At 49.3% G+C, this 115343-nt stretch carries 115 protein-coding genes (2 of these 115 only partly in view); 57 read left to right on the top strand and 58 right to left on the bottom strand.

Going from position 1 to position 115343, the window contains the following annotated elements:
* A protein-coding gene (locus AC8GE9_RS03860) for an ABC transporter substrate-binding protein (RefSeq protein ID WP_506675794.1) crosses the window boundary here: on the bottom strand, positions 1-547 show its 5' portion. The gene continues 623 nt to the left of window position 1, outside the view; the window shows 547 of its 1170 coding nt (coding positions 1-547); it begins with the start codon at positions 545-547; the stop codon falls past the left edge of the window.
* A 234-nt stretch (positions 548-781) separates the two neighbouring features.
* Between AC8GE9_RS03860 and AC8GE9_RS03855 the strand changes: the two genes are divergently transcribed.
* The 3 genes from AC8GE9_RS03855 (at position 782) to AC8GE9_RS03845 (ending at position 3631) form a co-directional block, all read left to right on the top strand.
* Complete coding sequence (locus AC8GE9_RS03855; protein WP_506675793.1) at positions 782-1708, top strand: LysR family transcriptional regulator; 927 nt, start codon at positions 782-784, stop codon at positions 1706-1708.
* Positions 1709-1820: 112 nt separating this feature from the next.
* Positions 1821-2573, top strand: a complete 753-nt coding sequence (locus AC8GE9_RS03850) for a carboxymuconolactone decarboxylase family protein (protein ID WP_506675792.1) — start codon at positions 1821-1823, stop codon at positions 2571-2573.
* 38 nt (positions 2574-2611) lie between these two features.
* Positions 2612-3631 (top strand): Bug family tripartite tricarboxylate transporter substrate binding protein, encoded by a 1020-nt coding sequence (locus AC8GE9_RS03845; RefSeq protein ID WP_506675791.1) that lies wholly within the window; start codon positions 2612-2614, stop codon positions 3629-3631.
* 13 nt (positions 3632-3644) lie between these two features.
* On the opposite strand, the gene AC8GE9_RS03840 is transcribed toward AC8GE9_RS03845, so the two are convergent.
* Positions 3645-4835 (bottom strand): DUF2130 domain-containing protein, encoded by a 1191-nt coding sequence (locus AC8GE9_RS03840; RefSeq protein WP_506675790.1) that lies wholly within the window; start codon positions 4833-4835, stop codon positions 3645-3647.
* A gap of 6 nt (positions 4836-4841) precedes the next feature.
* Positions 4842-5714, bottom strand: a complete 873-nt coding sequence (locus AC8GE9_RS03835; protein WP_506675789.1) for an isocitrate lyase/PEP mutase family protein — start codon at positions 5712-5714, stop codon at positions 4842-4844.
* 88 nt (positions 5715-5802) lie between these two features.
* Here AC8GE9_RS03835 and AC8GE9_RS03830 point away from each other — a divergent pair, with 88 nt between their 5' ends.
* From AC8GE9_RS03830 to AC8GE9_RS03810, 5 genes are all read left to right on the top strand, one after another.
* Positions 5803-6465, top strand: a complete 663-nt coding sequence (locus tag AC8GE9_RS03830) for a GntR family transcriptional regulator (RefSeq protein WP_506675788.1) — start codon at positions 5803-5805, stop codon at positions 6463-6465.
* Entirely contained in the window at positions 6462-7763 is a 1302-nt protein-coding gene (locus AC8GE9_RS03825; RefSeq protein ID WP_506675787.1) for an aconitase/3-isopropylmalate dehydratase large subunit family protein, read from the top strand. Before AC8GE9_RS03830 ends, AC8GE9_RS03825 begins: the two co-directional genes overlap by 4 nt.
* On the top strand, positions 7760-8248 hold the full coding sequence (locus AC8GE9_RS03820) for a 3-isopropylmalate dehydratase small subunit (protein ID WP_506675786.1): 489 nt from the start codon (positions 7760-7762) through the stop codon (positions 8246-8248). The genes AC8GE9_RS03825 and AC8GE9_RS03820 overlap by 4 nt, the downstream gene beginning before the upstream one ends.
* A gap of 80 nt (positions 8249-8328) precedes the next feature.
* On the top strand, positions 8329-9324 hold the full coding sequence (locus AC8GE9_RS03815) for a Bug family tripartite tricarboxylate transporter substrate binding protein (RefSeq protein WP_506675785.1): 996 nt from the start codon (positions 8329-8331) through the stop codon (positions 9322-9324).
* Between the two features lie 20 nt (positions 9325-9344).
* Entirely contained in the window at positions 9345-10202 is an 858-nt protein-coding gene (locus AC8GE9_RS03810; RefSeq protein WP_506675784.1) for an isocitrate lyase/PEP mutase family protein, read from the top strand.
* Between the two features lie 15 nt (positions 10203-10217).
* Here AC8GE9_RS03810 and AC8GE9_RS03805 read toward each other — a convergent pair whose 3' ends face one another.
* From AC8GE9_RS03805 to AC8GE9_RS03795, 3 genes are read right to left on the bottom strand one after another with little or no spacing between them, the layout of a single operon-like run.
* Positions 10218-11183, bottom strand: coding sequence for a tripartite tricarboxylate transporter substrate binding protein (locus AC8GE9_RS03805; RefSeq protein WP_506675783.1), 966 nt, complete (start codon positions 11181-11183; stop codon positions 10218-10220).
* Positions 11184-11234: 51 nt separating this feature from the next.
* On the bottom strand, positions 11235-12749 hold the full coding sequence (locus AC8GE9_RS03800) for a tripartite tricarboxylate transporter permease (protein WP_506675782.1): 1515 nt from the start codon (positions 12747-12749) through the stop codon (positions 11235-11237).
* Positions 12750-12761: 12 nt separating this feature from the next.
* Positions 12762-13223, bottom strand: a complete 462-nt coding sequence (locus AC8GE9_RS03795) for a tripartite tricarboxylate transporter TctB family protein (RefSeq protein ID WP_506675781.1) — start codon at positions 13221-13223, stop codon at positions 12762-12764.
* A gap of 215 nt (positions 13224-13438) precedes the next feature.
* Here AC8GE9_RS03795 and AC8GE9_RS03790 point away from each other — a divergent pair, with 215 nt between their 5' ends.
* Entirely contained in the window at positions 13439-13834 is a 396-nt protein-coding gene (locus AC8GE9_RS03790) for a CobW C-terminal domain-containing protein (protein ID WP_506675780.1), read from the top strand.
* 26 nt (positions 13835-13860) lie between these two features.
* Entirely contained in the window at positions 13861-14091 is a 231-nt protein-coding gene (locus AC8GE9_RS03785) for a hypothetical protein (protein WP_506675779.1), read from the top strand.
* A gap of 82 nt (positions 14092-14173) precedes the next feature.
* Here AC8GE9_RS03785 and AC8GE9_RS03780 read toward each other — a convergent pair whose 3' ends face one another.
* A complete protein-coding gene (locus tag AC8GE9_RS03780) occupies positions 14174-15061 on the bottom strand; it encodes a dienelactone hydrolase family protein (RefSeq protein WP_506675778.1) in 888 nt (295 codons plus the stop codon).
* A 188-nt stretch (positions 15062-15249) separates the two neighbouring features.
* Here AC8GE9_RS03780 and AC8GE9_RS03775 point away from each other — a divergent pair, with 188 nt between their 5' ends.
* The 5 genes from AC8GE9_RS03775 (at position 15250) to AC8GE9_RS03755 (ending at position 20467) form a co-directional block, all read left to right on the top strand.
* Positions 15250-16827 carry an AMP-binding protein gene (locus tag AC8GE9_RS03775; RefSeq protein ID WP_506675777.1) on the top strand — a complete coding sequence of 526 codons (1578 nt, stop codon included), beginning with the start codon at positions 15250-15252 and terminating at the stop codon, positions 16825-16827.
* 30 nt (positions 16828-16857) lie between these two features.
* A complete protein-coding gene (locus AC8GE9_RS03770) occupies positions 16858-17850 on the top strand; it encodes a Bug family tripartite tricarboxylate transporter substrate binding protein (RefSeq protein ID WP_506675776.1) in 993 nt (330 codons plus the stop codon).
* A 27-nt stretch (positions 17851-17877) separates the two neighbouring features.
* Entirely contained in the window at positions 17878-19053 is a 1176-nt protein-coding gene (locus tag AC8GE9_RS03765; RefSeq protein ID WP_506675775.1) for a thiolase family protein, read from the top strand.
* On the top strand, positions 19054-19452 hold the full coding sequence (locus AC8GE9_RS03760) for a Zn-ribbon domain-containing OB-fold protein (protein ID WP_506675774.1): 399 nt from the start codon (positions 19054-19056) through the stop codon (positions 19450-19452).
* A gap of 100 nt (positions 19453-19552) precedes the next feature.
* Positions 19553-20467 carry a LysR family transcriptional regulator gene (locus tag AC8GE9_RS03755; protein WP_506675773.1) on the top strand — a complete coding sequence of 305 codons (915 nt, stop codon included), beginning with the start codon at positions 19553-19555 and terminating at the stop codon, positions 20465-20467.
* Between the two features lie 46 nt (positions 20468-20513).
* Here AC8GE9_RS03755 and AC8GE9_RS03750 read toward each other — a convergent pair whose 3' ends face one another.
* The 7 genes from AC8GE9_RS03750 to AC8GE9_RS03720 form a co-directional block, all read right to left on the bottom strand.
* Complete coding sequence (locus tag AC8GE9_RS03750) at positions 20514-20906, bottom strand: carboxymuconolactone decarboxylase family protein (RefSeq protein ID WP_506675772.1); 393 nt, start codon at positions 20904-20906, stop codon at positions 20514-20516.
* A 39-nt stretch (positions 20907-20945) separates the two neighbouring features.
* Positions 20946-21836, bottom strand: a complete 891-nt coding sequence (locus tag AC8GE9_RS03745) for an NAD(P)-dependent oxidoreductase (protein ID WP_506675771.1) — start codon at positions 21834-21836, stop codon at positions 20946-20948.
* Between the two features lie 35 nt (positions 21837-21871).
* A complete protein-coding gene (locus AC8GE9_RS03740) occupies positions 21872-22846 on the bottom strand; it encodes a Bug family tripartite tricarboxylate transporter substrate binding protein (RefSeq protein WP_506675770.1) in 975 nt (324 codons plus the stop codon).
* A 181-nt stretch (positions 22847-23027) separates the two neighbouring features.
* Positions 23028-23855, bottom strand: coding sequence for an IclR family transcriptional regulator (locus tag AC8GE9_RS03735; protein ID WP_506675769.1), 828 nt, complete (start codon positions 23853-23855; stop codon positions 23028-23030).
* 69 nt (positions 23856-23924) lie between these two features.
* Positions 23925-24905 (bottom strand): Bug family tripartite tricarboxylate transporter substrate binding protein, encoded by a 981-nt coding sequence (locus AC8GE9_RS03730; RefSeq protein WP_506675768.1) that lies wholly within the window; start codon positions 24903-24905, stop codon positions 23925-23927.
* A gap of 21 nt (positions 24906-24926) precedes the next feature.
* Positions 24927-26147, bottom strand: a complete 1221-nt coding sequence (locus tag AC8GE9_RS03725; RefSeq protein ID WP_506675767.1) for a CaiB/BaiF CoA transferase family protein — start codon at positions 26145-26147, stop codon at positions 24927-24929.
* 18 nt (positions 26148-26165) lie between these two features.
* A complete protein-coding gene (locus AC8GE9_RS03720) occupies positions 26166-27725 on the bottom strand; it encodes an acyl-CoA carboxylase subunit beta (protein ID WP_506675766.1) in 1560 nt (519 codons plus the stop codon).
* A gap of 148 nt (positions 27726-27873) precedes the next feature.
* Between AC8GE9_RS03720 and AC8GE9_RS03715 the strand changes: the two genes are divergently transcribed.
* Together AC8GE9_RS03715 and AC8GE9_RS03710 are read left to right on the top strand one after the other, a co-directional pair.
* Positions 27874-29232 carry an acetyl-CoA carboxylase biotin carboxylase subunit gene (locus AC8GE9_RS03715; protein ID WP_506675765.1) on the top strand — a complete coding sequence of 453 codons (1359 nt, stop codon included), beginning with the start codon at positions 27874-27876 and terminating at the stop codon, positions 29230-29232.
* A gap of 117 nt (positions 29233-29349) precedes the next feature.
* Positions 29350-29940, top strand: a complete 591-nt coding sequence (locus AC8GE9_RS03710; protein ID WP_506675764.1) for a plasmid pRiA4b ORF-3 family protein — start codon at positions 29350-29352, stop codon at positions 29938-29940.
* 60 nt (positions 29941-30000) lie between these two features.
* On the opposite strand, the gene AC8GE9_RS03705 is transcribed toward AC8GE9_RS03710, so the two are convergent.
* Positions 30001-30972, bottom strand: a complete 972-nt coding sequence (locus AC8GE9_RS03705) for a helix-turn-helix transcriptional regulator (protein WP_506675763.1) — start codon at positions 30970-30972, stop codon at positions 30001-30003.
* A 178-nt stretch (positions 30973-31150) separates the two neighbouring features.
* On the opposite strand from AC8GE9_RS03705, the gene AC8GE9_RS03700 reads away from it, so the two are divergent.
* Together AC8GE9_RS03700 and AC8GE9_RS03695 are read left to right on the top strand one after the other, a co-directional pair.
* Entirely contained in the window at positions 31151-31432 is a 282-nt protein-coding gene (locus tag AC8GE9_RS03700) for a BrnT family toxin (protein WP_506675762.1), read from the top strand.
* Positions 31410-31652, top strand: a complete 243-nt coding sequence (locus tag AC8GE9_RS03695; RefSeq protein WP_506675761.1) for a BrnA antitoxin family protein — start codon at positions 31410-31412, stop codon at positions 31650-31652. Before AC8GE9_RS03700 ends, AC8GE9_RS03695 begins: the two co-directional genes overlap by 23 nt.
* Positions 31653-31741: 89 nt before the next feature.
* Here the strand turns inward: AC8GE9_RS03695 and AC8GE9_RS03690 are convergent, their stop codons facing one another.
* Positions 31742-33610: a DUF3857 domain-containing transglutaminase family protein gene (locus tag AC8GE9_RS03690; protein WP_506675760.1), complete on the bottom strand. Its 1869-nt coding sequence runs from the start codon at positions 33608-33610 to the stop codon at positions 31742-31744.
* Between the two features lie 190 nt (positions 33611-33800).
* Here AC8GE9_RS03690 and AC8GE9_RS03685 point away from each other — a divergent pair, with 190 nt between their 5' ends.
* A complete protein-coding gene (locus AC8GE9_RS03685; RefSeq protein WP_506675759.1) occupies positions 33801-34568 on the top strand; it encodes a hypothetical protein in 768 nt (255 codons plus the stop codon).
* A gap of 40 nt (positions 34569-34608) precedes the next feature.
* Here AC8GE9_RS03685 and AC8GE9_RS03680 read toward each other — a convergent pair whose 3' ends face one another.
* The 6 genes from AC8GE9_RS03680 to AC8GE9_RS03655 all read right to left on the bottom strand — a co-directional run bounded on the left by AC8GE9_RS03680 (position 34609) and on the right by AC8GE9_RS03655 (position 41940).
* On the bottom strand, positions 34609-35799 hold the full coding sequence (locus AC8GE9_RS03680) for an ATP-binding protein (RefSeq protein ID WP_506675758.1): 1191 nt from the start codon (positions 35797-35799) through the stop codon (positions 34609-34611).
* Positions 35800-35867: 68 nt separating this feature from the next.
* A complete protein-coding gene (locus tag AC8GE9_RS03675) occupies positions 35868-37520 on the bottom strand; it encodes a hypothetical protein (RefSeq protein ID WP_506675757.1) in 1653 nt (550 codons plus the stop codon).
* Between the two features lie 130 nt (positions 37521-37650).
* Entirely contained in the window at positions 37651-38289 is a 639-nt protein-coding gene (locus AC8GE9_RS03670; protein WP_506675756.1) for a GntR family transcriptional regulator, read from the bottom strand.
* 37 nt (positions 38290-38326) lie between these two features.
* Positions 38327-39526: a CaiB/BaiF CoA transferase family protein gene (locus tag AC8GE9_RS03665; protein ID WP_506675755.1), complete on the bottom strand. Its 1200-nt coding sequence runs from the start codon at positions 39524-39526 to the stop codon at positions 38327-38329.
* Complete coding sequence (locus AC8GE9_RS03660; protein WP_506675754.1) at positions 39523-40689, bottom strand: CoA transferase; 1167 nt, start codon at positions 40687-40689, stop codon at positions 39523-39525. The genes AC8GE9_RS03665 and AC8GE9_RS03660 overlap by 4 nt, the downstream gene beginning before the upstream one ends.
* A 36-nt stretch (positions 40690-40725) precedes the next feature.
* Positions 40726-41940: an FAS1-like dehydratase domain-containing protein gene (locus tag AC8GE9_RS03655; RefSeq protein WP_506675753.1), complete on the bottom strand. Its 1215-nt coding sequence runs from the start codon at positions 41938-41940 to the stop codon at positions 40726-40728.
* 161 nt (positions 41941-42101) lie between these two features.
* Here AC8GE9_RS03655 and AC8GE9_RS03650 point away from each other — a divergent pair, with 161 nt between their 5' ends.
* Positions 42102-43328: a CaiB/BaiF CoA transferase family protein gene (locus AC8GE9_RS03650; RefSeq protein ID WP_506675752.1), complete on the top strand. Its 1227-nt coding sequence runs from the start codon at positions 42102-42104 to the stop codon at positions 43326-43328.
* 6 nt (positions 43329-43334) lie between these two features.
* Here AC8GE9_RS03650 and AC8GE9_RS03645 read toward each other — a convergent pair whose 3' ends face one another.
* From AC8GE9_RS03645 to AC8GE9_RS03635, 3 genes are read right to left on the bottom strand one after another with little or no spacing between them, the layout of a single operon-like run.
* Positions 43335-44219, bottom strand: coding sequence for an NAD(P)-dependent oxidoreductase (locus AC8GE9_RS03645; RefSeq protein ID WP_506675751.1), 885 nt, complete (start codon positions 44217-44219; stop codon positions 43335-43337).
* A 50-nt stretch (positions 44220-44269) separates the two neighbouring features.
* On the bottom strand, positions 44270-45043 hold the full coding sequence (locus AC8GE9_RS03640; protein ID WP_506675750.1) for a hypothetical protein: 774 nt from the start codon (positions 45041-45043) through the stop codon (positions 44270-44272).
* A gap of 20 nt (positions 45044-45063) precedes the next feature.
* Positions 45064-46041: a Bug family tripartite tricarboxylate transporter substrate binding protein gene (locus AC8GE9_RS03635; RefSeq protein WP_506675749.1), complete on the bottom strand. Its 978-nt coding sequence runs from the start codon at positions 46039-46041 to the stop codon at positions 45064-45066.
* Positions 46042-46252: 211 nt separating this feature from the next.
* Between AC8GE9_RS03635 and AC8GE9_RS03630 the strand changes: the two genes are divergently transcribed.
* Positions 46253-46846 carry a cysteine hydrolase family protein gene (locus AC8GE9_RS03630; protein WP_506675748.1) on the top strand — a complete coding sequence of 198 codons (594 nt, stop codon included), beginning with the start codon at positions 46253-46255 and terminating at the stop codon, positions 46844-46846.
* Between the two features lie 56 nt (positions 46847-46902).
* Here the strand turns inward: AC8GE9_RS03630 and AC8GE9_RS03625 are convergent, their stop codons facing one another.
* The 3 genes from AC8GE9_RS03625 to AC8GE9_RS03615 all read right to left on the bottom strand — a co-directional run bounded on the left by AC8GE9_RS03625 (position 46903) and on the right by AC8GE9_RS03615 (position 50036).
* Positions 46903-47901, bottom strand: a complete 999-nt coding sequence (locus AC8GE9_RS03625) for an asparaginase (protein WP_506675747.1) — start codon at positions 47899-47901, stop codon at positions 46903-46905.
* A gap of 25 nt (positions 47902-47926) precedes the next feature.
* Entirely contained in the window at positions 47927-48907 is a 981-nt protein-coding gene (locus AC8GE9_RS03620; protein WP_506675746.1) for a tripartite tricarboxylate transporter substrate binding protein, read from the bottom strand.
* A 109-nt stretch (positions 48908-49016) separates the two neighbouring features.
* Entirely contained in the window at positions 49017-50036 is a 1020-nt protein-coding gene (locus AC8GE9_RS03615) for a Bug family tripartite tricarboxylate transporter substrate binding protein (protein ID WP_506675744.1), read from the bottom strand.
* 102 nt (positions 50037-50138) lie between these two features.
* Between AC8GE9_RS03615 and AC8GE9_RS03610 the strand changes: the two genes are divergently transcribed.
* The 5 genes from AC8GE9_RS03610 (at position 50139) to AC8GE9_RS03590 (ending at position 54786) form a co-directional block, all read left to right on the top strand.
* A complete protein-coding gene (locus tag AC8GE9_RS03610; protein WP_506675743.1) occupies positions 50139-50723 on the top strand; it encodes a MarR family winged helix-turn-helix transcriptional regulator in 585 nt (194 codons plus the stop codon).
* A 26-nt stretch (positions 50724-50749) separates the two neighbouring features.
* The gene (locus AC8GE9_RS03605; protein ID WP_506675742.1) at positions 50750-51625 is read left to right on the top strand and encodes a TauD/TfdA dioxygenase family protein; all 876 of its coding nucleotides are present in this window, start codon (positions 50750-50752) and stop codon (positions 51623-51625) included.
* A 54-nt stretch (positions 51626-51679) separates the two neighbouring features.
* Entirely contained in the window at positions 51680-52867 is a 1188-nt protein-coding gene (locus tag AC8GE9_RS03600; protein ID WP_506675741.1) for an alpha-hydroxy acid oxidase, read from the top strand.
* The gene (locus AC8GE9_RS03595; protein WP_506675740.1) at positions 52864-53721 is read left to right on the top strand and encodes a TauD/TfdA dioxygenase family protein; all 858 of its coding nucleotides are present in this window, start codon (positions 52864-52866) and stop codon (positions 53719-53721) included. Before AC8GE9_RS03600 ends, AC8GE9_RS03595 begins: the two co-directional genes overlap by 4 nt.
* Before the next feature lie 66 nt (positions 53722-53787).
* Positions 53788-54786 carry a Bug family tripartite tricarboxylate transporter substrate binding protein gene (locus AC8GE9_RS03590; protein ID WP_506675739.1) on the top strand — a complete coding sequence of 333 codons (999 nt, stop codon included), beginning with the start codon at positions 53788-53790 and terminating at the stop codon, positions 54784-54786.
* A gap of 4 nt (positions 54787-54790) precedes the next feature.
* Here AC8GE9_RS03590 and AC8GE9_RS03585 read toward each other — a convergent pair whose 3' ends face one another.
* Positions 54791-55723 carry a fumarylacetoacetate hydrolase family protein gene (locus AC8GE9_RS03585; protein WP_506675738.1) on the bottom strand — a complete coding sequence of 311 codons (933 nt, stop codon included), beginning with the start codon at positions 55721-55723 and terminating at the stop codon, positions 54791-54793.
* Between the two features lie 153 nt (positions 55724-55876).
* On the opposite strand from AC8GE9_RS03585, the gene AC8GE9_RS03580 reads away from it, so the two are divergent.
* From AC8GE9_RS03580 to AC8GE9_RS03530, 11 genes are all read left to right on the top strand, one after another.
* Positions 55877-56857 carry a Bug family tripartite tricarboxylate transporter substrate binding protein gene (locus AC8GE9_RS03580; protein WP_506675737.1) on the top strand — a complete coding sequence of 327 codons (981 nt, stop codon included), beginning with the start codon at positions 55877-55879 and terminating at the stop codon, positions 56855-56857.
* A gap of 22 nt (positions 56858-56879) precedes the next feature.
* Positions 56880-57833, top strand: coding sequence for an isocitrate lyase/PEP mutase family protein (locus AC8GE9_RS03575; RefSeq protein WP_506675736.1), 954 nt, complete (start codon positions 56880-56882; stop codon positions 57831-57833).
* Complete coding sequence (locus AC8GE9_RS03570) at positions 57830-58675, top strand: amidohydrolase family protein (RefSeq protein ID WP_506675735.1); 846 nt, start codon at positions 57830-57832, stop codon at positions 58673-58675. Before AC8GE9_RS03575 ends, AC8GE9_RS03570 begins: the two co-directional genes overlap by 4 nt.
* A gap of 47 nt (positions 58676-58722) precedes the next feature.
* On the top strand, positions 58723-59673 hold the full coding sequence (locus tag AC8GE9_RS03565) for a Bug family tripartite tricarboxylate transporter substrate binding protein (protein ID WP_506675734.1): 951 nt from the start codon (positions 58723-58725) through the stop codon (positions 59671-59673).
* A gap of 41 nt (positions 59674-59714) precedes the next feature.
* A complete protein-coding gene (locus AC8GE9_RS03560) occupies positions 59715-60515 on the top strand; it encodes a class II aldolase/adducin family protein (RefSeq protein WP_506675733.1) in 801 nt (266 codons plus the stop codon).
* 130 nt (positions 60516-60645) lie between these two features.
* Positions 60646-61362: an IclR family transcriptional regulator gene (locus tag AC8GE9_RS03555; RefSeq protein ID WP_506675732.1), complete on the top strand. Its 717-nt coding sequence runs from the start codon at positions 60646-60648 to the stop codon at positions 61360-61362.
* Between the two features lie 164 nt (positions 61363-61526).
* On the top strand, positions 61527-62738 hold the full coding sequence (locus AC8GE9_RS03550; protein ID WP_506675731.1) for a CaiB/BaiF CoA transferase family protein: 1212 nt from the start codon (positions 61527-61529) through the stop codon (positions 62736-62738).
* Positions 62739-62782: 44 nt separating this feature from the next.
* Positions 62783-63946, top strand: coding sequence for an acyl-CoA dehydrogenase family protein (locus AC8GE9_RS03545; protein ID WP_506675730.1), 1164 nt, complete (start codon positions 62783-62785; stop codon positions 63944-63946).
* Between the two features lie 11 nt (positions 63947-63957).
* Positions 63958-64734, top strand: a complete 777-nt coding sequence (locus AC8GE9_RS03540) for an enoyl-CoA hydratase/isomerase family protein (protein ID WP_506675729.1) — start codon at positions 63958-63960, stop codon at positions 64732-64734.
* 14 nt (positions 64735-64748) lie between these two features.
* Positions 64749-65870 carry a thiolase family protein gene (locus AC8GE9_RS03535; protein WP_506675728.1) on the top strand — a complete coding sequence of 374 codons (1122 nt, stop codon included), beginning with the start codon at positions 64749-64751 and terminating at the stop codon, positions 65868-65870.
* Between the two features lie 2 nt (positions 65871-65872).
* A complete protein-coding gene (locus AC8GE9_RS03530; protein WP_506675727.1) occupies positions 65873-66268 on the top strand; it encodes a Zn-ribbon domain-containing OB-fold protein in 396 nt (131 codons plus the stop codon).
* A 45-nt stretch (positions 66269-66313) separates the two neighbouring features.
* Here the strand turns inward: AC8GE9_RS03530 and AC8GE9_RS03525 are convergent, their stop codons facing one another.
* The 11 genes from AC8GE9_RS03525 to AC8GE9_RS03475 all read right to left on the bottom strand — a co-directional run bounded on the left by AC8GE9_RS03525 (position 66314) and on the right by AC8GE9_RS03475 (position 78322).
* Complete coding sequence (locus AC8GE9_RS03525) at positions 66314-67294, bottom strand: Bug family tripartite tricarboxylate transporter substrate binding protein (RefSeq protein ID WP_506675726.1); 981 nt, start codon at positions 67292-67294, stop codon at positions 66314-66316.
* A 46-nt stretch (positions 67295-67340) separates the two neighbouring features.
* The gene (locus AC8GE9_RS03520) at positions 67341-68693 is read right to left on the bottom strand and encodes an MmgE/PrpD family protein (protein ID WP_506675725.1); all 1353 of its coding nucleotides are present in this window, start codon (positions 68691-68693) and stop codon (positions 67341-67343) included.
* A gap of 34 nt (positions 68694-68727) precedes the next feature.
* Complete coding sequence (locus AC8GE9_RS03515; protein WP_506675724.1) at positions 68728-69696, bottom strand: tripartite tricarboxylate transporter substrate binding protein; 969 nt, start codon at positions 69694-69696, stop codon at positions 68728-68730.
* Between the two features lie 44 nt (positions 69697-69740).
* Positions 69741-71681: an FAD-dependent oxidoreductase gene (locus tag AC8GE9_RS03510; protein ID WP_506675723.1), complete on the bottom strand. Its 1941-nt coding sequence runs from the start codon at positions 71679-71681 to the stop codon at positions 69741-69743.
* Between the two features lie 4 nt (positions 71682-71685).
* Positions 71686-72015, bottom strand: a complete 330-nt coding sequence (locus AC8GE9_RS03505) for an NIPSNAP family protein (protein ID WP_506675722.1) — start codon at positions 72013-72015, stop codon at positions 71686-71688.
* Positions 72016-72264: 249 nt separating this feature from the next.
* Entirely contained in the window at positions 72265-73407 is a 1143-nt protein-coding gene (locus tag AC8GE9_RS03500; protein ID WP_506675721.1) for a mandelate racemase/muconate lactonizing enzyme family protein, read from the bottom strand.
* A 6-nt stretch (positions 73408-73413) separates the two neighbouring features.
* Positions 73414-74382 carry an NAD(P)-dependent oxidoreductase gene (locus tag AC8GE9_RS03495; protein ID WP_506675720.1) on the bottom strand — a complete coding sequence of 323 codons (969 nt, stop codon included), beginning with the start codon at positions 74380-74382 and terminating at the stop codon, positions 73414-73416.
* Positions 74369-75298, bottom strand: a complete 930-nt coding sequence (locus tag AC8GE9_RS03490) for a fumarylacetoacetate hydrolase family protein (RefSeq protein ID WP_506675719.1) — start codon at positions 75296-75298, stop codon at positions 74369-74371. The genes AC8GE9_RS03495 and AC8GE9_RS03490 overlap by 14 nt, the downstream gene beginning before the upstream one ends.
* A gap of 48 nt (positions 75299-75346) precedes the next feature.
* Positions 75347-76489, bottom strand: a complete 1143-nt coding sequence (locus tag AC8GE9_RS03485) for a mandelate racemase/muconate lactonizing enzyme family protein (RefSeq protein WP_506675718.1) — start codon at positions 76487-76489, stop codon at positions 75347-75349.
* A 43-nt stretch (positions 76490-76532) separates the two neighbouring features.
* Positions 76533-77522, bottom strand: coding sequence for a Bug family tripartite tricarboxylate transporter substrate binding protein (locus AC8GE9_RS03480; RefSeq protein ID WP_506675717.1), 990 nt, complete (start codon positions 77520-77522; stop codon positions 76533-76535).
* A gap of 110 nt (positions 77523-77632) precedes the next feature.
* On the bottom strand, positions 77633-78322 hold the full coding sequence (locus AC8GE9_RS03475; protein WP_506675716.1) for a GntR family transcriptional regulator: 690 nt from the start codon (positions 78320-78322) through the stop codon (positions 77633-77635).
* A 202-nt stretch (positions 78323-78524) separates the two neighbouring features.
* Between AC8GE9_RS03475 and AC8GE9_RS03470 the strand changes: the two genes are divergently transcribed.
* Positions 78525-79415: a TauD/TfdA dioxygenase family protein gene (locus AC8GE9_RS03470; RefSeq protein ID WP_506675715.1), complete on the top strand. Its 891-nt coding sequence runs from the start codon at positions 78525-78527 to the stop codon at positions 79413-79415.
* A 32-nt stretch (positions 79416-79447) separates the two neighbouring features.
* The gene (locus tag AC8GE9_RS03465) at positions 79448-80443 is read left to right on the top strand and encodes a Bug family tripartite tricarboxylate transporter substrate binding protein (protein WP_506675714.1); all 996 of its coding nucleotides are present in this window, start codon (positions 79448-79450) and stop codon (positions 80441-80443) included.
* Positions 80444-80460: 17 nt separating this feature from the next.
* Here the strand turns inward: AC8GE9_RS03465 and AC8GE9_RS03460 are convergent, their stop codons facing one another.
* The 4 genes from AC8GE9_RS03460 to AC8GE9_RS03445 all read right to left on the bottom strand — a co-directional run bounded on the left by AC8GE9_RS03460 (position 80461) and on the right by AC8GE9_RS03445 (position 83117).
* Positions 80461-80691 carry a hypothetical protein gene (locus AC8GE9_RS03460; protein WP_506675713.1) on the bottom strand — a complete coding sequence of 77 codons (231 nt, stop codon included), beginning with the start codon at positions 80689-80691 and terminating at the stop codon, positions 80461-80463.
* Positions 80655-81134, bottom strand: a complete 480-nt coding sequence (locus AC8GE9_RS03455) for a HipA N-terminal domain-containing protein (protein WP_506675712.1) — start codon at positions 81132-81134, stop codon at positions 80655-80657. Before AC8GE9_RS03455 ends, AC8GE9_RS03460 begins: the two co-directional genes overlap by 37 nt.
* Positions 81135-81226: 92 nt before the next feature.
* Positions 81227-82102 (bottom strand): glutathione-dependent disulfide-bond oxidoreductase, encoded by an 876-nt coding sequence (yghU, locus tag AC8GE9_RS03450; RefSeq protein ID WP_506675711.1) that lies wholly within the window; start codon positions 82100-82102, stop codon positions 81227-81229.
* 22 nt (positions 82103-82124) lie between these two features.
* Positions 82125-83117 (bottom strand): Bug family tripartite tricarboxylate transporter substrate binding protein, encoded by a 993-nt coding sequence (locus AC8GE9_RS03445; protein WP_506675710.1) that lies wholly within the window; start codon positions 83115-83117, stop codon positions 82125-82127.
* A 165-nt stretch (positions 83118-83282) separates the two neighbouring features.
* Here AC8GE9_RS03445 and AC8GE9_RS03440 point away from each other — a divergent pair, with 165 nt between their 5' ends.
* A complete protein-coding gene (locus AC8GE9_RS03440) occupies positions 83283-86132 on the top strand; it encodes a S8 family serine peptidase (RefSeq protein WP_506675709.1) in 2850 nt (949 codons plus the stop codon).
* 108 nt (positions 86133-86240) lie between these two features.
* On the opposite strand, the gene AC8GE9_RS03435 is transcribed toward AC8GE9_RS03440, so the two are convergent.
* Positions 86241-87227 carry a Bug family tripartite tricarboxylate transporter substrate binding protein gene (locus tag AC8GE9_RS03435; RefSeq protein ID WP_506675708.1) on the bottom strand — a complete coding sequence of 329 codons (987 nt, stop codon included), beginning with the start codon at positions 87225-87227 and terminating at the stop codon, positions 86241-86243.
* A 109-nt stretch (positions 87228-87336) separates the two neighbouring features.
* Here AC8GE9_RS03435 and AC8GE9_RS03430 point away from each other — a divergent pair, with 109 nt between their 5' ends.
* From AC8GE9_RS03430 to AC8GE9_RS03395, 8 genes are all read left to right on the top strand, one after another.
* Positions 87337-88332, top strand: coding sequence for a HipA domain-containing protein (locus tag AC8GE9_RS03430; protein ID WP_506675707.1), 996 nt, complete (start codon positions 87337-87339; stop codon positions 88330-88332).
* Positions 88333-88524: 192 nt separating this feature from the next.
* Positions 88525-88830, top strand: a complete 306-nt coding sequence (locus tag AC8GE9_RS03425; protein WP_506675706.1) for a DUF4387 domain-containing protein — start codon at positions 88525-88527, stop codon at positions 88828-88830.
* The gene (locus AC8GE9_RS03420) at positions 88827-90203 is read left to right on the top strand and encodes an acyclic terpene utilization AtuA family protein (RefSeq protein ID WP_506675705.1); all 1377 of its coding nucleotides are present in this window, start codon (positions 88827-88829) and stop codon (positions 90201-90203) included. The genes AC8GE9_RS03425 and AC8GE9_RS03420 overlap by 4 nt, the downstream gene beginning before the upstream one ends.
* A 78-nt stretch (positions 90204-90281) precedes the next feature.
* The gene (locus AC8GE9_RS03415; RefSeq protein ID WP_506675704.1) at positions 90282-91193 is read left to right on the top strand and encodes an isocitrate lyase/PEP mutase family protein; all 912 of its coding nucleotides are present in this window, start codon (positions 90282-90284) and stop codon (positions 91191-91193) included.
* Positions 91190-92179: a TRAP transporter substrate-binding protein DctP gene (gene dctP, locus AC8GE9_RS03410; RefSeq protein WP_506675703.1), complete on the top strand. Its 990-nt coding sequence runs from the start codon at positions 91190-91192 to the stop codon at positions 92177-92179. Before AC8GE9_RS03415 ends, dctP begins: the two co-directional genes overlap by 4 nt.
* A 15-nt stretch (positions 92180-92194) precedes the next feature.
* The gene (locus tag AC8GE9_RS03405; protein ID WP_506675702.1) at positions 92195-92734 is read left to right on the top strand and encodes a TRAP transporter small permease; all 540 of its coding nucleotides are present in this window, start codon (positions 92195-92197) and stop codon (positions 92732-92734) included.
* Positions 92727-94013, top strand: a complete 1287-nt coding sequence (locus AC8GE9_RS03400; RefSeq protein WP_506675701.1) for a TRAP transporter large permease — start codon at positions 92727-92729, stop codon at positions 94011-94013. The genes AC8GE9_RS03405 and AC8GE9_RS03400 overlap by 8 nt, the downstream gene beginning before the upstream one ends.
* Positions 94014-94022: 9 nt before the next feature.
* A complete protein-coding gene (locus AC8GE9_RS03395) occupies positions 94023-94883 on the top strand; it encodes a GntR family transcriptional regulator (protein ID WP_506675700.1) in 861 nt (286 codons plus the stop codon).
* Between the two features lie 46 nt (positions 94884-94929).
* Here the strand turns inward: AC8GE9_RS03395 and AC8GE9_RS03390 are convergent, their stop codons facing one another.
* Positions 94930-95604, bottom strand: a complete 675-nt coding sequence (locus tag AC8GE9_RS03390; RefSeq protein ID WP_506675699.1) for an isochorismatase family protein — start codon at positions 95602-95604, stop codon at positions 94930-94932.
* A gap of 137 nt (positions 95605-95741) precedes the next feature.
* Between AC8GE9_RS03390 and AC8GE9_RS03385 the strand changes: the two genes are divergently transcribed.
* Both AC8GE9_RS03385 and AC8GE9_RS03380 read left to right on the top strand, forming a co-directional pair.
* On the top strand, positions 95742-96749 hold the full coding sequence (locus tag AC8GE9_RS03385; protein ID WP_506675698.1) for an asparaginase: 1008 nt from the start codon (positions 95742-95744) through the stop codon (positions 96747-96749).
* A gap of 96 nt (positions 96750-96845) precedes the next feature.
* Positions 96846-97826 (top strand): Bug family tripartite tricarboxylate transporter substrate binding protein, encoded by a 981-nt coding sequence (locus AC8GE9_RS03380; protein ID WP_506675697.1) that lies wholly within the window; start codon positions 96846-96848, stop codon positions 97824-97826.
* A gap of 89 nt (positions 97827-97915) precedes the next feature.
* On the opposite strand, the gene AC8GE9_RS03375 is transcribed toward AC8GE9_RS03380, so the two are convergent.
* The 12 genes from AC8GE9_RS03375 to AC8GE9_RS03320 all read right to left on the bottom strand — a co-directional run bounded on the left by AC8GE9_RS03375 (position 97916) and on the right by AC8GE9_RS03320 (position 109465).
* Positions 97916-98776 carry an HpcH/HpaI aldolase/citrate lyase family protein gene (locus AC8GE9_RS03375; protein ID WP_506675696.1) on the bottom strand — a complete coding sequence of 287 codons (861 nt, stop codon included), beginning with the start codon at positions 98774-98776 and terminating at the stop codon, positions 97916-97918.
* Positions 98776-99492, bottom strand: a complete 717-nt coding sequence (locus AC8GE9_RS03370; protein ID WP_506675695.1) for a cysteine hydrolase family protein — start codon at positions 99490-99492, stop codon at positions 98776-98778. Before AC8GE9_RS03370 ends, AC8GE9_RS03375 begins: the two co-directional genes overlap by 1 nt.
* Entirely contained in the window at positions 99492-100946 is a 1455-nt protein-coding gene (locus AC8GE9_RS03365; RefSeq protein WP_506675694.1) for an amidase, read from the bottom strand. Before AC8GE9_RS03365 ends, AC8GE9_RS03370 begins: the two co-directional genes overlap by 1 nt.
* 2 nt (positions 100947-100948) lie before the next feature.
* Entirely contained in the window at positions 100949-101188 is a 240-nt protein-coding gene (locus AC8GE9_RS03360) for a hypothetical protein (RefSeq protein WP_506675693.1), read from the bottom strand.
* Positions 101189-101240: 52 nt separating this feature from the next.
* Positions 101241-102206 carry a Bug family tripartite tricarboxylate transporter substrate binding protein gene (locus AC8GE9_RS03355; RefSeq protein WP_506675692.1) on the bottom strand — a complete coding sequence of 322 codons (966 nt, stop codon included), beginning with the start codon at positions 102204-102206 and terminating at the stop codon, positions 101241-101243.
* 33 nt (positions 102207-102239) lie between these two features.
* On the bottom strand, positions 102240-103277 hold the full coding sequence (locus AC8GE9_RS03350) for a Bug family tripartite tricarboxylate transporter substrate binding protein (protein WP_506675691.1): 1038 nt from the start codon (positions 103275-103277) through the stop codon (positions 102240-102242).
* Positions 103278-103287: 10 nt separating this feature from the next.
* On the bottom strand, positions 103288-104274 hold the full coding sequence (locus AC8GE9_RS03345) for a Bug family tripartite tricarboxylate transporter substrate binding protein (protein WP_506675690.1): 987 nt from the start codon (positions 104272-104274) through the stop codon (positions 103288-103290).
* A 66-nt stretch (positions 104275-104340) separates the two neighbouring features.
* Complete coding sequence (locus AC8GE9_RS03340; RefSeq protein ID WP_506675689.1) at positions 104341-105105, bottom strand: SDR family NAD(P)-dependent oxidoreductase; 765 nt, start codon at positions 105103-105105, stop codon at positions 104341-104343.
* A gap of 63 nt (positions 105106-105168) precedes the next feature.
* Positions 105169-106002, bottom strand: coding sequence for a phytanoyl-CoA dioxygenase family protein (locus AC8GE9_RS03335; RefSeq protein ID WP_506675688.1), 834 nt, complete (start codon positions 106000-106002; stop codon positions 105169-105171).
* 1 nt (position 106003) lies between these two features.
* A complete protein-coding gene (locus AC8GE9_RS03330; RefSeq protein ID WP_506675687.1) occupies positions 106004-106978 on the bottom strand; it encodes a Bug family tripartite tricarboxylate transporter substrate binding protein in 975 nt (324 codons plus the stop codon).
* Positions 106979-107046: 68 nt separating this feature from the next.
* Positions 107047-108387, bottom strand: a complete 1341-nt coding sequence (locus AC8GE9_RS03325; protein WP_506675686.1) for an aspartate aminotransferase family protein — start codon at positions 108385-108387, stop codon at positions 107047-107049.
* A 220-nt stretch (positions 108388-108607) separates the two neighbouring features.
* Positions 108608-109465, bottom strand: a complete 858-nt coding sequence (locus AC8GE9_RS03320) for a MurR/RpiR family transcriptional regulator (protein WP_506675685.1) — start codon at positions 109463-109465, stop codon at positions 108608-108610.
* A 220-nt stretch (positions 109466-109685) separates the two neighbouring features.
* Between AC8GE9_RS03320 and AC8GE9_RS03315 the strand changes: the two genes are divergently transcribed.
* The 6 genes in view from AC8GE9_RS03315 to AC8GE9_RS03290 are tightly spaced (at most 53 nt apart) and all read left to right on the top strand, a layout consistent with a single transcriptional unit that may run on beyond the window.
* Entirely contained in the window at positions 109686-111260 is a 1575-nt protein-coding gene (locus AC8GE9_RS03315) for an ABC transporter substrate-binding protein (protein ID WP_506675684.1), read from the top strand.
* A gap of 44 nt (positions 111261-111304) precedes the next feature.
* Positions 111305-112246 (top strand): ABC transporter permease, encoded by a 942-nt coding sequence (locus AC8GE9_RS03310; protein ID WP_506675683.1) that lies wholly within the window; start codon positions 111305-111307, stop codon positions 112244-112246.
* Positions 112239-113156 carry an ABC transporter permease gene (locus AC8GE9_RS03305; RefSeq protein WP_506675682.1) on the top strand — a complete coding sequence of 306 codons (918 nt, stop codon included), beginning with the start codon at positions 112239-112241 and terminating at the stop codon, positions 113154-113156. Before AC8GE9_RS03310 ends, AC8GE9_RS03305 begins: the two co-directional genes overlap by 8 nt.
* A 19-nt stretch (positions 113157-113175) precedes the next feature.
* Entirely contained in the window at positions 113176-114192 is a 1017-nt protein-coding gene (locus AC8GE9_RS03300; protein WP_506675681.1) for an ABC transporter ATP-binding protein, read from the top strand.
* Positions 114189-115184: an ABC transporter ATP-binding protein gene (locus tag AC8GE9_RS03295; protein WP_506675680.1), complete on the top strand. Its 996-nt coding sequence runs from the start codon at positions 114189-114191 to the stop codon at positions 115182-115184. The genes AC8GE9_RS03300 and AC8GE9_RS03295 overlap by 4 nt, the downstream gene beginning before the upstream one ends.
* A 53-nt stretch (positions 115185-115237) precedes the next feature.
* A protein-coding gene (locus AC8GE9_RS03290; RefSeq protein WP_506675679.1) for a M81 family metallopeptidase crosses the window boundary here: on the top strand, positions 115238-115343 show its start. 1400 nt of this gene lie beyond the right edge of the window; 106 of the gene's 1506 nt are visible here — the first part of the coding sequence; it begins with the start codon at positions 115238-115240; its stop codon lies off the right edge, out of view.

The raw sequence follows: 115343 nt of genomic DNA, 5'->3' as shown, positions 1-115343 counted from the left end.
CCTGACCGACAGCATCGTTAGGCGCAATCAAAGCCACCTTTTTTGTATTAGGAAAATTATCGCGATACCACTTGACCATCGCAGGCCCAAATTCAACCGTACTGTTCATGGCACGGAAGTTATAGGGAGACTTGGCCTCATTTTTAAGGATAGATGGCGCAAAACCATTTGATAACAACAGCACTTTTGCAGGCGTTGTCACAGCAACCGCGCCCAACACCGAAGGCGAACCAATCGGCCCAATAATGAAATTAATTTTTTCATTATTAATCAGTCGATCGGCTGCTAAGCGTCCACCTGCCGCAGTGTACTGATCGTCAAACATCACCAGCCTGGGTTTATAAGTCTTGTCTCCGATTTTGAGACCACCCGCAGCATTGACCTCGTCAACTGCCATTTGCACGCCGCGCTGCAGAGCGATACCCCAAGCTGTACCACCGCCTGAGAGAGAGCCAATACCGCCAATCTTTAATTCTTGTTGTGCGCTGACCCCCGAACTCAGCGCGAGAGCTGCCACACAGGCGAGGACTTTCAGTTTATTGAGCATTTCAAAGTACTCCTAAAGCAATGTAAAGGAACTTAGTTTCATTGACTCAAGCAGATTGGACTGATTTCAAGCAGACCATCCTACAACTTACGACCACTTCAACTTAGTCCAACAAAAATTATGCGTCAACGAATTTTTTGACTTGACCACTATTTGGAATCGCACGCCGACACAAGAAAGCATTGCAGAGCAGCGCCGATGACCTCTATAGTAGGGGTACAAAAGGAGTTCAACTTGGAACTAAGACAACTACGCTACTTTTTGCGAATTGTTGATTTAGGCAGCATGGGTAAAGCCGCAATCGAGCTTGATATCGCCACTGCCGCCCTAAGTCAGCAGATCACTAAATTAGAGCGTGAGCTGGGTGTCACCTTGTTGCACAGAAGCTCCTCTGGCACCAAACTCACCGAGGCTGGCTCGGTCTTTTATCGCAGTGCACAACTCGTCTTGCGCCACGCGGACGATGCCGTCAGCATCGCACAAAGAATGCAAATCACAGGTCGTGTCAGCATAGGGTTAACACCTGCAACGATCTCGGCACTTGCCATGCCCTTTTTTGAGGCAATGAAATCTAAATACCCAGAGGTAGAGGTACACATCGTAGAGTCCTTCTCTGGCTATCTCTCCAATATGCTCAACTTGAGGCAACTCGATCTCGCCGTCTTGTTCGAAATCGAGTCCGCTTACTCTTGGGAAATCACACCACTCCTCTCCGAAGGGCTCTTTGCACTCTACTCTCCTTACTTTGAAATCAGTGCACCACCAGACGGTTTGAGCTTTCAACAAGTCGTTGACCTTCCCTTGATCTTGCCTAGCAGACGTCATGGATTCCGACGCGTGTTAGAGACGCGCTTTGCGCAAATTGGCCTGTCGCCCTCGGTGATCACTGAAGTCGACTCACTGTCGTTCCTCCTCGAACTGGTCCGCTCCGGGCATGGTATTTCCATCCAACAAAGTGCGGTCACCACGCGCGCGCTTTCGATAGGATTGAACGTGACCCAGCTGATTGATCCACAAGCCCACCTACAAAACTTCCTTGTGACTCTACCCGAAAAGGAAATGTCGCCGACCGCGAGTGTGGCTAAAACGGTGCTCATTGATGTCGTTAGAAAAATAGTACGTGAAGGAAAATGGAACGCCACCGTATTAACTAAAAGTTAAGGCGCAGTTGGCTTTTTCTTCTGGCGAAGATGCACGGCGGGCTCTACGCTCGGCAAAGAAATACATTTTCTGCAGCATTAATTACGGTCTCACAACCAAAGCGAGCATCTCCATGAAGCAGGATGAGGATTATTTTTTAGTTGAGTCCAACAATCTTGAGCAAGTCTTTCATTCGAAGGTTAATGAAAAAAACCTTGAAATGGATCCTCCTACAAAAGCATTGTTAACGCTAGCGATGGTTTCAGCTAACTTGCAATTAGATTTTGTCGCCAAGCATGTCGTGAAATGTGTGGAGGCCGGCTTGGGTCGCACAGACGTTGCAGAGATGCTAGTGCAACTCTATTGCTATAGCGGTGTATATCCGTCTCTGGCTTCATTCAAAATTGCCGCACAAACGTTTAAAGAGCTCGAAGCCGAAGGCAAGCTTACCGATACACAAAAAAACGTTGACAACTTTCAGCCCGCCGCCGCAAGCTGTAGCGAACGGATTGATGATGGACTCGCAATACGCCGACGTCTGTTCGGCGCAGAGTCTATCGATATCGCTCTAGAAAAATGTGATGCCTTTGAAAACATCTTTAATGACCTGACGCACGAGTTTTGTTTTGGCAATGTTTGGGCTCGCCCCCATTTTTCAGCACCTTTGCGCAGCCAGATTTGCCTGGCAATCGCCTCGGCGACCGCTCAGCATGGCGCGATCGGTCGTCACACTAGAAGCGCACTACTGGGTGGCGTCACTAAAAAAAGAATTGCAGAGATTTTCTTTCTCTCAGGCATTTATGGCGGACTCTATAACGCCGAAGCCAGTTTTGTCGTTGCACACAAGATTTACTTAGAACTCAAAGCAGAAGGCTGGACTGAATAATCTCATTTTTTTGATCAATTGTTAAGGTAAAAATCAAAATGAACGCATCACAGAACCACCTCAGACGCGCTATCCTTAAGTTCAGCTATGCATGCGTACTCGGCGCCCTCAGTGCGGGTGTCTACGCCGCCCCTGCTGCAACTGTAACCAGCGCACAGGCCGCGTATCCCGACCGTCCAATCACGTTAGTTGTCGCTTTTAGTGCAGGAGGTGCCGCTGACGTCGTCATGAGAAAATTTGGTGTCGGTCTAAGCGAAATTCTTGGTGTAGCAGTCGTCGTTGAAAATCGTGCAGGCGCAAATGGAAATATCGGTGCCAATTATGTCGCCAAAGCCAAACCAGACGGCTATACATTGTTGGCTGGATTTCCAGGTCTCACGAGCAATCCAAGCATTTATCCAAACATGAGTTACGATCCCTTGAAGGATCTCACACCTATCAAGATGGTGGCGACTGCGCCAGTCTTGCTCGTCACCAACCCCAAATTCGAACCTAAAACCGTGACTGAACTGATCACGTATGCCAAAGCCAAACCCGGCGCCGTTCGATATGGCTCGGCAGGAACGGGTTCCTCAGGTCATTTAGCAGGTGAGCTTTTCAAACTCACCGCTGCAGTCAATCTAGAACATATCCCCTACAAAGGAGGCGCCAACGCGCTTAACGATCTCATGGGCGGACAAATCGAAGTCATCTTCGATAGCGTTCCTAGCTCAAGACCATTAGTGGAGGGCAGCAAAATCCGCGCGATCGCTATTGCGGGAGAACAACGCTCCAAGGCTTTGCCGAACGTACCGACCTTTTCCGAAGCCGGACTGCCCTCATACTATGCCGGGACTTGGTTCGCTGTTCTAGCGCCTGCTGGCACACCGAATCCAATCGTCACGAAATTAAGCAACGCGATCAGTAAACTTTCCTCTGATCAGAACTTTCAAAACCAGCTTGCACAAAGTGGACTCGAAGCTGACAAAACCAGCACGGCTGATTTTGTAAAGTTTATGACCGAAGAAACTCAAAAATGGAAGCGCGTTGTTGATGTGGCGGGTTTAAAAGCAAATTAATTTACCCCCCACTTCATTTTCCCTCCTCCTTTAACTCCGCAAACTTCGCCGCCATCGTCGGGTTGCCTCGCGTGAGCTTTTTTATCGTCACATCCTGCGCCTTGTCGTTCGCGAGGCGCAGATTACGATCTGTACTGAGCAAAGCCTCCTTGGTCTTTTGCAGGTGATCGATCGATTTATCAATTTCGTCGATCGCCTTTTGAAATCGCTGCGACGCCAGATCATAGTTTCTTGCAAACGCGCTCTTAAACGTCTCGAGTTCGTTTTCAAAGTTCGTAATATCGACGCTTTGAGCCTTGACCAGAGCCAGTTCGGTCTTGTATTTCATCGAATTCATCGCTGCGTTGCGCAGCAGCGTGATGATAGGAATAAAAAACTGAGGGCGCACGATATACATTTTGGGGTAGCGATGAAACATATCTACGATCCCCGTGTTGTAAAACTCATTGTCAGGCTCGAGTAAAGACACCATCACCGCATACTCACAACCCTTTTCACTGCGATCCTTATCGAGCTCCCTGAGGAAATCCTCATTTTTACTCTTGGTCGCTGTCAAGTCGCTTTCGTTTTTCATTTCAAACATGATGGACACAATCTCAGTGCCCGCTTCATCTGCATCACGAAAAATAAAGTCGCCCTTGCTACCGGAGCGAGCGTCGTTGTCTTTCTCAAAATACGCCCTGGGAAATGCCGTGGCACGAATCCGGTTGAATTCCGTCTCGCAATGCTGTTCCAGGGTCTCACCTACCATTTTTGTCGACAAGCGCGCCTTCATGTCGCGCAGGCGCTCGATCGCATCGTCGCGATCCTTGAGTTGTGTTTCGTATTTATCTTTGAGAGATTTTTCCGCAAGCGCTTTCTCAAGCTGCGAGCGCTCCAGACCATTCTTGAGTGCATCGCGCTCTTTTTCAACACTTGCGAGCGCCTGAGCGATCGCAAGCTGCTGCGCCATCCCACCGGCCTCAAGCTTTGATTTCAGGGCCTGAATCTCCGCATCCTTGGCCGCAGCTGCCAGCTGCGAGGAATTGGCAAGCTTGGCCTCAGCGAGTGCGACAGCATTACGTTTCTCCTGCTCCGCCAGCTCCAACCGATCGTGCAACTGCTGCTCAAACTCGCCATCGCGCACTTGTTTGAGGATGTCGGCGTATCCCGCCTCATCGATTTTGAACGCTTTACTGCAATGGGGGCAGATAATTTCACGCATGAAAGCCTAGCCTTTGATTGATGTCAACAACTGCTGCTCAAATGAACGAATATCAGAGAGACCAAGTAATGTATTCGTTTGTTCGAGAGAGGCCATTTGCTTAACCCAGTCCCTCGAGTCACCCTTTTCCTGCAAGTCTTTCAGAAATGCGCCGAGTACGCCAATCGTCAAACGCACTGTACTGCTCGGAAATAGCGCAATCGCATAACCCATTTGCTCGAGCTCAGCCGCTGAGTGTAGTGGTGTCAAACCCGTCTCGGACATATTGGCAATCAACGGGCCAGGCAGAGTACGGCCAATCAACTCAAGCTCCTGCGTCGACTGAGGACCATCCACAAACAATACATCCGCGCCCGCATCCTTGAAAGCCTGACAACGATCCAGCGCCTCTGGCATACCCATTGGACCTCGGGCGTCCGTGCGCGCCACGATGAGTGTGTCGCTATTTTCACGTGCCTGAACCGCAGCTTTGACCTTTCTAATCGCAATATCTCGTGGCTCGACAATCTTGTTATCCATATGACCACACTTCTTTGGCCATGCCTGATCCTCGATCTGTATTGCAGCCACGCCTAATCGCTCCATGCCGCGGACAGTGCGCACTACGTTAGCCACATCGCCATATCCCGTATCGCAATCCACAATAAGCGGTATGCGTGTGACGCGCCGCATCGATAGAACTGCATCTTCTACATCTGCATAGGCAATCAAGCCAATATCCGGCTCTGCATAACGAGAGGCCGCTGTGGCATAACCACTCACATAGCCAGCCTCGAAGCCTTGCATTTCGATCAACCTGAGCTCCAGCGGGGAACCGCCCCCTGGAACCACCAAAATATTGGGTTGAGACAGTCTGTTACGGAGAGAACGCGCTGACATTTTGTTGATTCCTTTATGAATTTTTAAAAAGTGTACAACACTTATGTTGTATATTAATGTTCAAATATTGATACGATCCATCCGTTGAATGACCGCTCCCACTCCCCTCATCCGTACAGGCAAAACGATCAGTCGCGTGGTCTCAACCCTCAAGGAACAAATCCTTGATGGTCGCCTTGCCCCCGGACAGAGGCTGATCGCAAACGATCTGCTCGAAGAACTTGGCGTCAGTCGGGGCTCCTTAAGGGAGGCCTTTCGTCAGCTTGATGCCGAGCGACTCATCAATCTCAACCCTAACAAAGGTGCGATTGTGCGCAAGCTCAATGTCACCGAAGTCTACAAACTGTTTGAGATCCGAATCGCCCTCGAAGGCTTCGCAGCCAGAATGGCAGCAGAAAAGATTGGCCTCAAAGACAATCGAACACTGTTCATTGATGTGCTCGAAAGAGGACGCAGACATCAACACAATCCCATTTTTTCTGAATTCGTAATCGACAACCGAAATTTTCACCAGGCGATTGTCACCATCTCCGAAAACGATGAACTCGGCAAGCTCATCGACAAATACCAACTTCCTGTTTTTATGCTGCAACTTAGACAAGTCATGAGCAAAGAACAAATCATCAAAAATGCACTGAGCGAACACGAAGAGATCGCAACGGCCATCCTTGCATCTTCACCAGAGGCGGCCTATGGCGCGATGAAAAAGCACCTAATGCATTCCTTGCAACTCATTCTCGGATCCCTATGAGTCTCTCAACACAGTCCGCTGCACCTATGACGATGACGGAAAAAATTTACGCCGCGCATAGTCAGGAAAAAAATATGCGCTCAGGCGATATCGCCGTCATCTTGCCAGACGTCGTTCTTTTAAATGATACGAGTGGCACAATCACTGCAGCGCAGCTCAAGCTGATGGGCGTTAAAAAAATTGCCCACCCTGATCAAGTCGTCATCGTGACGGATCACTTTTATCCTCCTAAAGACGTGACTAGCGCAAACTCTGTGAGCATGCTGAAAACGCTCTCCCGTGAAATGGGTATCAAGCACCTGTATGACTCTGGGCGTGGTGGTATCGAACATGCTCTGCTGCCAGAGATTGGCTTAATCGGACCAGGAGGACTTGTATTTGGAGCAGACTCTCATACCTGCACAGCTGGGGCCTTAAATGCCTCAGGCATGGGTTTTGGCTCCACGGATCTCGCGGCAGTCTTAGCCACTGGAGAGCTGTGGGTCAAGATTCCTCCCTCAATCAGGATTGAACTTACCGGAAAACCTAAACCTTATGTGACGGGCAAAGACATCATTCTGTCAATCATCGGACTAATTGGCTGCGATGGCGCGCTCAACACTGCCCTTGAGTTCGGCGGGTCTGGCCTGAGCAATCTCAATATTGACGAACGCTTTGCCATCGCAAATATGACGGTTGAAGCAGGCGCGGAGACATGTGTTTTTGAGTTTGATGAACAAGTTAAAGACTATATCGAACGTTCGGGATGGCAACAGCATGCACCGGTTTACCCAGATCCTGATGCGAAATATCAAAGCGTGATCCATATCGCACTCGATACATTGCAACCTGTCCTCGCAGCGCCTCCCTCTCCCGACAATTGCAAATCACTCACGGAATTACTTGGCACAAAAGTGGACCAAGTCTATATCGGCAACTGCTCAAACGGTACGATGACCGATCTCAGACAAGCTGCAAGCATCTTGCGCAACCACGATGTCAAAGCAGAGGTCAGGCTGGTGATTGTTCCTGCCACCAACAAGATCTATCGACAAGCCAGTCAAGAAGGATTGCTCGACATCTTTGCCAGAGCAGGTGCGTTTGTTTCAATGCCAACCTGCGGCGCCTGTTTTGGAGGACATATGGGAATCTTGGCTGCAGGCGAGACCGCCGTTGCCACCACCAATCGAAATTTTCGCGGCAGAATGGGACATGTTGATTCGCAAGTCTTTTTAGCCAACGCCTGGGTCGCCGCAGCAGCGGCCGTAAAAGGAGAGATTTGTGATCCTGCGCGCCTCCTGCTGGAGCCACAGATATGAAAAAATCCGTATCAGTGCATCGCTATGGCCACGACATCAACACAGATTTGATTTTGCCTGGCCAATATCTCAACCTTTATAAAGCTGAAGATCTAAAACCACATTGTCTCGAAGGCATCGATCCCGAGTTCACCTCTCGCGTACAAATTGACGATGTGGTGATTGCCGGTAAAAATTTCGGTACAGGCTCCTCTCGCGAACATGCACCCATCGCCATCAAAGCCTCTGGGATCTCCTGCGTGATTGCGGCGAGCTTTGCTAGAATTTTCTATCGAAATGCCATTAATATTGGATTACCTGTATTCGAATGTCCCGAACTTGTGGATCACGTCAAGATGGGCGACACCATCGACGTTGATACTGAAGCAGGCACATTCATTCATCATTCAACATCATTTCAAGCTCGCCCCTTTCCCGCAATCATTCATGAAATCCTCAAGGCGGGTGGCTTAGTGCCTTACATTAGCCGTAAAACGATGCAATAAGTTGCAACACATTTCATCATTTTCATCGCAGCATATTTTTAAAAGTTCGCAATGAATGCGACAACCACTAGGAGACTTAAATGCTGAACACCCTCATCATGAAAACCGTAAAAAACTTATCACTTGCGTTGGGATTGACGATACTCGTCGCCGGAAGTCCAGCGAACGCTCAAGGCAACTTTCCCAACAAACCTATTCGACTCATCGTACCGTTTACACCTGGTGGGGTGACTGACACCAGCGGTAGACTCATCGCCGAGCAATTATCCAAGCGCATCGGACAACAGGTCATCGTTGAAAATAAACCAGGCGCGACTGGCAATATTGGTTCAGCACTCGTCGCAAACTCTGAACCAGACGGCTACACACTGGTATACGGTTTTGATGGCACGATGGTGGTCAACCCCCATATCGCCGCGAGCATGCCCTTTGATCCAATCAAGGACTTCACGCCTATCGGAAAAATCGGTGAAACGGTGCTGATCCTCGTTTCCTATCCAAAGTTTGAAGCTCAGACGCTCAAAGAGATCATCGCACTCTCTAAGCAACCTGGTAAAACCGTGACCTTTGGCTCTTCCGGCATTGGCAGTCCACAGCATGTAGGTATCGAACTCCTCAATCAAAAGACGGGCGCCAAACTTGTCCATGTGCCTTATAAGGGCGGTGGTCAGGCCATGATTGACGTTCAAGGAGGCAATATTCCACTCGTCTTTACTGCAGTGGCAGGCGCCTATCCTCACATCCAATCAGGTCGCATCAAAGCTGTTGCGGTTTCGAGCGAAAAGCGTGCGCCTTCACTACCGGACGTCCCTACATTCATTGAAAGCGGCGTACCTGATTTTGTCGTAAGCGGATGGGTTGCCATGTTTGCGCCTGCCAAGACACCAAAAGCGGTTGTGACCTATCTTAATAAAGAACTCAATGCTGTACTGAACACACCTGACGTTATTGCCAGACTTGAAACAATGGGTATCACTCCAACACCTTGGACACCAGAAAAGTTTGCAGCTGAGGTCAAAGCTGATTACGAGCGCTATGGAAAAGTCATCAAAGATGCTGGCATCAAAGCAAACTAAATCAATCGGATAAGACCATCATGAAACACTCACTACGCGAACGTCTTGCACAGCCCGGACTGATCACCGCTCCTGGCGTGTATGAGATGGTGTCTCTGAGACTTGCCGACCAATTTGGTTTTGATGCGCTCTACATGACTGGCTTTGGCACGGTGGCGTCCTATCTTGGCTTGCCCGATGCAGGTCTTGCCACCTACACAGACATGCAAAATAGGGTGGCTACCATGGCCAACATGGCGACAAGGCCTCTGATTGCCGATGGTGATACGGGTTATGGTGGTTTATTAAACGTCCACCATACAGTTAGGGGATATGAGTCAGCGGGCGCAGCGGCCATTCAACTTGAAGACCAAGAGTTTCCAAAAAAATGTGGTCACACGCCGGGTAGACGCGTCATTGCAATGAAGGATATGGCGCAAAAAATCAAAGTTGCTACCGAAGCTCGCCATAGTAAAGACTTCCTCATCATCGCGCGCACAGATGCACGCACGACACTAGGACTCGATGAAGCACTGCGACGCGCTGACGCTTATGCAAATGCCGGCGCTGACATGCTCTTTGTTGAGTCCCCAGAGTCGCTCGAGGAAATGCGCATGATTGGAGAAAGATTTGATTTGCCATTAGTGGCAAACATGGTCGAAAAAGGAAAAACTCCAATTCTTTCAAAAGAAGAATTGGAGTCACTCGGGTTCAAACTTGCCATCTTCCCTGTCACGGCCTTACTCGCGTCCGTGCAGGCCATGACAGATGTTTATCAACAATTTAAATCGCACGGATCATCAAAAAATGGGCAGGCCAAGCTCGCTGACTTTGCAGACCTCACCAAACTGATGGGTTTTGAATCAGTTTGGGATTTTGATCGTCGACATCAAGAATAGTGCAACTTAAACGCCTTACTTAAGCAATAGATTGTTCTCTGTCAGGTATTGCTTGTACCACTCGGTCTCTTTTGCCAAAGCCTGCTTGAGCTGCGCGCTGTCCTTAAAATCATAGGGAAGATTAAAGCGCTTGAGGAGCTCTTGAAATGACGCTTGTTGAACAACAGTCGTCATTGTTTGTTCAAGCTTTTTAGCGACCTCAGTTGGCACGCCCGCAGGCGCCACCACAATCATGCCAAGCGCTGGGTTGCTTGGTGGGCAACCGATATCCTTCATGATAGGCACATTAGGCTTTGTAGGGTCACGCGTGTCGCGATGCAGGACGAGCAACTCGCGAAACTCTCCTTGCTCCACAAAAGGCAGGTGTGAGCCAGAGCCCGCGATAAAGTCGATATGACCACCCATCAATTGGGTGTTCGAGTTCGAGCCACCCTTTTGCGGGACATGCTTAAAGGCAAGACCTTTACACTTGGCCACCGTTTCAACACCAATTTGTTGCTGCGTATTGACCCCAGAGGATGCATAAGTCATGCCGGGATTTTTCTTGGCATGCTCGACAAACTTCTCAATCGTGTCATAGGGTGCATCCTTGCGAACCGTAAGAGAACCCACATACTCGCTGTATTGGATCAGGGGCGTAAAACTCGAAGGCTTGAATGCCACCTTCATCATCATTGGACGCATACTGAGCAGGCCCGTGGAGGCGACCAAGAGCGTATAACCATCGGGCTTGGCTGCTGCCAATAACGCGCCAGACACCGTACCGCCACCCCCACCTTTATTTTCAATCGCCACAGGGACGCCGAGGATTTTCTCCATACCCTGAGCAATGGCTCGAGCCGTCAGGTCAGTCGTACCTCCAGCAGAAAACGCCACATACATTGTGATTGTTTTAGTCGGGTATTTTTGAGCCATCGCCGTGCCTGTCGCAGTCAACCCCATGGCTATCGCGAGTGTTGTCAAAATCATTTTTGCTTTCATACTGTCTCTCCTAGTATTTATAAACGAAGGACTTCTATTGAGTCTTAAAGGTCAAACATCTTCCTCGGCTTGCGCCACGATCTTTTCCCGCTTGGAGCGAATCGAAGGGATTAGAGCGGATAAAAGTAACAGTGCTGAAATCACAAGTAGCGTCAAAGAAATCGGTCTGACAAAAAATATACTGACATCCCCTCCTGAAATAATCAATGATTGACGAAGTGAAATCTCAAGAATAGGCGCCAAGACAAAGGCCAAAATCAAAGGAGCAGGTTCATAATCGAACTTGCGCATAAAGTATCCTAGGACACCAAAGCCTAACATCAGATACAAATCAAGAATGCTGCCATTAACCACAAATGCGCCGGTCAAGGCCACGAACAAAATAATCGGGAACAGCACGCTATAAGGCACCATCAACAGGCGAACCCAGAGACCGATCATTGGCAAATTCAGAATGAGCAGCATGATGTTGCCGATGTACATGCTGGCAATCACACCCCAAAACAACTCCGGTTCATTTCTCATCAACAGCGGACCAGGCTGAATCCCGTGAATCATCAAGGCACCAAGCAAAATGCCCATGACGGCACTCGCCGGAATACCTAATGACAAAAGCGGTATGAAACCCGCTTGCGCTGCCGCGTTGTTGGAGGCTTCAGGTCCTGCGACACCTGCAATCGCACCCTTACCAAATTTTTCTGGCTCTTTGGAGAGACGCTTTTCAACACCGTAGGAAAGAAAAGAAGACAGCACTGTGCCCCCGCCTGGGAGAATACCAACCAGATAGCCAATGGCGGTTCCCCTTGCCATCGGCGCGGCGGAGTCTTTCCAGTCCTGCAAGTTGGGCAGTAAATTTTTAACGCGTTTGACGACCACACTGCGTTTGATCTGCCTTTCGATATTGAGCAATATCTCCGATACACCAAAAAGACCCATCGCGAGTGGCGCGATACCGATGCCATCGAGCAACTCAGGCATGTCAGCCGTAAAACGTGGCATTCCAGTAATGCTGTCAAGACCGATCAAACCAAGAACAACACCAAACGAGGCCATCAGTAAGGCCTTGATCATCGACTTTTGAGCAAGATAAGTCAAAATGATTAGACCTAAGACCATTAGAGAAAAATATTCAGCAGGACCGAATTTGAGCGCGAACTTGACCAGCGGACCGGCCATCAACATCAGCCCCACAATCGCCAACGTACCTGCAATAAAAGAACTAAATGCCGCAATACCAAGTGCAGGGCCCGCTCGACCTTGCAGTGCCATCTGGTGCCCATCCAGCGCCGTCACCACCGACGAGGCCTCACCTGGGATCCCGACCAAAATTGACGTGGTCGAGCCACCATACTGGGCACCATAATAAATACCTGCCAGCATCACGATGGCGGTCACAGGTGAAATGCCGTAGGTGATCGGCAATAAAATCGCCATTGCGCCGACAGGTCCCAAGCCCGGCAATACGCCAATGAGCGTGCCTATCAACACACCTACAAAACAAAAGAACAGGTTTTGCCACTGAAACGCGACCGAAAAACCAAGAGTAATGTTGTCAACTAAATCCATGTTTGATTCCCTTTACCAAAGACCGAGCATGCCGCGCGGCATGTTGGTATCCAACATTGACGTGAACAACAGGTATGTCAATATGACGGTAATAACAGGAATCACAATCGATTTAAACCAGTCAAGTTTTTCCAGAAATTTCATAATGATGACCAACAGCAAGATGCTCGTCACAAAAAAACCCAGTATTTCGATCAACCAAACGAAGGCAAGCGTCAACAGAACAAGGATGATGGTGCGCGACCAATGCGTACCGCGCCAATGGTCCGCAAATCGAGACTTTGCCATTTCCTTGTTGGTATAGGTCTGGAGGTAAATGATGATCGACATCGCACAGATGAAGCCGCCGGCAATGATAGGTAAAAACCCTGAGCCTGGCTCACCACCACTACCCAAGCCGTAACCATAGCTCGTGTGCATCACGGCACCGCCTACGATGAGCCAAAATACGCTCACGACTCTTTCAGCATTCATAGGACGCTCCCCCTACTGTCATGACTTCTTTTTTGTCTGTTATTGGAACGTCATGTCCCTTTTTTTTAACTGATGGTAGGTGTCAGGGTTGTCCTTTGTCAATCGGGTTAAACAGTAGTGCGTGATTAATCCTATGAATAAAATCGCTGTCTCAAATAAATCTCCGTGCCAAAGTCGCCGTTTCGCAGCATGGGCAGACAACGATTGACAACCTTTTGGATATCCGTGGATTTAATTTAAATGCCATCCTTGAAATCGAGCCTGACTTCTTGATCGATGTCGATCATGAGCACGACGATGATGTCACCTCTTTTGCGTTCCGCGAGACCAAACCGCTTGCTTTAGACCTGATCGAAGATTTTTTGGATGGCGTCGTCCAAGTTTATTGTACGCAACTGATGCGCTACAAAGGAATACTCAACATCAAAAACATGGATCACCGTGTGATTTTTCAAGGTGTGCATATGATGATGGGAAGATCAAAGGGATCGGCATGGAAACCCTGCGAACTTCGTGAAACGAAAGTCGTATTCATTGGCCGAGACTTGCCCAAGGATACCCTCATTGAGGGGTTGTCGAAATGCGTTGTAACGGCTCGCGCGAAGTTGTAGCGACAACGTGCAGTGCTGACGCATATTTGCACTTCTCGCTATGCGAAGAATCATATCTCACCCCACTTGAGGTAATCCGTAAAATTCAGGATGCCTTTGAAAAAGCTGTTAACACACTAGAAATGGAAGCATGTTTCAAGACTGCCGGTGTTGAAAAATCAATCCTCAAGGGCGATGCTTTTTCAGCGCACATCAAAAATGAGTACGAAAAGCTTGGGAAATTGATTAAGGAATTGGGACTCAAACAAGACGGTTAAGTTGATGTGTTTTCTCGATTCACTCTCACTATGAGAAAAAAGAAAAGGGGGACTCAGGTGATTAACATTACCTGAATCCACCCTATCCCGGCTTATATCGAGGATATGTCACTTTGGTCGGCAAACCGAGCTGAGTCATAAATTTTTCTAGATACGGCCCCCATACCGCGCGCCCGTCTTTGTGCGTAAAAATTCCGTGCGCATCCTCACCAAACACACCAAACTCAACAAGTTGCGCGCTAGGATTCACTTTGCTGTAACGCGCAAACATTTCAGAATACGTTTTTTTAGAGAAAAAACTATCATTGTCACCATATAGCCAAAGCGAAGGAATACTCGTCTCTTTTGCAAAACTCGCTGCCGCCTTGGCCAAATTAAGCTCCCAGCCCCCACAGTTTGTTTGACGTAAACCACCTGCAAAATTTACCAAGCCTTTCACAGAAGGGTCGGGCTTAGAGGCACCATAAGCAAGCGTGGTCCAACCACCGTGCGATTGACCCATCACCAGGGTCTGCTTACGATCGACATAATCCAGAGTGTGCGCGTAAGTCACCGTGGCCGTTACATCCTCAGCCTGTACAAGACCATTTGACTCGACATTACATTCACCTCCCACATAGCTGCCAGTTGATTTAGAAAATCCAGTGCGCATTGGCACAAAGACAACATATCCTCGTTCAAGAAAGAAGCGCGAAACCCAACCTGGGGTGAAACGCTTTTGCAGTCCCGGAGGTCCTGATTCCTTGCCGTGATTAATCACCACCAAAGGAAACGGTCCCTGCCCCTCAGGCTTGTAAATCGTTGTTTCCAACTTGAGTGTCCCGAGCAATATTTTTTTAGGGATAAACACAACTTCGGACGGCAAGCGGATTTGCTGTGCGTGTGACACTGTAAAAGGCAAAAGCAAAAGGGTTGCCAGACAAAAGGCATAGGTAGTTTTAAACAAAATACTCACTCCTGTATTGATCACCGCAATGTCCAATATAATGGATTTATCAACAATTGCGACAACAAACCAAAGCCTTTTAATCGAATCGAATACATTTGTACCCAACAAGTAAAGACTATTGCATTTAAAACACTTGCCATGGCTCATACGCTCATGTACCTTCTTAAGAGAGACAATTTTTAAAAAATCTTCCTAAAGAAAGTACAAAGATGAAAAATTCTGGTGATGCGTTGTCACGTTCAATCTACTCAGGCCCAACGATGGGTGGAATGATTGTTAATTTACTGAGCCGCTATCCGAGCCGTACTGCCTTTATTAACCCTGATGGTACGCACCTGAGCTACGAGACGATTGCAAAACGTATCGCCTACCTGCTTCAAAAGTTCAACCAAATGGGCCTCCAGCGAGGCGATACCATCGTACAAATGTGCGGCAATCGCGCCGACGTGTTTGTTGTCATGGCTGCCTGCTACATCAATAGCTTTCGTTCCGTCGCACTCCAGCCTCTTGGAGGCATAGAAGACCAGCTTTACATACTGAATAACTGCGAAGCGAAATTACTCGTCGTTGATGCGGACAGAATGGAAAGAGCGCGAGAGTTACACAATAGATCGACACAAAATTTTGAAATAGCTTGCCATGACTCGGTCGCTGCAGCGCCATTCCTTTGGGATGCTTTTGATCCATCCATTGATCCTGCTTTGACAGACTTGAGTGAGCCCGACGATATCGTGCGCTTGATATACACCGGCGGCACGACAGGCAAATCAAAAGGTGTGATGGGGACCAGCTGTTCACTGGCCACCAACGCTCTTTTCCGCATGGCTGGTCACAATTGGGTCGACTTGCGTTTGCTCTGCTCAACGCCTCTTTCACATGCTTCCGGCGCAATGATCGTTCCGGTGTTGTGGCATGGAGGCACAATCGTATTGCACGATGGCTTTAATCCTGACAGACTCATCAACGACGTCGTTGAAGGGACCGCCAATGGTCTTTATCTAGTCCCAACAATGATTTACCGTCTGCTTGATCATCCAGAGAGCGCCCGCTTGGCCAAGTCTGGCTTGCGTATGCTCATGTACGGCGCAGCGCCCATCTCACCTACACGTCTTTTTCAAGCGAGAGAATTACTTGGCCCCATTTTGATTCAACATTACGGGCTCACAGAGGCTCCAAGCACTGTACTGAGTCTAACGGAAATAGACCATCTCGATGACTCCCTGTTAGCCTCTGCCGGAAAGCCCTACCCGGGCGCGACAGTCAAAATTCTCGATCAGGAAGGTCAAGAAGTGCCTAGAGGTCAAGTGGGCGAGATTTGCATTCGAGGTGATCTCGTCATGAAAGGCTACTTCAAAGAGCCAGAATTAACTGCGCAAGCACTCAAAAACGGTTGGCTCTACTCCGGCGATCTTGCCTATCAAAATGAGCGTGGATACTTTTTCATTGTTGATCGAGCCAAGGATATGATCATCAGTGGTGGCTTTAATGTATATCCGAAAGAAGTTGAAGACGTCATCGCAACACATCCTGCAGTCGCTTCTGTCGCGGTGATCGGCATACCCGATCCCGACTGGGGCGAAGCAGTCAAAGCTGTTGTTGTACTTAAAGAAGGACAAAGCGTGACGGCGCAAGAGCTCACTCAACGCGTCAAGTCGGCAAAAGGCGCAGTCCAAGCCCCAAAAACCGTTGATTTCGTTGATGCATTACCTCTTACCCCTCTTGGAAAACTCGATAAAAAAGCTTTACGCGCTGTCTATTGGAACAACAAAGAACGCAGTATTAACTAAAACGAACTCACCTTCAGGCGGAGACAAGCCATGGCAATTCGCAAGCTCAAAAGTATCTTTACTGTATTAGCCCTCTGTATTGCACCCTCGATCACCTCGGCGCAGACTTTCCCAGATCGCCCGATCAAAATGGTGGTGCCTGCGCCCGCTGGCTCTTTTGCCGACATCATTGGTCGCGAATTTGGTACTAGACTGTCCAAAAAACTCGGTCAACCCGTCATTATCGATAACCGAGGCGGAGCAAGTGGCGGTATTGCTTACTCTGCCGTCGCAAAAGCCGCCCCGGACGGATACACCATCCTCGTCACCAACACGGGTCCCTCAGCAATCAACGTCGAACTATTCCGCCAAAAAGGCTTGAGCTACAACCCGATCGCGGATCTAGAGCCCATCGGACTGATTTGTCTGACACCCGTTGCATTGCTCGTCAAAGCAGACTCTCAGATTAAAACAGTTGCTAATCTCGTCGATTTCGCCAGCAAAAACCCAGAAAAACTTTCCTTTGGAACAACGGGCAGCGGACAGCTTAATCACCTATCTGCCGAATACCTCAACTCTGTCGCCAAGGTACGCACCACACATATTCCTTACACCTCGGGTCCTGCAGCGATTACGGATTTGATTGGCGGTCGGATCGATTACCTTTTTTACCCTCCCGCGAATGCAAAACCGATGATCGATGATGGACGCCTCAGGGCCTTGGCGGTGACCAGCATGAAAAGAACTGTATCCATGCCTGATGTGGCCAGCCTCTCTGAGCTAGGCTACAAGGAGTTTGATCTCAGCGCATGGTTTGGTCTGGCCGTACCAGTCGGAACACCTAACGACATCGCTCAAAAACTCTGGACAGTGACGCGAGAAATCGCCTCTGATCCTGCATACGTTGCTAGGCTTAAAGAGTTAGGTATCGATGATGTGTTGCATTGGCAGAAAATGACCCGTGCCGAACTCAAACAGTTCCACGTCAACGAAGTCAAGCGCTGGGGTGACCTCGTTAAGTTAGCAGGCGCAAGCGCCAATTAATTCTATCCATCCACTGAATGAGCAGGCATGAGCGTGAAGCGAAAAGACCAAGCATATATCGCAGGAATATTTGAGCACCCCACTCGGCATGCTCCAGAAACATCACTGGTTCAACTGCATGCGGAGTGCGCCCTTGGCGCGCTCAAAGATGCTGGACTCAGCGCCTCTGACGTAGATGGATTCTTTGGCGCAAGAGACATACCAGGCTCAAACGCCAACTGGTTTATTGACTTTATGAATCTAAAGCTCAAGCATATCGATTCAACAGATGCGGGCGGATGCTCACCTCTCATACACATCGCACATGCAGTAGATGCCATCGCCTCCGGGAAATGTAATGTTGCACTCATCACACTGGCTGGCAGACCGCGCAGCGAGCAGATGAAAACCGGAACAGCGCCTAGACCTGGAGAGCCGGACAGACCAGACTCTCCTTGGGAAGTTGCCTACCGTCCGACAATCTCGACCGCCTACGCCATGATGATGGCAAGGCATATGCATGAGTACGGAACCACGGCTGAGCAATTGGCCTGGATTCGTGTCGCAGCCTCTGAGCATGCCAAACATAATCCCCATGCGATGTTCAACAAACCTGTCACGGTCCAAGAAGTCATGAACTCCCCGCTGGTGGCACCACCTTTGCGCAGGATGGACTGTTGCGTCATTAGCGATGGTGGTGGTGCGATCGTTGTCGTCAGTCCAGCCATCGCAAGATCACTAAAAAATCCGCTGGTCAGAGTCATTGGGACTGGCCATACCGTTTATGGTCAACATGCAGGGTATGGGAACATGACGACAAGCGGTGCTGCAGTCAGCGGACCGATTGCCTTTAAAGAGGCAGGCGTGACCGCCCAAGATTTCAAGTACGCCTCTATTTATGACAACTTCACGATCATGGTGCTCATGCAACTCGAGGATCTAGGATTTTGTAAAAAGGGTGAAGGTGGCAAGTTTGTGTCTGACGGCAAACTGATCTCAGGACAAGGCCCACTCGCCATCAATACCGATGGCGGAGGCCTCTGTAATAATCACCCAAGCAATCGAGGCGGGATCACCAAACTGATAGAAGCGACACGGCAACTTCGCGGCACTGCACACCCTTCTGTTCAAGTAAAGAACTGCGACTTGGCCATGGCTTGTGGACCTGGTGGTTTTATCGGCACAGGCTATGCGCATGCAACCGTCGTTCTTGAGAGAGTCTAGATGAATAACGAACACATTACCCTGCATACCCAAGCGTTGACGGCACATCCTTATTTCAGTTTTTTTTGGGATGCAACAAAAAAAGGGGTTCTTTTATTACCCCACTGTACTGCGTGCAACAAAGTTCATTGGTATCCACGCACATTTTGTCCCTTTTGTTATGAGACAAAACTTGAATGGCGTCCCTCGAGTGGAGATGCAACGCTTTATGCAGCCACTGCTCTGACTAAAGCCTCAGAGCCATATATTGTGGCCTACGTAGAGCTTGCTGAAGGTCCTTTGATGTTGACGAATATCATCAATGCGTCAGTCAACAACCTCGAAATTGGTGATGCGTTAAAGCTCAGTTTTACTGCGCTGGATTCAGGTCAGCAGTTGCCCGTTTTTAAACCTGCTTGATCCTATATCTTTACTCCGATTGCATTTCTTTCAGCTTTTTTCATTTATAGAGAGATTTCGCCGAAAAGCTTGTAGCGTCAAATTTCTCTGAGGGCAGCGCATGGATTTACATCAATTAGAGTATTTCATTGCCATTCGAGAGCTCGGATCATTTTCCAAAGCATCACTCAAGCTTTCGATGAGTCAGTCTGTCCTGACACGTCAAATCCAAGGTCTAGAAAAGGAAATAGGTTTCAGCCTTTACAGACGAACAGGTCGCGGTGTTGAATTGACACAAGAAGGCACCGTATTTGAAAGTTATGCTCGCGAAATAATCAAAACGCATCAAACTGCGCTCGCAAAAATTAGAGAAACCCGACTCACCCAAGCACAGCCTGTGATCGTCGGACTGCCTGCCTCTCTTGCATCTGTTGTCGCGGTCGGTCTCGTGAAAGATTTCAAAGAAAAATACCCTCAGCATCCTTTAAAGATACTTGAAGGCTTTAGCGGCCATATATCCGAATGGCTCATAGATGGACGGATTGACGTCGCAGTCCTTTACAACACAAAATCCACCGCCTTTAGCAGTATTAAAACGGACCCTCTACTCGAAGATCGACTCGTTTTAGTGGGCCCGGCCCAAAATGCCATGCAGCTACCCAAGGGGCCAGTCTCGATCACCATGCTGGCGCACATCCCTTTAATCCTTCCGAGCAAGGAACATGGCGTGCGCGTTTTGGTTGACCGAGCGTTGGCAGAAAAAGGGCTTAAGCCAAATATTCTTGTAGAAATTGACTCACTCTACTCTAGTTTGATCATGGTCGAATCCGGGCTAGGATGCACCGTTGTTTCCTACCCTTGCGTCAAGAGATGGATTGAGAGCGGACGGATTGAATATCGTTCGCTCATCGAGCCTGAAATCACCCGAAAACTTGTGACTGCGATTGCACCCAATCGGCCGTCCACAAGGCCTGTCCGAGCCTTTGCAAGCCTACTACGCAAACATGTTGCTAAGCATTTTAAAAAGCAACCCTAAGCATATGCGATGATTTTGTATAGACTAGCAAAGGCCTCTGGAATGGCTATGAGGGATTTTTTTCCTCATACTCACGAATCGCTTCTTTTGCATTTCTAAAAGAATCTACACCCGCTGGGACACCGCAATAAATCGCAACCTGAAGAAGGATCTCTTTGATTTCTTCTTTCGTGACGCCATTGCGCAAGGCACCGTGAACGTGAAGTTTCAATTCATGCGGCCGATTCAAAGCGCTCAGCATAGCCAGATTGACAATACTGCGCACTTTTCTTGGCAGACCTTCGCGCGTCCAGACCTCACCCCAACAATACTCCGTCGAGAGTTCGAACATTTCACGACTGAAATCATCTGCATTGGCAAAAGATTTATTGACAAACTCATCCCCTAAGACTTCTCTTCTGACCTTATCACCCTTTCGAAATTGTTCCGTATCTTTCATCCATATCTCCAGATTCTGTATTGATCATCGTGCGTTAAATCAAGTTTTTTTGATTTCAACACCTGTCCAGGACTCCATCAAGCGCGCGACATCGCTCATATCCGCTTGCTGTCCATATTTGGCAATCGTCATGACATAAAGCTCCTTGACTGCCGAGCCAATCACCATGGGGATACCAAGCGATTCACCCTCATCCACACAAAGCTTTAAGTCCTTGTGAGCCAAGACCGCCGCAAAACCAATATTAAAAGTACGGGGCAATACTGCACGAGGAAATTTGTCCAAGGTGGCCGTGTTTTGGCCCGAACCCACATTAATCACGTCCAACATGACCTTAGGATCCAGACCATTTTTGACGCCCATCGCAAACACTTCGGATGTCAGCGCGAGAGCGCCAGCAGAAAGCATGTTGTTAGCAAGTTTCATCGTTTGTGCCATGCCAGGCTCGTCACCCACGTGAAATGGCTTGCCTAGGGTTCTGAGTACATCGACCACTTTATCGTACTCACTGCGCGCGCAAGACGTCATAATTGCCAAAGTCGCACGCGCTGCACCCAGTGTTCCACCACTGACGGGTGAGTCAAGGTACACAATATTGCCTTGCGCAAAAATTTCACTGGCTTTGACTGCTGCTGCAGGCCCGATCGTCGAAAAATCGACTACAACCTTTGCTTTCTTTGACCCAGCAAGACCCGGTGACAAAGAAGCGACCGCATGAACGTTATCGCCTTTTGGGAGACTCAAGAAAATGATTTCCGCCATGTCCCCAAGCTCACGCAAAGAGGCTCTGGGATGCATGCCAGCCGTCTTTGCGCGTTCTACGACCGCAGGATTCATGTCAACCACATGCACTTCATGACCTGCTTTGACCAGATTCGTCGCCATCGGAAAGCCCATATTTCCGAGGCCAATAAAACCATATTGACTCATATCTCTACCTTTAATTTTTTGATTGTGATGTGCGATTACTTTGAAGGTAGCAATCCAACTTCCTTAACAAGCTCAGCGACCATTTTTGTATCCTGATCGATGATGGCCTTTAGAGGACCACTACCCCGTTCAGCAGGTGTTGGTGCCAAAGCAGCCAGGCTGACAAGTCTCTCCTTAAATTCAGGGCTATCAATCGCTCTTGAAAGCGACTCAGTCAAGCGCTTACTGACTTCTGGTGGCAAGCCCTTGGGTGCCATCACGCCATTCCAGATTGAAAGATTAAATTGGGGCAGACCGCCTTCTGCAAAAGTCGGCACATCAGCCATTTGGGGGATGCGCTCCTTGGAGGAAATCGCAATGGCTCTTAATTTTTGCGTATTGTGTTGATTCATTAAGGTCACGGTTTGATCAATGATGCCTTCGATCGTACCCGCCATGACGTCGATCAGTGCCGGACCAGAACCACGATATTGAATCAACTGCCCTTGTGTCTTGGATTGATGAAAAAATAAGGCTTCTGCGAGGTGTGAGGTCGTGCCTGGACCACCTGAACCGAGATTCATTTTGCCTGGATTTTTTCTCATCCAATCAAGCATCTGAGGTAAATCTTTGATTCCGCTTTGATTGCTCACTGCTAGGACCATTGGCACCGTCGCGACCTGACCGATTGCATCGAGATCCTTCGAGGGGTTCACTCCAGCGGTTGGATGCAAATGTGGAATGATGACCAAAGACATATTGGTAAACATGAGAGTATGGCCGTCAGCTGGTGCACTCATCAAACGCTTCAGTCCAACCAAGCCGCCCGCACCAACAGTATTTTCGACAATAACCGTACGCTTTAAATCATCCGTCATCGCCTTGGCTAACAATCGTGCCAAAGTATCCAGCGTCCCTCCTGGGGCCACTCCTACAATCATCGTGATGGTTTTTGAAGGGAACGTATCGGCGTGAGCAGAACTAAGCGCGAGCAGGGCTGTTGCAGCCCCGATTACAAAGCGTCGTAACATGATGTCTCCAGATTTATCTTAAATAAAGACCGGTCTGAATAAAGTGAACCTTTACTCTAGCCAGTCTTTGACAATCCTATCAACATACGTGCAACACTGAGTGTTCTATTTATGCATATCTGAATTGCATTATTAGAATAGATCTAAGGGTCTCGATCATTTAAGTTCTAGCTTCGTCCGATCAATTCAATCCCATCGTCCTCTCAACGCTGCGAACAAGATTGAGCAACCTGGGACCCACATCATTTTCGAGTTGATTTGGACTTAAGCGAAAAGCCGGTATCCCACAGTTAAATGAGAAGGCTTCCTCGTTAATTTTTGCGAGAAGGGGCACACCTACCGAGCGTGTTTCTTTGACAAGTCCCTTTTTAGCCAAACAGAAACCCCATTTATCAAACTGCTTAAGTGCCTCAGAAACATTTGTTTCAACATCTATATCAGAGAAATGCTCGGGTCCCGCAAGTTGATCCAAGAGCTCTTGTCTTTCAGTCAGAGATAATCCACAGAGATATGCCCGCCCCATCGCCGTGACAAGTAAAGGTATTCGAGCACCAATGCCTGCAATCACGGGGGTCACAGAAGTGGCGCTGGCGCAGCTTTCAACAAATAACATTTGAGCACCGTGCCGCACGCCCAAAGACACCACCCCACCAATCTCATTAGCCAACTCCTGCATCAGAGGTCTCGCGATCTGCCTGATTTTCATGTTCGCGAGAACAGGGTACGCAGCAGTCAACACTGAGGTTCCAAGGGTGTACTTAGACAATGAGGCGACATATTTGATGTAGCCAAACTTGGACAGCGTATAAGTAATACGAGAAACTGCTGGCTTGGATAAACCCGTAATTTCAGCGATTTCCTTATTGCCCATAAATTGGGAATTTTTGTGCTTTAAACACTCGAGGACTTGGAGTCCTCGAGCAAGCGTGGCAACCAAATTCGGATCCTGAGTGACATCGAAGCCCCTCATGTCCGAAAATGAATCATTAATGACACGTTTCCTAGCCATTCAATGAAGACCTGTACTTTAAGAGTTGAGCAAACAACCTGAAAGGAAATATAGGTCGAAAATAAAGCACTATTTTGCCAATCCGAGTGTAGTGAGAATCGATTTTATGCTGCTGTACTCTCGATCAAGCATCAACTTTGTTTCCTTTGGTCCATAGAAAAATGGCTTCCATTGGTTGTGTTCCAGAAATGCTTGCCACTCCTTGGAGTCATTTATTTTTTTCAATGCCGTTGCCCAAAACTCAACTTGTGCAGGTGTCATATTTTTAGGACCGAGAACCCCCTGAACAGAGGAGGTTGAGACATCAACGCCCTGCTCTTTCCAAGTCGGTATGCTTGAAAGTGCGCCCCCCATCCTTTCGGGTGACCCAATCGCAATGACTCTAAGTTTGTCATTTTTAAGTGCATGAATGAGATTGGGCGTTGTCGCCGCGACGACATCAATATGTCCGCCGAGTAGTTGTGTCATCGATATACCTGATGACTTGAAGGGAATCACACTTAACTTATCGATAGCCACACCGGCTTTCTGCAGCGGTGATGCAATACCGACATGAATGTGATTACCTACTGAGGTTGCAACACCTATATGCAATTTATTTGGATTTTCCTTCATGATGCGAATAAGATCCGCACCATTTTTAATGGGCGAGTCAGCACGCACCACCACACCAACATATTCCCTAAACAAAAGGGCGATAGGCGTATAGTCCTGATAACTCCGGTTGAGTGAACCAAGAATATGATTGTTGATAATTGAAGTGGTCAATGTCATCAAATAGTTACCGTCTCCTGGATGCTGATCCAACACGTTCAGCGCAACGGCAAGATTCCCGCCGGGCCTATTGGTGATCACAAAGTTCTTAACGATATTTTCTTTGATTAAAAGATTTTGAAGTTGACGAGCCGCTGTATCCAAGGCCGCGCCTGCCCCTGCCGGAACAATGAATTCAACCGTAGTGGTGGGTTGCCATGCCGACTGAGCATGGATTGACGTTGCGGCAAACAGACTACACGCAGCGACTAGCATTTTTAGTGTCATCTTTTTCATGATGTCTCCCTATCGTGAAGGTTATGTTTCTATGTGCGTATGTACTATTCCATGCTTCGAAAGATCCGCTATTTCTTCCGTGTTCATTCCAAGTTTTCTTTGCAATACTTCAGCAGTGTCTTGTCCAACGACATGACCCGCATGCCTAATTTTTCCTGGCGTATCCGAAAGTTTCGGGACAATACCCATCATTGTTAATTCACCTAGTTTCGGATGCGGAACCTTCACAAGCATTTCACGTTGTTCGAAGTGCGGATCTTGGAAAATATCTTCCATCGTGAAGACTTTTGAAACAGGTACTTCGGCGGCGATCAATCGCGTTTCAATTTCAGCAGCCGTAAAGTCAGCCGCCCAGTCCTCAACAATTTTGTTGACTTCCTTGACCCTCGCGGCTCTAGCGCGCTGAGTCGCATAGCGCTCGTCGGTCACTAGTTCAGGCTGTTCCATCGCCTTTGCCAGACGTTGAAAAATCACGTCATTATTGGCCGCAATCAATACATAACTGCCGTCTTTTGTTGGATATAGACTATTAGGCGCCGTAGACGGAAGGTTCGATCCCACGCGCTTTGGAATGATTTTTAATCTGTCATAGGCGGGAACGTGAGGCTCCATCATGCTGAACGCCGACTCGTACAGCGTTGTATCTACAACCTGCCCTTTGCCCGTTTTTTGACGTTGCAAAATCGCCATGAGCGCGCCAAAAGCCGCAAACACAGCAGTATGTTCGTCTGTCACGGCCAGAGCCACCCGAGCAGGGGGCCTGTCAGGATCGCCGGTCATGTTCCTGACACCGGCGACTGCCTCGCAAGTGACGCCATAGCCAGGTCTATCCTTATAAGGTCCAGTCTGACCGTAACCACTGATGCGAACCATGACAAGGCCTGGGTTATCCGCGGACAAGGTCGCATAGTCGAGCCCGAGTCTCTCCAGTGTTCCTGGGCGAAAGTTTTCGACAACGATGTCAGCTTGAGCGATCAACTGTCGGACAAGACGCTGTCCTTGCTCAGTTCTTAGATTGATGGAAACGGATTGCTTGTTCCGAAGGATACTGGTCGCATACAAGGAGACACTACCATCATGACTCCCCATATTTCGGACTGGATCGCCCTCGGCGGGTTCAATCTTGATGACCTCCGCACCGAAATCCGCCAATAAACGCGTACAGGCAGGCCCCGCAATGGTGGAACACAGTTCTATCACCGTATACCCCGTGAGTGGCGCCTCATTTTCACTCGTCTTCATTTTTCAGTGTCCATTTTTTTAGCGCATGGGCCGTTGTTTAGGACCAAGCTGTGTTCTGTTCAGTTCATAGGCGTCTTCAATCCAGTCACAGAGCAACGCCCGCGTCTCGGAAGGCTTGATGATGTCAACAATGCCAAACTTTTCTGCCGTTCTAAAGGGAGATGCCAGCTTGTGGTAATGGTTTTCAAGCTCTTGTCGCTTTGCCTCTGGATCTTCAGCCGCCTCGATCTCCCTGCGATAAGCCGCTGCGACGCCCCCCTCTACTGGAATCGACCCCCAGATCGCCGAAGGCCACGCGTAGCGCAAATTCAACGACTGTCCATTCGGACCGAATTTGGGACCATGAAGTCCGCCCCCCACACCGAACGCGCGCCGGATAATGATCGAAATCCACGGCACTGTGGCCTGCTCAATCGCGCCCGCTGCGCGATAGGCAATCGGAACTGTGCCCGCACTCTCTGCCTCGAGTCCAATCATCAAACCTGGCTGATCGGTGAAGTTGACGATGGGGATATGAAACGTATCGCACAAATCCACAAAACGTTCGATCTTCATCGCTGACTTGTGCGTCATCGCTCCACCCATCACCATGGGATCATTGGCCATCACTCCAACCGGATAACCATTGAGACGAGCCAAACAGGTCAGCGTTGATCCCCCGAACAGACGACTCATTTCAAACAGGGAGTCTTTGTCGACAATTTTTTCAAGTATTTTTCTGATTTGATAAGGAGTACGTTTATTTTCCGGAATAACGTCGTCGAGTTTCTCATCCATCCGCCACGGATCATCCGCACACTCCGTCACTGGAGGCGCTTGCCATACATTACGCGGCAGATATGACAGGAATTTCTGAATTTGGTCGAACGCGTCTTCTTCGGTTTTGGCAATGTTATTGACCGATCCCGCCTTTGCCGCAACTTTCGCGCCACCTAGTTCATCTTTTGTGACGGTTTGATTCAGTCCCTGCTTGACGACTGGTGGTCCCGCTGCAAAGACCTGACCAACATTTTCAACAATGACCGAAAAATGCGCGCAAGATACCTTGACCGCCCCAAGCCCTGCGCAAGCACCCAATGCTGCACCGACAACCGGCACCGTGCTTAATAAAGGGATGACGGGCCAAGTGGGGTATCCAGGAATTTTCGTAGATTGCTGCTGTTCAATCAGTCTGACACTCCCGCCTGCCGTATCGACCATTCGTATCAAAGGCATCCGAAATTGATACGCCATTCTCTCGGCGTACAACCATTTATCGGCCACCGTCGCCTCGCTAGAACCCGCCCCGATGGTGTAATCATCACCCGAGATCATCACTTTTCGATTGGCGATTCTGCCCGTTCCCGTGACCGCATTGGAGGCGATGAAGGAAACCAAATTTCCTTGCGGATCATATTTTCCCTTGCCAGTCGTCATTCCAAACTCACGGAATGTTCCAGGATCGAGTAGTTTCTCTACTCTTTCTCTGACGTTGAGTTTCCCGAGCTCTTTTTGTCGCGCTAACCTGTCCTCGCCACCCATTTTGCGTGCCGACTCTCTACGCATTTCGAGTTCAGTGTATGCAGCTTCCCAGCTCATTTAGGCCTCCGATTATTATTTTTTCATTATCAACTCAAAAACAGTAAAATACAAATATAAGAATTAAGTTCCTATATTAGGAATTTAAAAATAATAAAAATCAACTGCAACAGTTATTTTCGAACCGTCTGGAAACTGGATAAAAAAGATGTTCAACAAAGTGATGGTGGCCAACCGGGGCGCAGTCGCAGCCCGGGTCTTGAGAGCCTTGAGGTCTTTAGGTGTGAAGTCTGTAGCCGTCTACTCGGAGGCTGATCAAGATTTGCCATATTTAAAGATGGCAGACGAGACCTACTTCCTCGGACCTGCTAGTCCGCGCGAGAGCTATCTCAATCAAGAGGTATTAATCAAAGTACTCCTTGAGTCAGGCGCGGATGGCGTACACCCTGGCTATGGATTTTTAGCTGAAAACGCCGAGTTCGCCAGCCGAGTCAACGAAACCGGTGCGACCTTCATCGGACCTAGCCCGCGATGGATTGATGCAATGGGTCACAAAACCCGTGCCAGAACGCTGATGGCATCGAACGGACTCTCAATGGGAGCAAGCTCAGAGTTGTTGAGTGGCGAACTCGACGAAGCATTGCGCGCGGCCGAAACGATTGGCTATCCCGTGATCGTCAAACCTGCCGCCGGTGGCGGTGGCATCGGCATGATAGCTGCGCACAATGCCGACCAATTAGCCAAGGCCCTTGAGAGCGCAATCTCTCTATCAAAGCGAAGTTTTGGCAGCGCTGAGATTTATCTTGAAAAGCTCATGATCAAACCCCGTCACATTGAGTTTCAACTGTTGGCCGATCGGAGCGGAAATGTTCGTCATTTGTTTGAACGTGACTGTTCCATACAACGCAGACACCAAAAAGTCATCGAGGAATCTCCTGCGCCTCAACTACCAAGACAGATGCTCAACAAGGCTGGTGACGATATCGCTGCCGTGATGAATAAGCTCAAGTATGACAATATCGGAACCGCTGAAACACTCTACGCGGGCGGCTCTGATTTCGCTTTTCTTGAGATGAATACCCGCTTGCAAGTCGAGCATGCCGTCACAGAAGAAATCACTGGTATTGATATCGTTTGCGCACAGATTCGTCTGGCGGCTGGGGAGTCCCTATCGTCCGTTCTTCCAGAAAAAATTTCCATCTCCGGACATGCCATCGAGGCGCGTATATACGCCGAAGACCCAGTTAAATTTTTTCCGTCACCAGGCCCTTTAAAAACATTGGTTTTTCCAAAGGGCGAGGGTATCAGAGTGGAGACAGGTTATGCGCAAGGAAGTCTGATCACTCCCTATTATGATCCGCTGATCGCAAAACTCATCGTTCACGCCCCTGATCGAACGCTCGCGATCAACAAGCTCATCGATGCGCTTGACCAAACCGATATCCAAGGCGTCAAACACAACATCCCATTTTTACGCCTGGTGCTTGATAGTGAAGAATTCAGAGCAGGAAATATACATACCGGTCTTGGTACTGATCTCATTGCTCGTCAAAACGCCAAAAAATAATAAGGAGTCATGGCCATCATCGACCCATGTCATGAAGGTGTCATCTTTAAGCGATAAAAAGAAAAAGACGCTTTAGTCAAAAACTAAAGCTCAATCTTTTTTGAGGGTGATCGTTTAATGGCTAATTTTAGAAAATTCCGGCTACCCATACGCATTTACCAATTGCGTATCGAACTCACAAAAATCGATCCCATCATTTGGCGAAATGTATTAGTCCCTGACACCATCAAGCTTTCAAAACTCGACCGTGTGATCCAGGAGTCTTTCGGTTGGACCAACAGTCATCTGCATGAGTTCAATATTGAAAATAAACGCTATGGCATGATCAATGCGGTTCAAGAGCATGATTGGGATGAGGAAAACCCCTTGCTTGACGAGCGTAAATTTACCCTCGGTATGCTCTTAACTGACACCATTCACGAGTTTGAATATGACTACGATTTTGGAGATGGCTGGTGCCATATCGTAAAAGTCGAAAGACATCTGACTCCAAACCAAACTAATTATTGGCCGATGTGCATTGCGGGTGAAAATGCCTGCCCTCCCGAGGACGTAGGCGGCCCCTCTGGCTATGCCGAGTTAATCGATATTCTCAATGATCCTGCTCATGCTCAGCATGCCGAACTCTTTCACTGGGTCGGTGGCCCCTTCGATCCACGAAGCTTTGATGTGAATTCCGCTAACGCAAGAATCGGGCGTCTTCGTTAAGCATAGCAACAAAATATTCGTCACGGTTAGCGCCGGCTACATCGGCTCTCACCTGAGGTCCTAATAACGCTCCCGCATCTTCTCAATCACCTCCTTCACCTTGTCCCGCAACCCCAACGGTGCGATCACTTCTACATCGCTCCCCTGTCGCAAAATATCCTGAATCAGTTCCCAGTCCTCGCCATACGGGACCTCGAGCTGATATGAACCATCGGGCAACATAGCGCTCACCTGATCGGGATGCCAGACTTCATTGGCCACCCACTGCGCACGAAATGGCGTGAACCTAAGCGTCGCCACCTGGCGCTGTTTGCCATTGAAAATCCCATAACTCGATTCAAACACTTCGCGCAACGTCTCCGCAGCGACCTCGTGCACGGCCTCCTCGAGCAGGTCTACCGATCGGATCGCATCCACCGCAAAGCTGCGTAGGCCCTCTCTCAAGTGACAATACGCATCGAGATACCAATTGTCTCGGTAATACACCAGATGCTGAGGCGAAATCGCACGCGCGCTGGTCGTCCCCTGCTGGCGAGAGTAATACTCAATATGCAAACGCTTGCGATTGATTAGGGCCTGTGCGAGCAGTTGAAAATGCGCATTGACGACCTTGCGTTGCCCCATCGGGATAATGCGAATCCGCGCGGCGGCTTCTTTGGCACTGCCGGTGCCTTCATTCAGCAAACCTTCGAGCCTGGATTTAAAGGGCAATACATGCGGCGCCAGCAAACCACCCGGTTCGAGCTTAGAGATCATCTCCAGCATCGTCAGGACAGAGTGAATTTCTTGTTCGCTAAACCAGACGCCAGGCAACTCAAACGTGCGCGAATGACTTGGCTGTTGCGTCAGCGCATAGCCGCGCAAATTTGAATCCCAAGCGAACGGAATACCAAGCCGATCGCGCATGTAGGCCAGATCACGATTGAGCGTAGCACGGGATACTTCGAGCGTCTCCAGCATCTGCCGCATCGTGACCGAGGGCTGGGCCATCAGCATCGTTTGAATCTTGTAAAAACGTTCAGTGCGATCCATTGTGCTCCAGTTTCAGACTTATAGTTTGAAACCTAATTTACACGTTTACGGGCACTTTTTTACAGATTGGGAATCATTTAAAAAAAGAAATCAAAGTAGCATCTAGTGAGACACTAAGGTATGGGATTTACGATGATAATTTCTTGCAACAGCTCTTTAAATAAACTACATTGTAGTTATGAGTGATATTAAATTTGAGTGGGATACAAAAAAAGCCACAGCAAACTTAAAGAAACACGGAGTTTCATTCGCGGAGGCTCGCACCGTGTTCTTCGATGAAAACGCAAAATTAATCAATGATCCAGATCATTCAGGTGACGAGGACAGGTTTATCTTGCTAGGCTTGAGTAGCAGCCTAAGAATTGTTTTAGTTTGTCATTGCTATCGCGAAAAAGGAAATGTGATTAGGCTCATTTCCGCACGTCAAGCGTCAACTTATGAATCGAAACAGTATAGATAAAGGGTGCATCATGCGCAAAGAATACGATTTCAGCAAAGCTCGTAAAAACCCCTATGCAGCCCAGCTAAAGAAACAAATCACAATCAGGCTCGATGGGGACTCTATTAATTATTTCAAAACCATCTCAGAAAAAGTTGGCATCCCATACCAAAGCCTTATAAACCTTTACTTGCGTGACTGTGTTGCTCACAATCGTAAACTTGAGTTAAGTTGGAAGTAAGTGCATCGTAAGATTTCAGCATCTAATTGCAGCAGATTTACCGCCACTCTCAAACTGAAACTGGCAAATTTAATTGTCAAAAAAAACAATCAATCATAAAAAACCTGCGCTCTGATATCCCGCTGCACCACAGGGTGCAACTTTCGGATCAATTGATGATCCTCTGGCTGACAAACCATGCCAGGTCTCTGCACATTTAACACGCGCTTGACGGTCACGATCTGTCCGTTGAGCTGATACATAGACTGATAAAACAGCCCAGCCTCATCAAAAGAGGCTCCCGTCGGAATCCGGGTGATCTTTGCCTCGGCCGGAAACTCCACCTCGTAGTTTTCCTCATAGCGATAAGAATGACAAACAAACGGAAACAGCACACGCTCTTTAGGTCGATTAAAACTCAAACGACTGATATGAGCCGGAGTCAAGCCTAGAGGAATATTGAGCGCTCCCGGCCCCGGAAAATTGGCCACCGGATCAAGCGTAAAACTGCCATGATTGGTAAAAGGCGTATCCAAATCACGTGCATCCGACGGGCTGTAATGCCCCACACCCGACTGACGATTAGCCGACAAATTCGATCGCGCGATCCTTTCCTTGAACTCACCCTCATGATCCGCGAAATTCAGACGTGCGCTGTAATCCGCATTCCCCGAAAACGTCGAACTCACCGTCCCCGTGAGCTGGCCATCGGGTTTAATCTGGATCTTAGCGATTGATTTGACCCAGTTTGTCGAGGCTTCGAGCCTGGGTGTGTGACCCAGGCGATTGAGTGCTGTCAGCACTGTCGGCTTATCCAACACACTGACAGGTAAAACACCAAAGGGTGCGAGCTCGGCCGTCGGATCCAGATATAAATCCCATTGCGGGATGTAGACGATCACATGATTAAACGGACTCACTGAACCTAAACGTGGCATCTCAAACGCACTACCCGAGTTGATCATGGCCGTCGACGCTTCAATACCCTTGGCTGCGAGTAAAGCAATCAGTAACGTCGTCTTGTCCTTGCAGTCACCATAGCGATTGCGAATCACCTGATCGGCCGGATTGGGCACCACCCCACCCGAGCCCAGAAAAATCGCCACATAACGGATCTCTTGAGAGACCCAGTGATACAACGCCGCTGCCTGCGCCCTGGGCTCTTGAAGTCCCGAGGTGATCTCATTGGCCAGCTTTTGTATCTCTGGTGTGACCGCTGCCTTGGAAGCTGCAGCTTGCTCATACACCCGACCCACCGCCAACGGACTTTCAAACGTCGACAAATGCACATAGGGTCCATAGTCACTCGCGGACACCTGACCGCCCTCAGAGGGCTGGATCTCAGCTTGAGCATAGGTATAGCGATAGCGCACCGATCCATCGGGTCCGTCCGCTAGCCGACCGCCCTGCATGCCCCGACTATCCGCCAAAATCCGAATTGCAGGATCATGCGAAATATTGAACTCTAAATGACCATACTCAATCGTCGTCCCCAGCGCTCGACGAAACATAAACTGCCCCGGAAAAAGGGGCGTGTGCGTCGTACGTACGATCGTTGAATGCGCGCGGGCTCCCACACTGATCTTGGGAAAAATCACCACCTGCGTCTTAAGTGAGGTAAACATGGCCGCGCCCTCAGAACGCTCCTCATCGACCACTCTCACGGCATCCGCAGCCACCGGGATGCGCTCACCCGAAGGCAGTTCAGTAAAAGCCTCGATGACCTGGACTGTCTGCCTGTCGCTATAAAAATCTACGTCATCCTGACTCACAAGCTCAATCGCTGCCAGAGACTTGAGGACCGTGACCATCTCGATGTTTTCCTCATAAGTGCCATCGGCCCGAACGTGGACGGTAATGATCTGGCGCTCAATCGCGTAGAGACTCTTGTGAGGCTCTTGTGCCTGTGCCTGCGCATGCGCCTGTATCGACACAAAGAACAGTAAACATAACGCTTGCAGTACCAATGCTTTCATCATACCGTTCACACCATCTCTTGAGTTGCATTCGTATTCACACCCACGATACACGTTGACTCAAGCCTTTTAGCACTTTCATAAATATATTTAAAAAGAAAATAAAGTCGCATCCTGTGAGACACCTCGCTGCTTACTGTAGAGACTCAAACACTTCAATATCAACGAAACATAACAATAATTCAGGCAAATAATGAACCTCTCCAGACTGTTATCCCTGTGCGCTATTCTCGCTACCTCCCTCGTCCTGGGCGGTTGCGCCTCCATCACCGGGGGCACTCAACAAAGTGTTTCCGTCGAAACTAGACAAGAGACCGCGCAAGTTTCTGGCGCCGCCTGTGAGCTCGTTAATGCCAAAGGCAAATGGTTCCTCACTACGCCAGGCTCCGTTCAAATCCAGCGCTCCAACGATGACCTGCAAGTGATCTGCAACAAGCCCGGCCTCGAAGTCGGACGCGCCTCCGTGACCTCGATCGTGAAACCCGGTATGGTCGGAAACTTTTTCTTTGGCGGCCTCATCGGGGTCGCAATCGACCATGCCTCGGGCGCTGCCTATGACTATCCCAATATGATCCAAGTCATGATGGGACAAATGACCAAGGTTGGCTATACAGAAGGACATGCCACCACGCACACCACCACGAATCCTGCAGGTGGGCCGCCCGGAGCGACGCAAACGAGCGTCACACCCGCAGGCGTCACCGAGACACGCCAAGTCAGCCCAGCTGGCACCACGACGACAGAAACTTTGACACTCACTTCAGCTGGAACCGTGGCCAGCAGCATGTCAACGGTGCCCTCGACGGGAACACCCGCAACGACTGCTCCCGTTGCCGCACCTTCGGCTTCAACCACCGCTGCGCCCGTTTCACTCGACGCGGCTAAAAACGAATGTATCGCGCTTGGCATCAAACCTCAAACCGAAGCCTTTGGACAATGCGTAATGAGGATTGCGAAGTAATCCGCGAGTCAACGCTTAAAAATGGGGTGAGAGGTCACAACTATCCATTGACCCACTGCTCAGGCGATGCAAGCAGAAACGCCTCGAGCGGCACCCCACTCGTACCCACTACCAACGCCTGACTAGGCGCATAATTTTGCGTGAATTTCTTTAGACCGGAGAAAGAGCCCTTGCGCCTTCCGCTTTTAACTTCGATCGCGGTCAACCTATCTCCTTGGCTCAAGATAAAGTCGACTTCGTCATTACGTTCGCGCCAATACTGCAACGCCATCCCAAATGCTTTGTAGTTACTGAGATGCGCGCCAATTGCCGACTCGACCAACCTGCCCCACGTCTCTGGGTCTTTCATCACCGCATCATATGTCAGACCAAGCTGTGCACTGATGAATGCAGTATTCAAAGCTTGTAGCTTAGGGCTGGAGGCACGACTCCGCGCCACATCACCGGCGAATTTATCCAACCCCGTCAACATCCAAGCAGAACTGAGCAAATTAAGATAATTAGAAAGTGTCGAAGTATTGCCTACATCTTGCAGTTGGCCGACCATTTTTTGATAAGACAATATCTGACCCGAATAATGACAACCCAAGACGAACAGTCTTCTTAACAACGCAGGCTTATCAATCCGGCTCAACTGTAAAACATCCTTTGAAAGCGTCGGCTCAATAATGGAGTCGAGTACATAATCACGCCAACGCGATTCCTCCGAAATCAATGATGCTGCGCCCGGATATCCACCGAAATAGATAAACTGCTCAACACTCCAGCCGAACGCCTCGCGCATTTCCGCAAAACACCAATGCGGCACTCGAATCAGCTCAAACCTACCTGCAAGACTTTCACTTGCGCCGCTTTGCATTAAAAACTGGGATGACCCCAACAACACAACACGTAAGGGATAGGAGGCATTAGCTTGAAAGCTATCTTCGTCCCACAGCATTTTTACGATCTCCGACCAGCGCGGGACCTTGTGCACCTCATCCAATACGAGCAGACAAGACTGCGTACGGCTTGCCCTGCGCGCAGTTTCCCACTGCTGAGCAATCCATTGCGCATCAGGCGTACTAGGTAAGTCTGCTGAGGCGTAGATGCCCACGCCATCGAAGCTCGCGATTGCCTGTTTCGCCAAAGTCGTTTTACCTACCTGCCGAGGACCGGACAGGACTTGCATGAAACGCCTGGGCTCTTTTAAACGCGCACAAAGCTTGCCGTATTGCATACGATTGAACATGTGCAACCCTTTAAGCAATTAATTGAGTGATTTTACACGATATATTGCGCAAAATGTAAAAAGTGGGATTACTTTAATTTGCGATCAGTTCTACGATAAATGGTGAGTACAAGCCTGCTGTCAACGTAAATCTCATGAAAGACTGTGTAGGTATTGTCGGGCTTTACAAATTTTGAGCCGTCAATAAACCTGTAGTTCGTCAAAACATAATCCGACTCGAGATTCAGGGGATCCAAGATCATTCTTGCGCGATCTTGGGGCTTGAGCAAAACAATCGCCTGCTGTATTGAGGTCGAACCGAGGGGACGGATCGTGATGCGTTTTCTGTCATCATTGGCAAGAATATACTCAAGTCCCTTCACATTCGTCACACCCCAATAGTCACGCTCAAAACTATCATGAGATGAAAACAGAGTCATCAAACTATTGAAGTACAAATGTTGAAAGGGGTGATGATGGATCATCCAACCCACGTTAAATAAAATTTGCACACTTAATAGCACCGTCATTAAACCTGCTAGATTCACCCCGAGCGCTTGCTTATTTTTGAGCGCCTGCAAACCGCTTAGGCTGAGTAATACGATTGCAGGATAAACAAAATAAAGCTGTCGCCAGCCGTCGTAAAGCGTTGAATTCAAGACAATTGCTGCAAAGATTGGACTTCCAGCTACTCCCAAAAAAAGAACATCCTGAAATTGATCGAAGCGTTTTAAACTTTGAAAAGGTTGTGACACAACGTTCAAAAATAATTTGACGATACCGATCGTAAAACATACCGAAATCAAGATAGGCGTGGTCAGCAGAATCCATGTCGGCACATAATGCCAAGGCAAGTTCTTTGCAGAAACATATTCGCCAAAATAAAGATTGAAATGATCCCAACGAAATTTAGACATATTTTTTAATGCGGCTATAAAATTTTCGAAGGGGCTTTCCCATAACCACGGCCACATTCCATACGTCAATAGGACAGAAGTCACGCCAAAGACCGCAGTCAGCGTCACACACTGTCGCACAGTGATTAGACGAAAACTACTTAGCACCACAAACATAAAAATCGTTAACCCAACAAAAATGACTCCGGCAATACGAATATTGATGGTGATTGCAATCATGAGTGCATGAAGCAAAGTGCTTTGCCAAGTGAGTTTGAGTCGCAGGCGAGTTAAGGTATATAGACTGGCCGCGCAACACGCCATGAAAACAATATCTTTGCTGTTGTAGAACCCCTCTCCGTAGAGCCGAGGGCTAGTTAACAACAGGGTACTCGCCAACAGAGCGAAGCCCCAGTGATTGAAACGCAATTTCGCAGTTTGATAGATGGCAATCAAACCAAACCAATAAACAAAAAAAGTCAACAAATGTCGCAGTAAAAATTGCTGTCGTGAGTCGTTCAGTAAAAATAAACGCTCTATAAAAAAAACAGGTAGATCAAACGCGACACCATAATCCCGATCATAATATTCGTGAAGCGGAATATCGAAAGTTGCCAATACGGGATCATTTTTTAACCAAGCGATATTGAACTTCTCAGCGATATAGTTCAGGCTCATCCCGCCGTTTGTACGACTAATCAGTTCGTCCGCCGACATTCCATAATCAGTAAAGGTGACCAACCCCACCACCAAGATCAGGAGAAAATAAAACGTTGTCAAGAGTGAGCGATGACGACTCACTAACGCGTTAAGGGTATTACAGAAAAAGGAAAAATGATTGATCATTAGGGTGAGTTGCCATCAAGGTGGTGTGACGAACAAAAAGAATCGTGTCTGACAACGCTCAATTTTTAATAGATCAAAATACAAGAGGACTTTTTTTACCTGGGCGTCTAGCCGAAGTGACTCAACATCTTTATGGATTTGTCTTAGTTTCTTTAAGTCTGTCCCAACCAGACTCGATATGTTTACGCATGGAAAAGATTGCAGTAGAAACATCCCTTGAGGTCAGCGCCTGCAAAATAGCCTCATGCTCCTTGATGGCCTCATCGCCACGATTTGACAGCCCGTTGATCACATCAAACGGGTAGCGTGCCCACAGAATCTGAACAAAATGCAGCGTCTGAGGCAAATCAGCGACGTCATACAAGCGTCTGTGAAATCGATAATTCACACCACGCGCGACGGCCCGATCATTTGAGGCAAACGCAGCTGAAAACTCATCGGCCAAACCTCTCAACGCCTCCAAATCCGCAGAGGTGATCTTTTCTACTGCCGCACTGACGAGTTGAGACTCAAGGAGTAAACGCAGCGTCAAAATTTCGGCTGACGCGGAAGGGTCAAAGGGCATCACCCGAGCACCGCGATATGAGTCGCCACTGATATAGCCCTCGGCGGCCAGCAATTTCAGCGCCTCGCGGACGGGCGTAATGCTTAACCCCAACTGTTCAGCAAGATCTGCCTGCTTGAGTCGAGATCCGCGTGGGAAGACGCCGGAAATAATATGCTCTCGCAAATAGTCCGCGACCTGCTCTTCCTTCGTTCGATAATCCATGAGTGCCCTATCAAGTGGCTAGTCAGTCCGAACCGTCCTACCAGATGACCTCTCTGGAGACCAGTTCGGCTTGGTGCGCAGAACTCATCCCTAACAACTGACCAAAAACATACTCTTCATCTTGTCCCAATTCGGGCGTCAATCTTCGTATGCCCACATCAGGACTTGAACTGAAACATGCTGGAGAGCCGACAGCCAGCCGCTCTGGGATGCCTGGCGCAGAGACCCATTGTAATGCTTTGCGTTCCTGCAAGTGTCGATCTGCCGCGAGATCTTGTGTGCTCCATGAGACATGCGCAGGAATCCCCTTTGCCTGCAGACGCAAGGCAAGCTGATCGGCATTCTGATGGCTTACCCAATCTGAAACCATCTGATCCACCTGGGCTCGGTGCAAGAGTCGCCCCTCTGCGTTGCTGACTCTAGGATCCTCACAGCGGTGCCCAACAATTTTTTGAAAGTCCAACCATTGCTGATCATCGCCGATGGCGAGAGTGATCCAGCGATCGGGCTGATCAGTCAAATACACTCCGTGGGGAGACATCCGCAGGTCGCTATTTCCAAGACGCTGCGGTTCGATTCCGGCTTGAGCCTGCACAAGCGCTTCACCAATCATGGCTGAAGCAACCTCTCGGGCCGCCAAGTCGATATGCTGTGGCTGACCCGTGCGTCGCTGCTGGTGCAACCCAGCCATCGTAGCCATTGCGGCATGCAAGCCCGCAGAATGATCCATCGCGTGACGCATTTCCACGGGTGGGCCATCGCTATAACCACTCATCCAGCCTAGCCCACCCCAGGCACCAAAAAGCGGTGCATAACCAGCAAAATGCGAGTCAGGACCACTTTGTCCACAGGAGGATAAGGACAACATGACTATGTCGGGTCTGCACTCGCGCAAGACATCGAACCCCAGTCCCAATCTTTGTGCGACCCCTGGTCTGAAACTTTCAGCAGCCACATTTGATATGGAGACGATTTTTTTGGCGATCTCGATGGCCTCGGGATGCTTCAAATTCAGCCTGACTGATAACTTGTTTGCAGTCACCTGATCAAACGTCGCGGCTGACATTCGTCCGTAAACAGGATGTGGCTTCCTGAAGGCATCCGGCCGCGTTTTACTCTCAATCTTGATGCACTCCGCACCAAACTGCGAGAGCAAATGCGTACTCAGTGGGCCGGCGGCATGGATGGTGAAATCCGCGATACGCACACCCGCCAATGGCGCTTTTAAAACCTTCATACCCTTAACTCCTTCGTCATTTCACCCAGTGAAGGTACTTTCCCGCCACCAATCAGTGGTGAGCAGAGAAACTTAAAGGGCGCCAACAACACTTCAAAAGGACTGCCATTTTCTCTGAGCGCATCAACGAAGAGGCCGCGATCTCGTTCGTGTTCACCCTGAGTCACCTCAAGAGGCGTTCTGTATTTACCAACTGGCACACCAAGCTTTTGAGCTTCACGCACAATATCTTCAGCGTTGTGCAACACCATCCAGGCGCGAATATGTGTATTGATCTCATCGCCCCGACGACCTCTTTCCAGAGGATCGTTCAAAGCGGGTTCAAGCGCCCAAGCAGGATGACCTAACAACTCAACAAGAGAATTCCACTGCCGATCCTCAAGAGTCAATAACTCGATGTAGCCATCTTTTGTTTTAAAAACCCCGCCATATCTAAACTTGCGCGTTGCGCGATGCTCAACCGAGCCATCCCCTAACCTTTGCACAGCGAAGGCGCCAACTAAAAGCATGGCATCTTGAACCGAAACATCCACAAACTGTCCGCCTGTTGCCGGAACGGTCCATAGCGCGGTCATCGCGGCTAAAGCAGCCGTCGCACCGCCTTGATATCCCGCAAAGTGCCCATGGATTTTTAAGGGTGCACGATCGGGAAACATTTCATTCGATAAGCCGTTTGGCAACAGATAGCCTTCACCAGCGGCATGAAGTAAATTCATCTCCTCTGCGACCCAGTCTGCCTTAGGTCCCACCGCACCAAAGGGCAAAATACTGACATGCACAAGCTGAGGAAAACGCTTGCTGAGATTCTCGGGATCGAGACCCAACGGCGCGCGCTGTCGGACAGGCGTATCGTCGAGGAAAATATCACAATGACCTAACTGAGCCGACATGATCTGCCGTCCCTGCTCCGTGAGCAAATCCGCCACTACACTTTGTTTGCCAACCGCAAGGTAAGCAAACAAAGCGCTTTCACCAGAATCGTCAAACCATGGAGGAGAAAGTCTGAGAGGACACCCTGTCGGCGACTCAAGCATGATCACCTCGGCGCCCAAGGTCGCCAGCAAACGCCCTGCATAGGCACCGGCTACGCTTTGGCAATGCTCTAGCACGCGAATACCCGCTAATGGAGTACTAAAAGGTTGCAGCGCATCATCAGATTGCATCAATATTCTCCGCTTCAGATTGAACTCGAGGTGTGGCTAACGGATCAGCGGCAGATCAAGATTCACTCCAGAACCGTCAATAAACACGGGCAAGTTGACGTTACGCGATGGCAACGCAACGGTCGCAAAGCTGGGGGTCGTAAGCTCTCCGCGCTGATTTTCTGCTGCGATTTCGATATCGACAAGTCCCGTATTGTCTTTCACATATTTACGCACGACCTTGCCCTTGCAGAAAGTGGTGTCACCCATAATGTTGAAGCGACGCATTTCTGTACGCACGCGTTTGAGGACGCCCGCATCACCCATCCAGTTTGTCACCAGCGAACACATCCACGAGGAACGCTGCGGACCATAGTCATACGTTCCTGGGACACCAACGTCTTTAGCGACTGATTCGCGATGATGACCGATGCCGGTGTACTCGACGCCCCCACCTGCTTCGGGGTTTCGGAAAAAGTGCCCTGGGTGCTTGACTGCAGCCTGCAGCACGACACCGTGCGTATGTCCTCGACCGCAGCCCACCAAAAATCCCATCGTATCCATGAGAGATAAAGGTCCGCGGGCGATGGTGGGGAGCTCCTCGCCCTCTTGCACATCTTCCCAATAGCGCACATTCGCACCACGAATATTTTTAACTTCGTCCAGAACAATCTGATCGATCCGGTCACGCTCTTCGTTGGTGTATTCGTGCTGGGTGATCTCCTTGTATTTACCCGTGTCACGTGCTGCTTTACGCTCATGGCGCGTACAGGTGCCCAAGGCACGCGCCACCAACTCGCTACGTTGGTTGTAGTAAAACGCTTCCACGTATTGCATCACTAAGCGACCTGAAAACTTGCTCTGCTTTTCCTCAACGCCCAGCACTCGCTCAACCGCAGTGATCCTGTCTCCAGGTCTGATGTGTCGCATCAACTCCCAGTCATTACCGGTATAGAAACCATGCACGCCAGGCAGTCCCCAGCGTGTGCGACCGAGCCAACCATACGCCATGGGAAACATTGGATGGCCGAGCATCGTGCCGTACCTCGTTGCGTGACCGTATCCCACATCTCTGTAAAGAGGATTGAGATCACCGATACCGTTACACCAGTTACGCAATGTGTCCGGCGTGGCATCTTGGAGGTAAGGCCCCTCTGGTCGCAGGTGCAACCCAATCATTTTTCGTGCGTCTTCGATTGCTTTGTCAGTGATAAGACCTTCGGCGGGTGCATCACCAACACCTGCGTTCACCTGAGTTGAACCTTCACTCATCGTTAATGCTCCTATTGTGTTTTAAAGACATACTTTTAAATTTAATGCATTGTATATAATCAAATCGGCCCTCTAACAGAGGGTAATTACTGATTAATTAACAATATTTGACTTCTTCTCGCTGTGTAGAATGCATTATCTTCTTTCATTACAAACAAATCATGCATCAATTACCTCTTGCAGGGCGTCGCATTATTGAGTTGGGCTCAATGTTGGCGGCACCCTTTGCCACCCATATCCTGTCTCAACTCGGTGCCGAGATCATTAAGGTGGAGCCACCCGCTGGAGATCCTACCCGTAAACTTGTCCGCGGAGGTCCGAGTGGCACGTTCATTGCCTACAGTCATGGAAAAAGAAGCATTTGCCTCGACCTTTCTCTCGAAAGCGGTCGAGATGTGCTTTACCGTTTACTCAAATCGGCAGACGGACTTGTACACAATCTCGCCCCAAAAGCGGCCAATAAACTCGGCGTCAGTCGAGAGGCATGTGCAGCAATCAACCCAAAGCTGATTTATTGCCACATCAGAGGATATGGTCCGGGTCCCCAGGAGAATGACTTGGCTTCCAATCCTGTCGCTGAGGCAGCAACGGGCATCATGGAAAGCAACCGGATCAATGGTCGCCCCAGTCGCCTGGGGCCGTCCTATCACGATCAGTTTGCTGGCGCTTATGCTGTCATCGGCATGCTTGGCTCCTTTCTGCAGGGCGCCGAACATCGCGAGCAAGAGCGGCATGTCGAGGTTGGACTGTATGAGACGGGACTGCACATTGCCGCCCGCGACTTGGTCGGCGTGCAACTCAAAACGCAACTGCTGGGAAGGGCAGAACGCGAGCCCAGTGGGGAGTTCAGCATGCCGGGCTATGGCGCTTATATGACTCGGGATGAAAGATGGATTTACCTATTGATGCTCACTGACGCGCATTGGGCAAAATTCTGCGAAGCCTTGCAATTGCCAGAAGTCGCCACCAAAGATTTCGGTACGCTCAGGGAGAGAAAGAAAGCCCGAGAGACTGTCGAAGCGCTCGTCCGTGAGGCGATGCATCGCGTTGATTTCGACGAGGCCATGCAGAGGTTAAAAACGGCAGGCGTTGGCGCTACTGAGGTCTTGCCACTTGAACGTGTGCTTGACGCCCCCCAAGCACATCAACCCGGAACGCTGCGCGCCGTCAAGTTCCGCGAACTTGACTTTGACATTCCTGAGTTCCCACAAAAGAACGACAACAGAAGTGACCTCCACACCCTTTATCCCGCTGAGATCGGACAACATACACGGGAGATTTTGCATGAACTCGGCCTTGACGATCAGGCCTGTGACACACTGATCGCCAGCGGCGCAGTGATCGAGGCGACACCTGGAAGTTTTAGCTGGGCACCTGTGCGCAAGTAAATTTATTTATTTTGTTTTAAAGGACACACCGCCCCAGCTTTCCCAAAGTTTTGCAATCGAGGCATAGTCCAGATTGGCTAATCCTTGCTGCATGGCGATTTCATATACGGTGTGCGAGGCCTGCATGGTGAATACAGGGACATGCAACTCCTGCGCCATCGCAAGTGCTAATAAAGAGTCCTTTCTTGCGTTGGCAGTCGACATCCCTCCCTCATAGTGACCACGATAGGCACGCTCTTTGAGGCGATGCGTAAGCGGACGCGTGAGGCCTGAATCACTATTCATCAACTCATAGAAAACATCCAAAGGGATTTCGGATTTTGCGGCCATCGCCGCAGCCTCGAGCAACACCACCATCGTCGTATGCGCCACGGCATTGTTAATCAGCTTGATACGCATGCCGTTGCCGGCGGGACCCATATAAAAGATCTTTTTTGACACACTCTCGAGCATCGTCTGGACGCGCGAGTAATCTCCCGGATCAGCTCCAACTAAAAAAGTTGTTTTCCCCTCAGCCAGATTTTGTATGCCTCCAAGAACGGCTGCATCCATCGCACTTGCGCCTCGAGACTGCGCGAACTCAAGCAACCATGTGACATCCTTGGGATCAACCGTACTGGTTTCGATCAAGAGTTTTCCTGAGAGGCTGACCGAAGACATGCTTTGTGCAACGGCGCGAGATGCCTCCGGTGTTGGGAGAGATAAAAAAATAATCTCGCAAATGTTGACGAGTTCCGCAACAGAGCCACAGGACTTGATGCCTAACTTTTCAGACTCCTGCATACGTGCCACTTTTTGGTCAAAACCATACACCTCGTACCGTCTGACTAAAGCCTGCGCAAGAGCGAGGCCCGCATTGCCTAATCCAACCACACCAATTGATTCACTCATACACTCTCGTCACATATTGAGTCGGAATTGACGCATCGTGATTGCTCGCCTCACGACCGCTTACCAAACTGGAGTACCAGAAACTCTGCTCCGAGATCACCTGCCTCCAGTGATACGAGGCCTGTTCCAGGCTCAGCAAAAAGGACCGTCCATCCTTGAAAACGTTGACTGACCGCTTCATGATCAACCGTTTTGAGCTGACCTTGCAAAACAATCACATATTGACCACCGCTATTTTCGGGACAATGCTCCGCATAAACCTGTCCAGGTCCCAAGCGAACAATACAGGCCCCCAAGCCATCCGCTAAGGAATAGTCCTTGTCATCAAAAAGTGACTCAATCACAGGCTGTGTCAAATGAGCCAGTACAGGCTCAGTAGATTTGATGACGGGTATTGAGAAATGGCGCTTTAAAGAAGGTCGCAACCTTTCGCGGTAACCCTCTTTATGCAAATAGATCGCACCGGGATCCTTGCGCGGACGTAAGGCAAAGTAGGACAGCCCATACTCACTCGCAGTGATAGGACCATAGCCCGTATAGGCATCTGTGTAATGCACAACCGTTGGCCTGATCCCGTCATGCGTTCGACCCAGTTGGCCCTCGCCTTCGAGAAACACTTGGAACTGCTCTACCTCGTGAAAATGAGGCTGAATCACTTCCTCTGGTGTCATTTCAATCAGAAACGCCTGCGGAGATGTCTTGTACAAGTCACCGGTCATCTCTTGCGCGATCAGAAAGTCAGTTCGCCAATGCTCCTCCCCTGTCCCTGAGCGCACAAGTTTTCTAGCACTGATCGCTTCTTGTTTCGTTTTGTGATGAATCATAATATGAGAGCTCGAGATGATTACTGAACCTGAATATTGGCCTTCTTGATGATATCTTTGTACTCGGCAACCTGATCCTCAATAAACTGTATTGCCTCCTTGGGTGAGCCGGCTACAACTTCCCCGCCCGTATTGACTATCTTGCCAACAAAATCAGGCGTCATTGCAACTTTTGATATGGCCTGATTCAGCTTATCCAAAATTGGCTGCGGCGTACCTTTTGGTGCCAAGATGACGTAGAAAATTTCACTCTGATATCCAGGCAATGTCTCAGCAATCGCAGGAATATTGCTAAAGGCCTTGCTGCGCTTTACGCCAGTCGTCCCGATCACTTTTAGTTTGCCGGCTTGAACCAACGGCATCGCAGAGACAGCACTAGAAAAAACCATGCTCACGTGCCCACCAATCAGGTCCGTCAAAGCAGGTCCCATTCCTTTGTAGGGAACATGACGGATGTTTGTGCCAGCCTTGAGATTAAAAAATTCACCGCTCAGATGGGGTGAGCTCGCAATGCCACTAGAGCCATACGTCAATACACCTGGCTGCTTTTTCGCGAGATCAATCAGCTCCTGAACAGTATTAGCAGGAAAATTGGGCGGTACAACGAGCAAAGCTGGTGTGGTCGCAATCAGAGATACGCCTTCAAAGTCCTTGACGGCATCAAAGGGGAGTTGGCGGATGCCCGGATTGACGACGTGACTACTCGTTGCCATTAACAATGTGTAGCCATCCGGAGCAGCTCTGGCTGCCTCTGAGGTACCAATGATCGTTGAACCCCCTGGCTTGTTGTCCACGACCACTGTCTGGCCAAGGATCTCGGTCGCACCCGCAGCAATCTGACGTGCCACGATGTCCCCACCCCCGCCCGGTGCGAGCGGCACGATCAGCCGTATTGGCTTCACAGGATAATTCGCTTGGGCATGTGCAACCGTGCCAGCGCCCAGCGCCAAGACCGTCGCCGTCAGTAAGCCGTAGATGCGATGTTTGAAATCACCCATTTTTTTGTCTCCTTTTATCTTTTTTTAATCCTACCAGATCAATATAATGCATTTTATATGTCTGCAACAGATACAAAATTATCGTTTTTTATCACCTTTATATGATTTTTGATTTTATAGAATGCATTCATTGAAGGTTAAAACTGAGTTTTAACCTTACACTTTTTTCGTAAATTTAAAACCACTCCTTCATCAGAGATTTGAGAGAAAAATGCAAGCTGCGCGTGCGATATACCTAGTGTTAGATATGCAAAACGATTTGGTTCATGCGGAGGGTCCAAACGGCAAAAGCCCGTTAGGGGAGCAGGTACGTAAACGCGAGTTGCTTGCCAAGACCGCTCGCGCGATCAAGAAAGCCAGAGAGGCTGGGGTGTTAGTGGGTTTTGTCCGCGTAGGCTTTACCGCAGGCTATCCAGAATGCCCACCAAATTCACCTGTCTTTTCTGCCGCACCTGCGAATGGATTGTTCAAGCTTGGCGCTTGGGGTACCGAGATTCACCCCGACCTAGAACAGCGCGAGGGCGATATCCAAGTCACCAAACACCGCGTCAGTCCCTTTTATGCCACAGGACTTGAGGCTGCGCTGCGCGCCAGAAATGTAACCAAGATTTATTGCTCAGGTGTCTCCACACAAGCCGTTGTGCAAGCAACCGTGCGCGACGGCCATGATCGCGACTATGAAATGATTGTGCTCGAAGATCTCAGCTGCGCGCATAGCGATCAAGAGCATGAAAACTCAATAGGCAGCCTTGCGCGTTTTTGCAAAATCGAAAAGTCCGATACGGTGACTTTTACAAATCCTTGAGCAGTGCATTCCTAGAGCAACACAGACGCCATGTGTGATTGGCGCTTGCAAGCGCTCTAGATCTGCGCCTCAAAGTACCCCTCAATTCCTTTTTCCCCTTGCTCACTCTGCAACAGCAGCATCAGCAATATCCTTGCTTTCCAGGCGGACAGTTCCCCTGCCAGCACAGCACCTGCTTGCTGTAAGCGGGCCGAGGATCCGTCAAAGCCATAACACGCACGTGTTCCACCCTGTGTCACGCGGGTCGCGACGACGACCTTGATCCCTTTGTTTAGTGCAGCTAACACGCCTTCGTAGACTTCGGGATTGACGTGTCCAGAGGCTGTTGCCTGAATCACGATCCCTTTGGCGCCACCTGCTATTGCGCCATGAATGGCATTGGCAGAAGCCCCAACATACGTGGCAACGACTTCGACGAATGGTAAGGACGAGGTGGTCAAAGGCACATGCGTACGCTGAGGTGCCTCTCGTCTGAAAATCACTTTGTCAGGAGTAATCCGCCCAATACAACCCCACTCACCCGAATTAAATGTTTCAACGTTAACCGTATGTTGCTTTGACACATCGCGCGCGCAATGCACTCTTTGATTAAGAACGACAAGCACGCCTTGCCCTCGCGCTTCCTGCGTCAAACTCACCTTGATGCCATCCACTAAATTCCGGGTGCCATCAGAATCGGCTTCAGACTGATTGCGCTGCGCACCCACCATCACAACCGGTTTGAGTGAACTAACGGTCAGGTCCAAAAACCATGCGGTTTCTTCAAGAGTAGCCGTGCCGTGGGAAATCACAACACCATTGACATCTTCTCGCGCAAGCAACGCTGTCACCCGTTTGGACAACCTGATCCATTCCTCAATCGACATATGGGGAGATGGGACTTGAGAGAACTGTTCGATGGTGACCGCGACATTAGCTAAACTCGCGCCGGTTTTTGCGAACAACTCCTCACCGGTGACAGTAGGCAAAGCAAGCCCTGTCTTAGGATCGATCTTGGAAGCAATCGTCCCGCCCGTGGAGAGCAGCACGCAATGAGGTTTGACAGAATTATTCATAGCAAGAACCCCTTAATTTGTTATGTTAGTCAAGTTTGGCTCCCGAATCCTTTACGACTTTTGCCCACTTTGGCGCTTCTGCACCCATGTAGTCTTTAAATTGCTGTGTGCTCATATTTGAAAGATCGATGCCCAACCCCTCAAGCTTGCCACGTACTTCAGGTGTCTGTAAGACCGTCATGACATCAGTATGGATTTTCTGAACAGTTGCGTCTGGAGTGCCGGCAGGCGCGAGCAAGCCATACCAAAAAGACATGTCATACCCAGGCAAGCCTGAGGCATCGATTGTTGGGACCTCTGGCATGACCTTCGCGCCTTTTGCGCTGGTGATGCCCAGCGGTTTGGCTTGATTGGCTTTAATCAGAGGAATCGCAGTCGGTACGTTTTCAAAAATCATGGAGACCTCGCCCGCCATCAGCGCTGTGCGAGCGGGTGCAGAGCTCTTGTAGGGAATGTGCATCATGTCGACACCCGCCATACTCTTAAACATCTCGGCCGCAAGGTGATTGGAGCTTCCGCTGCCACCCGAACCGTAATTCAACTTGCCTGGTTGTTTCTTTAAAAAGGCAATGAGCTCAATCACGTTATTGGCCTGCACACTCGGATGCACAATCAGGACGTTTGACAAAGTCCCCAACATTGCCACAGGTGCGAAGTCCTTGAGACCGTTGTAGGTCATTTTGGAATAGAGTTCGCCATTGACAATGTGCGTTGCCGTGGTCCCAAGCACGAGTGTTCGGCCATCTGGTTTAGTTCTGGCGACCTCAGCAGTACCAATTGAGCCGTTCGCGCCTGCCTTGTTTTCTACCACGACTGTTTGCCCCCACTTGGCCGTCAAGGCTGGGGCAATCAATCGGGCCATAATGTCGGGCGTGCCACCTGGCAAATACGGGACCACAATTTTGACAGGACCATCAGGAAAAACGGGCTGCGCAGAGGCTCCTACAAAAGGAGCAAACATGAGCAGCGTCACTGCAGAGGCCAAGACAACGCGGGCAGCTTTCATCAGATACTCTCCATACCAAATATTGTTTGATTAATAGATCGAGAATGCGCTAGACAACGAACAGAGGTAGGACGAGGTGGACTGTCAGATCCAGTCGCGATCACGATCATCAATTAAATCGAATGTTTGACTGACGGATCAGATCTCGTGTTTGCTTGGTTTCTGCCTGAATAAACGCAGCATATTCAGGTCCAATCGCTTTACCAGGAATCATTCCCATATCAATGATTCGTTTCTGTACATCACTCATTGCGACTATTTTTGCGGTGTCGTCATAGAGTTTTTTGAGAATAGCGGGTGGAGTCGCTGCGGGGGCAGTCACTCCGATAAAGGATTGCCAAATACACCCCTTAAAACCTTGTTCTTCCATCGTGGGGATATTGGGTGCAAGCGGAACACGACTTGCAGTCGTGACGCCGAGCGGTCGCAATTTCCCAGACTGGATCTGCGGCCATGCCGAGGCGAACGTATCAAACATAAAATCAAGCCTACCCGCCAGCAACTCAACCATTGCGGGTGAGCTACCCTTGAAGGCAATATGAAGAATATCCAAATTAGCTAAATTTTTAAATAGTTCAGCTGCCATGTTCGCAGCCGTTCCGTTTCCGCCCGAACCATAATTAAGCTTTCCGGGTCTAGACTTAGCAGCCTTGATGATATCTTCAACTGTTTTGTAAGGACTACCGCTTGGTACCACCAAGACACTCGGCACGGTCACAACCAAACCCACCGGCGCGAAATCACGTTGGGCGTCGTATTGAATGTTCGCACTCATGGTGAGGGGCGCGATGACGGCATCGGGAGCGGTGTTAATCAACAGCGTGTAGCCATCCGCAGGACTTTTCGCAACATAAGCCGCCGCGATCGTGGCACTTGCGCCTGGTTTATTTTCAACCAGCACCGACTGTGAAAAAACCTCGGAGTACTTTTGAGCCATCATGCGGGCCAACGCATCACCCGCCCCGCCTGTCGTGTAACCAATCACGAGCTTAATGGGTCGATTTGGATAAACCGACTGGGCCATTGCCGCTGGGGATTGCAAACCGACAGGTAAAAGCATGCTTGCAGAGAGCGCCGTCAGATACTGGCGGCGTTGCGCCGAGAAAGCCTGGCGAACTTTGGATTTCATGATTGTCTCCTCGTTGTAATTTATTTATTACTGAGTATACTCATCAAATAAAAAAATTAAAACTAATGTTTTTGACTTAAAGTCAAACGTTTACCAAGAGACATGCAACACGAAATGCAAGACGCAATATCCAATGTCGCGATGTATACAAACTCCTCAAGCCCAGTCGACACTGCGGCAAAAATTGCTTTAGCTGATTCGCAGGCCATCGAAACGCATGGTCCTGGCTTTATGATCCGCCGTCTTCAGCAAGTCTCCGTTTCCTTTTTTCACGATGAGCTTCGTCCGCTTTCCCTGACACCCCTGCAGACGACCGTCCTCAGAGCGCTGGGTAAAGACAATGGTTTGGATCAGGTTTCGCTGGCATCAAAAGCTGTCGTGGACGCCTCCACCATCAAAGATGTCGTCCATCGACTCGAGCAAAATAAAGCAGTTAAACGCAAACAAAGTAGTGTCGATAAACGAATGAAAATCGTTGAACTGACCGAAACAGGACGCAAGTTATTACGGGACTCAGTTCCCTTGGCCAATATCGCTGCTGACAAGCTTTTGGCGCCCCTCACTGAACGAGAGCGCCAACAGTTGTTGAAAATAATCGCAAAAATCGTGACAGCGCATGACCCAGAAGCGGCATCAGGCGTGCGCACAACTTGGCGCAGAAAAAAAACAGATCTTCTAAACACTTAACACTACAGCCTTTACAGGAGATTCAAATGGGTATGTTTAACACCAATCCAATTGGAAAAAATTTCGCCGGTGAAATCCCCGATCTAAGCTTACGGGGCGGAGTCTCTGATCAAGAGTACGAAGAAATCGAGCGCGTCCTTTCAGTTTATGGCGTTCTGGTTTTCCGGAACAAAGAGCCCATGAATGACGACGATCAAGAAGCGCTGATCAAGCGTTTCGGCCCCGCCGTCAACAGTGTGCTTAAAACAAAGGAGCCAGAACCAGGATCTGCACCTGCGCGTCCCCACTTTTTAGACATCGCCACTGTTGATGCACAAAATAACCCCTTGGCAAAAGACAGTTTCGAACATCTTTACCATCTCGCGAATCAGCTGTGGCATACAGACGGTACGCAAATTCAACCTCCTATCCGCGTCACCATGCTTTCCGCGCGAGTGCTTCCGCCAAACCCGCCCGACACACAATATGCAGATATGCGCGCAGCCTGGGATGCACTGCCCGAAGCTGAAAAGAAAAGACTTGAAGGGCTCCAGGTTGAACACAGCATCTTCGTTTCTCGCGCAAAAGTCGGGCTGACCGAATTTCCTGAGGAAGCGATCAAAATGCGCCCTCCGGTCGTTCATCCACTGGTTCGCACCCATCCACGCACTGGCCGAAAATCACTGTACCTCGCCTCGCATGCCTCACACATCATCGGATGGGATAAAGCAAAAGGCGAAGCGCTATTACAAGAACTGATTGAGTTTGCCACACAGCCTCAATTTGTTTACGCGCATAAATGGAAGACTGGCGATCTGCTCATGTGGGATGACAGTTTCACCATGCACCGCGCTATGCCCTATGACGACCCGCATCCCAGAAAAATGCGATGGAGCGGCGCGCAAGAACTCATGCCTGTTTAAATAAAAAATAAAAGGCAAGCCACTGATGCCTGCCGTTCAATTGAGGAGACAAAAATGGGGTTTAACCCGCAGGATGCTTTTAGCATTGCCGACTTGCGTGAAATCGCTAAAAGAAAGTTACCGAAAGGCCTGTTTGAGTTTGTAGACCGAGGCACTGAAGACGAGCTCGCGCTTAAACGCAACCGTGCTGGTTTTGAAAAAATCTGTCTCCGCCCAAGAGTATTAATCGATGTTTCAGGTCGTGAATTAAAGACCAAAATGGCGGGCCAAGACGTTTCGATGCCATTTGCGGTCGCGCCGACTGGAGCCGCTGGGCTTTTATGCTTTGACGGCGAAATCGCCATTGCGCGGGCAGCCGCCAAGCTAGGAATTCCATTTACTTTGTCAACAGCTTCCATCACATCAATGGAGCGCGTTGCGGCAGAAGCGGGTGGAAAGCTCTGGTTCCAACTGTATATGTGGCCAGATCGGCAAATGTCCTATCAACTCGTCGATCGCGTCAAAGCCGCAGGCTATGAAGCTTTGATTGTGACGGTAGATACTGCAGTCACACCCAATCGCGAATACAACCGGCGCAATGGATTTTCTTTACCGATGCAAATCACACGAAGAAATATGATTGATGTCGCCCGGCATCCCGAATGGTTCTTAAATGTTTTTTTGCGTTATCTCATGCGCTCGGGTATCCCCACGCTCGAAAACTATCCTGCAGAATATCGAAGGAAGCTCACGGAAAAAGCCCCAGGACAGCAAGTCGGTTTGCCAAAAAACGATTCGCTGAAATGGGACGATTTGCGAGAGATTCGTAAGCGCTGGAATGGAACGTTGATGGTAAAGGGGATTCTCCATCCCGCCGATGCTCAGATCGCTCTGGACTGCGGCGTGGATGCGATCGTCGTGTCCAACCACGGTGGTCGTAATTTGGACGCATCAATCGCGCCTATCGATGCACTTCCGGATATCGTCGATCAAGTAAACGGCAAAGTCGATGTCCTGCTTGATAGCGGCATTCGACGCGGCAGCGATATTTTTAAGGCACTTGCTTTGGGTGCTAAAGGTGTTTTCGCTGGTAGAGCCCCTCTGTGGGGCGTCACGGCCGGAGGAGAAGCAGGCGCTTTGCATGCGCTCGATATTTTACGAGACGAACTTGATCGCGTGATGGGTTTTGCTGGTTGTATCACGCTAAACGACCTCAACCGCAGCTTGCTGTGGATGGATTCACCAAGGAGAGATGAGACATGAGCATGACATTCCACCAAGAAGGTAAAACCTTTGTCGCTTCAGTGACGGGCTTAGACCTTAGACAGCCTCTTACATCAGAGCAGCATCGGACCCTCGAAAATGGTTTAGCAAAATTTGGTCTACTGATTTTTAGAAATCAACCGATCAACGATGATCAACAGCAAGCGTTTATCGAAAAATTTGGCCCTCCTGTCGTCGCAAATCTAAAAGAGCTCGCAACCGGGCATCCACACTTCTACGATATCGCGACAGTGAATGCGGACGGGACACCCATTCCTGCGGACAGTGTGCGTGGCCTGTACTTGAAAGCAAATTTGTTATGGCATACCGATGGCTCGCAAAATCAACCCCCCATCCGGTTCACTGCATTACATGCGCGCGTCTTGCCACCTGTTCCACCTCCGACTGAATATGCCGACATGTGTGCGGCCTGGGATGCGCTTCCAGAGAGACGTCAAAAAGAAATAGATGGCCTCGTCGTCGAACACAGCATTTTCTGGTCTCGGGAAAAAATGGGAATCAGTATGTCAGAATTTAGTGCCGATACACTCGCCACCCGCCAGCCTGTACTCCATCCGTTGGTCCGCACACATCCGATCTCAGGTAGAAAATCACTGTACCTCGCATCTCATGCTTCGCATGTTATTGGGTGGCCACTTGAAAAAGGACGCGCACTCATTGAAGAGTTGACCGATTTCGCGACACAACCTCAATTTACCTTTGCATTGCAATGGAATCCGAACGACCTTGCTATGTGGGATGACAGCTGGACCATGCATCGTTCGACTCCTTACTCTGAACCTCATCCGCGCATGATGCGGTGGTGTGCAGTCAGAGAGCTTGAAGCGGTTTAGATCTTTATATTTTCTCCGAATACTTTGATGTTTCAGCATTGCATTCTTAAGGAGCTTCAATTGAATATGAATACATTTTCTGCACTTTGCGTTCGATCGATCGGAAAAACCATCTCATTGTTCATTTTTACATTGCTCATTCCGATCGGAATGATTGGGCAAGCACACGCCAATACGTTTCCAACTAAGCCTATTCGCTTGATCGTGCCATCGCCGGGCGCCACTGAAGTCATTTGCCGGATACTTGCAGAGAAAATGCAAGCTTCACTAGGACAGCCCGTCATTTTAGAGACAAGACCTGGTGGTGGCACAACCATCGCCTCTGCATTTGTCGCGACGTCACCACCAGACGGTCACACTTTACTCTGCGCGATCTCTGCGTTTCTCACAGCACCCTTCTATTTCAACGAAAGTCGCTATTCGCCGCTGGAGGATTTTTCGCCCATTGCACTTGTTGTAAAAGTGGCTCACGTATTGATGATCAGGTCAGATTTACCCATCAAAAACATTAAAGAACTGATTGCCTATGCTCAAAGCAATCCTGACAAATTAACCTTTGGCTCTTCTGGCATCGGTACCTCCAATTATCTGGGAGCTGCACTGTTCCAGAAAATGGCAAAAGTCAAAATGACTAACATCCCCTATAAAGGTGGGGCTCCTGCACTGCAGGATCTTATAGGTGGACGGATTGATTTGCTCTTTGATGTGCCGCAGGCAGGCATTCCCTTTATCAATAGTGGCAAGCTACGCCCACTTGGAGTGACCACAGAGGCACGGTTGCCCTCATTTCCTGAATGGCCGACGATTGAACAGGCAGGCGTACCAGGCTATGCCTCATTTCCCTGGTTAGGAATCATTGCTCCGGCAAAAACTCCAACTGATATCGTTACCAAGCTCAACAAAGCAGTCAATGACGCGCTACAGACACCCGAAGTCAAAGAGCGTTACACCAGCATGGGCCTCACGATCGCAGGCGGCACCCCCGCAGACTTCAGCTCATTTATGAAGGCTGAAAGTCAAAAATGGAGCCCCATTATCAAGGAGCTCCAAAAGCAAGGACTCTAACACTCTAAGCAATATAGGTTTCAAGCGCCCCGATCTGTGTAACCTCTGCACTGACGACATCGCCAGACTGCAGATAAAAAGCCATCGGATCGGGGCGTCCGATGGCTACCCCTTCTGGTGAACCCACTGTAATCAGGTCACCACGCGCCAAGCCCATTTTCGACCAGTGCGAGACAAGCGCAGGAAATGGAAAAATCAAATCAGAACAACTTGCTTCTTGTCTAACCTCACCATTCACTGTCAATCTGACCTTGAGCACAGAAGGATCTGGCACCTCGTCTGCCGTCAGAATCCACGGGCCAAGCGGTCCCAGTTCAGGATAGTTTTTACCGAGCAAAATCGATTGATTCGCCATCTCTTTACGCTGCATTTCGCGAGCGGAAAGATCATTTAAGATGGTGTAACCAAAAATCGCTTTTAAGCCATCGGTCTCATTGACATTCGTGACAGATTGACCAATCACTGCAGTCGCCTCGACCTCATAGTCAAACCATTCGCACCCCAAGGGACGATGCACCGTCGAACGTGTTGGCACCATGGAACTGGCTAACTTGATAAATCCCATCGGGATTTCACTATGAAGTTTTGCGCCCTGCTTTGTCCAATACTCAAGGGTCTCGGCACGGTGGGCTGCAAAATTTCGGCCACCGGCAATACAGTTCCGAACGTTGAGTGGAATCATCCATGGCACGCTTTTTTCATCCACAAACCAGTCTGAGTCCCCTTGACGCTTTGCCCATTCGATGACGTCATAAGCACTGTCTAACGCATGAGTACCCGCATCAATAAAACTGTCCATACTGACAGGGAAAGCTTGATGTTTATTTTGTGCTGAAGCGGCTCGCGCCAGATCCAAAACCTTTAGAGCCTTTTTCTCACCAACCACAATGCCCAAGCGTTCTTCGCCGTTGGTACCCTGATAGCGTCCAATTTTCATTTTTACTCCTCCTTGTTATTGATAGCATAAGCGAAAAGTTGATCACACATTTATACACAAGCATGCTACAAATTACATTGAATAAAATATTGAAAATAAACAATCATGTCATAGACATGATTTTTATAAAAAAATCTTCAATGGAGACACGCTTTGAAAAAGATTCAGCACCTTTTTATTTCACTTGCCACCATCGCAAGCGCGATGACAGTCACAGCACCCGCTTTTGCAGACACCTATCCTTCAAGATCGATTAAAGTCATCGTACCCTATGCTCCTGGTGGTGGTGCAGATTCTTTTGCACGACTTGCCGCACCTGAACTAGAAAAAATTCTTGGTACTCAATTATTAATTGAGAATCTTGGTGGAGCGAACACAGCAATTGGCGCTCAATCGATGGCAAGGTCCAAGCCTGATGGCTACACCTTAATGTTTACGACCGACTCCACATCCGTCGCCAATCCTCTTCTCTATAAAAATCTTACCTACAATCCTAGTGAGCTCGTCCCTGTCGGCACACTCAACGAAGTCGGACTAGGCATCGTCGTTGCTAACAGCCTGCCGGTTAAAAACTTTAAAGAACTGGTCGAGTACACAAAGAATTTCAAAGGCAACCTGGCTTATGGATCGTATGGGATTGGCAGCCAAGCCCACATGATGGGTGAAGCCTATAACAAACTCACTGGCTCCAATGTCATTCACGTCCCCTACAAAGGTTCAGCTCCCGCTGTGACAGACGTGATGGCTGGTCAGGTACTGTTTACATTTCCAGCCCTGATTACCGTTCGCGGCAATATCCAAGGCGAAAAAATTAGGATGCTTGCGGTGACCAGCAGCAGCAGATTGCCGAGCTTGCCTGACGTGCCGACCTTCAAAGAATTAGGCTATGAAAAAATGTCAGTAGGTGCTTGGTACGGTTACTTTGCCCCAAAAGGCACACCTGACGCAGTCGTCAAAAGGTTCAATGATGCACTTGCGACGCTATTGAAAGATAAAACCTTCGTGGACAAGCTCGTGGAGCGCGGTGCGATCCCGCTGATCAACACCCCTGCTCAAATGGCAGAGTTGATTACGAAAGATAAAAAATTTATTGCTGAGGTTCTGGAGATGACTCAGATTACTGCCACGGAATAACACAACAAAAGGAGAGACTCCAATGTCTAAAACAAAAGCACTTAGAGATGCCATCTACAAACCAGAGATTCTCGTATTACCTGGAGTGTTTGATGGATTTAGTACCCGTCTCGTTGAACACTTCGGCTACAAAAGCGCATTCATTACAGGGAGCGGAGTCAGTGAGTCAAGACTAGGTCTTGTTGATGTTGGCATTATGGGTCTCGAAGAAAACGTAGCGGGTGCAAGAGCAATGGTTGGTTGTTCTGATTTAGCTTTACTAGCAGATGGTGACACCGGCTACGGAAATGCTATTAATGCCTTTTACACCATCCGAGGATTTGAACAAGCAGGCGTAGCAGGCGTCATGCTTGAGGATCAAGTTTGGCCAAAACGCTGTGGCCACATGCGCGGCAAGGAGGTTATTCCTCAAGAAGAAATGGTCGAAAAACTTCATGCGGCTTGTGAGGCACGTAGAGATCCAGATTTCATCATTAAGTCTCGCACTGACACCCTCGCCACACACGGTATCGACGAAGTCATCCGTCGTTTAAATGCCTACGCAGAGGCTGGCGCGGACCTGCTTTTTGCCGATGCACTTCTTGATGCAGAGCAAATTCGTTTAGTGGCAAACAATGTGCCGAAACCCTTGTGCGTCAATATGGGATTTGGCATCAGGCAGCGCTCAACAACCCCCTTACTTTCTGCGCAGCAGTTACAAGAACTGGGTGTTGGCGTCGTGATTTACCCCCGCTTACTGACCGCTTGTGCGCTAGCTGGCATGAAACAAGGTTTGCAGCTGCTTGGACAATCCTTGGAGAGCGGGAAAGTCGTTGATAGGCCGGACGCTGCCTTTGGCTTTGAAGAGCTCAACGAAGTCATGGGAATGGAATTCATTCAAGCGCTTGAGTCTAGATATTTAACCGACGCACAAAAAAAGGCCAAGTATGGCAGTGAGCACGTCGCACCGGTCAATCTTAAAGGGACAAAACCATGAGTGAAGAAGCGGGAATGAAACTCCCGCTTGGCGCGGTGGATTGTCACGCGCATGTGATCAAAAAAAATGCTCCACTGATCGCAGAAAGGCACTCCGCTCCCGCACGTGATTGCGATCTAAAGGAATACCTGCAAGTTTTAGACACACATGGGGTGTCCTTTGGACTATTAACCGCACCTAGCTTCTATGGACCAAACAATGAAGTCCTGCTTGATGCACTAAAAAACGCGAATGGTCGACTTAGAGGTACTGCCATTGTTGAACCCACGATCGCCGAAAGTGAGCTAGCAAACATGAAAGCTCAAGGCGTCTGTGGTTTACGGCTCAACTGGATTCGACGCGAAAAAATTCCTGATATCACCTCCCAGGAATACACGTCACTTCTTGCAAAAGCCCGTAATATCGGCCTGCATATCGAGATTTACCTCGAGAGCGAGCATCTGGCCCCTGTTCTAAAAGTCATCAATCGTAGTGGGGCTCAAGCGGTCGTCGATCATTTTGGAAACCCCCTCGGACCCGATGCTGCACGCAGCGAGGGATTCGTTGCACTGCTTGACGCTATTGATCAAGGCAATACCTGGGTGAAGTTGTCTGCACCCTATCGCTTAAGACACACAAATCCTACCGATTTAATACAAAAAATATTGCAGCACGGAAAGGGTGAACGCGCAGTTTGGGCAACTGACTGGCCTTGGGTGGGACATGAAAATAAGATAGCCTACGAGCAGTGCATCAAATGGATATTTGATTGGATTCCTGATGAAACTATCCGACACACTATTTTAGTCAAAACGCCACAAACCTTATTCGGATTTCCAACCATGACAAGTGCAATGTCTTGACGCGCAATCCACAACACGATTATTAAAAATCACGTATCGGAGACACTATGAAGAATAAATTTAAACTCTTAGGTGCATCGCTCGTTTTAGGCGTTGCACAAATTTCAGTTGCCCAAGAAGTCACCACGGTAATCATTCCGACTGGTCCAGGCGGCGGCACAGATACATTGTTTCGCGCGATTGCCCGGTATGCAGAACCCCACTTGAACACGACAATCGTGATCAGAAATGCCGGTGGTGCCGGCGGATCGATTGGCGTCACGCAGCTTAGCCGAGCCAAACCTGACGGCCACACGCTGGCTGGGGTCTGGATGGGCCCCATCACAACCGCACCGCACACAATTAAAACCTCCTACACGCTCAAAGACTACATTCCCGTCATTTACTTGGATAGCGCACCCTATGTGATGTGCGTCCGTCCAGACTTTCCAGCTAAAACAGGCAAAGAGTTTCTGGATGTCCTCAAAGCGAATCCAAACAAGTACACCTACGGTACCGATGGCGTTGCTGGACCCGCTCAACTCGCTTCAGAACTTATTTTTAGAGAATACGGAATCAAGGCGCGAGATATTCCCTACAGAGGTGCAGGAGAAACCATGCCCGCCATGCTTGGAGGTGTGGTTGATATTTATGTGGGATCCGTCCCCCCTGCTGTCACAATGGAAAAAGCCGGTACTGCAAAGTGCCTGCTGCTCACCTCGGCGAATAAGTCAGCGTCATTACCTAATGCAACCAGCTTAGGCGAGTTGAATATGGCCGATAAAGAACTCCTTCTTTGGCATGGCCTGATCGCTCCTCCAGGCACCCCGCCCGAGGTGATTCGCAAAATTCAGGATGCCTTTGAAAAAGCTGTCGACACACCAGAAATGGAAGCATTTTTCAAGACTGCCGGTGTTGAAAAATCAATTCTCAAGGGCGATGCTTTTTCAGCGCACATCAAAAATGAGTACGAAAAACTTGGGAAGTTGATCAAGGAATTAGGTCTTAAACAAGACTAATAAGTTGAGTTGGGACATAAAAATACTCAGGAGGTCAAGATATGAATACTTCGCCGATTGATATGAAAGCCAAAACACCCATCAAACTCGGAACCATGAAAAGTCGAGTCAGTGAGGCTGAGTGGAAAACGCGTGTCGAGCTGGCCGCCTGCTATCGACTCGTATCCCTCTATGGTATGACTGACATGATCGCGAATCACATTTCGGCCATGGTCCCAGGTGAGCCCGATCATTTTTTGATCAACCCTTATGGATTGTTATATGACGAGATCACGGCGTCATCTTTGATCAAAATCGATATTGATGGCAATATTGTTGACCGACCAAACGATGATTACGGCATCAATCGGACCGGATTTGTGATTCATAGCGCCATTCATTCGGTGCGCCCCGATGCGGCGTGCGTGATTCATACCCATTCACGCGCTGGCATGACCTTATCTACGCTTAAATGTGGCCTGCTCCCCTTGACGCAAACAGCGACCAGATTTGGAAAAGTTGCCTATCACCACTTTCAAGGGATATCGGTTGACCTTTCTGAGCAGAAAAGCTTGCAGGAGGATCTCGGCGATGCGGAGGTGATGGTGTTACACAATCACGGTTTACTGGCGGTCGGCCCCTCAATACCCGAGGCATTCAATAATATCTATAGACTAGAGCTCGCCTGTAAAGTCCAAGTCGATGCGATGGCTTGCAATACGGAATTGATTGTCCCGCCAGCAGATGTCGTAGCCAAAGCCAACGCACAATGGAATCCCAGTGTGACAAGGCGTTACGGCATTTTGGAGTGGCCTGCCATGCTCAGACAACTTGACCGAGTCAGCCAGACGTATAAAGACTGAAGCCTGTTTGGATCCAGCGTTGAAAGCAACCAAGTAGATCTCAAACGCAACGGAAGGGCCGCCTTTCTCCATGCGCATGAGCCATCCTAGCGGGTGATATACTTTCTGTGCCTAAAAGAAGGTTAAACCGATGGACTCGACCACAATCAAAGCTCTGCGCGTCATTGAAGCTCTCGCTGCAAGCGATGAACCGCGCGGTGTAGCAGAGCTTGGCCGATCACTGGGTTTTACTAAAAGCAACACCTTTCGCATTCTGTCGACACTTGCTGAGCAAGGATATGTGCGTTCGCATGGCGCTGCTGGTCGTTATTCGCTGACCTTGCGCTTATGGGAACACGGTGTGCATGTCATTGACCGCCACCCGGTACGTCGCGTGGCCCTGCCGCACATGCGTCTGCTCCATAGCAAAGTCAACGAAACAATCTTACTTGCGACACTTGAATCAAGCGACGTACTTTATATTGGTAAGGTAGAGTCCGACAATCCTATCAGAGCTTCTGCACGGGTTGGCCATCGCGCTCCGTCCTGGCGCACAGCGTCAGGGCGTTCAATGCTGGCATTCCAATCTGAAGAAATACTCGAAGAAGTCTTTGAAATCGCCCGCGCTACCGACCCAGACCTTCGCGAAGTCCTCCAACAGGTCCGCGAACGTGGTTTTGCCACTACCGTCAACGGTTCGCGTGCCGGCGTAAATAGCGTGGCAGCTCCTGTCTGGGGCGGCGAGCCTCAGCCGCAAACTGCCATCTCCGTCTCCGGTCCTGGCGAAAGGTTTTCGTCTGAGCGCATGGATGAAATCGGTTTTCTGGTTTTAAATTGCGCGACCCAAGTTTCTGAAAGCCTCGGTTAGATTGCTTGTTTAAGCTTCAAACCCCTATTTTTGTGATGCTAAACAGAGCAACGCACTCAAATAAATACACCATTCCAAGGGTAAGCACTCATTTTCGTGAGTATTTGTAAACGCTATAATTGATACATTGTTCCAATATTTAGAACGATCGATCAAAAATAAAGATGACAAACCCATTACAGTCTGCCCAAGCTCCTTTAAATGGCGTAGTCGTAATAGACCTTACGCAAATTTATAACGGTCCCTATGCTACGTTTTTAATGGCGCGTGGTGGTGCTACCGTTGTCAAAATCGAACCTCCTGATGGGGAGCACTTAAGAAAACGACATCCCTCCACCGGTGTGTGTGAACCTTTTGGCGTGCTCAATGCAAATAAACTGAGTGTGCTTCTTGACCTGAAGACGCCCGCTGGCATTGAAGCCTTACTGGGAATGCTGCCCAAGGCAGATGTCATCGTCAACAATTTTGCACCAGGCGCGATGGACCGGTTGGGACTCAGTCATGAGCGCCTCAGACAAGCCAATCCAAACATCATCATCGCGTCGAGTACTGGGTATGGCTCGAAGGGGCCTTACAGCCAGTTCCCCGCGATGGATCTCACCTTACAAGCCATGTCCGGGGTGATGTCCATTACAGGTTCACCCGATACACCACCATTCAAAGCTGGGCCTGCCATCTGTGACTTCATGGCGGGCATTCACTTGTATGGTGCCATTGTCACTGCTCTGTTTGAAAGATCAGTCACAGGACACGCAAGCACTGTTGAAGTATCGATGCTCGACTCTGCATTTCCTCCCCTGCTTTCAAGCCTAGGCATGCACAAGCTTGGTGACACCTCATGCAAAAGAACGGGTAACAGGCATGGCGGGTTGACCATGTCTCCTTATAACGTCTACCCAGCAGCCGATGGCAATATTGCCATTCTGGGCGTGAGCGATGCACATTGGGGCGCACTCACAAAAGTGCTCGGACATGCCGAATGGGAAACAGATCCTCGCTTCGTCACAAAAGCAGCACGCATCAAACATATGGATTTACTTGATCACCTGATCGGTGAAGTCACAAAAACAATGCCTAAGCAAACGCTATTTGATCTGTTGATTAGCCACAAAATTCCGAGCGCGCCAGTCCGCGAACTTGACGAAGTCATTAATGACAAGCATCTTCATGAAACGGGGATGTTGTCATGGGTTGATCATCCCGATTTCGGACGTGTTCTTGCACACAACAGTCCCATTAAATTTGAAAACCATAACTCACCACCCTACCAAGCGAGCCGAAAGCTTGGTGAAGATACCACCACGATTTTGAAAGAACTCTTTGAACTACCCGATACCCTCGTCAGCCGACTTGATCAATTTAAAACAAAAAACTAGGGCTGAATCACTCCTCAATCGAATTGAAAAACGGAAGATTAAAAATGTTTCATGACGCTGGATTACCTGAAGAGCTCCTGCAAATCCGCGAAACCACACAACGCTTCATGGAAAAGGAAGTAATACCCGCAGAAGATCAAGTCGAACATGACGCCTATGAACTGCCGGATGAGCTTCTTAAGCCTCTTAAGGCGCGTGCCAAAGAAATTGGTTTATGGTCAGTTCGCTCACCGATCGAATACGGAGGCGGTGGACTCAACCTACTTGAATCCACCATCATCGCAGAAGAAACTGCGAAATGCCGAATGGGAGCGTATGTCCCTGCATGCGGCGCAACAGGTTCTAATCCACCTGGACCGATTCTCAACGGGACACGAGATCAAATAGAAAGATTCTTAGTGCCTGCGATTCGAGAGGGAGTTAAAGCTTTTGTCGCGATCAGTGAATCCTCGGGCGGCTCTGATCCCGCACGCTCTATCAGAACGCGCGCAGTCCTCAAAGGTGACAAATATATTGTCAACGGCACGAAAATGTGGATTACCGGAGCTGCGAAAGCATCTTGGGGGCTCCTGTTCGCTCGCACGGGAGAGCAAGGTGCCAGAGGCGGCATCACTTGTTTTATCATTGATGGAAAACCTAAAGGGATGACCGTCAAAGAGATTCCTGTCATTCGGTCTTATTCGCCCTACGAAATGCATTTTGAAGATGTTGAAATTCCAGTTGAAAACCGCTTAGGTGAAGAAGGACAAGGATTTGCCTTGGCAGAACAATGGCTAGTAGAAGGTCGAGTCCCCTATGCAGCCGGCACAATCGGTATTGCGCAAAAGGCTTTACAAATCGCCATTGATTGGGCCAATCAAAGAGAGCTTTTCAAATCTAAGCTTTCTGAAAAACAATCTATTCAATGGATGATTGTCGATAGCGAGATAGAATTACGGCAAGCGCGCTTACTGACTTATGAAGCGGCTCGCCGCTGTGATCAGGGACTCCCTTTTAAAACTGAAGCGTCAATCGCCAAAGTCGTGGCGACAGAAACAGCAGGACGCGTACTGGACCGCTGTATCCAAGTGCTGGGCGGCATGGGCGTGTCAAAAGAAATGCCTCTTGAGCGCTGGTATCGCGAAATGCGTATCAAGCGAATCGGCGAAGGACCCTCCGAAGTACACAGAATGGTCTTGGCCCGCGAACTCTTTAATAACGGCCGCTAATAGGAACACCTATGTCTATCGATCTAGTCGTCGACGAAGAAGGCATCGCACTCATCACAATCAATCGACCGGAACGTCGTAATGCCTTTGATGCAGAACACTATCGTCTGATTTCCGAGGCTTGGCAAACCGTCAGAGATGATCCCAAGATCAGAGTCGCCGTCATCACAGGGGCTGGAGATAAAGCCTTCAGTGCAGGCGCAGATCTAAAATCCTACATTAATCGTGAATCAGACATGTCAGAGCATTGGCTGACGCAAAAGGATCAACTTCTCAATCGTGGTCTTGAAGTTTGGAAACCCATTATTGCCGCTGTCAATGGATTTTGTATCGGCGGAGGTATGACGCTTTTATTGGCTACCGATATTCGTGTGGCTGTAAGTCACGCAAGCTTCGGCTTGTCTGAAGTCAAGCGTGGCATCGTTGCAGCAAATGGCGGCACCCAACGCGTCGTCGCACAACTACCCTACCCGATTGCAATGGAACTTTTACTCACCGGTGATGCAATCGATAGTGAAACAGCCTTGCGCTGGGGCTTAATCAACAAAGTGGTTGAGCAAAGTGAGCTCATGAATGAAGCAATGCGCTACGCACGTAAAATAGCAGCCAATGCGCCCCTCGCATTGCAGGCGACAAAAGAACTCGCAGTCAAAGCACCTGAACTGGGCCTGACTGCGGGGTTACGCATGGAGCAATATGTGAATCGATTACTCCGCAACACAAGCGATGCGAAAGAGGGAGCCTTGGCGTTTCAAGAAAAGCGTCCTCCAAAATTTACATCTAATTAAACTGCGAGATTGAGATGCGTGGTAAGTATGTCATTGCAGGCGTCGGGCACACTGCCTATGGAAAACTTGGTCTCGATACGGTGACCCTCAATACGCTTGCCTGCCGAGCGGCGCTCAAGGATGCAGGCATTGAGAAAGATATCGTTGATGCCCTTTTGCTCAAAACACCTTCCTCTGCAAAAGATATCCTCTATGGTCAGTCTGTTGCGCAGGCTATGGGTATGCAACCTCGCTGGGGTGGCGCGTGGGATCAGGGAGGCGCAGCCAATTTAACCCTCATCAATATTGCCATGATGGCAATAGAAACAGGGCAATGTGAGATCGCGCTTGTGTCCTATGCGGACAATCCACGCAGCGGTTCACGACAAACGTATGCAAGGCCGAGGGGCAATGACGCGGCATATGGATGGTTTTCCACTGCGGCCGGTTATGGCATGATCCATCGCGCTCACGTTGACCAATATCAGACACCCCCAGAAGCTTTTGGTGTGTTCGCAAAAGCAGCACGCCAGCACGGCGCGAGCAATCCAAATGCTCAATTGCGCCAAGCAATGACTCTCGACACTTACTTTGCCTCTCCTTGGGTCGTCGATCCCTTAAGGCGAGATGACTGCTGTCTGATCTCGGACGGGGCTGCTGCCGTCGTGGTGATGAGCGCAGTTAAAGCAAAACAATTACAGGTCCCAGCGCCCGTGCCAATTTTGGGCATCGCAGGTGCACAAGAATCTTATGATGTACATCTAAGAGAGTGTCTGACCTCGACACAAGCGGTTCGCAGCGGTCAGCTCGCCTTTGAGATGGCAGGTATCAAACCCCAGCATATTGACGTGGCTCAAATTTATGACTGCTTCACGATTACCGGGCTCATGACACTTGAAGATTATGGATTTTGCGATAAAGGTGAGGTGTACGAATTTATTCGCGACGGGCAAATTGAATATGGCGGAAGACTCCCTATCAACACAAGCGGCGGCCTCCTCTCTGAGTCTGGTTTACCAGGCATGCAACTCGTGATCGAAGGCGTTCGACAAGTCAGAGGGAGCGCTACCCTTCAGGTTCCTGGTGTGAACTACAGCCTTGTCAGCAATCAAGGTGGCACCATGCACACGCATGCAACGTTGATTTTAGGATCCTAGCCATGACCAATACTATTTCTATCGATATCGATGAAATCAACGCACCATTTTGGTCAGGACTTAAGAAAGGTCAACTTTTATTCCAAGCCTGCAAATGTGGACATCACTGGCTCCCGCCCAGATATTTATGCCCGAAATGTCTGAGTGAAGACATCAAATGGCAACAAGCAAGTGGCGTTGGAAGTATTGTGAGTTGGGTGATTTACCATGTTGCTTATCATCCAGAATTCAAAGATAAGCTCCCCTACAATGTCGCCATTGTTCGACTTGAGGAAGGTCCTCAAATGATTACCAATATTGTGGGAGATACTGAACACCTCAAAATTGGTGCTCAAGTTTTTCTAAAAATCGATCCTTCAGTCGAGCAACCACTCGCTCAATTTGTGTTGTCGCGATAAAAGAATGTGCTGAACCCAGCACCTGGCTGGGTTCACGCAGTACAACTACTCGGCCTTAATTCCATTAGCCTTGATCACTTCAGCCCAAAGAGCGATATCCGCAGCGACAAAACGGCTAAAATCCGCTCGTGAGCTTCCAACCGACTCTGCGCCAAGATCCTTGAGACGGGCAACAACATCAGGCTGTCGCATGATGGCCTGAATTTCCGTACTTAACTTATCGAGAATGGGTTGTGGCGTATTGGCTGGTGCAAAAATACCTTGCCAGGCCAGTACGAGGAAGGCAGGAATCACTTCACTGATCGTTGGCAAATTCGGTGCAAAATCAGCGCGCTTTGAGTCAGTGACCGCGAGCCCAACCAAACGACCGGAACGAACATGCTGGAGCGACGTTGGCGCGTAGTCAAAGGCAAAGTCGATCTGTCCGCCTAGCAAGTCATTGAGCATCGGTGCACTGCCTTTATAAGGAGCATGCACAACTGACAGCCCTGCTTTAGACTTAAACAGCTCTCCCGCCATGTGCGCAGAGGTTCCAACGCCTGCAGAACCAAAAGTGAACTTGTTAGGGTTCGCTTTAATCAAGGCTATAAACTCAGGCAAAGACGTGACGCCTAAACGTGGATTGATCACCAAAATCAAGGGTTGTGCTGTCACAAGGGACACAGGCGCAAAGTCGTCCTTGACACTAAAACGCAAGTCATTACGCAGCGAAGCATTGACTGCGTTCGAACCCATGGTCCCCATCAGCAGTCTGTAACCGTCGGGTGGAGATTTTGCAACGTACTCCGAGCCGATCACGGCGTTGCCACCCGCCCTATTTTCAATCACAACCGTCTGGGAAAATTTTTCCCCGAGCTTTGCGCCCAGTAATCTAGACGAGATATCAGTGATGCCGCCTGCTGCGAAAGGAACAATCAGGTGAATCGGTCGAGTTGGATAATCGTTCGCAAGCGCGGGGGTCATTGACCATCCTGCAATCGCAAAAATAAAAATACCTGCCGAACGCACAAAATTTTTGATCATCATTGGAAACGTTTCCTTAAGGTTGCGGACGTGTTACGTGATAGGGGTGTCAGGTTCGACCTCTGTTCAGGATGCCCAGCACATGACGCACATCCTTTCGATCCAGTGTTTCAAGCTCGCCGATTGCATTGGCGACAAATTGCTTATCTGCCTCAGCTAGGTTTTCGCCAACAAACTTCTTGAATAACCCCTTGACGAAGTCAAGACTCAAGGGCTCTTGTATCGTGCCGGTGGGGTACTGCCTAGCGTTTGTCAGGACACGGCCGTCTTTGAGCATGATTTCAAGTAGTGCGGGTGTTTCAACCGGTAGCCGTGCACTCCAGTCACTGCGCACAACCACCTCAACTTGGGTTCGCGCCTGGACATATTCAGGATCGCCAATGATGTCCTTGTGGATATGTCGATAATTCACATCGCCATCCATCGCAACCGCACTCATAATGTGTTGAAAACTAAATTGCAAGTCTCCTACCGTCTGTGGTGATGGTCGGTTACACACCTCCATGGCGCCCGCAGCAACATGGAGGCGAATGCCCTGCAGATCGCTGTAGGAAAAGTTGTGTTCACGGACGAGATCCAGAAAACCGTCGATATAACGGTGCGTGTAAAGACAACAGGGATATTTTTTGACCCAAATCTCGGTAAATTGCCACTCTTGACCCAAACCGTTGGTGATGAGTGCGCCATCCACCCGTTCTTTACCAAGCAGTCCTGTTAGAAAACGCACGATGTCAGGGTTGCTTGAAAGTCCAAGCGAAGCCCCTTGGGCAGCCGTCAAGCCGTGCAAGGTCTGCATACTGGTTTCAAAAAAGTGCGCGTCTGTGCCGAAATTAGCATATGACAACGGAATCCCGGACATCGCCAAGCCGAACGCGGCGGCCGTTTGAGCGACATCAAGTTGCATCGCCCGTGCGGCCAGCGCAGAGGGACCAATTGAAGGCGGCACAATAGAAAGTCCAAGATATCCTTGTGGGAAAAACTGACAGGTCCGAGCCATCACTTCCAGACCAACAGCCGAAGCCACCACCATCTCGGCCCCAGACATTTCCCTCTCCTGCGCCAGCGGCAGCAGCATCGGAAAAGTCGTGATATCCCACGAGGTGCCCGTATTTAAGCGATCATCCTCGAGCTCGGACTGATGGGCAAAGAATGCATTGGCGAAAACGGCTTTCCACATCGACGCTTTAAAGCCGTGACCCACCACACCAACCTGCTCGCCATCGGGGTTCTTGCGAACAAATCCGGCCACACGTGCCCCTGCGTCCATGGACGATCCCGCCAGCATGCCAGCGACTGTTTTAAGCGCCAGTTGCTTGGCAGACAACAAGGCCTGCGGTGAGAGGTCCCCGATTTGCGTCTTGACTGTGAACTCAGCGAGGCGATTGGCTACTGCGTGCGTCATCTTAATCTCCGTGTGATCGATGCTCAATGCATCATTACTGTTTACCCAGACCCAAGGTGATAAACATTTCCTCTAGAGCCGGCATGGCCGCAGCGGTGGCCTTGCGGCTTGCCTCCGGCCCTGCGTAAATGGACTCCATGTTGAATCTGTCTATGACAGTTTTGTACTCTGGCTCATCGAGGGCCACCTTAAAGGCATCATGCAGACGTTGCACAACAGGGGCAGGAATATTTTTTGGACCAACAATCATCAGGTAGCCCTGTTGAACATTGGCCTTGACGATATCGGTCGGCACGGGGATCGTCGGGTACTTGCTCGATCGCTCGTTCGCAAAGATCATCAGCGGACGCATACGACCGTCTTTGTGAAAAGGCGCCCAAGCCGCATCGGCAAAAAAGTCCACATGACCCGCCAGCACTGCGGACACCGCTTCGGCGCCACTTTTATACGGTACATGGACCGGCTTAATTTTTGCCAGTGCGGAGAACTCCTCCATGTTGAGAAACCCTGTTGAGGCGATACCTGCCGTGCTGTAAGTCAATTTACCTGGATTGTTTTTGATCTGTTCCATCAGATCGGACATATCCTTGATCTTGGAGTCTGAACGAACAGCGACTGCCATTAAATAAAGACTGGTCGAGATGACTTGGGTAAAGTCATCGACGGGATGTAATGGCATGGCCTTGGAAAAATACGAAAGGACAAAGGGATTGATAGAAATCACAGCGAGTGTGTATCCATCCGCCGGTTTACGGCCGGCGTATACCGCACCAAGAGCCCCACCCGCACCCGATTTATTCTCTATGATGACTTGCTGACCAAGAGACTTTTGAGCCCCTACCCCAAGCGCTCGTGCCACAGCATCAATCGCACTACCCGGCCCATAAGGCACAACCAACGTGATGGGTCTATCTGGAAATTGAGCCTTGGCTCCCCAGCTTAAAAGTAACGAACTCAGTAGCATTAAAGCGACTAAGAACTTGCGCGGTTGAATCTGAAACATGGTGGTCTCCCATTGAAATACGATTGGTATTTAAAGTGTTGACGCTAGAGCATATGTCCCCATCTGGCGCCATCAGCGACTGCATGCGCGATCATGCCCGGTCGCCAACAATCACCCATCATGTGAACGTCCAAGTCAGCATCTAGTAGCTCTTGGTAAAGATCGCTATCCGAAACCACCCCGCAGGCAAGCACGACTGACTCTGCAAAGATATCGCGCTCGGTGCCATCAGACTGACGCACCCGAACCCCGCCCGGAAAGATTGCCGTGCAGCGAGACTGCAGCAAAAGAGTGACAGGTCGCTCCATGAGGTGCGAAATCGCACGCGAGCGCTCGTTGGCACCCGCCTCTTTTGCGAGCTGGTCATACGGATGAACGATCGTTGTCTGAACGCCCCTCTCGTCCAGAAACTCAGCGACTTCACAACCCGTCAGCCCACCGCCTATGACAACAGCAGAAGCTCCAGGTATAGCTCGCCCATACAAGAGGTCCATTGTAGAAATCACGTGCGGCAGATCCACACCAGGAATTCGCGGAACTGCTTGACGTGCGCCTGCGGCGAACAGCACGCTGTCGGCCTCTAGTGTGCGTACGTAATCGCAATCTGCTTCTACCGAAGTACGTACCTCAACCTTGAGTTGATCGAGTTGCTTATAAAAATAGTGCAGCAGCGGCGTGAGTCGATCTTTGTGGGGCGGGATCGTGGCTTGTGCGAGTTGGCCCCCCAGAAAGGGTTCCTTCTCTAACAAGGTGACACGATGCCCGCGTCGGGCTAAGACGCGCGAAGCCTCTAGTCCTGCCGGACCTGCGCCAATCACCACGACGTGTTTAGGAACTGCCGCTGGATGGAACTGGTAATCCGCCTCTTTACCGAGCGCAGCATTGACCTGACACCCAATCGGCTTATCAACTTTTGCACCCCAGTCAGCGCAGTAAAAGCAAGCAATACAGGGCCGAACCTCGTTGGCGCGACCCGATGTGACCAGCGCCGGGGTGTCGGGATCGGCAAGAGACTGCCGACCAATGGCAATAAGATCGACTTTATTTTCAATTAACGCACGCTCGGATACTTCGGGAGACAAACGACCTACTGCAATCACAGGAACGTTTACAACGGACTTAATAGCCTGCGCAACAGGAAGCAACTCTCCGGGGATGTCCGGATAATTAGCCAGACTGTCAGCGCCATAGCCGCGAATTGAAACGCTAATCGCGTCGACCAGCGGCTCAATCAACACGGCCAACTCTTGGCCCTCCTCGAGAGTCAAGGCGTCCGCATGACCAAGCTCTTGACCGTTGATGCGACAGATCAGCAAAAAATCAGGGCCTGTGCAAGTCCTGATTTCTCGAAGAACTTCCTGCAAAAAACGGGCGCGATTCTCGAGGCTGCCACCGTACTCATCTGTTCGATGGTTAGAACACTTCGAAGCAAAAGTCGCAAGCAGGTAGCCATGGGCTGCGTGAATTTCGCAGCCGTCAAAACCAGCGGCCTGAACGCGACTGGCGGCTTTACCAAAACGTTTCACGATCTGTTGAATCTCGACACCCGTGAGCGCCTTGGGCACTTGACCGCCGGGACCCGCGATCGCCGATGGCGCCACTGGATGAATCCCATTGATGTTGGTCTTGCCCATGCGTCCTGCATGATTCAACTGGAGTAATGGCAGCGCGTTGTGCTTTCGAATGACTGTAGCAAGTGCCCTCAGTCCCGGTATCGCCAGATCGGTATCCGCCACTAACTTGTTTGAGGCGTGAATACCTCGAGGAAATTCGACGGTTGTTGTCTCAACAATCACCACGCCTGCGCCGCCTCGGGCACGCGCCTCGTAATAATCTATCAGTTGCTGCGTGACTAAACCGTCAGCCGTGGCATACCCCGTACCCATTGCAGGAATCACATACCTGTTTTTTACAGTCTTATTTCCAAGCTGAATTGGGCTAGATAGCGTGACAAAATTCCCGCTATTTGTTTGCGATGCCTCCATTTTTTTACTGGAGTTTTGAAAACGAGGTGGGTGCCAAGATCGAACTCGAAAGTTCGGCGACAAAAGGACCGTCTTTTTCAGACTCATCTCTCACTCGGATCCATTCGGGGTCCTTGACGAACGCACCCCATCTTTGTTCACGCTCTGCAAGTGACTCCCATTGCACCATATAGTGGAGGGCCACATTTGCTGCAGGACCAATCAGCGTTGTCCAAAATCCATGCAACCTGATGCCATGCTTCTCCATAAGGGGAGCCACTTGAGTTTCAAAGCGCTTAAGGAGCACGGGAAGCATGCCCGGAACTGCCTTATATTCACGTAATTCGTAGAGCATTAGATTGTCTCCCGCATTGATCAGCTGTCAATTTTTGTGCACGTCGTACCTATATTACAGTAATATTTTTTTTATGAATGAAATAATATATATATTATTGATAATAAATTAAATTATCATATTAATTTATTAATATAATTGATACGATGTTTTATATAATGAAACATCGTATCAATTTATTTATATCAATACACTGAACTTCGTTTTGCCTCGGGCGCTGCGCAACACGCCAGCAACACAATTAAAGCGTCAAACGTAGCAAGGTCCTTCGATCAATGGATGGGACTGGATAAAGTCCATGTCCAGCGTTAAGCCATACCCCACACCCTCTGGTGGAACCACGCATCCGTTAGCGTCTAATTTATAGGGGACCTGACCTGCGAGATGGTCCCTAAAGGGATTTAATCCAGTCACATCACCTTCAAAATAACCGGGATTATCTACGCCGCATAACAAATGCAAACTACAGGCCATATTAATCGCCGTTGCTGACGTATGGGGATTAACAGTCAGTTTTTTTGCACCAGCCATGGCAGCTATCCGCATCGTTTCTGTGATGCCACCCGTTTTGGACAGATCGGGCTGAAGGTAGCGAACACAATTGTCTTCGATCAATGTATCAAACTCATAGCGCGTGTAGTGATTTTCGCCCGCAGCTAAGGGAACATTGCTCATTCTTGCCAGCGTTGCGTAGGCATGACGATCCTGAGGTGGAAAGGGCTCCTCTAGCCAAGCGACCTGAGCTTCAGCAAATGCAGGTAACACTCTGCAGGCCGCTTCCAACGTGTAATTTGTATTTGCATCGGTCAGAATTTCAATGTCATCGCCGACAGCCTTGCGTACAGCCTGCACTCGCGCAATATCTTTTTTAGGTGTGTCTCCCATGCGAAGCTTGAGTGCCCGGTATCCCTCACTGATATAGCCCAAGGCCTCTTGAACCAAGCTCTCCGGATCCTGCCAACCCAAGGCAATGCCACCCGCATACGCTTTGATCGGTTTAGAAGTCCCCCCCAACATTCGATAGAGCGGTTGCTTCGCTTGTTGACAGCGAATGTCCCAGAGGGCTTGATCCAGTCCGCTCAGCGCCAATACGGCCGCTGCACCCATACCGTGACTTGCAATCTGCATTTTATAAACGCGCGCCCATACCCCATTTACGTCAGTCGCATCCATTCCCAATACCAACTCGCTCAACGTGGTGTCAATGAGCTTCGCAATGGCACCGGGACAACGGCCATGGTGTGCTTCGCCCCAACCGGTCAATCCCTCATCAGTCTCGACGCGTATCAACACAGCATCACGTTTGACGCTACGTCCAATACCAAGCGTGACAGATTTGTTAGCAGGCACAGGGAAAGAAATCGGCACTGCTTGTATACGTGTGATTTTCATTAGAGCTTAGTCCTTAAAGATCTCAGGATTGACAACATTACTAGGACGTTCATTTTTCAATAACGCCAGCATCGTCATAACAGCACCCTCACTCGTCACGAAGGAGCTACTTTCGGTAATCCCCGCACAATGAGGTGTCAGCATCAGGTTGGGACAATCAAACACTTGCTCTGCGCCGGTGAGCGGTTGCTGATTAAAGACATCGAGCATGGCACCACCCAATCGTCCCTCACGCAGAGCAATCACCAGCGCATCAGTATCGACAACCGGACCGCGTGACACATTAATCAAAATCGCACGTTTTTTCATCTTGGCGATTGTGACTTGATCGACGAGATTTCTCGTTTGATCGGTGAGTGGGCAGGCCAATACGACAGCATCTGACTGAGCAAACAACATCTCCTTGTCCGCGGCAATCACGCCTGCAGGCAGTGTTTCAGGACGACGCGTCAGACCAAGAACCTTCATCCCAAGTCCTTGGGCCATCCTAGCGATCAAAGTACCAATTGATCCAACTCCCACAATCCCTAGCGTACTTGCGCCGAGCTCCAAATAATGATCTGCAGCAGGTCGTGCTTTGGCCCAACCCTCTTTTCTCAATGACGCATCCATTCCTGCTAAGTTGCGTCGCAAGGCAAGCATGCCAGCAAGGCAATACTCCGCAACCGCTTGCGAATTGCAACCCGGCAAATTCGCGACCGCTATCTTTTTTTCTGTAGCAGCCTGAACAGGAATCATATCCAGACCCACGCCGTGTCTTACAACAGCGTGCGTCAGTGGTGCATCTTCAAAAATATCAGGTGGCAATTGATTTCTAACAATGACACCGTGCACATCACGAATCAGTCGCTTATAGGTTGACGCCTGAGTGTCAGGTGCAAGAATAATGTCGCACTCTGCAGCCAATAAAGCCTGCATTTCCGGGTGGATTGGACTCGTCAGTAATACTCGGGGACGCGCATTATGGTGCTTCAAAGAATGGCACTCCTCTTTTGACTGGATTGACCAACTGTCCCAAGCCCTCCAAAGATACTGTCACCTTTTGTCCTGGCAAGAGCCAAGCCGCAGGGGTATGGGTTGAAGCTCCGCCACCGGGTGTCCCAGTCGCGATCACATCACCAGGCTCCAGGGGAAACCTGTGAGAGATCCAAGAGATGAGTTGAGGAATACGATAAACCATATTTTCTGTTGAACCGTCTTGCAGCACGCGTCCATCTACCTCAAGTTTGATTCTGATTTGATGCGGATCCACCACCTCATCTGGAGTCGCAATCCATGGGCCCAGCGGAGCGGTTGCAGGCAAATTTTTGCCGCGCAAAAAATTTCCACTATCTCGCTTGAGCAAGCCTGATCCACTCACATCATTGTGAATCGTATAACCAGCAACATAGGTCATTGCCTCAGCTTCTGACACACACAAGGCTCGGCGTCCAATGATGGCAGCAAGTTCACCCTCGTAAGCAACATCGCCCACATCAGGCGGAATAAGTATTGCCTCATCTGGACCGATGACCGTTTGCCCGGAACGAAAGAAAACGACGGGCTCCGCGGGGGGGGCCATGCCTCTCTCCGCTAAGGCATCGCGAAAGTTGAATGCAGCACCCATGACTTTTCCAGGTCTTTGCAATGGTGCTAAGAGCTGTATTGACTGAAGCGGCACAAGCGCTTGCTCAGAAAACCGGCAAGCATGAATGCGCGACTGCCAAACCTGCAAGCCCTGCTCGATCATCGTCAGCAAACAAGGTTGAGTAGAACCAAGCAAATCCAAACAAGCTTCGTGCCCCAGATCGAGAACCTGGTGTGAGTCAGTCAAAAGCACCCCTGCGCGAGGGGTGCTCTCACTTTTACCAATACTGCCGTTTGATTTTGAAACAAAGGTAACAAAGCGCATGAACGATATCCTTGATCCTTCAAATTTTGAAGTGAGATGCCTAAATGTTTAGGCTACGCGATACTTGTCTAGTATTTCACGCTTGATCTCAATTCCGAGTCCCGGACCCGTTGGAATTTGAACAATGCCCTTTTTCTGAACGATTGGCTCAACAGACAAGTAGTCACGGAAAGGATTCTCACATTGCTCAAACTCGAGCAAAGGGGGAAAGGGACGATAGCTTGGAGGTTGATCAGGAAGTGCGCCCAAAAAGTGCAAGGTTGCCGCTAACCCAATCGCTGAGCCCCAGGCATGCGGCACACACTCGACACCATGGGCGCTCGCCAAGGTCGCAATCTTGCGGCACTCACTGATGCCGCCTGCTGCACAAACATCCGGCTGAATAATATCCATTGCCTTTCGCACAACGATATCTCTGAAGCCCCAGCGCGTGAACTCATTTTCGCCCCCGGCTACTGCCATATCCAAAGCCCGAGTGACTTCAACATAGCCGTCAAGATCCTCTGGAGAAATAGGCTCCTCAAACCACTCTACACCCAGCTTTTCGAGCTCCCGACCGAGACGGATCGCCTGTGGAACCGTAAAGCAGTGATTAGCATCCACCATGAGTCGCGCCTTATCACCAAGCGCTTTTCGAACAGCCGCCACGCGCTCGATGTCGAGCTTCATATCGCCCAGACCGATTTTCATCTTGATCGCAGTGAAACCCTCTTCTTGGTATCCCAGGGCTTCTTCGACGGCCTCTTCGATCAATCTATTCATATCAATGAAATAGAGTCCTGTGGCATAGCAAGTCACTTCTGTTCGATATGAGCCACCGATCAGTTTGTGAATAGGTTTACCCACTGACTTACCAATGATGTCCCAAAGCGCAATATCAATGCCACTCATCGCACTGGTCACCATCCCTCGTCCACCATAGTCCTTGATACGGTTATAGAGATACTCCCAAATCACCTCAACGTCGAACGCATCCCGTCCAATAATGTGAGGTGCTAGTTGTGTCTCAATAAACGCACGTGCAACTTGTGAAGGCCCGTAACACTCACCCCAACCGACGATGCCATCGCTGGTTTCAATTTCAACAATGCAAGATCCTCTCGTCTTATAAAGCCACCCTCTTGAGGAGGTGAAAGGTCGCTGGACTGGGGCTGCCACGACATGGCAAGTCACTTTTTTAATAATGCTCATGGGTTCTATTTGATCCGTGATGGGTTCTAAGGTCTGTATATTTTTATTTCTTTTGATTGGCGAATACTTTCTCACCAACCTCTACGAGCGCCGCCGTCACGCCAACAACCTCTTTATTCAGGGCGGCTCCGGTTAGATTGTCGACAACCGCACTTCCATCAGCCGACAGTTTTTTGAAACGATCGCTTTGGATCGCTTCGCTAAAAATCGCAATTAAACGATCTTGGACTGCCTGTGGTGTTTTTGCGGGTGCGACCAAGTAAGCCATCTGCACTAGAGGACCATAAGGAAAGACGTCATAGCCCTTGGACTTGAAGGTCGGCACGTCTGGCATCGCCTGCAATGGCTCGTTAGCAAATACACCCAATGCTCGCACCAGTTTGCCATCAATCTGCGCCTTACTTTCCGAAGGCTTAAGCACTGCGGCATTAATCTGACCACCCGCCAAGTCTGCAATCACGCGGGATCCCCCCGTGTAAGGTGCCACGATGATCTCACTGCCCGCGATACGTCCCGTCATGAGGGCAAAAATATGATTCAAATTATTGCTGCCAGGCGTACCAATAGATACTTTTCCTGGATTTTTTTTCACGTAAGCGATGAACTCCTCCAGATTTTTAGCCGGACTGTTGTAGGGCACGACAAGCAGCAAGGGATCTGTTGTGACTCTTGCGATCGAGGCAAATTCAGCATTGCGTAAAGGTGTCAGATTTTGTGCAATCAACGCCAAGGTCGAACTCGTGCCCATCCCAATGGTGTAACCGTCTGGCTCTGCCCTTGCGACACGCGTCATACCGATTGAGCCTGTTGCGCCTGCAACGTTTTCCACCACAACCCTGATCCCTTTTTCACCGAGAATGCTCGACAAAGCGCGCGCAGAAATGTCATTTGAACCGCCTGCATTCCATGGCACGATCAGACGAATCTCTCTGCTCGGAAAAGTTGCCTGTGCGAGCACAGGTGCCGCAACCGTCAGTGCAACCAATGATCCCATTAGCGAACGTGCAATGCTTGAAAATATGTTCTGTTTCATTTCAGCTGTCTCCTAGTTCATTAAAAATAATTTTATTATGCTGTTTGTTATAACATACAACATTTAAACACTGGGTCCAACTCCCCTACTCCCTACTGTTAGAGCAAAAATTATTTCTGTTGTCTGTCGATCAGCAGCGCATAGACATCTGCGCGAGCACTTTCAATGTCTGCATGAATCGCAGCCGCAGCTTTAGCCGCGTCTCGCTCTTTGAGCGCATTGAGTGCGTCGACATGATGTGAATAACGTTTTAACCCTGGCTTATATTCTGGCAGGGCGAGGTTTAATGTAGGCCCGCACCTTAGCCAAGCGCCTTCTATGACATCTTGAACGATGGGCAACTGACTCATTTTGTAAATACCAAAATGAAACCGATTGTGCGCCGCAAGATATTTTGCACCCTGAGCAGACTCTATCGATTTTTTCATGTCGAGCATGGAGCGTTCGAGCCCTGCAAGCTCTTCGGAACTTGCCAAACGCGCCGCTGCAGCCGTCGCTAGTGGCTCCAGACTTGAACGTATCGCCATCAGTTGGTCAAACTGCTGCGCGTCCAGCCGAGGAACGGTTGCCCCCCCACCCTGACCGACTCCGCCACGATCCAACACCTTTTCAGCGATCAAATGATTGACCGCATCGCGAACGGGGGTCAAGCTGATCCCAAGCTCATCGGCCATATCCCGCAAAATGATCCGAGCACCGGGTGCGTATCGCCCTTCAAGAAGCGCTGCTTTGAGAGTCAGATAGGCCTGATCCCAGAGGGTACGTCGCTCGATAGGCTTTAGAGACTTAGGATAAATCATGCGTTAGACCGGAGATATTTGACCGAATTGTACTCAGATGCTCCAAAAACAACGCTAGATCTATTCATAAAGTTTTTTCATCATTAACACGATTTAAATATGGAGGATAAAAATAACTATAAAATCGAATGAAAATAACACGATGCTTACGTCAAGAAGTCGATCGCGTCAGCGCCCGACATAACATCACAGGAGATCAGAAATGAATCAAGTCGCTGCCTCGCGTCACAGTATAAAAATTACACCGCTAGACGGAGCGCTCGGCGCGAATGTCGAGGGTATTGATTTTTCAACACCCTTAAATGAAGCTGATCGTGAGGCACTTGAGCAAGCTTGGACCGACCACTTGGTACTGCGCTTTAGGGGGGTTGGAAAGCTTTCGGCAGATGATTTGATTAAGTTTTCTAAAAACTTTGGCAACCTGGATGCTCGGCCTATCAGCACTTCAGAAACAAATCCCTATTTTGACGTTGATAAGCCAGAGATCACGATCATCTCTAATGTGTTGATGGATGGAAAGCCTATCGGTGGGCTTGGTGCGTATGAGGCGGTATGGCATTCAGATATGACCTATGTCGATCAACCACCCAAAGGAAGCTGTCTCTATGCCGTTGAGCTTCCGCCAAGCGGAGGCGATACATACTTTACAAATATGTACGATGCCTATGAGACGCTCAGTCCAGAATTAAAAGAAAAGATCAAGAACTTGTTCTGCATTCACGATGCCAGTCGCAATAGCGCTGGTGAGTTAAGAAAGGGTTTCAAAGATATCGATGACCCAACGCAAACGGTTGGTGCGCGACATCCACTGGTGCGCCTTCATCCAGTCAGTCAACGTCAAAGTTTATTTTTAGGTCGTCGAAGGGGCGCCTATATCCCAGGTTTATCTTTATCTGAAAGTGAAGACTTATTAAATCAATTATGGGCACACGTGACGCAGCCAAAATTCTCCTGGGGTCAAAAATGGCAACTCGGTGATATGGTGCTGTGGGATAACAGATGTACGATGCACCGAAGAGAAGCCTTTGACACATCGAGCAGGAGATTGATGTTGCGTACTCAAATTTCGGGTGAAAAAGTTTTAGCAGCCTGATTCATCCAACCTCTGTACGACGGATAACTTAAATGATAAATCGTTTCAATAAATTTATGTTGTTGCGCGGACTGACTGCCATCGCAGTTTGTGTCGTAGCGATGTTGAGTATGACGATTCAGGCCCAGTCTTTTCCTAATGCACCGGTGACTTTTGTTGTTCCTGGACCCGCTGGGAGTGGGACTGACCAGATTGCAAGGCTCTTGGCGGATCAGTTCACTAAAATGTGGAATCAGTCTGTCGTCGTAGAAAACCGAGCAGGTGCTTCGGGTTCGTTGGGGGTGCAAATGTTGATGCGCGCGAAACCTGACGGCTACACCTTTATGATTGGCCATGTATCGACCCACGGTATCGTACCCGCGCTGCGTAAACCCAAACCCTACGATCCATTTACTGACTTTGCACCGATCGGTGAGATTGGTTCGTCGTCAAACATTCTCGTCATTACACCCGAGAAAAATATTAAGACCTTAAATGAATGGGTTGAAGTGTCCAAAAAGAAGAATACTGTTTCGTACGGTTCACCAGGTATAGGCTTGTCTCAGCATTTTGATGGTTATTCTTTCGGTAAAAAATTTGATGTTGAGGTACTGCATATTCCATACAAAGGGACAGGGCCAGCAGTGAACGATTTGCTGGGTGGTAGGATCGATATGATGTTTGTGACCCCGCCCGCTGTGATGCCCTTGGTCAACAGTGGGAAACTGGTAGCGTTAGCGCAAACCTCTGAAACCCGCCAGAAGGCATTTAGCAACGTACCTACTTTTAAAGAGCTCGGTTACGATGAATTAGTCAATAAAACTTGGTGGGGTTTGTTTGCACCGCTTGGGACCCCTAAAAATATTATTGAAAAACTCAATGAATCACTTTTGAATGCTCTCAAGAATGATGCCGTCCGAAAAGGGTTAGAGTTGCTCGTTGTTGATCCATCCCCACCCAAATCATCCGCCGAGTTCGGTGATTTCGTTCGCAAGGATTACCAGCGTTGGGTGGATCTGGTTCAGCAGTCAGGCATCACTGTGAACTAGCAGGCGCTCGACCCAGCCTACCAAGCGAGCCGCTGCTCCCGCAGAAACGGACGATCTATCAGCGCAGCGAGCTGCATCAAATCCGAACCCGACACACCTGCTGCTTTAAAGTGAGCCGCCCAACCATCCACACACCGTGCGACCCGTGCGATTTCTGCAGCAGCCTCGTCATACGTTAAACCAAACAAACTGTGTTCGGAGATCGCATTTTTTAGGGTTGACTCCGTACCCTGTGCGCCAACACGCATTTGTTGAAAACCGAGTGCCTGTCCTGTCGGAAGTAGATCAAAGGCTGGAGAGAGCGAGAAACACCCAAGGCACCAAATCGATCATTCCCTGCAAAATACAAATACTCCATCAAGGATAGACGCGCAGGCCGATCAAACGTACGGATCATGCGCTCACCCCACCGGTCGGGCCGAGCATCGTCCACTGCGCCTACAGCAGAGTCTTTGGCTATTGGTAAAAACGAATGGTCGCGCAATGGTAAGTCTTCACTGAGTGCAAACCCATGACGTAACCAGTTAGCGGCGTAACGCAAACCAACGCCACGTAGCGTGGAGATAAATTCTAAGCGACCGACGAGTGTCGGTGCGTCAGATTGGGCCAACCACCAGAGGCTCATCTCATCAATAGGTTGATAGGTTAAGGCGAGCTGACGCAGGTGCGCCTGCACTAGGGGCGGTATCATCAAAAGTGCTTGCGATATCTTTGGCATACATAGATATTAGTAAATTAATCATAAAGTTAACAACTATTTATGTTTAATGATCACTTCGCAAACTAGCTTGCAGGTTGAATCTTGTCTTGCGTTTTAGTGTCAAAGTCGCTGGCATCATGGCGTTCACGCAGTTGTTCTGAAGGCTCGCCATGCATGCGGTTGACCATGCGCCCGCGCTTGACAGCGGGCCGACTGTAAACAGTCTCGGCCCAGCGTTGAACATGCTTGTAGTCTTGCACGCTCAAAAACTCGGCCGCCCCATACAACCAACCTTTCACCAACCCGCCGTACCATGGAAACACCGCAATATCGGCGATCGTATATTGATCGCCACCCAAGTATTCACTGACGGCCAGGCGACGTTCAAGGACGTCAAGCTGGCGCTTGGTTTCCATCGTGAAACGATCAATGGCGTACTGAAACTTCGCTGGCGCGTAAGCGTAAAAGTGACCAAACCCGCCACCCAAATACGGCGCACTCCCCATTTGCCAGAACAGCCAGTTCAAAGCCTCGGTGCGGGCGACGCCGCCTTTGGGCAGAAAAGCTTGAAATTTCTCAGACAGGTAAAGCAAAATCGAGCCGGATTCAAACACGCGCACCGGCTGCGCGCCACTGCGATCAAACAACGCTGGGATTTTTGAGTTTGGATTGATATCGACGAAACCCGAGCCAAACTGGTCGCCTTCACGGATATTGATGAGCCAAGCATCATATTCAGCGCCTGCGTGCCCCAGCGCCAGCAACTCTTCGAGCAAGATCGTGACCTTGACGCCATTAGGTGTGCCCAACGAATACAGTTGCAAAGGGTGCTTGCCAACGGGTAGTTCTTTGTCGTGCGTCGGCCCGGCGATCGGCCGATTAATATGCGCAAAAGCGCCGCCGTTGGGCTGCTCCCAAGTCCAAACTTTGGGGGGGACGTAATCTTTAGAATCTGTCATGGGTTTCATCATAAGAGATTCATCACTCCAGTGTGATCTTTGCCTCTTCAATGATCTTGCCCCAGCGCACGCGCTCGTCTGCGGCATATTTTGTAAAGGCTGCTGACGACCCGCCGATCGTGATGGCACCTCTGTTCAAGAACTCTTCTTTGAATTGAGGATCGTTCAAGATTTTGACGGTTTCGGCATTGAGCTTGGCAACGATGTCTGGAGGAGTGCCTTTAGGAGCAAACAAACCGAACCAGCCGCTAACATCAAAGCCTGGCAAGCCTGCCTCGGCAAGGGTTGGCACGTCAGGCAAGAGCGAGGAACGCGTCGCGGACGTGACACCGAGAGCGGTTAATTTTCCTGACTTGATCAAGGACAAGCAGACCGGCAGGTTACAGAACATCATTTCAACGCGACCGCCAATAATGTCGTTAATCACAGGCGTTGTGCCTTTGTAGGGGATGTGGACCATCTCTACACCGGCCATTTTTTTATAGATTTCACCGGACAGATGCATACTGCCGCCCGCACCGCTTGAGCCGTAACTAAAGCTTTTCTGCTTTTGGAGTGCCAGGAGCTCTTTGAGGTTCTTGGCAGGAACATGCGATCCTACGACCAGAACGTTGGGCACGCTGATGAGATTGGTAATACCAACAAAATCACGTTGCGGATCGTATTTAATATTTTTGTGCAGCAACACGTTAATCGAGCCGATACTCGTGGCACCGACTAATAAGGTATAGCCGTCTGCCGGTGCAGTCGCGACAAAGGCTGCGCCAATGTTGCCGTCTGCGCCAGTTTTGTTTTCTGCGACGACTGGCTGGCCCAAGGCGATCGCGAGTTTGTTGGCGACGGTACGCGTCAAAATATCTGTGAGCGTACCTGCGGCAAAGGGCGCCACAATCGTGATGGGTTTGTTTGGGTAGTTAGAGGCTTGCGCTTGCGCAACCGAATGAGGCAGTAAAGCCAATGCGGTGAGGCTGCCTAAGCCAACGGTGCGCAGCGAGGCAAAGAGGGTTTTTTTCATATGTATCTCCCTTTTAGCTTGTTATAGATTTATCCAATCAATATACCCTTTTTGGTCAAACGGGAACGTTTTTACTTTTAACCATCTTTTACACCTAAAATATGCATTGGTTTAACGCTAAATATGATAATTTAATACCAGTCCCCACAAAGTTGAGACGCTTAAATGAAGAAACTCAAGAAGAAAGGCCTATTGGACAGCGGTATAGAGTCTGATTTTTCTTATGTGGATGAGCTGGGCACCGTGGCAAACGAGGTCGTTCCCGCTGCCGACACGGCTGTCGTTACCCCGAGCATCGTCAGTCAAACCGCAACCCTTGCGCTCTCCAGTTTAGTGACGGCGGAGCTAGGACCGTTTACTGACCAGTCACTCAGTGCAACGCTTGTGTATGCGCAGCTAGCGCCAACCACGGCCCTGATGAACCCCACCGCAAACCCCGCCGCCTTGCCTGATGGAGACCAGCCAATAACAGCCATCGATGCTGTGGTTTACATCGAAATGTTCAGTAATGATCCCAAATACACGGACGGTGGTCTCTGGGGCATGTATGGCGACGCAACGACTATCGCTAATGCCTACGGCAGTCAGGCTGGCGAAGCTTGGGCTGCCGGTTACACCGGCTCAAGCAAAAGTATTGTTGGCGTAATCGATACCGGTATCGACTATACCCACCCCGATCTGTATTTGAATGTCTGGCTAAATCAGGGCGAGATCTCGAGTGCCTTACGCTCAGCGCTCACCGATGTAGACCTTGATGGTCTGATTACTTTTCACGATCTAAACAATGGGGCAAATGCCACCAGGGTGACAGACATCAACCTTAACGGCTATATCGATGCCGGTGATTTACTCAACGACGTACGCTGGGAAAATAACATAGATGAAAATGGCAACGGGTATGTCGACGATCTACTCGGCTGGGACTTTTCCAATAACGATAATGACCCTTTCGACGATAACAGCCACGGCACCCATGTGAGTGGCACCATCGGCGCTATCGGGGGCAACGGTAGCGGGGTCGCCGGGGTCAATTGGGCCGTGCAGATGGTGGCACTGAAGTTCTTATCGGCGACCGGCTCTGGCGCCACCTCAGGCGCGATCCTAGCACTCGACTATTTTACCTTTGCGGCGACTCAGGCAAGCGCAGGTGAAAACTTTGTTGCCACCAACAATTCTTGGGGCGGAGGTGGCGCCTCGCAAGCGTTGACGGATGCCATCACGCGTGCAGCGCGCCAGGATATCCTTTTTGTTGCCGCCGCTGGCAATGAAGCCACGAACAACGATGTGTATGCCAACTATCCGTCTAATATCTCAACCACGATGACCGCAGGTTATGAGGCCGTGATAGCCGTCGCGTCATTGACCTCTACGGGTAGTTTGTCTTCGTTTTCGAATTTCGGCGCGACTACGGTCGATCTGGCTGCGCCGGGCTCGTCGATCTATTCGACACTTCCCGGTGGAAAGTATGGCAGCTATAGCGGAACTTCTATGGCCACACCGCACGTTGCCGGTGCGGCGGCCCTCTACGCCGCTCTGCATCCAACGGCAAGCGCGGCTCAAATCCAGCAAGCATTGCTGGCGAGTGCGGCCCCCACCACTAGCCTAACGTCGGTGACAGCCAGTGGCGGTCGGCTTGATATCGGGACTCTGATGGGTCTGCTACCGACAGTCCCCCCTGTGGTGGTCGACATTACTGGCACTACCGCCACCACAGCCACACTGACCACCAGCGCGCCGCAGACATCCCTCATCGCTCTGGCCGGCGACCAGGACTGGTTCAAAGTCGAATTAGCCAGTGGCTATCGCTACGATTTTGCACTTGATGCGGCTGCCGGTTCGGGACTCGATAGCTATCTGCGACTGATGGATAGCCGCGGCACTGAGCTCTTAGTTAACGATGATGCTGTCGGTTTAAACTCAAGATTGTCATTCACTGCCAGTACCACGGGGACCTATTTTGTGAGCGCGCAGGGTTACTCCAGCAGCGTCGGTAGCTATGCGCTGAACATGACGGCTAAAAGTAATTCATTAGTGTTGGTCGGCAGCAGCAAAAATGACGTATTGGTAGGCGGGGCTGGGGCCGATCAATTGAGTGGTTTAGCCGGAAACGATAAGCTTGACGGCGGACTCGGCGCCGACACCCTGATCGGCGGAACAGGCAACGACACCTATTACGTGGATAACACGGGCGATCGGGTCATCGAAGACACCGCAGCCGGGATTGATACCGTGGTTGCTGCCTTATCTTATGCATTGACCGCCAATGTTGAAAAGTTGACGTTAAGCGGATCTCTGTCGATTAACGCCACTGGCAACAACCTGCAGAACACACTCACCGGCAATGCTGCGAACAATATTCTCGATGGTGGCACGGGTGCCGACACCATGGCAGGCGGCGGTGGCAACGACACCTATTACGTGGACCATACGGCAGACCTAGTCAACGAGCTGAGCGCAGCGGGAACTGATACGGTGTTGGCAGCCGTGTCTTACGTGCTCTCGCGGCATGTCGAAAACCTCACGCTCAATAGCCCGGCGGCTATCAATGCGACCGGCAATGCTGAACACAACACCTTAACCGGCAACGCTGCAAATAATACGCTTAAGGGCTTGGCAGGTAACGACACCCTTTTCGGTGGTAACGGCAATGACTTACTGTATGGCGGACTAGGCAACGATATCCTGAACGGTGGGTCTGGACTAGATGTGTTCGTGTTCGACGAAAAACTCAGTTCAACCAACATCGATCAGATTATCAATTTCAACGCAGTTGATGACACCATCTGGCTAAGCAAGAACTACTTCAAAGCATTTACGGCAAACGGCAAGATTACTGACGAGGCATTTAACTTCGGCAGTGCCGCGACCCAGAGCGACGATCGGATTATCTACAACATGCAAACTGGCGCGCTGCTCTATGATGCGGATGGATTGGGTGGGGCTGTAGCGACGCAATTCGCTCAACTCACGGGCCTGATGGACTCGCTCTCAGCGAGTGATTTTTATGTGATTTAAAACGCGCGGGATTGGAGGTGCCTCGCGGCGTTGGATGACCCTGAAATGATTAGCCCGAACGTTGTATAAACAATAAAAGTACCCGTCGTAGTGGATACGAACCTTGGCTCATTGATCTTTAACGTTAGCCTGCTGCGAAATCTTTTTATATTTATCATTCTCATTAACAATAAATTGTACGTAACGCGTTGAATCCAAATGAGTCACCAAAACCCCGCGAGAATTAAAAGCCTCGATAATTTCAGGTAGCTTGGAGATACGTTCAAACTCTTTATTTAGTTTCGATACCACCTCGGGAGGAAGTCCCGAGGGACCAGAAAAACCATACCAAAGACCACCTACAACATCTGGGTATCCTTCTTGAGCCATAGTGGGTGTTTCAGGCAATGACCCTAAACGCTCTGGATGCAAAACAGCCAACGGCCTTGTATTGCCAGCCTTTATATTACTTAGCTGTGCAGGCAGTCCATCAAACATCACGTGAACCCTTCCGGCAATAAGATCAACAACAGCCGGCCCAGATCCCTTGTACGGTACATGTTGAAGAGAAGATCCGGTTGAAATTTTAAACATTTCTGCCCAGAAATTTAAGGGACTTCCATTCCCTGAGGATGCATAGTTGAGCTTATTAGGATTTGCTTTCGTATATTCAATCAACTCCTTGATATTTCTAGCGGGCACATCCTTATGCACAACTGCAACTGCAGGGACTGTTGCCATCAAGCCAAGATGAGAAAAACTTTTAATCGGATCGTAAGTTAAATTATTAAAAAAGGCGGGTGCCGTCGCGTGCGTCGTACTGGAGGAAAGCAACAGGGTATAGCCGTCGGGCTTTGAGCGAGCAACTTGTGCTGCGGCAATCGTCCCAGTGGCACCGCCAACGTTTTCAACAACGACTATTTGCTTCATACTGTCACTCATTTTTTGAGCAATGAGTCTCGCAACAAAGTCAGCAGCTCCACCTGGAGGAACAGGAACAACAAGCTTAATTTGCGTGAGGGGGTATTCGCTTGTTTGCCCGATAGCAAGCATTGAGTGAACACTTAATATCGCTCCGACCATCAAAACTCTAAAACCACCAAAAGTCAATTTCATGCTGTTCCCCGAAGAAGGACAGCGCACGTTACTAGCTGATGATGCACGTCTTGATACAGCAGACGCTTTTGGTCTTTTGGCTTGGTAGGGCGCCGAGTCTGCCGGTTCTTTGATTTTGTTGCCGACAGGTGCCGAACCTCAGACTACAGAGCCTTTAAAGCCTTTATCAGATGAGTCACTCGAGGAGAGAATTCGGCTGTTACCGAAAGCACCGCTCACCCATGCTGCGACTAAACGTATGTCACTCGCGGGTGCTCAACATAAACTCGCTGTCGTCTTGCAAGATGGCGCCTTATTTGAACCTGTCGGTGCAACGCCTTCTACACACATTCTTAAGCCCGATCACCCCGATGAGGATTATCCCCATTCTGTGATTAACGAATGGTTTGTGATGTGCTTGGCCAAGCGACAAGGACTCAACGTTCCAAACGTTCACCGTCGCTACGTTCCTTCGCCGGTCTATCTCATCGATCGTTTTGATCGATTTGCAGATCAGCATGGTTGGCACCGCACACACGTCATCGATGCGTGTCAATTACTCGGGCTCGACCGAAGCTTTAAATATATTCAAGGCAATATCGAAAATTTGGCAGCGTTAGCAAAGGCTTGCCGCAGCCCAGCTATTGCTCGTACTCGCTTATTTGAATGGCTCATTTTTAACGTGCTAGTTGGCAACACCGATGCACACCTTAAAAATCTAAGCTTTATGGTCTCTGCCCAAGGCGTTCAGCTCACACCTTTTTATGATCTCCTGAGCATCGCCGCCTATGAATCTATTGCGTTTGACCAAAAAGGCTGGCCAGAACAAACACCCTTGGCATGGCCCGTCATGGGCGTCAGACGCTTTGCTGAGATCGACCGCCGATTGTTACTTGAGTCCGGCTTAGCGTTGGGTCTTGCAACAGCGACCGCACAACGACTCATTGAAAACCTTCGCGGTCGTATCGTCCAAGCAGCTGAAACGCTTTATGCCGAATACGAGGATGCAAATACCAAGCTACTCAGCCGACAACCTTACGTACCGGCATCGATGGCGGGGGAGTCAAGATGCCTCAGAACGATTTTGCATGTCGTGATTAAACACATGGCAAAACAAGTTGCCTAGACCCTGACCTCGTTTCATCCACACAGCAAACGCTCATAAAGAACAGATGCGCGCACTGGTCATCTAGTAAGCTATGAAAATTCCACTTGACAGCTTGTTATAACAAGTTAATATCAGATCAAATTGATGTGAAACCGTTTCGCCATTCTGAGCACACTCCCTCAACGAACGTTCATTCAGATAAATAACAAAATGACAAAACTTCAGGATCTCGCTACCGTCATTCGTAGTAAAAATGCTGGCCCTCTCACCCTCTCCTTTGATTTAATGTTCCCGAGCGAGGAGAGCTATCAGAGAGCACTGAGCTCGAGCGCACTCACCGCCGAGACGATTGGGCGCCTCTACAACACCCCAGCAGAAAAAATATCCATCAATTCCTATGACGCTGCGCGCGCAATCAAAATTGCGATACCTCGGAAAATTGTGTCGGGCACCCCCGGAGATCGCGATGTTTACGGAGCCCAACAACACGTACCCTTATTAGGACTAGAGCTATGAGCGCAGTCCAATCTCTACTTAAGCGTCGTCCTAGCACGCTACGTGTGCTGTCCGCCTCTGGTCAGCTCGGCTACGGTATACCCCTCAAAGCCTTAGCGGCTGGGCTGGCGAGAAAGCCTGACTTCATTGGCTGTGACATGGGATCGGTAGATCCTGGCCCAGCCTACTTGGGCTCGGGCGAAATGGCGACGAGCCCGGCCATCACCAGAGGGGATCTTGCTGCCGTACTCATTGCAGCGAGAAGCCTCAATATTCCTCTCATCATAGGCACCGCAGGTACCTCAGGTGCCGCTCCGCATCTCGATGCGACGCTCGCTATGATTCGTTCCATTGCAGCGGAACATAAACTACATTTTCGTCTCGCCTCCATTCGATCAGATCTCAAAGCAGATCGCGTGATCCAAGCACTGGACGCCAACACGCTCCACGCACTCGGAGGCGATCTCGCAGTCACCGCCAAGGATCTTAAAGCAAGCACACATATCGTCGGGCAAATGGGCTGTGCCCCTTTCGAGCAGGCGCTCGCACTTGAGCCGGACGTCATTATTGCGGGCCGTGCCTGTGACACAGCCGTCTTTGCTGCGATACCGAAAATGTTAGGTTTCAATATGGCCAACGTCATGCACATGGCGAAAATTATTGAATGCACCTCAATTTGCTGCGAGCCAGGCGGCCGTGACGCAATGCTCGCGACCCTAGATGCCGAGGGATTTGAGTTAGAAAGTATGAACCCAGATCGTCGTGCGACACCTCTTTCCGTAGCGGCGCACAGTTTGTATGAGCAAGCGGATCCCATCAGTTTCACGGAGCCAGACGGCACACTGAAGGTTGATCAGGCCACCTACCGAGCGCTGGATGAACGACGCACCTATGTAACGGGCGCGACATGGACAGAGGCAACGCATACAACCATCAAAGTCGAAGCAAGCATGTTGGTGGGTCACCGCGCGGTCTTACTCGCTGGAACGGCTGATCCCAAGGTCATTGCGCGACTTCCCGAGCTGATCGAAATTGTTGAAGCAACGACTCGAGCACTCGTTCCGGGCGATTACCAAATCTACCCGAGACTCTATGGCATAGACGGTGTATATCCACAGCAAGATAAGAATATTTCACAAGCAGTACGTGAGTCATTTATTCTCATAGAGGTCATCGCACAAACTCCAGACCTAGCGCTTGCAGCCGCAAAGACCTTCAAACAGTTCTTGCTACACCAGGGCTTTAGTGGACGCCAATGTACTGGCGGCAACCTCGCCTTTCCATTCACTCCACCAGAATTAGCCGCAGGAAAGGCATATCGATTTTCTGCGTATCACGTTATGCCTGCTCCAGATCATCGCGAACTATTTCCCGTCACGATAGAAACACTTTAGCTTTAAAGCACGATATCCAACTCATACCTGCGACGAAGTCCTTGCCGCAATTACTTTAGCCAAGAAAAAAGGTACAGCATGAAAGATATGCCACTATCGCTGGGCATTCACAGCGGAAAAAATGCAACGCTTCGAGCCCTGTTGGCCTCAAAGAAACTATTCATTGCTCCAGGCGTTTTCGACTGTCTGACGGCCAGACTCGCTGAACAAGCTGGTGCAAAAGCCATATACATGACGGGTTCTGGGGTCTCCATCACAAGACTCGGGGCTCCAGACATTGCCATACTCTCCTTTGCTGAAATCCTTGATCAAGCCAAGCGCATTTGTGATGTCACGTCACTACCACTGATTGCTGACGCCGACACAGGCTATGGTGGCCCACTGAACATTATGCGTACTGTTCGAGAGATGGAGCGCGCTGGCGTGAGCGGCATTCAAATCGAAGACCAGGACTGGCCCAAACGTTGCGGACATGAACCCGGTCGGCGAATCGTCTCTATTCAGGAGATGGTCGGTCGCATTCGTGCAGCGGTCGATACGCGTCAGGATGAGCAAACGGTCATTGTCGCGCGCACCGACGCACGCTCAAGCGAGGGCATCCAAGCCGCGATCGAACGTGCCAACCTCTATGCCGAGGCTGGAGCTGATGTCGCCTTCGTCGAATCACCTGAAAGTGTGAAGGAAATGCGTCTACTCAATCAGGCGATTGAAACACCCACCCTTGCCAATCAAGTGGAAGGTGGCAGAACACCGATGCTACCCGCCAAGAAGCTTGAAGAGCTGGGCTACGGACTCGCGATCTATCCAAATTCAATTACTCGCGTTTTTGCCTCAATTGGCAATACCTTATATACGGAGTTACTCAAGACAGGATCCACAAAATCCATGTCGAATCAAATGCTTGACCACCGTGGGTTGTGGAATCTTTTTGAATACCCTGCTTTCATTGAACTAGAAAACAATTACACCTCTAAGGATGACAAGAAATGAAAATGAAACTCAGCACTATTTTTGCGACCCTGACGATTTGCTTGGCTGGCCAATCGATCAGCCACGCACAAGCGACCACTTGGAATGCCTACACGTTTGGACCTTCTGAAGCACTCGCAAACGTTCAGGGGTTGAAACGCATCATCAATGCTATCGAACAAGATACCAATGGCGAAGTAAAAATAAAGCTGAATTTAGCTGGCTCGCTGCCGATACAGTCCTCGGACATTACTCAAGCAACGGGTGAAGGCACCGTTCAATTTGGTGATGACGGATTTTTCTTGGGCGCGGTCCCTATAGCAGGCGTTCTACGACTCCCCATGCTGATTAGCAGCAGAGCGGAGTTCGATAAAGCCGAAGAGATCATGCGGCCCTATATCGATAGAGCCTTTGCAAAGCAAGATGTCATCGTCCTAGGACGCTTCGTGTTCCCTTTTCAAGTGGCTTTCACAACAAAGAAGCTGGGTAATCTCGAAGAATTTTCTGGACAAAAATTCAGAGTCACCTCGCCCGAGCAAGCAGAATTTGTGAAGCGTTTTGGCGGTGTCCCTATCACTTTAGGTGCACCTGAGGTTCCTCCTTCGCTTCAGCGCGGAACAATCGACGGTGTATTTACAGCGAGTGCAGGAGGCGGAAAAATCTGGGGCGACTTGCTGAAGTACAACTACCGCCTAGGCGTTAACTACTTCGATGGCGTGTATATCGTCAACAAAAAAGCCTTTGATAAGTTGTCAGACACAAATCAACAAAAAATTCGACAAGCTGTACGGAAATTAGCACCGTCCACGACGGATCAACTGGGCAAAGAGGAAGCTGAAGTGACGGCAATGTTGAAAAGCAAGGGAATGGTAATTAACGAAGCGACTCCTGAGCAAATAGCAGCTGCCACAAAGAAAATGGCACCTTATTGGGATGACTGGGCAAAACAGCGCGGCCCTGAAGCAGTCGAGGCACTTAAAAAAGTTCGCACTGCGTTAAATAAATAATCCAATTCGGAAGGAATGCCCGTGGATGCCAGTCTCGACGAAAGCAAATTTGCAAGTCTAGTAAGAAAGCTCACGAACCTGCAGCTCATTATTTGTGAGCTCGTACTTGGTGCGTTAGCAGTCTGTATTTCTTTAGACGCTCTTTTGCGCTGGTCGGTCAATTGGTCAATCCTGGTTGTAGACGAGCTTGGCGGCTATGCCTTAGTTTGCCTTGCTTTTTTTGGCTTCTCGATAGCGCTACACGAAAAAGCTCTTTTTCGTGTAGACGCTTTTTACGATTGGTTATCACCGATCAACCGAGCAAGATTTCAGTTTGTCTTCGATATACTGACGCTCGCATTCATGCTTTTACTCCTGTGGCATTTTTGGGGTCTCGTCACGCGATCCCATGCAAAAGAGATCTCTGCGCTAACAATGTTGCGGACCCCAATCTGGATACCTCAACTGCTAATGGTAGTCGGAGCATGCTCAACCTCTCTTGTTCTTGTCGTCCACGTGATCAACGATTACAAGATGGTTTTTAAGACCAACAGAAAAGAGGCTCTCAATGGATAATGCAACAATTCCTCTCTTACTTCTTTTTGTTGGACTCCTCGTTTCCGGGATGTGGATCCCGTTTGCTGTCGGAATTGCCGCGCTCGCATACCTCCTGCACGCCGGTGGTGTACCGAGCCTCACATCCCTAGGCCTGGTGAGCTGGGGAAGCATGAATAGCTTCACCTTAACTGCAATCCCCTTATTCATCTTGATGGCAGAGATTCTTCTTGAAAGCGGCTTGAGCCAACGAATATTTCGAGGACTCTCTCAGGTTGTACGTTTTTTGCCTGGTGGGCTTCTACAAACGAATATTGCTGGCTGTGCCGTCTTTGCGGCAGTGAGTGGCTCAAGCGTCGCGTGCGCAGCGTCAATCGGCACAGTTTCCGTCCCTCAGCTTCGCCAGCGGGGCTACGATATGTCCCTCGCATCTGGCACCTTGGCGGCAGGCGGTACACTCGGCATTCTCATTCCGCCCTCAATCGCGATGATTGTTTACGGCACGTTTGCCGAAACATCGATCGCCAAATTGTTTTTGGCTGGCATTGTCCCAGGCTTAGTTTTGACTGGACTCTTTATGCTTTACATTGGCATACGCGCTGTCCTTAACCCTAGCCTCGCGCCAAAAGACAACTCTGGATCGTCCATCTCATGGCTGGCCGTAGCCAATGACGTCATGCCCTTCGGAGTGATGATCCTCCTGCTGATGGGAAGTCTGTACAGCGGGATTGTGACTCCAACAGAAGCCGCCGCGCTCGGCTGTTGTATCGCTTGGTTAGTATCCAAGATCTGGGGCGAAATGTCATTTTCAACGCTTCGCCGTGCCATACGGAAATCCGTTATTGCGACTGGATCAATCCTGTTTGTTGTGTATGCAGCCTTTTTGTTCTCCTACGCAATTGGCTTGGCTGGAATCGCAAAGGAGATCTCAGAGGGCGTCACACAAGCGGGCATTTCAAAAGAAATGTTTCTACTATTTGTAGTCTTAGCACTCACGATTCTTGGATGTTTTGTAGATAGTATGGGCATGATGGTCATTACCGTGCCCATTCTTTTGCCCTCACTCCATGTCTACAACATTGATCCCATATGGTTTGGAATCCTCATTGTTCTATTGGTTGAACTTGGACAAGTCACCCCGCCGATGGGCATGAATTTATTCGTGATAAAAAATATTTCGGGCGAATCACTCAGTAGTGTCATCCGCGGAACCATGCCCTTCTGGGGACTTTATCTGTTTCTGATGGTACTCATTTATTTCTTCCCTCAGCTTGTTCTTTGGCTCCCAGGGCTCACATAATGACTACGTATGAAATGGTCTAACTTTAACGTCAGCAAGTCTCTACCGACGCCGCTCTATCACCAAATTTATTCTCACCTAAGGGACTGCATTCAAAACGGTATCTTTGCGCCAGGCAGCTTATTCCCGAGTGAGAGTCAGATTGAAAAAGAGCTTAATGTCTCGCGCATTACAGCGCGTCGCGCAATGGATGAACTCTCTGCGCGCGGCCTAATTAGTCGCCAACAAGGCAAGGCCTCCCGCGTTGCTGCCTATCGACCAAGCACCCGCCTTCTGGCTGGTGTTGAGGGCATGATTGAAAACAACCGCAGGATGGGTGACTCAACAACAGTCGAGCTGCTCTCTCACGAGACTATCGCTGCGACAGACGAGGTTGCCCGCACACTAAAAGTCAAACGCGGAGAACCTGTTTTATGGTCTGTTCGGGTGAGGAGCTTAGACGGGATCCCATTTTCCTTCGCTGTCACGTATCTGCCGCAAGTCGTCACGCGTCAAATCAAGTCTGAGCAAATGTCCAGCAAATCCTTGTTAGAGTTGTTGGAGACGGCCGGCATCATTATTGGACGGGCAGAACAAGTCATTAGCGCCAAAAACGCAACGCCCGCAGTCGCGCGCGCTTTGCATATCGAACCAGGAGAGGCGCTTCTAATCTCAGACAGAATTGTTTACGATCTGTCAGATCGACCCGTCGAATGGATCTCCGTTCAATATCGTCCGGACATCTATCAGTACGGCGTAGATCTTGAACGGACACAATCGGCAAAAGGCAATGTCTGGTCGACGTTAAAGAGCAAAAATTCAACTAAAAGCATCCATAATTCTGAGCGCAGTGGTACAAAAAAAAGGGCAACGCCTCATGCGTTGCCCTAGCTTTCACATCCGATTTATTTTAAGTCAATGCTTTCACAGCATTGATCTATTTTCCAAATTTTTTATCCAACTCTGCGAGCACGTAATCCATCGACTCCACATCCGCAAACTTCATATCCAAATCAAACATATTCGCTTTATGCGCTTGGGGACTTCTGTCTCCACAGGCCTCATCCGCGAGGATCACTCGAAAATTGTGCGAAAAAGCATCTGTTGCGCCAGCACGCACACAACCAGAGGTAGAAATCCCGCAAATGATCAACGTATCAACTTTGTCGTAACGCAAGAAGGCCTCAAGAGGCGTACTAAAAAAGCACGAGGGTTTGTTTTTAAGAATAATACGATCGACCGGGCGTGGCGCATACTCTGGTGGCCAGATGTCAGCACGCGGATCACTGGTGTACTGAAAAGCGTCCGGCTCAGCCAACTTGTAGTTCCACGCGCCGCGATAGGTTGGATGACTTCGATCATCACGGCGGCTGTAGTAGATGGGCAGATCCAAGCGGCGAAACGCTTGCGTCAGTTGAATCAGAGAATTCTTGACTGTTGTCATATCCCGACCACACATCGAATACGATGGATCAACAAACATATGCGTGGTGTCAATGTTCAATAAGGCAACGCGCTCTCCCATTCCGATTCGTTGGGCAAACCCACCTTTTCGGTAAGTCTCTAATTCTTCATCGGGAACGTAGCCACGCCATTTTTCAAGTTTGTCCATAAAGCCTCCTTAACTTTAGAAAAAAGATACATCAACAATAGTATCTTTCGCGCCTCAACCAAGCAAGCTCTTCGTCAACACTGAGTTTTTAACTTTTTAATGTTTTAGCAACCGCATAACTTATTTGGAGATAAACGATGTCCGATACGCTACCTACAATCGCTTTAATCAGCACTGGCGGCACCCTAACCACCCTTAGCGCTAATGGCGAGCTAGATCTTTTTGAGTACACCGCGACAGGAACGCGATTAAATGCCAATGAGATGTTGGATAAATTTCCACAAGCTCAATCTATTGCAAATATCATTCCCGTTCAGTTTGACACCCTCCCCTCAACTGCGGTGTCTTTTCCACATTGGAAAAAATTGGCGTTGATGATTGACGAGTTTGTTCTCACCACGCCACAACTCAGTGGCGTTGTCATTCTGCACGGAACAGCGACTTTAGAGGAAACCGCATACGCCTTAAGTCTTACCCTGCATCATGATATTCCGGTCGTGATCACTGGAGCACAACGACCAGCAAGCGCACTTTCCTCAGATGCAGGAAGAAACATCTTTAACGCCGTCAGGGTCGCCGCGAGTCCAGAGGCACGGGGAATGGGCGTACTCGTCTGTTTAAACGATGAAATCCATGCCGCACGCGAAGTCACAAAAACCTCAACTGCCAGACTTCAGACATTTAAATCTCCAGACGTAGGTGTCTTGGGACACGCAGACGGAGATCGTGTCGTTTTCTACAGAAAATCCTTACGACGTCATAATCCCGACACTGAATTCGATATTGGCCATCTTGCCGAACTACCAAGAGTCGAAATTGCCTACCATTATGCCGGCAGCGATGGCCTTGCCACCCGAGCATTCATCCAAGCGGGAGCCAAGGGCATTATTGGTGCGGCATTTGCGCCGGGATTAATGTCCCCTGAGGAAAACATTGCCATGAAAGAAGCGGTCGCAGCGGGCGTAAAGGTCGTCATGTCTTCTCGCGCTGGTTCAGGACGCACCTTTGGTCCTAGCAAAATCATTGACGCCGGATTCCTTCGTGCAGACAACCTCAACCCACAAAAAGCAAGAATCCTGCTCGCATTTGCGTTGACGAAAACAAATGATTCTGCTGAGATACAACGTATGTTTGATCAGTACTAACAGGTATATTATTTACTCATACGTAAACAAAAAAAACCACAGGCAACAATCACCACCGTATCAATCCACTTACTTTACACTAAACAGGAGCATCAAATGGATCGCAGAAAGTTTATAGAAGCCGGACTTGCGCTAGGCGCAATGATTTCAGCACCCGCTTTTGCCCAGAGCTCAACTGGAAAATGGCCCTCCCAAACTATTAAGTTAATTGTGGCCTTCGGCCCTGGCGGCTCAACTGACGTGACCGCTAGAATTGTTTCAGCAAAGCTAATGGAAATTATCGGCCAACGGATTGTGATTGAAAACAAGCCTGGAGGCGGTTCTAATATTGGGTCAGAACTTGCAGCCAAGTCTCCAGCAGACGGCTACACGCTTTTTTTGGGTACCGTAGCGAACGCCATCAATATGTCACTCTTTAAGAATCCCGGCTACGACCTAGTCAGAGATTTTGAAGCCATATCCAATATTTCCTCTGCACCAGCTCTCCTTGTTTCGTCGTCTAAGCTACCTGTCAAAACTGTGCAGGAGCTCATCCAACTTGCAAAAGAACGTCCTGGCAAAATGAACTACGCCTCGTCGGGCGTCGGCACAACGCCCCATCTCGCGGGTGAAATGTTCAAGACACGGTTTGGACTTGATATCGCCCATATCGCTTACAAGGGCGCAGCGCCTGCGTTAACGGACACAATCGGAGGTATTACTGACTTTGGTTTCAAAACCGCTCTATCCGCTATTCCAAGCGTTCAGTCCGGTCAGCTCAGAGCCTTAGCCGTCGCCTCACCCAAACGCTTAGCGCTCATGCCAGAAGTTCCAACGATGGCAGAAGTAGGTATTCCAAATTTTGAAATTACGTCATGGAATGGCTTGTTTGCTCCGGCTAAAACTCCGCGAGCAATTGTGGAGCGGCTTTCAGCGGCCTGCGCGACGGTCGCAGCAATGAAAGATGTGCAGGAGACCTTTGCAGCACAAGCAGCGATTATCCAAGCAAGCACCCCTGACCAATTCAAAGCCTTTGTTGCCGCCGAAATCAAGATGTGGGGCGATGTCGTACGCTCAACGGGCGCATCCGCGGCATAACCACAGCTCTTTTAGGTATCAAGTGCCGCAATCCTATGGGCGCTTGATACTGATTCACGCTCATCCAAAAGATGAGTATTGACCTGCCGTCAAAGCAAACCTGCTAAGCGCGCTAACGAAACAGATCGTTCAGCCCGAGTGATGAGTGGACCATCCACCAACTGCCCATCCACGACAAAAGCACCGACTCCTCTGGCAAGATTTTCTCTAGCGGCCTGAACCACTCGCAGTGCATGCTGAATTTGATGCTCAGAAGGTCCAAACACCGCATTCGCCAAGCCCACTTGAGAGGGATGAATGCAGCTCTTACCTGCAAATCCCAAGCGATAGGCCGCCTGCGCATCAAGCGTGAACCCGTCAGGATTAGCAATATCCACATAGGCGCCGTCATAGGCATCTATGCCCGCCTCAGAGGCTGCCATTTTGACTAAGACTCTCACAACTTGCGTCGCAGAAACCTCGCCTGACTCAATCCCGTAGGGACCAAACAAATCTCCAAAGCCAATTTGCAGACCCACCACACGCGGATCCGCAAGCGCTAATTCTGCCGCCTGACGTAGCCCTTTGGGTGATTCGATATTGACTAATATTCCAATTGGACGCGCAATCCGCCTTTCCGCTTCAAGCTGGCTCATACGCGCGCTTAGATCACGGATAGCGGCCGCTGACTCAGCCATTGGTAAATTAATGATCTGAACCGCAGAAGAAACGACCGCCTCGAGATCCGCAGCGTAATGCGTCGCATCGATTGCATTGATTCTGATAACAATAGCTTTAGTGTTTTGCGTCTGATTCTTTTCAAAGAAATCAACCAGCGCTTGTCGCGCAAAACCTTTTTTTCCTTCCTCCACAGCGTCTTCTAAATCAAAGGAAATCGCATCAGCGGCCGAAGCCATTGCTTTAGCGAAAAGCTTAGGACGGGACGCAGGCACAAACAGTTTGCTTCGCATCATTTGATCGAAACACTCGGGTCGAATCGTCCGCCCTGACACGCTGACAAATAGTCAATGACCTCAGAAGTAGGCAACACATCTGCGAACTGACGATCCATATCAAAGAGAGAAATCGCATGTGAAATTGGGATGCGGTCAAACACAGCCTCTTGCGGCACGATGGCTCGATAGTTAAACGACGCACAATCAAAGACGGTTGCTCGTATGCAATTACTGGTTGCGCCACCCACCACGATGATCGTATCGATGCCACGGTCAATGAGATAACCTAAAAGTGGTGTGCCATGGAATCCGCTCGGTTTCTTTTTAACAAAAACTAAGTCCCGTGCTGCTGGCGCGAGCAGTGGTGAAAGCTCCGCGCCCAAAGTACCTGCCAGACACCATCTATCTGAATCCAATAAATCCCTCTTGCGACGATAAACCCCCATGTCAACGCCCGAGGGATCAATTTCAAAGCGCGTAAAAATACAAGGGACTTCTACTTTCTGGGCAGTCTGCACAATCTGCGCGATGTGACGCATCGCTTCGCGTCCCACTCCACCACAGCTTGAAGGCCAGCTTTTCTCATCCTCCACAGCACCAACCATATAGCGCTGCGCATCGATCACCAAGACTGCGGGTTGCTGTCCAAACCCCATGCGGCGACCAAATTTTCCACGAGCCAGTACAGCTCTATCCTCTTCTGTTAAAAACCTTTCCCAAAGCATACTCATTATTTTTTTTCCTTTAAGGCCTGTGCTCTTTGCATATTTTCTAAACGATTCCACCCAATGTCTGCAGTTAACTGATGGGCGACCGAAAGTAAACGCGCCTCAGCAAAAGGTCGGCCGACCAATTGAGCACCAATCGGCATACCAGCGCTATCGACGCCGATGGGCATGGTGAGTGAGGGAAGCCCTAGATAATTAAAGGGACGAACGAGTGGGGTCAACGCCGTCACCACACCGAATACCCGACCAGGCGTCTCAACGTCAGCTTCCTCATGCGTAGGAACAGGGATGGGCATAGTTGGACACACCAGAATATCTAAATCGCGCATCGTGCCATGCAGAAATTCATGGAGTATCTTTGCACGCATCTGAAGCGCTTCTAGATAACGCACAGCGGGTACATGCAGACCTGGCTCTGTTCTGGAAAAAACGGCTTGCGAATAGAGGTCGCGTCGCTCTCGCATCCAGTTGCCATGTAAAGTCGCCGCCTCAACCTTGGAAAAGATATCGGCCATCGCATAACACGTCGCAATCTCATTAGAGCGAACACGAGCAACGTTTCCGAATCTTTTTTGAATCGACTCAATGAAGGACTCAAAGACCCGATCAATCTCTGGATGATAAGAAGCAATCCCCTCCAAAACTGCCCAACGACTTCCCAGACCTGCGCGCTCGATGACGGATAAATAATTAGGCACTGGCGCATCGATGCTAGAGGCGTCAAGCGGATCCCAGCCTGCTAAGGCCTGAAGCAAGATCGCGCAGTCCTCGGCGGAGCGTGCAATGGGCCCCACACAATCGAGCGAGAACGCCCTGGGGAAACAACCGGCGCGAGAAACACGTCCATACGTTCCTTTCATTCCAAACACGCCATTCATCGACGCAGGCAATCGTGTGGAGCCACCCGTATCAGAGGCTAGCGCACCATAAATGACGCCTGCGCCCACCGCCGAACCAGAACCACTCGACGACCCACCAGAAATACGCTCAGGATCCCAACTGTTACAACAATTGCCGAAATGCGGATTTTGACCAGTCGGTCCCGCAACCATTTCATTCATATTCAGCGGACCCAAATCCACTGCGCCGGCTTGGTTTAACCTTTGCAAAGCAGAGGCAGTCTTTCGACCAAGATCCGTACCCGTGACTTTGGAGCCTACCGTCATCGGCAGACCCTCACGCTCAAAGCAGTCTTTGTGTGCGAGAGGAATGCCATGTAGCGGCCCGCGCCAGTTCCCTGAGGCTGCCTCAAGGTCGAGCTGTTTTGCCTGCGCGATCGCACTGTCGGCAGAGATAGCGATAAACGCATTGAGCGTTGGTTGCGTCTGCACTGCACAATCGAGTGCGTGTCGTGTGAGTTCTTCGGAGCTGAACTCTTTGCGTCTTAGGCGCGCACCCACCTCAGCGATGGATGCTTCCAAAATGTCCGACGACTGATTTAAAGTTATTTGCTTCATATTCAACTCATCCGATTCGTATCATCTGCCTCAGCCAAGAGCATCATTGCAAAGTCTTGAGGATGATCTCCGCTTTGAATGCGGCCTGTGGCACCGCGCCGCACAGCCTCATTGAGTCGCAAGACTTCCGCAGAAATTTGCTTGATGTCAGAGCGAGAAACAATTCCGTGCAAGAGTTCACTGGTTTGAAGCAAAGCAGCTTGTATCGCCGCTATGTCAGCCTGGTGCGCACGATCACTCATTTAGTGTCTCCTATGATTATTCGAGCGAATGGCTTTCAGCCACGAAACCATCCTATTGCACACCCGCACGCTTGGCAATCGCACGCCAACGCTCTAGGTCTTTGACGAGGAGTTGCTGCAAGGATTCTGACGTACCCGTAGCAGGAGAAGCACCCACATTACTGAGAAAGTCTGCAAACTCTTTGTTATTTACGATCTTGTTCACCTCGGCATTCATCTTTTGCAAGATCGCAGGTGGCGTGCCTGCGGGTGCGAACAGTCCCCACCAGACGTCTACCTCAAACGGCGTGCCTGTCGCTTCCATCACTGTTGGAACACTCGGAAAGTCTGGCTCACGTTTCGCTCCGGTAAAAGCAAGCTTAGGCAGACTATCTGCAGCATTACCCTTAATCGATGCAATCGTCGTGATAATCATGTCAAGACGTCCCGCCACCAGATCAATCTGAGCCGGCGAAATTCCCTTGTAAGGTACGGCAGTCATTTTGATATCAAAGGTTTCGTTAAAGAGCTCAGTCGCCATTTGCGTGCTGTCACCTAAGCCCGCGCTGCCAAAGTTAATTTTGCTGGGATTGGCCTTCGCATACGCGATCAGACCTTTGATGTCTTTGGCTGGAAAATCTTTACTGGTGAGGACAACAAAGGGTGAACGTGCGACTTGGGCTACACCCATAAACGCTTTTGGGGGGTCATACGGTGTTTTTTGAACAGCTGCTGAAGTTGCGAGCGAGCTTGAAATGAATAAAAAGGTATACCCATCTGGCTTTGAAATCGCCACTGCTTGCGAGCCAATCGTACCTGCCCCACCGCCTTTATTTTCAATGACGACGGTCTGACCAAACGCTTTACTTAGGCGGTCTGCCAAACGTCTGGCTATGACATCATTACTTCCACCGGGTGGAAACGGAACAACAATATGGATTGAAGAAGTGGGCCAAGCCGGATTCGCAAAAGAAGTGGCCGGCATGCTCATTAACGCGACTATTGCAAGACAACAGATTGATAACAAACGACGAATCATGACAAAACTCCATTCGGTTATGAAAAAATTAATCTAGTCCAACGTGATCTTTGCCTCTTCGATGATCTTGCCCCAGCGAACGCGCTCGTCGGCTGCATATTTTGTAAAGGCCTCTGACGAGCCGCCTATCGTGATGGCGCCTCTGCTCAAGAACTCTGCTTTGAACTGAGGGTCGTTCAAGATCTTGACCGTTTCGGCATTGAGCTTGGCGACAACGTCTGGAGGTGTGCCTTTTGGAGCAAATAAACCAAACCAGCCGCTAACATCAAAGCCTGGCAAGCCTGCCTCGGCAAGGGTTGGCACGTCAGGCAAGAGCGAGGAACGCGTCGCGGACGTGACACCGAGAGCGGTTAATTTTCCTGACTTGATCAAGGACAAGCAGACCGGCAGGTTACAGAACATCATTTCAACGCGACCGCCAATAATGTCATTAATCACAGGCGTTGTGCCTTTGTAGGGGATGTGGACCATCTCTACATCGGCCATTTTTTTATAGATTTCACCGGACAGATGCATACTGCCGCCCGCACCGCTTGAGCCGTAACTAAAGCTTTTCTGCTTTTGGAGTGCCAGGAGCTCTTTGAGGTTCTTGGCAGGCACATGCGATCCCACGACCAATACGTTGGGCACACTGATCAGGTTGGTGATGCCGACAAAATCACGCTGCGGATCGTATTTAATATTTTTGTGCAGCAACACGTTGATCGAGCCGATGCTCGTGGCACCGACTAATAAGGTATAACCGTCTGCAGGTGCCGTGGCAACGAAGGCTGCGCCAATGTTGCCGTCTGCGCCGGTCTTATTTTCTGCAATCACCGGTTGACCCAAGGCGATCGCGAGTTTATTGGCGACGGTACGCGTCAATATATCCGTGAGCGTACCCGCCGCAAACGGCGCCACAATCGTGATGGGTTTGTTTGGGTAGTTAGCGGCTTGCGCTTGCGCAAACGAATGAGGCAGTAAAGCTAACGCAGTGAGGCTGCTTAAGCCCACAGTGCGTAACGATGCTAAGAGGTTTTTTTTAATTTTGATGTCCCTTTTTAATAAAAAAATTGCTTTCGTATTAGACAATACCGTTGACTCATTGATCTTTAACGTTAGCCTGCTGCGAAATCTTTTTATATTTATCATTCTCATTAACAATAAATTGTACGTAACGCGTTGAATCCAAATGAGTCACCAAAACCCCGCGAGAATTAAAAGCCTCGATAATTTCAGGTAGCTTGGAGATACGTTCAAACTCTTTATTTAGTTTCGATACCACCTCGGGAGGAAGTCCTGAGGGACCAGAAAAACCATACCAAAGACCACCTACAACATCTGGGTATCCTTCTTGAGCCATAGTGGGTGTTTCAGGCAATGACCCTAAACGCTCTGGATGCAAAACAGCCAACGGCCTTGTATTGCCAGCCTTTATATTACTTAGCTGTGCAGGCAGTCCATCAAACATCACGTGAACCCTTCCGGCAATAAGATCAACAACAGCCGGCCCAGATCCCTTGTACGGTACATGTTGAAGAGAAGATCCGGTTGAAATTTTAAACATTTCTGCCCAAAAATTTAAGGGACTTCCATTCCCTGAGGATGCATAGTTGAGCTTATTAGGATTTGCTTTCGTGTATTCAATCAACTCCTTGATGTTTTTGGCGGGCACATCCTTATGCACAACTGCAACTGCAGGGACTGTTGCTATCAAGCCAAGATGAGAAAAACTTTTAATCGGATCGTAAGTTAAATTATTAAAAAAGGCGGGCGCCGTCGCGTGCGTCGTACTGGAGGAAAGCAACAGGGTATAGCCGTCGGGCTTTGAGCGAGCAACTTGTGCTGCGGCAATCGTCCCAGTGGCACCGCCAACGTTTTCAACAACGACTATTTGCTTCATACTGTCACTCATTTTTTGAGCAATCAGTCTCGCAACAAAGTCAGCAGCTCCACCTGGAGGAACAGGAACAACAAGCTTAATTTGCGTGAGGGGGTATTCGCTTGTTTGCCCGATAGCAAGCATTGAGTGAACACTTAATATCGCTCCGACCATCAAAACTCTAAAACCACCAAAAGTCAATTTCATGCTGTTCCCCGACACTCAAGTTGTAAAAAAATAATATGGAGATGATTAAGCGAGCGCCATATTAAATTAATGAATCGTGTAGCCACCATCAATGACAATATCTTGACCTTGTAAAAAAACCGGACTGTCTGTTGCAAGGTAAAGCGCTAAATCTGCAATTTCCTCAGGCTGACCTACTCGACCTAAGGGCAAATACTGCTCAACTCGCTTACGCGTCACCTCTGGATCTCGATTAAGTGTCGCCTGAGTTGCAATGGGCCCGGGGCTGATGGCATTCACAATAATATTGTCTTTGCCAAGTTCATAGGCCATCGATTTCGTTAAATGAATCAGAGCCGCTTTAGTCAATCCATACAAAGCACGCTGCGCATACGTCACATGTCCAAGTTGACTAGCGATATGGATAATGCGCCCTCCTCCTTGTCGACGCATCAATGGAACGACAGTTTGACTTGCAAAAAAGGGAGCTGCCAAGTTAACCGCTATGGATTGATCAAACTGGCTACGCGTGTACTCACCAAACTCATATGGGGAGCGAACAGCGGCATTATTAATGAGTATATCTACGCGTCCAAAAATCTTTTCAGCTTTTTCAATCATTTGTTCAGCCGCATGTAACTCACCGAGATCGATCAAGGCCGATTCAATACGACCCGCATTCGGATATCCCGAACACGCAACCGATACTGCCTCCAATTGCGCTGCCGTAGCCTCAGCGACAAGAAACAAACTGGCCCCCGCTTGGGCAAATCGTTTTGCGATTGCACAGCCAATGCCCAAGGGTGTAGAAGCACCCGTTACGATTACGACTTTTCCAGTCAAATCCTGCATAAATCCACCAATGAAATCTAATTAAAAGTAGCGAAATGAGTACCCGGATAATCAATGCTGAAATTAAGCAATCGTCGCGCGCTGCGCTTGCTCCTCATAACTATTTCTATATCTTGCATAGGCGATCTCATGTGCCTCTTTCGCCTGATCATCACTCATTTTTCTAGGGTCGGGCTCGTAGTCAAAATTTCCATAACGATCCGTGCCGCGAACTAAGGTCGCACTTGCCCGAACACCTTTCTTTGTCAGGCGTGTTGGAATATAACTAATACCGACACCGATGCGTCTGTCATGACTCATGTTTGGATCTGACGCATGAATCACGTTTGTGTGATGTAAAGAAAACTGACCCGGTCTTAAAGGCGCAGTATCGGTTCTTACCTTAGAAAAATCTTCATCAACACCCTGTGCGACATTATTCAAACTATTTCCGCCTGTAATCGTCACATGTTTAACAGGTCCACGCTTATGACTGCCAGGAACAAACTGCATACAACCGGCTTCTTCAGAGGCATTGGAAAATGCGACCCAAGCCGTCACGTGTTCATGAGGTTCTAGGCCGAAATATGTACCATCTTGATGCCAGTAAGTGACCGCATCAGAATTTTTTTCTTTAATAAAAAAAGTACTGTTGTAAATTAAAATATCAGGACCAATTAAGCTTTCAATCACATCAAGTATTCTTGGATCCTCAACTAAGTCGCGCATCCAAGGTAAGCGTACATGAAGCTTTCTTCGATTCATTCGAGAAACTGGACCGACTGGCAAAGTGGCTTCAAATTGCTCAAGCTTGGCACGATGTATCGAAGCCTCAAGCTCGGTAAACGCATCGACAGGACTAAAAAAACCATCGCGGTGATAGGCCTCTACTTTTTCTGACGACAGTGAAAAATTCATTTTATTTTGCTCCTGAAGTTTGAAGTAGATTTTTCCACTTATCAGACTCCTGCTGCACAAAGAGCTTAAACTCACTTGGCGTTTGAATCATTGCAGTGGCAGCAGATTCGACAAGTCGCTTGCGAAGTCCGGGATTATTTTGTAGTACATCCCGCGTTGCTGTATTGATTTTATCTACTATATCAATGGGCGTTTTAGCTGGTGCAAAAATCCCATACCATGCATCAGAACCATAACCTGACACACCCGCCTCAGCAATCGTCGGCGCATCGGGCAAGATCTCAAGACGATTGCTTGAAGTCACGCCTAACGCTCTCAACCTTCCAGACTTTATATGACCAATAGCTGGGGGGAAAGTCGAGATGATGAGATCTATGTTTCCAGCAATTAAGTCAATAATTGCTGGGCCTCCTCCTTTATAAGGAACGTTAGTCATCTTAATTCCAGTCATATTGATGAGCTGTAATGTCGCCATATGATCAGAGGAACCCATCCCTGCAGATCCATAGTTAAGCTTATCTGGATTTTTCTGTGCGATTTCAATCAATTCTTTTAGATTTTTCGCTGGATGTGCGGCTGGCACAACTAACACGTTGGCCACACTCGCAACAGGCGAGACCGGGATCAAATCTTTGATTGCGTCATAAGGCATTGTATTTTGCACATGAGGAATAATCGCGATCGCTCCGCCATTGGCGAAAGACAGCGTGTATCCATCTGGAGCAGCTTTTGCAACCTGATCAACGCCAATCACCCCAGCAGCTCCGCCTTTATTCTCGACAATGACCGGCGTTCCCAACTTAACTGAAAGCGCTTGAGCCAATTCGCGCCCGATGTAATCAACAACACCTCCAACTGCAAAGGGAATGACGAGTTTAATAGGCTTTTCCGGCCAAGCTTGTGCGCTGGAAGGCAGAGGATTGAGTACAAAAAATAACATCAAAAACCCACCGGTCATACTGAAAAAATTTTTCATGCATTCCTCCCGGAAAACTAGTCTCGAACAAGATACGTGATGCACGATCACGACCCACTTTCTTTTTATCAGACCGATACCAAACAGTCCGCCAACACTTCTTCGACTGTCAAGGCAAGTCGTTCAACAATTTCGTCTATTTGCGCTTCTGTCACGATGAAAGGGGGTGCGATCAAAATATGGTCGCCATTTTTTCCATCGATCGTGCCACCCATTGGATAGACCATCAAACCATTTTCCATGGCGAGCGATTTAATACGCGCATGAAGCTTAAGAGCCGGATCAAAGACCTCTTTGGTCTGGCGATCGCGCACAATTTCCAGTGCCATAAAAAGCCCACGACCCCGGATATCGCCTATGTGTTCATGCTCACCAAATCTTGACTGCAAACGGTGACGCAAGTACTGACCTCTTGCTTGCACATTTTGCAAAAGCCCGTCACGCTTAATCACCCGCTGCACGGCCAAAGCCGCCGCGCAGGCCGTTGGGTGTCCAAGATACGTATGACCATGTTGAAATAAATCAGAGTTTTTACGCATCGCTTCAACAATGCGATCACTTGCAATCAAGGCACCAATGGGTTGATACCCTCCCCCCAAGCCCTTGGCGATCGCCACAATATCCGGAACAACGCCGTCTTGTTCAAACGCAAACAAGCTCCCCGTGCGTCCCATCCCACACATCACTTCATCCAAAATTAATAAAATTCCGTATTTGTCGCAGATCTCGCGCACACCCTTAAAGTACCCAGGCGTTGGAGGCACAGCCCCCGCGGTCGCACCCACAACAGTCTCTGCGCAGAAGCCAATCACATTTTGAGGACCCAACGCTAAGATTGTTTGCTCGAGCTCGTCGATCAGACGCGCTGTATATTGATCTTGCGTTTCTGTGGACAGCCTGTCCCGATATTCGAAACACGGTGATACGCGTCCAGTATTCATCAGCAAGGGCGCGAACTGTTGTCGGCGCCATTCGTTTCCACCGACTGCGAGCGCACCGAGTGTATTTCCATGGTAGCTTTGACTGCGTCCAATAAATATCGTTCTCTCTGGTTGTCCAATACAGACATAGTATTGACGCGCCATTTTCAGCGCCGCCTCCATGGCCTCTGAACCACCAGACACGAAATACACATTATTTAAATCACCAGGCGCATCCGCTGCGAGCCCATCTGCTAAGGTCTCTGCGACTTCTGTCGTGAAAAATCCGGTATGCGCGTAAGCCAATTCTCTAATTTGAGCTTCCATCGCAGCAAGCACATCAGGGTGAGAATGTCCCAAACAAGAAACAGCCGCCCCCCCCGAGGCATCAATATAGGTTTTCCCTTTTGTATCTTCAATATAGATACCTTCAGAACGACGTGCGACACGAGGCGTATATTTAAAGCTACGATGAATAATATGTGACATGAGCTATTCCTTGATTTTTATTAGGAAGCGACTTGAACGTCCAACAAACAGATGAAAAATAGTTGCGGCAGACCGACTCTACTCACTGACACCTCAAACATTCAGCATGCTTGAAATGCTCAATTTGTACCTTAATTTTTAAAAATAATACATTTGTATCATCAATATTTCAAAATTTACCCATTTTCCTCAAATGACTGAGATCCAAACTTGTGGTGATTTACAACGTAGCATTACCGAGATAAGCACCCGAGCGAATCAAATGTTTTTCAGCCTCGTCAATAGGCTTTACAACATCGTTTTTACCTGTTGCGACTAAGGCTTCAAGCAGCGCCTCTGACGCTGCGGTTCCAGCGAGCGTCGACGGGAAAAAAGAAGGACTTGAAACCTTGAACTCAAGCGAAACATCAGCCCCGAGTGCCAAAGGCGAAGCGCTGCTATCGGAAAGAGCAATGACGCTCGCGTGAGCATGGCGAGCGGCCTCGAGTACTGCAATCGACTCTTTGGAATAAGGTGCAAAACTGATAATCACCACTGCATCACGCTTTTGAATTCGACGTAACTGCAACTCTAAGCCACCGCAATGACCATCAATCAACTCTACGGAGTTTCTAAATAGTCGATAGCCATAAAAAAGTGAAAAAGCGATCGCGAAACTGGCTCGAAAGCCAGCCACATGAACGACTTTCGCCTTTTGCAGGATATTCGCTGCAATCTTTATCTTAGGTTCAATTTGAAGCTGAGTGGCTTCCAGATTTGAGACATAGGTCTCAAAGAGTTCATTGACCAAACCCTTTTCGGTAGACCTGTTAGCCAGTTTTTTAGCTCTTTCACTATAGCCATTCTGATTCAGCCCAAGATCAGAAATAAAGGCTTTTTTTAATTCTGGCCATCCAACATAGCCAACTTGTTGCGCAAGTCTTGATAACGTGGATGGCATGATGTTTGCTGTTTCAGCCAAGCCACGCATGGAATGCGTCACCACATCATTTGGATGATCAACGACGAATCTAGCCGCATCGCGTAAGCGTGGCGTTAACTGCGGAAAATGACTCAGGATTTGTTCTTTCGCGTTCATGGGTGATCGTCGAGTTTCATCTTAATAACTTTGCTATGCACACAATTAAAGCACTTGAAGATCTTTCTACGAAGCATTAAAAAGAATTTATCGGGAAAACCCTGATCGAAGATCAAATGTTGCTGTGATTAAATAAATGAGGCACTTGTCTCATCTTATAGACAATGATCTAGCATTCTGGGGTTTCGCGTTTTAACCGTTCTTTTACCTGGAGGTTGTCATGACAAAACTGATTTCGTTTATGAAGAAAGCTCTTTTATGGACCAGTTTAGGAATTGCCACCACTCTCTCCATGCCCCTCATGGCTCAGCAGGTAGCGAATAACCAGAATCTCATCTTAGGCTTGGGTGTAGATGATCTCCGCACCCTGGATCCCCAGTTTTCGACAAGCGTTGGCGAAACTCCAATTGTCGAGTTCGTCTATGAGGGTCTTGCAAAATTTCCCGATGGTGTGATTGATCCAGCCAAGATTGAGCCCTCGCTCGCAGAATCGTGGGCTGTGTCACCGGATGGACTGAGCTGGACGTTCAAGCTGAGAAAAGGTGTCCAATTTCATGGGGGCCTGGGTGAAATGAATGCCGATGATGTGATTTACAGTTACGAAAGACTTAAATCAGATAAAACAGGCTCACCGTTCAGAGCTAACCTCGCTCCCATTACAAATATGGAGAAAGTCGATCCTTACACTGTTCGTTTCCATACTAAGGTACCCGAACCAAACCTGCCTGCTCTACTTGTAAATTCGAATAAGGCCTTTATCATGTCCCAGGCAGCCGAGCAAAAAGGGATCGATATGAAGACGCATCCTATCGGCACTGGGCCCTTTGAGTATTCCGAATATAAGCCGCGCGAATCGTTCAAACTCAAGCGTAACGATCGATACTGGGATGGCAAACCCATACTTGAGTCCATCACAGCACAATTCATGTCAAACGCAAGTACACGTGAATTAGCCTTGAGAAATGGTGATGTTCACGCGATTGAAATCGCTGCCTCTAGAGATGCGATTCTCAGAATGCGTCGCGCAGGAATGAAAGTCGACTTGACTGCGCCTGCCAATGCTTTTGCGATTTATCTCAATCCGTCGATCAAGCCCTTCGACAATATCCTCGTGAGAAAAGCCCTCGCGCACGCAACAGACCGTAAGTCAATGTTGCAATTTCTAGGTGATGAGGTGTCAGGAGAAGAACTTAGCCCACTGCCATCGGGCTACTTGGGACATAACGCGAAGACCGTTCAATACAATTATGATCCCGCTAAAGCGAAACAACTTTTGACAGAAGCGGGATTTCCAAACGGCTTTACGGCGACAGTGATTGTCAGTAACAACAATATTTATTCACCACCGATGCAAATCATTCAAGATCAGTGGCGCAAAGTGGGGGTTGATCTCAAACTCGCGGTCGTTGATCACCCGACTTATCACAGACAAATCCGTCAAAATCTTAATCCAGCAGTGATCTATGGTGCCTACCGCTATCCCCTAGATGGCAATCGCTATTTGAATGAATTTTTTCATTCACGCTCAATGGTCGGCAAGCCAACTGCAGCCACAAACTTTTCACATTTTGATAAGGCTGATGCGCTGTTAGATCAGGCCTTAATAGAAAAGGACCTGCAAAAGAGGATTGAGCTATGGGAAAAGGCGCAGGAGATCATCATGCAAGAGGCCATTGTGATTCCCCTTTTTACCCGCAAGTACGCCATGGCCAGAACACCAAAACTTGACCTCGGACATCCACAAATGAGCTATGCGTTCTATACCTTCACTCCCAAGACTCGACTGCTGAGATAACTTTTTAGCATCTCGTTAAACATTGACAGCAAAAGGAGTGGATATTGTTTTACTACGTTGTTAAGCGCCTTTTTTCTGCAGTGTTCATCATGTGGGCCGTGACCACACTCGTATTTTTCGCGATGAGACTCGTGCCGGCTGATCCGGCCGAGGTCATCCTAGGAGATAACGCTACCGAAGAGTCCTTGCAGGCGATTCGAGAAAAAACTGGTCTAAACCTTCCGGTATTGACGCAGTACCGTATTTTCATGACGGGTCTGATGCATGGAGATTTAGGACGCTCTATGATCAATAATCAGTCAGTCTCTGAACAAATCGCAGCTTTATTTCCCTATACGCTTGAACTTGCCTTGGCGTCATTGTTTGTAGGAGCCGCCATCGGCATACCTCTGGGTATTCTGACAGCCGTTCGCCGAAATTCGTGGATCGACTATTTCGGGCGCATTTTTGCATTAACAGGATTTTCGTTCCCAGCCTTTTATCTGGGCATATTGTTGTTACTCTTTTTTTCCGTCTACCTCAAGTGGTTTCCAGTTGTACACACCTTCAATGTGGGAGGCTTGCTGGAGAGAATCGAAAAACTTGTCCTCCCAGCGCTGAGTTTAGGCATTATTCAAGCGGCATACATCACTCGCCTGACGCGATCGTCAATGCTCGAACAATTGGAGCTTGATTACGTGCGAACCGCCAGAGCAAAGGGAATCTCCGAATCAAGTATTCAATATAAGCATGTACTACGTAATGTCATGATTCCTGTGATCACGGCGATTGGTCTTTATACCGGAGCGATTTTAGGAGGTGCTGTTTTAACCGAAACAGTTTTTAATCGACCAGGCATTGGAAAATTGCTTGTCGGAGCAATCGCTCAGCGCGACTATACGTTGATTCAATCTGGCTTGATGGTTTTCGCATTCATCGTTGTGTTAATAAACCTTCTGGTTGATTTGAGCTACACACTATTTGATCCACGGGTGAAGTATGAGTGACTCTGGAGTAGCTACGCCGATCGCCTCAGACACTCCAGCCATTTACCGACAAGGAATTTTTCACGTTTTTTTAAACACCTTACGAGCAGACCCTCCTGCTCTGATTGCAGCAATCTTTATTTTTATACTTGTATTTGTTGCTGTGTTTGCACCATGGGTTGCGCCCTACGATCCCCTTTCACAAAACATCATCAATGCGTTCTCCTCTCCCAGTGCGCAACACTGGTTTGGTACAGACGAGTACGGCAGGGATGTTCTGAGTCGTCTTATTTACGGCGCACGACCCGCTTTGATTGTTGGTGTTTTTTCAGTTGTACTTGCAATGCTGATAGGTGTGCCGATCGGAATGATGGCAGGCTTATTACTCGGTCGATTTGATCGAGTTGTGGGCTGGGCAGTAGATATTCTTCTTGCCTTCCCACCGCTTTTGATGGCACTTCTCATCGTCACGTTGCTCGGGACAAGTCTCCCAATGCTGGTCTTGGCTATTAGCATCTCCAGCATTCCGATGTTCATCAGACTGGCTCGCGGATCAACGCTCGTGATCAAAAATTTTGATTTCGTTCACATGGCACGCTCTTATGGTGCCTCTAATGTGCGAATTATCAGCTACCACGTCCTACCCAACATCGTTGGACCGATTATTGTGATCGGTACACTGAGTATTGCTGGTGCCGTACGTGAAGAAGCCAGTCTGAGTTTTCTAGGAATGGGTGTGTTGCCACCCGCCGCAAGCTGGGGAAATCTGATTCGCGACGGAATTAATAATCTTTTTGATGCACCAAGTTTATCTATTCTGCCTGGCGCCGTTCTGACACTAACAGTATTAGCTTTTAATATGCTCGGCGACACCTTGCGTGACATTCTGGATCCAAGAGGGATCACAACGCGCACTACAACAAAAAAATAATCAGACTGAGTGCAACATCATGACTAATCAACGCATCCATACTGATCCAATGCTGATGCAGGTTAGCAATCTTCGGGTGGGGTTCGATACACAGCAAGGTCCCGTGACTGTTGTTGATGGGATATCCCTTGATATTCATGCAGGTGAAATCGTTGCGATTGTTGGAGAGTCTGGCTGCGGCAAAAGCGTTACAGCATTGTCTTTAACACGGTTAACAGGGACGAACTCAAACATATTAACGGGCCAGGTCAATTTCCTCGGGCAAGATCTTGCTCAACTGCCCATTGAGCAACTCCGCGCCATTCGTGGACGCGACATCAGTTATATTTTTCAAGAGCCGATGACCTCGCTCAACCCGGTCTATACCGTGGGCGAACAAATCATGGAACCTCTGATGCTTCATATGAACATGACACGCAGCCAAGCAAAAAATGAAGCAGTACGCCTGCTTGAGCTTGTCAATATTCCCTCGCCACATATGCGCGTCTCCGAGTATCCGCACCAGCTCTCAGGCGGCATGCGTCAAAGAGTCATGATTGCGATGGCAATAGCCTGTCGGCCAAAACTTTTAATTGCCGACGAACCGACAACAGCCTTGGATGTCACCGTCCAAGCTCAAATTTTGGAGCTTTTACAAGAATTACAGCGTGAATTTGGCATGGCAATTTTGCTGATTACCCATGACATGGGTGTCGTCGCCGAATTCTCACATAAAGTTGTGGTGATGTACGCAGGCAGAATCGCTGAAACCGGCAAGACAGAAGAAATCTTCAGTGATCCAAGACATCCCTATACAAAAGCCCTACTGAACAGTATTCCACCCATTGATTACGAGGTGGATCGGCTCCCGACATTATCTGGAACGGTTCCTAGCCCGACAAATATGCCCAGAGGTTGTCGATTTTATGACAGGTGTGTTGATGCGAAACCTGCATGCAAAATGCAGCTTGTGGATCCACTGTTCATCACCTCTGACCATGCAGTGGCTTGCATTAAAGACTTTGATTATCAAGTGCCGATGGAGTCACGTTCATGACAAAGGCCGCTGAGTCAAATCACCCCATGCTCAAGGTCGAAAATCTAGGTATGTATTTTCCTGGACCCTCAACTGGACTGTTCAAATCACGTCCGCCCGTGAAAGCAGTTGATGGCGTCAGCTTTGCAATTAATAAAGGAAAAACTCTTGGGTTAGTTGGAGAAAGTGGCTGTGGAAAATCCACAACCGCCAGACTGATCATGCGTATTTTGAAACCGACCGCAGGTGTCATCGAGCTTGATGGGCATGATATTTCAAGCATGTCCATGAGACAACTCAAACCCCTTAGACCGCTTTTTCAAATGGTCGCACAAGATCCCTTTAGCTCGTTGAATCCGCGCATGCGCGTTGAAAGCATTCTTCAAGAGCCTCTGATCATTGCTGGACATACACCCTCTTACCGCCAAGAAAAGGTCTTGCAAGTCCTAGATCGCGTGGGCCTTTCCGCGCAACACGCTCAACGCTTTCCCCATGAATTCTCTGGCGGTCAACGTCAAAGAATCGCAATCGCACGCGCCCTTGTGCTTGACCCGCAATTAGTGATCTGTGACGAACCCGTTTCAGCGCTTGATGTTTCAGTACAAGCGCAGATCATTAATTTAATGCAAGACTTGCAACAAGATTCTGGACTGACTTATCTTTTTGTCAGTCATGACCTAAGTGTTGTTAAGCACATCGCAGACGATGTCGCAGTCATGTACCTTGGGAAACTCGTCGAACTGGGCCCTAAACGCCCTATGTTTGCAGCACCTCGCCATCCCTACACACAAGCACTCTTATCCGCTATTCCAAGAATCACTCAGGGTGGAAAGCAACACAGGATAGTGCTGAAGGGAGACTTGCCAAGTCCAATCCATCCTCCATCAGGCTGTAGATTTCACACGCGCTGTCCTCAGGTCAAGGATATCTGTAGTCAGATTGAGCCAAGTTTGACTGCCTCAATCGTCAACGGAGTTGAGCATAAAGTCGCTTGTCATTTTCCTCTTAATTGATATTTCGCATTTTTAGCTATTTAACTTAAAACCACATTCCATAGGGAATTTTCATGAGCGGACAAGAAAAAAAACCAAAGATTGCGATTGCTGGATTTCAACTCGAGTCAGTCAGTCATCTTCCCACGCCCACAACGCTCGCTGATTTTGAAGCTGTGG

Origin of the sequence: Zwartia lucis (assembly GCF_965234455.1) — a bacterium.
Classification (GTDB): domain Bacteria; phylum Pseudomonadota; class Gammaproteobacteria; order Burkholderiales; family Burkholderiaceae_B; genus Zwartia; species Zwartia lucis.
Note: the sequence above shows the minus strand (reverse complement) of the source record. Positions and strands in the feature narration are given on the sequence as shown.

Coding starts and splice junctions, on each gene's coding strand:
- AC8GE9_RS03850 (WP_506675792.1), top strand. CDS start 1,821: ATGAAGCAGGATGAGGATTATTTTTTAGTTGAGTCCAACAATCTTGAG.
- AC8GE9_RS03845 (WP_506675791.1), top strand. CDS start 2,612: ATGAACGCATCACAGAACCACCTCAGACGCGCTATCCTTAAGTTCAGC.
- AC8GE9_RS03840 (WP_506675790.1), bottom strand. CDS start 4,835: ATGCGTGAAATTATCTGCCCCCATTGCAGTAAAGCGTTCAAAATCGAT.
- AC8GE9_RS03835 (WP_506675789.1), bottom strand. CDS start 5,714: ATGTCAGCGCGTTCTCTCCGTAACAGACTGTCTCAACCCAATATTTTG.
- AC8GE9_RS03830 (WP_506675788.1), top strand. CDS start 5,803: ATGACCGCTCCCACTCCCCTCATCCGTACAGGCAAAACGATCAGTCGC.
- AC8GE9_RS03825 (WP_506675787.1), top strand. CDS start 6,462: ATGAGTCTCTCAACACAGTCCGCTGCACCTATGACGATGACGGAAAAA.
- AC8GE9_RS03820 (WP_506675786.1), top strand. CDS start 7,760: ATGAAAAAATCCGTATCAGTGCATCGCTATGGCCACGACATCAACACA.
- AC8GE9_RS03815 (WP_506675785.1), top strand. CDS start 8,329: ATGCTGAACACCCTCATCATGAAAACCGTAAAAAACTTATCACTTGCG.
- AC8GE9_RS03810 (WP_506675784.1), top strand. CDS start 9,345: ATGAAACACTCACTACGCGAACGTCTTGCACAGCCCGGACTGATCACC.
- AC8GE9_RS03805 (WP_506675783.1), bottom strand. CDS start 11,183: ATGAAAGCAAAAATGATTTTGACAACACTCGCGATAGCCATGGGGTTG.
- AC8GE9_RS03800 (WP_506675782.1), bottom strand. CDS start 12,749: ATGGATTTAGTTGACAACATTACTCTTGGTTTTTCGGTCGCGTTTCAG.
- AC8GE9_RS03795 (WP_506675781.1), bottom strand. CDS start 13,223: ATGAATGCTGAAAGAGTCGTGAGCGTATTTTGGCTCATCGTAGGCGGT.
- AC8GE9_RS03775 (WP_506675777.1), top strand. CDS start 15,250: ATGAAAAATTCTGGTGATGCGTTGTCACGTTCAATCTACTCAGGCCCA.
- AC8GE9_RS03770 (WP_506675776.1), top strand. CDS start 16,858: ATGGCAATTCGCAAGCTCAAAAGTATCTTTACTGTATTAGCCCTCTGT.
- AC8GE9_RS03765 (WP_506675775.1), top strand. CDS start 17,878: ATGAGCGTGAAGCGAAAAGACCAAGCATATATCGCAGGAATATTTGAG.
- AC8GE9_RS03760 (WP_506675774.1), top strand. CDS start 19,054: ATGAATAACGAACACATTACCCTGCATACCCAAGCGTTGACGGCACAT.
- AC8GE9_RS03755 (WP_506675773.1), top strand. CDS start 19,553: ATGGATTTACATCAATTAGAGTATTTCATTGCCATTCGAGAGCTCGGA.
- AC8GE9_RS03750 (WP_506675772.1), bottom strand. CDS start 20,906: ATGAAAGATACGGAACAATTTCGAAAGGGTGATAAGGTCAGAAGAGAA.
- AC8GE9_RS03745 (WP_506675771.1), bottom strand. CDS start 21,836: ATGAGTCAATATGGTTTTATTGGCCTCGGAAATATGGGCTTTCCGATG.
- AC8GE9_RS03740 (WP_506675770.1), bottom strand. CDS start 22,846: ATGTTACGACGCTTTGTAATCGGGGCTGCAACAGCCCTGCTCGCGCTT.
- AC8GE9_RS03735 (WP_506675769.1), bottom strand. CDS start 23,855: ATGGCTAGGAAACGTGTCATTAATGATTCATTTTCGGACATGAGGGGC.
- AC8GE9_RS03730 (WP_506675768.1), bottom strand. CDS start 24,905: ATGAAAAAGATGACACTAAAAATGCTAGTCGCTGCGTGTAGTCTGTTT.
- AC8GE9_RS03725 (WP_506675767.1), bottom strand. CDS start 26,147: ATGAAGACGAGTGAAAATGAGGCGCCACTCACGGGGTATACGGTGATA.
- AC8GE9_RS03720 (WP_506675766.1), bottom strand. CDS start 27,725: ATGAGCTGGGAAGCTGCATACACTGAACTCGAAATGCGTAGAGAGTCG.
- AC8GE9_RS03715 (WP_506675765.1), top strand. CDS start 27,874: ATGTTCAACAAAGTGATGGTGGCCAACCGGGGCGCAGTCGCAGCCCGG.
- AC8GE9_RS03710 (WP_506675764.1), top strand. CDS start 29,350: ATGGCTAATTTTAGAAAATTCCGGCTACCCATACGCATTTACCAATTG.
- AC8GE9_RS03705 (WP_506675763.1), bottom strand. CDS start 30,972: ATGGATCGCACTGAACGTTTTTACAAGATTCAAACGATGCTGATGGCC.
- AC8GE9_RS03700 (WP_506675762.1), top strand. CDS start 31,151: ATGAGTGATATTAAATTTGAGTGGGATACAAAAAAAGCCACAGCAAAC.
- AC8GE9_RS03695 (WP_506675761.1), top strand. CDS start 31,410: ATGAATCGAAACAGTATAGATAAAGGGTGCATCATGCGCAAAGAATAC.
- AC8GE9_RS03690 (WP_506675760.1), bottom strand. CDS start 33,610: ATGATGAAAGCATTGGTACTGCAAGCGTTATGTTTACTGTTCTTTGTG.
- AC8GE9_RS03685 (WP_506675759.1), top strand. CDS start 33,801: ATGAACCTCTCCAGACTGTTATCCCTGTGCGCTATTCTCGCTACCTCC.
- AC8GE9_RS03680 (WP_506675758.1), bottom strand. CDS start 35,799: ATGTTCAATCGTATGCAATACGGCAAGCTTTGTGCGCGTTTAAAAGAG.
- AC8GE9_RS03675 (WP_506675757.1), bottom strand. CDS start 37,520: ATGATCAATCATTTTTCCTTTTTCTGTAATACCCTTAACGCGTTAGTG.
- AC8GE9_RS03670 (WP_506675756.1), bottom strand. CDS start 38,289: ATGGATTATCGAACGAAGGAAGAGCAGGTCGCGGACTATTTGCGAGAG.
- AC8GE9_RS03665 (WP_506675755.1), bottom strand. CDS start 39,526: ATGAAGGTTTTAAAAGCGCCATTGGCGGGTGTGCGTATCGCGGATTTC.
- AC8GE9_RS03660 (WP_506675754.1), bottom strand. CDS start 40,689: ATGCAATCTGATGATGCGCTGCAACCTTTTAGTACTCCATTAGCGGGT.
- AC8GE9_RS03655 (WP_506675753.1), bottom strand. CDS start 41,940: ATGAGTGAAGGTTCAACTCAGGTGAACGCAGGTGTTGGTGATGCACCC.
- AC8GE9_RS03650 (WP_506675752.1), top strand. CDS start 42,102: ATGCATCAATTACCTCTTGCAGGGCGTCGCATTATTGAGTTGGGCTCA.
- AC8GE9_RS03645 (WP_506675751.1), bottom strand. CDS start 44,219: ATGAGTGAATCAATTGGTGTGGTTGGATTAGGCAATGCGGGCCTCGCT.
- AC8GE9_RS03640 (WP_506675750.1), bottom strand. CDS start 45,043: ATGATTCATCACAAAACGAAACAAGAAGCGATCAGTGCTAGAAAACTT.
- AC8GE9_RS03635 (WP_506675749.1), bottom strand. CDS start 46,041: ATGGGTGATTTCAAACATCGCATCTACGGCTTACTGACGGCGACGGTC.
- AC8GE9_RS03630 (WP_506675748.1), top strand. CDS start 46,253: ATGCAAGCTGCGCGTGCGATATACCTAGTGTTAGATATGCAAAACGAT.
- AC8GE9_RS03625 (WP_506675747.1), bottom strand. CDS start 47,901: ATGAATAATTCTGTCAAACCTCATTGCGTGCTGCTCTCCACGGGCGGG.
- AC8GE9_RS03620 (WP_506675746.1), bottom strand. CDS start 48,907: ATGAAAGCTGCCCGCGTTGTCTTGGCCTCTGCAGTGACGCTGCTCATG.
- AC8GE9_RS03615 (WP_506675744.1), bottom strand. CDS start 50,036: ATGAAATCCAAAGTTCGCCAGGCTTTCTCGGCGCAACGCCGCCAGTAT.
- AC8GE9_RS03610 (WP_506675743.1), top strand. CDS start 50,139: ATGCAACACGAAATGCAAGACGCAATATCCAATGTCGCGATGTATACA.
- AC8GE9_RS03605 (WP_506675742.1), top strand. CDS start 50,750: ATGGGTATGTTTAACACCAATCCAATTGGAAAAAATTTCGCCGGTGAA.
- AC8GE9_RS03600 (WP_506675741.1), top strand. CDS start 51,680: ATGGGGTTTAACCCGCAGGATGCTTTTAGCATTGCCGACTTGCGTGAA.
- AC8GE9_RS03595 (WP_506675740.1), top strand. CDS start 52,864: ATGAGCATGACATTCCACCAAGAAGGTAAAACCTTTGTCGCTTCAGTG.
- AC8GE9_RS03590 (WP_506675739.1), top strand. CDS start 53,788: ATGAATACATTTTCTGCACTTTGCGTTCGATCGATCGGAAAAACCATC.
- AC8GE9_RS03585 (WP_506675738.1), bottom strand. CDS start 55,723: ATGAAAATTGGACGCTATCAGGGTACCAACGGCGAAGAACGCTTGGGC.
- AC8GE9_RS03575 (WP_506675736.1), top strand. CDS start 56,880: ATGTCTAAAACAAAAGCACTTAGAGATGCCATCTACAAACCAGAGATT.
- AC8GE9_RS03570 (WP_506675735.1), top strand. CDS start 57,830: ATGAGTGAAGAAGCGGGAATGAAACTCCCGCTTGGCGCGGTGGATTGT.
- AC8GE9_RS03565 (WP_506675734.1), top strand. CDS start 58,723: ATGAAGAATAAATTTAAACTCTTAGGTGCATCGCTCGTTTTAGGCGTT.
- AC8GE9_RS03560 (WP_506675733.1), top strand. CDS start 59,715: ATGAATACTTCGCCGATTGATATGAAAGCCAAAACACCCATCAAACTC.
- AC8GE9_RS03555 (WP_506675732.1), top strand. CDS start 60,646: ATGGACTCGACCACAATCAAAGCTCTGCGCGTCATTGAAGCTCTCGCT.
- AC8GE9_RS03550 (WP_506675731.1), top strand. CDS start 61,527: ATGACAAACCCATTACAGTCTGCCCAAGCTCCTTTAAATGGCGTAGTC.
- AC8GE9_RS03545 (WP_506675730.1), top strand. CDS start 62,783: ATGTTTCATGACGCTGGATTACCTGAAGAGCTCCTGCAAATCCGCGAA.
- AC8GE9_RS03540 (WP_506675729.1), top strand. CDS start 63,958: ATGTCTATCGATCTAGTCGTCGACGAAGAAGGCATCGCACTCATCACA.
- AC8GE9_RS03535 (WP_506675728.1), top strand. CDS start 64,749: ATGCGTGGTAAGTATGTCATTGCAGGCGTCGGGCACACTGCCTATGGA.
- AC8GE9_RS03530 (WP_506675727.1), top strand. CDS start 65,873: ATGACCAATACTATTTCTATCGATATCGATGAAATCAACGCACCATTT.
- AC8GE9_RS03525 (WP_506675726.1), bottom strand. CDS start 67,294: ATGATGATCAAAAATTTTGTGCGTTCGGCAGGTATTTTTATTTTTGCG.
- AC8GE9_RS03520 (WP_506675725.1), bottom strand. CDS start 68,693: ATGACGCACGCAGTAGCCAATCGCCTCGCTGAGTTCACAGTCAAGACG.
- AC8GE9_RS03515 (WP_506675724.1), bottom strand. CDS start 69,696: ATGTTTCAGATTCAACCGCGCAAGTTCTTAGTCGCTTTAATGCTACTG.
- AC8GE9_RS03510 (WP_506675723.1), bottom strand. CDS start 71,681: ATGGAGGCATCGCAAACAAATAGCGGGAATTTTGTCACGCTATCTAGC.
- AC8GE9_RS03505 (WP_506675722.1), bottom strand. CDS start 72,015: ATGCTCTACGAATTACGTGAATATAAGGCAGTTCCGGGCATGCTTCCC.
- AC8GE9_RS03500 (WP_506675721.1), bottom strand. CDS start 73,407: ATGAAAATCACACGTATACAAGCAGTGCCGATTTCTTTCCCTGTGCCT.
- AC8GE9_RS03490 (WP_506675719.1), bottom strand. CDS start 75,298: ATGCGCTTTGTTACCTTTGTTTCAAAATCAAACGGCAGTATTGGTAAA.
- AC8GE9_RS03485 (WP_506675718.1), bottom strand. CDS start 76,489: ATGAGCATTATTAAAAAAGTGACTTGCCATGTCGTGGCAGCCCCAGTC.
- AC8GE9_RS03480 (WP_506675717.1), bottom strand. CDS start 77,522: ATGAAACAGAACATATTTTCAAGCATTGCACGTTCGCTAATGGGATCA.
- AC8GE9_RS03475 (WP_506675716.1), bottom strand. CDS start 78,322: ATGATTTATCCTAAGTCTCTAAAGCCTATCGAGCGACGTACCCTCTGG.
- AC8GE9_RS03470 (WP_506675715.1), top strand. CDS start 78,525: ATGAATCAAGTCGCTGCCTCGCGTCACAGTATAAAAATTACACCGCTA.
- AC8GE9_RS03465 (WP_506675714.1), top strand. CDS start 79,448: ATGATAAATCGTTTCAATAAATTTATGTTGTTGCGCGGACTGACTGCC.
- AC8GE9_RS03460 (WP_506675713.1), bottom strand. CDS start 80,691: ATGCGTGTTGGCGCACAGGGTACGGAGTCAACCCTAAAAAATGCGATC.
- AC8GE9_RS03455 (WP_506675712.1), bottom strand. CDS start 81,134: ATGATACCGCCCCTAGTGCAGGCGCACCTGCGTCAGCTCGCCTTAACC.
- yghU (WP_506675711.1), bottom strand. CDS start 82,102: ATGACAGATTCTAAAGATTACGTCCCCCCCAAAGTTTGGACTTGGGAG.
- AC8GE9_RS03445 (WP_506675710.1), bottom strand. CDS start 83,117: ATGAAAAAAACCCTCTTTGCCTCGCTGCGCACCGTTGGCTTAGGCAGC.
- AC8GE9_RS03440 (WP_506675709.1), top strand. CDS start 83,283: ATGAAGAAACTCAAGAAGAAAGGCCTATTGGACAGCGGTATAGAGTCT.
- AC8GE9_RS03435 (WP_506675708.1), bottom strand. CDS start 87,227: ATGAAATTGACTTTTGGTGGTTTTAGAGTTTTGATGGTCGGAGCGATA.
- AC8GE9_RS03425 (WP_506675706.1), top strand. CDS start 88,525: ATGACAAAACTTCAGGATCTCGCTACCGTCATTCGTAGTAAAAATGCT.
- AC8GE9_RS03420 (WP_506675705.1), top strand. CDS start 88,827: ATGAGCGCAGTCCAATCTCTACTTAAGCGTCGTCCTAGCACGCTACGT.
- AC8GE9_RS03415 (WP_506675704.1), top strand. CDS start 90,282: ATGAAAGATATGCCACTATCGCTGGGCATTCACAGCGGAAAAAATGCA.
- dctP (WP_506675703.1), top strand. CDS start 91,190: ATGAAAATGAAACTCAGCACTATTTTTGCGACCCTGACGATTTGCTTG.
- AC8GE9_RS03405 (WP_506675702.1), top strand. CDS start 92,195: ATGCCCGTGGATGCCAGTCTCGACGAAAGCAAATTTGCAAGTCTAGTA.
- AC8GE9_RS03400 (WP_506675701.1), top strand. CDS start 92,727: ATGGATAATGCAACAATTCCTCTCTTACTTCTTTTTGTTGGACTCCTC.
- AC8GE9_RS03395 (WP_506675700.1), top strand. CDS start 94,023: ATGAAATGGTCTAACTTTAACGTCAGCAAGTCTCTACCGACGCCGCTC.
- AC8GE9_RS03390 (WP_506675699.1), bottom strand. CDS start 95,604: ATGGACAAACTTGAAAAATGGCGTGGCTACGTTCCCGATGAAGAATTA.
- AC8GE9_RS03385 (WP_506675698.1), top strand. CDS start 95,742: ATGTCCGATACGCTACCTACAATCGCTTTAATCAGCACTGGCGGCACC.
- AC8GE9_RS03380 (WP_506675697.1), top strand. CDS start 96,846: ATGGATCGCAGAAAGTTTATAGAAGCCGGACTTGCGCTAGGCGCAATG.
- AC8GE9_RS03375 (WP_506675696.1), bottom strand. CDS start 98,776: ATGCGAAGCAAACTGTTTGTGCCTGCGTCCCGTCCTAAGCTTTTCGCT.
- AC8GE9_RS03370 (WP_506675695.1), bottom strand. CDS start 99,492: ATGAGTATGCTTTGGGAAAGGTTTTTAACAGAAGAGGATAGAGCTGTA.
- AC8GE9_RS03365 (WP_506675694.1), bottom strand. CDS start 100,946: ATGAAGCAAATAACTTTAAATCAGTCGTCGGACATTTTGGAAGCATCC.
- AC8GE9_RS03360 (WP_506675693.1), bottom strand. CDS start 101,188: ATGAGTGATCGTGCGCACCAGGCTGACATAGCGGCGATACAAGCTGCT.
- AC8GE9_RS03355 (WP_506675692.1), bottom strand. CDS start 102,206: ATGATTCGTCGTTTGTTATCAATCTGTTGTCTTGCAATAGTCGCGTTA.
- AC8GE9_RS03345 (WP_506675690.1), bottom strand. CDS start 104,274: ATGAAATTGACTTTTGGTGGTTTTAGAGTTTTGATGGTCGGAGCGATA.
- AC8GE9_RS03340 (WP_506675689.1), bottom strand. CDS start 105,105: ATGCAGGATTTGACTGGAAAAGTCGTAATCGTAACGGGTGCTTCTACA.
- AC8GE9_RS03335 (WP_506675688.1), bottom strand. CDS start 106,002: ATGAATTTTTCACTGTCGTCAGAAAAAGTAGAGGCCTATCACCGCGAT.
- AC8GE9_RS03330 (WP_506675687.1), bottom strand. CDS start 106,978: ATGAAAAATTTTTTCAGTATGACCGGTGGGTTTTTGATGTTATTTTTT.
- AC8GE9_RS03325 (WP_506675686.1), bottom strand. CDS start 108,387: ATGTCACATATTATTCATCGTAGCTTTAAATATACGCCTCGTGTCGCA.
- AC8GE9_RS03320 (WP_506675685.1), bottom strand. CDS start 109,465: ATGAACGCGAAAGAACAAATCCTGAGTCATTTTCCGCAGTTAACGCCA.
- AC8GE9_RS03315 (WP_506675684.1), top strand. CDS start 109,686: ATGACAAAACTGATTTCGTTTATGAAGAAAGCTCTTTTATGGACCAGT.
- AC8GE9_RS03305 (WP_506675682.1), top strand. CDS start 112,239: ATGAGTGACTCTGGAGTAGCTACGCCGATCGCCTCAGACACTCCAGCC.
- AC8GE9_RS03300 (WP_506675681.1), top strand. CDS start 113,176: ATGACTAATCAACGCATCCATACTGATCCAATGCTGATGCAGGTTAGC.
- AC8GE9_RS03295 (WP_506675680.1), top strand. CDS start 114,189: ATGACAAAGGCCGCTGAGTCAAATCACCCCATGCTCAAGGTCGAAAAT.